Origin of the sequence: Vagococcus sp. WN89Y, assembly GCF_052220145.1 — a bacterium.
GTDB lineage: Bacteria > Pseudomonadota > Gammaproteobacteria > Enterobacterales > Enterobacteriaceae > Kosakonia.
Genome location: NZ_JBQPOM010000070.1, coordinates 57,125 through 156,687, shown reverse-complemented (window position 1 = coordinate 156,687; position 99,563 = coordinate 57,125). Strand labels below are relative to the sequence as shown.

Here is a 99,563-nt window from a genome sequence, read left to right as displayed (position 1 = left end):
GTACCATCATCATGCCGTCTGGGACTATTGTCTTGCCCGTTAAGGATCTCATCTCTTAACGAACAGGCTCTGAAGAAGTGGTGCCCGGACTCGGAATCGAACCAAGGACACGGGGATTTTCAATCCCCTGCTCTACCGACTGAGCTATCCGGGCAACGGGCCGCATTAAACCCTAATCATCTAAAGGCGTCAACTTTATTTCCTTAAATGCTATTCAGTTGCTCAACTTTGCGGCAATCTGTGGGTTTCGACGCCATCAATACGCAAAATGCACAAATCTTCCAGACTATTTATCGGCGGCGCAGGCATGCTGAGCAGTGGAGGTGATATGGCAAAAGACTGGCTGGAACTGCGACAGCATGCGGATACTGGTATCGAAACCATCCGCGCGCACTTTGAAGGGCACGCCTACGATCCGCACTGGCATGACAGCTACCTGGTGGGGATAACCCTGACCGGCACACAGCAATTTCACTGCCGTCGCGAGCGCCATCGCAGCACGCCGGGTGACGCTTTCTTGCTGGAACCTGGCGAAATCCATGACGGCGACGCGCCGGTCGAAGGTGGTTTTACTTATTTAACCTTTTACCTTGACGATAAATGGCTCAACAACACCTTAAGTGGATTGTATGAATCCGTGCCTTCCAGTTACGCACTGCATTTCTCGCGCACCATCGCCAGAGAGCCGCAGCTTGTGCAGACCATTGCGCAAACCTTCTACGCGCTGCACAGCGACGAGATGCGTATTATCCAGCAAAGCACGATGGACGCGCTGCTCGGGCAGCTAACCCGCCATTGCCAGTGGCGCAGAAGGTTGCCTTCGCAGGTGCAAAGCGCGGCTATTGCTCATCGTGCCCGCGACTATTTACATGCGCATATGGGTGACAATATTGGTTTATCCGATCTGGCTCGCGAAACCGGCACCGATCGCTTTACGCTGACGCGCTGCTTTAAACGTGAGTTTCACTTAAGCCCGCACGCCTGGCTTATCCAGCTGCGCCTTGCCCACGCGCGCATGCTACTTGCAAAAGGTGAACTGCCTGCAGATGTGGCTGCCGCGCTGGGTTTTGCCGACCAGAGCCACCTGGGGCGCTGGTTCCAGCGCGCGTATCGCCTGACGCCCGCGCACTACCGCCGGTTGTGCACAAATCTTCCAGACCAGGGCGAAAAATAACGCGACAGTGAAAGGCTCATGTATAAGGAGCCAGACTGTGACGACTTTTGCTAACACCTTGCCATTTTTACTCTTCGCGTTCGTGGCGTCGATAACCCCAGGCCCCACCAACATTCTGATCCTTGCCAGCAGCCAGCGCTTTGGCGTCGAAGCGACGCTGCCTGCGGTCGTTGGCGCCTGTCTCTCCGCAAGCCTGATCGTTTTTATCTCGGGGGCCGGAGCCGGGGAAATCCTGCGCGACTATCCGCTGGTGCGGGAGGTGATGAGCTGGGCGGGAGCACTGTGGTTGAGCTGGATGAGCTGGCAGATTTTTCGCGCGCCAGCTACCCATCTCAACGGTGAGGCGCAGCGGCCTTTTAGCAGCCAGGCGGCTGCAACGCTGCAACTGATAAACCCCAAGACCTGGATGATGGCGCTGGCCGTGGTCAGCCTGTTTGCGCCGCACAGCGCGCATCCGCTACGCGAGGTATCGCTTCTTTCTCTATGGTTTTTAATCATCTCTCTGCTGTGCCTGAGCGCATGGACGCTGCTTGGCAAAGCGGTCAACAGGTGGTTTCGCACCACCACGTCGCTCGTCTGGTTCCAGCGCGTGATGGCGCTATGTTTGCTGATTAGCGCCTGGGCGGGGCTGCTGGAGGCTTAGGTCAGCGCGCCGCCCTGGCGGCAGCGGGCAAAACGCAAAATATCTTCCGCCAGCCGCTGTGCCGTATCCACATCTTGCTGGCTACGGTTAACCATCATCCGGCTCAGGCACCCTTCCAGCACCAGCTCCATCTGTTTGGCCACCATCGCCGGATCGTCGATATCAAGCTGCGCCAGAAGCTGATGCGTATATTCATACGCCTCTTTTTTCTGCGCCGCCGCCAGTTGATGAATCGGGTGATGCGGGTCAGGGAAGAATGTGCAGGCCGCGATAAACAGGCAGCCAGGATAGCGGTTCTGGCTGACACACTCCGTTAACGCACCATAGCGCGCCAGCAGCTTTTGCTCGCAGCTCAGCTCTTCATCAAGCAGCAACTGCCTGCGCCAGATATCTACCTGCTGGCTTAAATAACGCAGCGCATCGTACAGTAGCGCTTCTTTGTCCGGCCAGAAACGACGGAACTCATCGACAGGATAGTTGACGCGTTCGGCAACCATCTCAAGCGTGGTATCAGCAATCCCTTTTAATTCCAGTAATTGCAAAGTTTGACCCAAAACGTCTTCGCGCTGCACGGTGAACTCCTCCGTTATCCAGTCTTTGCCACCAAGTGTTGTTTACGGGGCGCGATTGCGCAAATGCGCGGCAAAGGTTGCCGCATCCATAAAACCGGTCACTCGCTCAGCAGGCAGCTCTTTGCCCTGCGCATCAAAAAACAGGATGGTCGGCAGGCCGAGTACATTAAGGTGGCGCAATAACGCCACATCCTGTGCATCGTTGGCCGTAACATCGGCCTGTAACAATAGCGTATCTTTCAGCGCTGCCTGCACGTCAGGCGAACTAAAAGTGTACTTCTCGAACTCTTTACAGGCCACGCACCAGTCTGCGAAGAGATCCAGCATCACCGGGCGACCGTTGGCTTGGGCCAGCGCCTGGTTCAGGTCATCCACGGTTTTCACCGGGGTGAACGCAAGCGTTGGATGCACCTGCGCAGTGGGCGCGCCGAAAGCCCAGTCCTGCAAAGGGCGGGCGCAAACCAGCGCCGCACCCAGCAGGGCAATTTGCAGCACCCGCACCGCAGGACGCTTCGCACTGAGGCTGGTGATAAACGCCCAGGCGAAAAAAGCGACGCCCAGCAGCGACCACAAGCGTAATCCCCATGCCTCGCCGAGCACTCGCTCCAGCAAAAACACCGGTAGCGCAAGGATCACAAAACCAAAGGCAACTTTGACCTGCTCCATCCACGGGCCGCTTTTGGGTAGCAGCTTGTTACCAAACACGGTGACCAGAATCAGCGGCAGCCCCATGCCCAGCGCATAAAGATAGAGCGTACCGCCGCCCAGCCAGAGATTACCGCTCTGCGCAATATAAAGCAGAATCGCGCTCAGGGGCGCCGTGGTGCAGGGGGAGCAGATAAGCCCGGCAATCGCGCCCATCGCAAAGACACCGCCCGGCGATCCGCCGCGCTGCTTATTGCTCAACAGGGTAAGGCGAGTTTGTAGCGAGGAGGGTAACTGCAACGTAAACAGGCCGAACATCGACAGCGCCAGCAGACTAAACAGCACTGCCAGGCCAATCAGCACATACGGATGCTGAAGCGCGGCCTGGAACGACAGCCCGGCGGCGGCCACCACCAGGCCCAGCGCGGTATAGGTGAGCGCCATGCCCTGCACATAGATAAATGCCAGCAGCAGCGCGCGCGGTGTCGCCAGGCGCTGTTTGCCGCCAAGCACGATGCCGGAAATCAGCGGATACATCGGCAGAACGCAAGGCGTGAACGCGATGCCGATACCAATCAACAGCGCCCAAAGGGCAGAGAAGGGCAGTTTGCTGCCTGCGTCTTTCTCTTCAGTCACCGCAGCCTTAGCGGGGTCGCCTTTTTCAGTTATCGCTGCCTTAGCGGGTTCGCCAGCCACCGCCATCAGCGGGACGGTTTTCGTCTCTGGCGGGTAACAGAAACCCGCGTCGGCACAGCCCTGATACGTCACGGTGAGCGTCGCGCCTTTCGCCGCCTGCTCAATCTCCAACGGCAGCGTTAACGCCTGGCGGTAGATTTCCGTCTTGCCATAAAACTCGTCTTCATGCATGTCGCCTTTCGGCAGCCGTAACGGGCCAATCGTCGCCTGAGCGGGCGTCACGCGGATTTGCTGGCGGTAGAGGTAGTAACCCTCTTTTACCTGCCAGTTGAGGGTCAGCTCATGCTGATGCTGCGAGAAATCAAAAACAAATGCCTGGTCGGCAGGCACGAAATCAGAGCGCCCAGGAGCGTCAAATAATCCAGCGAAAGCACTGGTGCTGCAGAGCAGCAGGATCAGCGTAAGGATGCGTTGAGCCATGAGAGGTAATCGTAATCTCCGTGAGTAACGGGTAAAGCCAGTAGTTCCGGGGTTTTGTAAGGATGATGAGACTTGATGCTGGCAAACAGGTCTTGCAGATGCGCCGCGTCGGTTTTTAGCAGCAGCTGAACCTCATACTCTTGCTCAAGCTTGCCTTCCCAGTAATAGAGCGACGTAGCGCCCGGCAGGATAGTCACACAGGCCGCGAGTTTATCAGCCAGCACGGTTGCCGCCAGCTCCTGAGCTGTTGCCTCATCCGGCGCCGTGCAGAGTACCACGAGGGTATCTGGAAGCGGGGGCGCCAGGTTGTTCTCGTCGTGCATAGACACCTCAATCGCGTGATGTATCGAACGCTCACTATACAGCGGCAAGGGGAATTTACCAAAGAACGGGGCGTGGAGAGGCGGCAGGCGCGCTTGCCCTGCCGCCAGTACACTACAGCAAGATGCTGCCGAAGAGGAAACCAAAGCAGACGGCAAACACCACGCCCATCGTGCCCGGGATAAAGAACGGATGGTTAAAGACAAAACGCCCGATGCGTGTTGTTCCGGTGTCATCCATTTGTACCGCCGCAACCAGTGTTGGGTAAGTCGGCAGAATAAACAGGCCAGAAACGGCGGCAAAGGAGGCGAGCGCGGTTAACGGCGTGACGTTCAGCGCCAGCGCCATCGGCATCAATGCTTTCGCGGTTGCGGCCTGAGAATAGAGCAGGGCGGAAGCGAAGAAGAAGATAACAGCCAGCAGCCACGGATGCCCCTGAATAACAGAACCGGCGGTCTCTTTGATCCACTCGATGTTAGCTGAAACAAAGGTATCGCCCAGCCAGGCCACGCCCAGAATACAAATACAGGCGCTCATCCCGGCTTTGAATGTGCTGGAGTTTAGAATGGTTCCCGTTTCCACTTTGCATAACAGCGTAATCAAGGTCGCCACGCTGAGCATAATAATCAGGATGGCGCTGGTGGTGTTCATCAGCGGCGTGGTCACAAGCCCCATGCTCGGGCTGTTAACGATGGCGTAAACCACGACGCCAATGACCCCCAGCAGAAACAGCCAGACGGACGTTCTGGCACCCGGAAGGATTTCAAGCGTTTTCCCGGCGCGCAGCATGATAAGCCCTTCGGCCAGGCGTGCCTGATAGACCGGGTCATCAGAGAGCTTCGAGTTAAACAACACTGACACCAGGAAGGACATCAGCAGCACCGCCAGCAGCGTTGAGGGGATAACTACGCTTAGCAAATGCAGGTAGCTGATGCCGTGCCCTTCCATCAGCGAGGACATATACACCACGGCGGCGGAGATAGGCGAGGCGGTGATAGCAATTTGCGCCGACACCACCGCTGTCGATAACGGGCGGCAAGGTTTGATGCCTTGCTCTTTTGCCACTTCAGCGATAACCGGTAGCGTCGCCAGCGAAATATTCCCAGTACCGGCAAAAATGGTCAGAAACCAGGTGACAATCGGGGCAAGAATAGTGATGTATTTCGGGTTTTTGCGCAGCAGTTTTTCCGTCTGATTGACCAGGTAATCCAGGCCACCGGCCACCTGCATGGCCGAAATCGCCGCGATGACCGCCATGATGATAGAGATAACATCAAAAGGAATATTGCCCGGTTTCACACCAATAGCAGCGAGGACAAGGACACCGAGGCCACCAGCATAACCGATGCCGATGCCTCCTAATCTGGCTCCCAGAAAGATAGCCAGAAGAACAATGACGAGTTCAACGATTATCATGCAACTGCTTCCTTGTTGTTAGTTAAGTTGGTGATAAGTAATTGTTATGGATTAGTATCCACAGAAAGAAAAAGGCACGCCATGTAGGCGTGCCTTTTTAATCAATTAACCGGATGGATTATTGTTCGCTTTCATCGGTATATCGTTTCGCTTTATAAGCCGGATGCATCAGGTTTTGCGCAGAGAAGATATCATCCAGCTCTGCTTCGGTCAGCAGCCCACGCTCAAGCACGACTTCGCGCACGCTCTTGCCCGTTTCCGCACAAATCTTGCCGACGATATCGCCGTTGTGGTGGCCGATAAACGGGTTCAGGTAGGTCACGATGCCGATGGAGTTGTAGACATAGCCTTCGCACACGGCTTTGTTTGCCGTAATACCGCTAACGCATTTCTCCAGCAGGTTGTAGCAGGCGTTGGTCAGGATGTGGATGGACTCAAACATCGCCTGGCCGATCACCGGTTCCATCACATTCAGCTGCAACTGGCCTGCTTCGGAAGCCATGGTCACCGTCGTGTCGTTACCAATAACTTTAAAGCATACCTGGTTTACTACTTCCGGCACCACCGGGTTCACTTTGGCCGGCATGATGGAGGAACCTGCCTGCAATTCCGGCAGGTTGATTTCATTCAGGCCCGCGCGCGGGCCGGAGGAGAGCAGACGCAGGTCATTACAAATCTTGGAGAGTTTCACCGCCAGGCGCTTGAGCGAGCTGTGAACCATCACGTAAGCGCCGCAGTCAGAGGTTGCTTCGATCAGGTCTTCCGCCGGAACCACCGGCAGATTGCTGACTTCTGCCAGTTTCTGCACCGCCAGTTGCTGATAGCCGTCCGGCGTGTTGAGGCGCGTACCGATGGCGGTCGCACCGAGGTTCACTTCCAGCAGCAGTTCTGCGGTGCGCAGCAGGTTTTTCGTCTCTTCATTCAGCAGCACGTTAAACGCGTGGAACTCCTGACCGAGAGTCATCGGTACCGCGTCCTGCAGCTGGGTACGGCCCATTTTCAGGATATCTTTAAACTCGACCGCTTTGCCTTCGAAGCCTTCGCCCAGCAGTTTGATGGCATCAATCAGTTTGATGATGGAGGTATAGACCGCAATTCGGAACCCGGTCGGGTAGGCATCGTTCGTGGACTGGCATTTGTTTACGTGGTCGTTTGGGTTGAGAAACTGATATTCCCCTTTCTGGTGCCCCATCAGCTCCAGGCCAATGTTCGCCAGCACCTCGTTAGTGTTCATATTCACCGAGGTTCCCGCCCCGCCCTGGTAGACGTCTACCGGGAACTGATCCATACATTTACCGTTATTCAGCACTTCGTCACAGGCGGCAACGATAGCGTTAGCGATGCTTTTCGGGATGGTTTGTAGCTCTTTGTTCGCCAGCGCTGCGGCTTTTTTTACCATCACCATGCCCCGGACAAACTCAGGGATGTCACTGATTTTATTATTGCTTATATAAAAGTTTTCAATCGCTCTCAGAGTATGCACGCCGTAATAGGCATCCGCTGGCACTTCCCTGGTACCTAACAAATCTTCTTCGATACGAATGTTGTTTAACATGTGAACCTTCTTTTTAAGCTACGAATGAATACACTAAATACACAGTATTTATGTGGATATGTCTGTTTTTTGACCGACGATTATTCCCTCAAACGGTCAGATGGTCGAAATTATATGCTGTTAATGGCGGAATGCCGTAATCTTGATCACTTATTACTCCCCCAAACGCATCATAATTATCAATCTGTGAAATATGTCACCGCTTCGCGCGCAGAAAAAATTTTCAGCCTGCGAGAAATTGAATTTTCCGCACTTGCCACCATCTCAGTATCTATGCGATTCGCAAACCCATTATGACAGGGGCTGTAACGCCGCTGTCCGTTGACAGGAGAAGCCAGTGCGCTGGATACCGTTTCTTGCATTTTTTTTATACGTTTACGTAGAGATATCGATTTTTATTCAGGTCGCCCATGTTTTTGGCGTCCTGATGACGCTCATACTGGTGATTTTTACCTCGGTGATTGGTATGTCGCTGGTGCGCAATCAAGGGTTTAAAAACCTGATGCTGATGCAACAGAAAATGGCCGAAGGAGAAAGCCCGGCGGCGGAGATGATCAAAAGCGTGTCGCTGATTATTGCTGGCCTGCTGCTGGTGCTGCCGGGGTTCTTTACCGATTTTCTCGGCCTGCTCTTGCTGCTCCCGCCGGTGCAAAAACATTTAACGCTTAAACTGATGCCGCACCTGCGCTTTACCCGGATGGGCGGCGGTTTTGGCGCGGGCAGTCATGACGGGCAAACCATTGAGGGCGAATATCAGCGCAAAGATGAGCAGCGCGATCGCCTTGATCATAAAGACGACCGCTGAACTTAAGGCTGCGTCGGGCGGGCGGTGCTCGCCCGGCGTTTCGGTAACAGCAACCATAATCCTGCCAGCATCACCACCGCGTACAGGCTTTTCCAGCCTGGAATGACCAGCAACAACAAACACAGCACGCTGCCAATCATCGCCAGCGCTTTATAACGCCCTCTCAATAACCGGCACCCCGCCAGCATGCACAGCAGGTAGATCAGGATAAAAATACCGTTGGCGTAAATGATAAGCGTATCCAGATTGATACTGAAAATGTAAATGCCGAGCGTACAGATGACGCAGCATATCAGCACTGCGTTTAACGCATTCACCGGAAGCTGGCGTTTTGAGAGCTGCGCCAGCGCGTGGTCAGGCCGGTATGCCGCCTGCGACCATACCAGGCGGGCAAAACTCTGAATATAGATATTCAGGCTGGCAAAGCAGGCTAAGTAACCAATAATGCAGGCTATCCACTGCGCTTGCTTACCAAACAGCGCCACCACAATCACCGGCAGCGAGGCGGCTGCGCCCTCATCATGCCAAAGGTTGAATCGCAGCACGGCGACCGTGCAAGCCCAGTAGACAAAGCCTGCCAGCAGCAGGCCGATGATGAGCGCGCGCGGGAAATCCCGCTCCGGGTTTTTAAACTCAGAAGCCAGATGGGCAAATGCTTCCAGGCCGACAAAGCACCAGAACATCACCGCCAGCGCAGCCGCCAGACCGGACACGGGCACCTGCGCAAGCGGCGGGAAGGCGATGGTCGAAAACGCAATGTCGCCGCGCCACCAGATAGCGACGATCAGCGCGACAATCAGCCCGGCAATAATCGATTGCAGATTCGCGCTGGAGCCTGCGCCACGCGTGCCAACCAGCCAAATCAGCGCCAGCGTGCCGAGTTCCACCAGCAACAGTTGCGCGCCTTGCCAGCCAAACATCCCTTGCCAGAAACCGGCGGCAATGTGCAGCGCGGCCGGTAAGCCGACCGGAATAACCGAGAGAAACAGCCAGCCGGTGACGCGCTCCAGGCGTGGGCCAAATGCCATGCCGACGAAGTGCGCAACACCGCCCGCGCTGGGGAAATGACGCCCCATCACCGCAAAAACAATGGCGACCGGAAACACTAAGGCAATCAGTACCGGCCATGCCCACAGGCTGTTATCCCCCGCGGCCAGCGCTGCCAGCGCCGGAACGGCAAACACCCCGGTACCGAGCAAGGACGTGGCGAGCAATCCAATACCCTGCGCCAGCCCCAGCTCCTGTTTTAATCCGCTCATTGTTTCCGCCTGAATTGTTGTCGACAACTGTTTTAGTTTGTCGATGTTAGCACACTCATTTTTCGCCCGATCGTACTCAACCCCGGCCAGCCGCGGAGGGACGACAGAAGATTTGCGATTAAGTCGCATTTTCACAAATTTTTTTTGCTCTCCCCCCTTGAAGCGACAAAAAGCCAACCCCATCTCTCACGCACCAGCCGGAGAACCGATAGTGGCCCGGCGTAACCCACAACTGATACGGACTTCTCAAAGGAGAGCTATCAATGAAAATTCGTCCATTGCATGATCGTGTGATCGTCAAGCGTAAAGAAGTTGAGTCTAAATCTGCTGGCGGCATCGTTCTGACTGGCTCCGCAGCGGGCAAATCAACCCGTGGCGAAGTGCTGGCTGTAGGCAATGGCCGTATCCTTGAAAATGGCGAAATGAAGCCGCTGGACGTGAAAGTGGGCGACATCGTAATTTTCAACGATGGCTACGGCGTAAAAGCAGAAAAGATCGACAATGAAGAAGTGTTGATCATGTCTGAAAGTGACATTCTGGCAATTGTTGAAGCGTAACAACGCGCGAGAACCTGAACGAATTTAAGGAAAAAGAAAATGGCAGCTAAAGACGTAAAATTCGGTAACGACGCTCGTGTGAAAATGCTGCGCGGCGTAAATGTTCTGGCAGATGCAGTGAAAGTTACCCTGGGCCCGAAAGGCCGTAACGTGGTACTGGATAAATCTTTCGGTGCACCTAACATCACCAAAGATGGTGTTTCCGTTGCGCGTGAAATCGAACTGGAAGACAAGTTTGAGAACATGGGCGCCCAGATGGTGAAAGAAGTGGCTTCCAAAGCGAATGACGCGGCGGGCGACGGCACCACTACTGCGACCGTGCTTGCACAATCTATCATCACCGAAGGCCTGAAAGCTGTTGCTGCGGGCATGAACCCGATGGATCTGAAACGTGGTATCGACAAAGCTGTCGCTGCTGCGGTTGAAGAACTGAAAGCCCTGTCTGTGCCGTGCTCTGACTCCAAAGCCATTGCTCAGGTTGGTACTATCTCCGCTAACTCCGACGAAACTGTGGGTAAACTGATCGCTGAAGCGATGGACAAAGTCGGTAAAGAAGGCGTTATCACCGTTGAAGACGGTACCGGTCTGCAGGACGAGCTGGACGTGGTTGAAGGTATGCAGTTCGACCGTGGCTACCTCTCTCCTTACTTCATCAACAAGCCGGAAACTGGCGCAGTAGAACTGGAAAGCCCGTTCATCCTGCTGGCTGACAAGAAAATCTCCAACATCCGTGAAATGCTGCCGGTTCTGGAAGCCGTTGCGAAAGCAGGCAAACCGCTGCTGATCATCGCTGAAGATGTTGAAGGCGAAGCGCTGGCAACGCTGGTTGTTAACACCATGCGTGGCATCGTGAAAGTGGCTGCGGTGAAAGCGCCTGGCTTCGGCGACCGTCGTAAAGCTATGCTGCAGGACATCGCAACCCTGACCGGCGGTACCGTGATTTCTGAAGAAATCGGTATGGAACTGGAAAAAACCACGCTGGAAGACCTGGGTCAGGCCAAACGCGTTGTTATCAACAAAGACACCACCACCATCATCGATGGCGTGGGCGAAGAGAGCGCTATCCAGGGCCGCGTGAACCAGATCCGTCAGCAGATCGAAGAAGCTACCTCTGATTACGACCGTGAAAAACTGCAGGAGCGCGTAGCGAAACTGGCAGGCGGTGTTGCGGTAATCAAAGTGGGCGCTGCGACCGAAGTTGAAATGAAAGAGAAAAAAGCACGCGTTGAAGACGCCCTGCACGCGACCCGTGCTGCGGTGGAAGAAGGCGTGGTTGCCGGTGGTGGCGTTGCGCTGATCCGCGTAGCGAGCAAACTCTCTGAGCTGAAAGGTCAGAACGAAGACCAGAATGTGGGTATCAAAGTTGCGCTGCGCGCAATGGAATCTCCGCTGCGCCAGATCGTGCTGAACTGCGGCGAAGAGCCGTCTGTTGTAGCGAACACCGTGAAAGCGGGCGACGGTAACTACGGTTACAACGCCGCAACTGAAGAGTACGGCAACATGATCGACATGGGTATCCTGGACCCAACTAAAGTAACTCGTTCTGCGCTGCAGTACGCGGCTTCTGTTGCCGGTCTGATGATCACCACCGAGTGCATGGTGACCGACCTGCCGAAAAGCGACGCGCCTGATTTAGGTGCTGCTGGCGGCATGGGTGGCATGGGCGGTATGGGCGGCATGATGTAATCGCCTGAACGCGCACGCGGGGTTTTGTCTCGCGTAAGTTCACCGGAAAGAGCGGGTTAATCCCCGCTCTTTTTTTGCGCGTAAAATACTATGCCGGGCAATCCAGCGTTGGCGAGTCGGCGCTGAGGCGGTATTGCCACCTGGCGCTCACGTTCTCCACGCTTTGTTTCGCCACGCCTGATAACGCCGCGTTTTTAGTGTTGTTTAACCCGACTCCCGCCAGTAATCCCAGCAATGCAATCGTCAGCAGAATAATCACCACGTCTCTTATTGCCTGGGAACGTTCCCTTTTTGCGCTAAGCGAAAAGGGCGCCGCTTCGCGAGCGATAGTGACATCAGGACTGAGCAAAAACCCTGCTTTCGGAATCGTTTTTATAATTTGTGCCTCTAACCCAAAATCAGCCAATGTTCTGCGTAATAACGAAATGTACTGATTAAGCGTATTATTTGAGGAGTGTAAGCCATAATTTTCCCACACCGCCTGAAAAATATCATTACGTGATAATACCTGGCCTTGCTGTTCGATTAAATAAGCAAATAATCTGCTGCTGGCAGGCGTTAAGAACCTTTTTTCCTGCTCGCTGCCAATGTGCCATATTGCGCCGTCAGCTGGCCTGAAATAAATTTCCCGCTCAATAATAAATCGCATAGAAATACCCTGTGTAACCTTTATAAGCTTTGGTTTAAATGAGTCTTGTTAAGAGAAGTTGTTAAGTGTTATTGCAAGTATGAAAGCAGTAATGAAAGCTTGAACGCCTTTTTAACTCTTTATGATTTATCGAAAATCGTGTTGTGTCGTTATATTGTCAGTGCTTCTTTTATTGTCAATCAATAACCTTGTTTTTTTCTCTGCGCGTATCGTTATTGCTTTCTCAATTAATAAATAGCTGAACGGCACGCAGAGATTTTATTGTTTATTTTTTTATAACCAGCCTTCATATAGCTGGCATGCTTACATCTGACAAATAATAATGTTGAATACGGATCTGCTGGCGTTATAAATCACTGAAGATGCGGGTTTTACCTTAAAATTAAACTGCACCCGGCACAGGGCGAGCGAGCTGGCGTGAGTGATGCGTGGGTGCAGGGCGGGATCCAGGGTAATGATTACGGTGTGTTCTCAATTTAAGGGAAGGAGTAACATGAAATTTTCAAAGGTTTTTATATTAAGCGCTTGCTGCATGATTATGCTTTCAGCCTGCGCGGGCGTTACGCCAAAAACAGCCAAAAAGGTAGATAAAACGGCAAAAGAGACTTACGTTGAGCGCAAGTCTCCCTTTTTTGACGGTATCATCATTGCTTCAACGAATAACCCTTGCATTGATCAGTTCACTTTTATTCGTGGTAATAAAATAGATGTTTATAAAAACTATTCTGCCGACTATGCAAAGATTGGCGATGGTTATCGTTTTTTAAATGTGAACCAGCACATTATGGGGAAAGAAGCCAAAGACGTTTATACCATGCAGCTTGATTTAAAGTTAGATACGCTTTGTTCCAAAGCGCATTATACCAGCTATCAAATTGTCAAAGAAAAAATGCGTAACCTCACCAATATTTAATCTCTAAATAACCAACGTATTATCCGATGCCGCTTGCGGGAGCGGCTCTTTTTCATGCCATTTTTTCACGGAAATGTAATTATGTGGACGAAACGAAAACCCGGATGGATGCGGGTCACGGCCTGGGCTGTTTTATTTATACAGTTTATCAGCCCGCTATTTTTAGCGCTGACACCGGCGGCTCGCGCAACGGAATACCAGGATTACCAGACCATGAGCGAAACCATGGCGGGCCTGCAAGCGCTGATTAATGAACCGAGAATGCTGCAACGTTCTTCAACCCCTGCGCCAGCATCTGTCGCAACACACTCAACAGCGTCAACCTCTACGCCGCCAGCATCCTCGCTTTCAACATCCACCATCGCGCCGCAGCCTGCCACGCCTGGCGGATTACCGGATCTGGGTATACCGAAACGCCATGACGGCGATCCGCCGTCAACAGAGCAGTGGCTCGCGCCGAAAGCGATGCAGGCGGGGCAACTGCTGGCTGAGGAGAATGTGGGTGCCTCATCGGTGAATTTTGCCCGCAGTATCAGCGAAGGCATGATAAGCCAGCAGGTCAACGAGTGGCTTAATCATTATGGTTCTGCCCGCGTATCATTAGGGACAGATAAGCTCATCACCGGCGATCTGCTGCTGCCCTTTTACGATAGCGAGAACGCGCTCCTGTTCAGCCAGGTGGGCCTGCACAGTGCTGATGAGCGCAATTTTGCCAACCTGGGACTGGGCTATCGGCAGTACACCCAAGGCTGGATGTTCGGTATCAACACCTTTTATGACTACGATTATACCGGCAAAAACGCCCGCTTAGGCGTGGGCGGTGAAGCCTGGACCGATTACCTCAAGCTGAGCGCTAACGCTTATTACGGCCTGACCGACTGGCGCCAGTCACCGTTAAAAAGCATGCAGGATTATGATGAGCGTCCGGCTAAAGGCGTTGATATGCGCGCGCAAGGCTGGTTGCCTGAACTGCCGCAACTGGGCGCGACGCTGAAATATGAGCGCTACTTCGGCAAGAATATTGTGCTGGCAACCCAAAGCGATCCGCAGGCGTTCAAAGACAATCCTCAGGCGGTGACGCTTGGCCTCAACTATACGCCTTTCCCGTTGTTGACCTTCTCCGGCGAGCGTGCGCTGGGCGATACCAGCGATACCCGGCTGGATCTGACGATGAATTACCGTTTCGGCGTACCGCTCTGGCAGCAGCTCGATCCGGCATATGTTGATTTGCAGCGCAGCCTGGTCGGCAGCAAATATGCGTTTGTGGATCGCAACTATAACATCGTGATGCAGTACAAGAAGCAGCAACTGGTGGCGCTCTCTTTGCCGCAGCTGATCACGGCCGAGGCTGGTTCAACGCTGCGTATACCGGTGACCATTGCCCGCGCCAAACACGGCCTGAAAAAGCTTGAATGGAGCGCATCAGCGAATTTTACGGCGAATGGCGGAAGCTGGCATCAGCCTTCGATAAGCGAGCTGGAAGTCCAGGTTCCGGGGTTTACAGCAGATAACCTGCGCACACAGAGCAAGGTGCAGGATTACGTGCTTACCGTGGTTGGCGTTGATGAAAACGGTAACCGCTCGCTGCCGGTTTCAACCACGCTTCAGGTCTCGCCATCGAGCGATGTCATCAGGCAGATGGGGGTCGAGCCAAATGCGGTACAGCCTGCTGATAGTAAGCATGCTTACACCATCAACGCCCAGGCGGTCGATAAAAACGGCCAGCCGCTGGTCGCCCGGCGGATAACGTTCAGCGTTGTACAATTAACCGATAGTAGCGGCGCGTCTGCCGCCACGCTTTTTACGCAAAAAGAGACAGATAACACCAGGCTTAGCGTCTATACCGACAGCAATGGTATCGCCAGCGTCAGCGTACAAAGCCGTAAGGCCGGGGAAGGAACGATTATTGCCCGCATGGATAACGGTAATTCCAGCAGCACCAGAGTTTCTTTTATTGCTGATGTCACCACGGCAAAACTGACGGCTTTAGATGTCATCGCCAACAATGCGATGGCAGACGGAAGCCAGGCCAATGAATTGCGCGCGAGCGTCGGGGATTTTTACGGCAACCCGCTGGCAAACTTCTCGGTGGCTTTCGCAAACGATAACGGAGCGACGATGCAGGGCGGGAACATCGCCATGACGGACCAGGAAGGGCACGCCACGCTGCGCCTGACCCATACCCGCGCCTCGACCAGCAACGTGACGGCGACGGTTAACAATGCCTCCCTGAGCCAGGCGGTAACATTCTTGCTCGACATGGCTACGGTGGATTTTGCCAACAGTGACTACACCCAGGATGCGCGGGCGAACGGGAGCGATAGCAATCTGCTCATGGTGAAACTCATCGATGCCTGGGGCAACCCGGTTCCCGGCGTGACGGTGAAATTTTCGCCGGATGCGGCGGTGACGCTTTCTCCGGCACAGGTGCAAACGGATGCGAAGGGTAAGGCGCAGACAACGATGACCAGCCTGCGGGCAGGTGAGTTCTCTGTCACGGCGAGCATTGTCGGTAACGACCACACGACGCTTATCAAAACGCGCTTTGTCGCCGATGCCAGCACCGCCTTCCTCACGGAAGAAAGTCTGACTATCAGTCCGGATGGTGCGGCTGCCAACGGCAGGGACACGAACGGTATGACGGCAACTGTGACTGATGCAAATGGTAACCCGGTAGAGGGCGCGATGGTCACATTTTCCGCAACGCCTGACGCCTGGGTTATCAATCAGCAAATGAAAACCGGGCCGGATGGGAAGGTCTCCACCTCAATAGCCAGCCTGAAGGCCGGAACGTTCACCGTCACGGCTGAGGTAAACAACCATACTCTGCATAAAAATACGCTGTTTATGGCTGACAAAGCCACTGCGTATATCAGCGAAAAGTCTCTGACGGTCGAGAGAGACAATGCTGCGGCAAATAACAGAGCTGCCAATCTGGTCTCGGTGAACGTCACTGACATCAATCTCAACCCGGTGGCCGGTGTGGCGGTGGATTTTACCGTGAGTGAGGGTGCTACGTTTAAAAACGTTAAGAGCATCACCGATACCAATGGCAAAGCCACTGCGGAGGTCATTAGCCAGAAGGCGGATAAATATACAGTTAGCGTGGCGCTCAACGGCACCTCTGTCAGCGAAGAGGTAACATTTGTTGGTGATGTTTCTACCGCTACGCTTACCCGCGTCACGCTGGATGATCAGGTTGTTGATAAAGTCGCTAACAACGCCGATTACTTTACCTTTAGCGCGCAGGTGAAAGATGCGTATGGTAACGCAGTGCCAGGTGTCTCGGTCCGCTGGAAACATAACAGCGGCACGGGGGTAACACTAAATAACCAGACCGTAACGTCTTTAGCAGGTATTGCCACAACGGTACTGCACAGTTCCCGCACGACGTCGTTAAATATTCAGGTCTCTGCTTCGCTGGACGAATCTCACCCGGTTGACGCCGACAAGACGGTAAATTTCAATCCGCAAAAGGTGCTACTACGCGGTTCAGTATCTGGCGTAGCGGCCGGGGTAACACATCTTGTTCAAAACGCGACGGTGAGTTTTTATAAAAACAAACAGGATACCCTGGCGGCTTATACTGTGATGACCAACAACGGTGGTTATTCACTGCTTATCACGCCAGGTGAATGGTATGTCACAGCCTCGTCGACTGAATATATCACGGCTGAAAAATCAATAAGTGTGTCCACTACGGAAAAGCAAACTCAAAACTTTTCATTAATAAAGCGACTCGAAGGGAACGCCGCGGTAATCACCTTAAAATGGGAAGCCGGGCCGCTGGACCTGGATGCTCACCTGATGATCCCCGCACTGGGCAATAGCGCTAACCGCATTCATATCGCTTCGTACAGTAAATCGACACAGGGGGCCGATGTGGTGACTAGCGGAAATATTACCACGGGACTTGGGCCTGAAAAGTTAACCATCCTGAAGATGCACCCTGGTGCCTACTGCTATTCCGTGTATAACCCGCAGCCGAAATTAGGCAACACGGTGATTGGTGCGGCTGTCAATATTATGTTGGCGGATGGCAGGGAATTTAACTGGCAGGCATCAAACAGGTCGCAAGATTTGCTGTGGTTTGTCTTTAAGATTGTTGTTTCTGAGGACGGGATTGTTTCGATACTGCCCGTCGATAAAACATACCCTGATGCCAAAGCAGGTTTTGATAACTGTTAAACCTCTCCCCGGCCACCGTGCCGGGGTTTTTTATTCCGGCAAATTTGTGCGACCTGCGAGAGCGGTGTTTTTCTTTTATTCATCTTTTTAGTATAAGGTCTACACATGGACGATTACGTCCAGCTCATTGATTATGGGGAAATACATGCACATTAAACATTTAGCAGGGATGGTTGGCGCGGCAATGCTGTTAGCAGGCTGTTCCAGCAGTAATGATCTGAGCGCTGCGGGCCAGGGCGTGCGTTTTGTCGAAGAGAAACCCGCAGCCGAGTGCAAATATCTCGGCACCGCCACCGGCAAGCAGAGTAACTGGCTTTCCGGGCAGCATGGCGAAGAGGGCGGTTCCATGCGCGGTGCGGCAAATGCGCTGCGTAATCAAGCGGCGGCAATGGGCGGCAACGTGCTGTATGGCGTAACCAGCCCGTCGCAAGGTTTCCTCTCAAGCTTCGTGCCGACCGCCAGCGAAATGAACGGCCAGGTGTATAAGTGCCCGAACTGAGAAGCGTCCCTCTCCCGGCGGGAGGGGGATCAGCGTTGGCGCAGCTGTAAGTCCAGCGGCGTTTTACTCGGCTCGCCGCCAATCTCTCTGGCCAGCCTCGGCACCATATAGCCGGACACCAGCGTCAGCAGCTCGCGCATAATGCGCCGCGCCTCTTCATCACTCACCATAAAATGCGCCGCGCCCTGGACTTTATCCAGCACGTGCAGGTAATAGGGCATTACGCCTGCATCAAATAACGCATTGCTGAGACTGGCCAGCGTCTGCGCATTATCATTCACGCCACGCAGCAAAACGCTCTGATTGAGAAGCGTCACGCCGGCGCGCTTAAGCATCAACATCGCGTCGCAGAACGCCTCGCCAATCTCTTGGGCGTGATTGATATGGTTAACCAGCAAAATTTGCAGCGATGATTGGGCAAACCGTGCGGCCAGCGTATCGGTGATGCGCGCCGGGATCACCACCGGCAGGCGGCTGTGGATACGCAGGCGTTTCACATGCGGGACAGCTTCCAGCTGCGTGAGCAGCCAGTCCAGCTCGTGGTCTTTGGCCATTAACGGGTCGCCGCCGGAAAAAATAATTTCATCCAGCTCCGGGTGCGCGGCAATGTAGTCCAGCGCGCCCTGCCAGTTGCGTTTGTTGCCCTGGTTGTCCGCATAAGGAAAGTGGCGGCGAAAGCAGTAGCGGCAGTTTACCGCGCAGCCGCCTTTTACCAGCAGCAGCGCCCGGTTGCGGTATTTGTGCAATAATCCCGGCACGACGCTATGCTGTTCTTCCAGCGGATCGGTACTAAAACCGGGGGCGGCGATAAACTCTTGCGACGAGGTAAGTACTTGACGCAGCAGAGGATCGTCCGGGTTGCCTTTCTCCATGCGCGCGACAAACGCACGCGGCACGCGCAGGGCAAACAGGCGCTTTGCTTCGCGCCCGGCAAGCAACTGTTCGTTATTAGCTATTTGTAAAATATGCAGCAGTTCATCCGGATCGGTGATTACATCGGCAAGTTGCAATAACCAATCTTCTCTGGAAGGGGTTTTTAGGGTTACAATGTGTGCCATTTTTTTGGCTAAGCTACCAGTTAACAATTCAGAGGGCCTTATGGCGACTTACTATAGCAACGATTTTCGTGCCGGTCTTAAAATCATGATGGATGGAGAACCGTACGCGGTTGAAGCCAGCGAATTCGTTAAACCAGGCAAAGGCCAGGCTTTCGCACGCGTTAAGCTGCGTCGTCTGCTGACCGGTACCCGCGTTGAAAAAACCTTCAAATCTACCGACTCTGCCGAAGGCGCAGATGTTGTCGATATGAACCTGACTTACCTCTACAACGACGGTGAGTTCTGGCATTTCATGAATAACGAAACGTTCGAGCAGCTGGCTGCCGACGCTAAAGCCGTTGGTGAAAACGCTAAATGGCTGCTGGATCAGGCCGAGTGCATCGTGACCCTGTGGAACGGCCAGCCGATTTCCGTGACGCCGCCAAACTTTGTGGAGCTGGAAATCGTGGACACCGATCCAGGTCTGAAAGGCGACACCGCGGGTACCGGCGGCAAACCGGCAACCCTGAGCACGGGTGCTGTGGTTAAGGTTCCGCTGTTCGTACAGATTGGCGAAGTGATTAAAGTCGATACCCGCTCCGGCGAATACGTATCTCGCGTGAAATAATATTCACGGCTTCGGCGTAGCCTTGCGCTACGCCGTCAGGCCTGGGCAGGGATGATGAAACGCCTTACGAAACTCTTTTTACTGATGTTTATCAGCAGCGCCGTTCTGGCGGGCTGCAATACCGCGCGCGGCGTCGGCGAAGATATCAAAACGCTCGGTCATGCGATTTCACGCGCAGCCAGCTGAAATTTCTCATCATCTTAAAAAATCGTCTGTCCCGGTAAATTCTGCAGATCTTGTCTATGCTTATGTAGCTATACACAAAAATATTGGCTACTTAAGGATAGATATTATGGTTAAGAAAACAATTGCTGCGATCTTTTCTGTTCTGGTCCTTTCTTCCGTACTGACGGCGTGCAACACCACGCGCGGAGTAGGTCAGGATATCTCTGAAGGTGGTAGTGCGATTTCTGGTGCTGCAACCAAAGCACAACAGTAAATTTTGGGCGGTACAGCGCCTGCTGTACCGCTAGTTTATTGCATCGGGTAGCGACAAAAATGGCGTGAACCGATTATCCATCCCAAGCTTCATCCTGATATTGCGCTTGTAGGTATAAACGGTTTTACCGTTGATGCTCAGCTTAGTGGCGATGCTCTGATTACTTCTTCCTTCCATCCACAGCGTTAATACTTTTTCTTCCTGCCGGGTTAACAGCGGCACGGCGGGTTTCGGCTCAGTACGCGTAGGGCGAGAGAGCACAATCGCGTCAATACTCTGCGCCAGTGTATCCAGCGAGGCGGTTTTAAGCAGCGTCTCTTCGATATTAAATTGCGTGAAATAGTCCGAAAGCTGCGCGTCTTCGCCCGATTCGAGCAACAGAACTTTGATGCCGTCGCCGCATACCGAGAAAAGCGAAGCCAACTGCTGAATATGGTGTATCTCGTTTTTGAAACCGTGCAGGTCAGCGATAACCAAATCCGGTTGCCACTGAACAATATGCTCTTTCGCCAGCATCAAATTATGTAAAGCCGCGACCAGGAATGAGGCGGGGAACAAATCGGTTTGATTGAGCCAGGATTCCATCCCTGTGCGGGTGAAGTAACAACGGTCAATCACGAGAATTTTGAACATATTTTTCTTCGCAGTCAGAAAGTGGCGCACATCTTCCCGTTACCAGGAAAGCGCTTCATCATAGGGGGTAAAACTGGTGAATAAATGCGTGAATTCCGCTGCGAACTGTAGCTATTTCTTGCTTTAGCTACGCAATTGTGTTCAACAACAAAAAAGTTGAAAAAAACCGCCAGAGAAGACAAAATTAATGCCTCTTCACCAGCCTGCGGGACGACCCGACAGCGCTTATCATCATTGGGGACGGCCCCGTAACGGAGCCAAAACTATGTCCTGGATAATTCTTCTTATTGCAGGTTTACTGGAAGTTGTGTGGGCCGTCGGCCTGAAATATACCCATGGGTTTTCGCGCTTAACGCCAAGCGTCATTACGATTGTCGCTATGGTTCTCAGTATGGCGCTGCTCTCCTGGGCGATGAAAACGCTGCCGGTGGGCACGGCCTATGCGGTATGGACGGGGATTGGCGCCGTGGGTGCGGCAATCACCGGCATCCTGCTGCTCGGTGAGTCCGCAAGCCTGGCGCGTATCCTCAGTCTGTGTCTGATTGTGGCGGGTATTCTTGGTTTAAAACTCAGCGCCCATTAATGGTTCTGATTAATCCACAGTAATTTTTCTGTGGCAAAACCCTGCCGGGCCGCGACGTCCAGCATCTGTTGTTTCACTTCGGCCGGAATCGTCGGGGTGCGCGACAGGATCCACAGGTAGTCGCGGTTCGGCCCACAGACCAGCGCGTAGCGGTAGTCCTTATCCAGAGCAATAACGTTATAGCCGCCATAGAATGGGCCGAAGAAGGAGACTTTCAGCGCCGCCGTGCCCGGATCGCCGGTGAAATAGGCTCTTCCTTCGGATTGCTGCCATTTGTTGCGCGCCGGGTTATAGCCCCGGTTCACCACATTCAGCCCGCCGTCATCGCGTAAACTGTATGTCGCCGTGACTTTTTCCAGGCCGCGTTCGAAACGGTGATCGAAGCGGGCAATCTCATACCACTGGCCTAAGTATCGTTGGGTGTTGAAGTTCTTGACGACGGTCACGCCGTCGGGGGGCGTAGGCGAACTGCAGGCAGAAAGTAAAAAAGCGGCGGCAATCGTTGCGAGAATAAGTCGTTTACGCATGGTGCATCCCTCCTGGTTCTTTTTTTTTAACTATAGAACCTAACGGGAAGCACGCTCTCCTGATTTTACAGGAGAGCGACGGTTGTCAAATAAACAGCACTCCCACCAGCGTCACCACGCTCAAAATAGCGGCGAGGCCGTAAAACACCCATTTGCCGCTCGGCACGTGGATTTTTAAATCATGCATCATATGGTGGATACGATGCAGACCGCACCACACCGGCAACACAATCATTAAAAAGATAAACACGCGCCCGATAAAGCTCTGGGCAAAGGCCAGCACGCGATCGTAACCCAGGGCATCGCCGGGGTAAAAACCGAGCGGCAAAAGCACGCCAATCAGCAGCACAATAACCGGCGTGACGATAGCGCCCCACATGCCGCCTGCGCCAAATAAGCCCCAGAATACGGGTTCGTCGGAACGTTTTGGATTTGGATTAATCACTTTGGCCTCCTTACCAGAACAGCGCAACAAACAGGATCACGACCGTGACCACCGCCGTGACTACCCACAGCCCTTTCACCACCGGCTCTGGCCCCATTTTTTCATCTTTTATCACGATGTTTGACGCTTTTGGCGCCAGATCGAACCAGGTTTTGGTATGTAACAGCGCGGCCGCCAGCGTTATCAGGTTCAGGATAACCACCACCGGATTTTGCAGAAAGCTGACAAAACCGCTCCAGCTGTCCGGGCCATCTTTCAGCGCGTAAAGACCGTAAATCAGCACGATACTGAACCAGACGGCGGGCACCGCTGTACCTTCACGCAGCATATAGAAGCGATAAAACGGCAGAGTTTTCCACCAGGTGGCAGGCATTGGGCGAACCCAGGCTTTGCGTTTGGTCGTCATAATGCACTCCTTAGCGTGGTTTCAGGGTGGTTATCAGAAAGTCTTTCGAACTTTCTACCTTGCCCTGCTGAATAGCGGCGGCAGGATCGACATGTTTCGGGCACACTTCTGAACAGTAACCGACAAACGTGCAGCTCCAGACGCCGTTCTGGCTGTTCAGTTGCCCCATGCGCGCTTTCTTGCCGTTATCGCGGCTGTCCAGGTTATAACGGTGCGCCAGCGTTATCGCCGCCGGGCCGATAAATTCAGGATTCAGGCCAAACTGCGGGCACGCGGCGTAGCACAGACCACAATTGATACAGCCTGAGAACTGGTGATACTTCGCCATTTGCGCCGGGGTTTGCTTGTTCGTCCCTTGATCCGGCGTGCGCGAGTTGCCGATGATATAAGGCTTTATCGCTTCGAGAGACTCGATAAAGTGCGTCATATCCACCACCAGATCGCGCTCAACAGGGAAGTTCGCCAGCGCTTCAACCTTGATGCCTTTGGTGTAATCGCGCAGGAAGGTTTTGCAGGCCAGCTTCGGCACTTTATTGACCATCATGCCGCAGGAGCCGCAAATCGCCATGCGGCAGGACCAGCGGTAGCTCAGATCCGGCGCCAGGTTGTCTTTGATATAGCCCAGCGCGTCAAGCAGCGACGTTTGCTCATCGTAAGGTACGTCATAGAAGGCGCTGCGCGGTGCGTTGTCCACTTCCGGGTTGTAGCGCACCACCTCAATTTTTAGCGTTTTCATCTCAGCCATTGCTCGTCTCCTTCTTCTCGGCGGCTTCCGCTTCCCCACCGTACATACGTTTCGCCGGTGGTAAGGTCGTGATTTTCACATCGCTATATTCCAGACGAGTGGTGCCGTCGGCATCGCGGAAGGCAAGGGTGTGCTTGAGGAAGTTGACGTCATCGCGCTCGGTACAGCCTTCGTCGAGACGCTGGTGGGCGCCGCGCGACTCTTTACGCGCCATCGCAGAGTGCGCCATACATTCCGCGATATTCAGACCATGACCCAGCTCAATGGTATACAGCACATCCGTATTGAACACGCTTGATGTGTCGCTAATACGCACACGTTTATAGCGCTCCTGTAGCTCCGCCAGCTTATCAATGGTTTTTTGCATCAGCTCCGGCGTGCGGTAGATACCGCAACCTTCTTCCATCGCTTCGCCCATCTCGTCGCGGATTTTCGCCCAGTTTTCATTACCATCCTGGTTGACCAGGTCTTTCAGGCGTTTTTCCACATCAGCAGCCTGAGCATTCAGCGCGTCATTGTTTGCGGCGCTGGCGCTGGCCGAACGCGCCATTGCCTGCTCGCCCGCAAGACGGCCAAACACCACCAGCTCTGCCAGCGAGTTAGAGCCAAGACGGTTCGCACCATGCAGGCCGACCGAGGAGCATTCGCCCACGGCAAACAGCCCGGTGATGCGGGATTCGCACTGTTGATTGGTTTCGATACCGCCCATGGTGTAGTGCGCGGTCGGACGCACCGGAATCGGCTCTTTGACCGGATCGACGCCCACGTAAGCTTTTGCCAGCTCGCAGATAAACGGCAGGCGTTCGTTGATCTTTTTCTCGCCAAGATGGCGAAGATCCAGGTAGACCACGTCGCCGCGTGGCGTGGAGATGGTGTTGCCTTTGCGCCACTCATGCCAGAACGCTTGCGACACTTTGTCGCGCGGGCCAAGCTCCATGTACTTGTTTTTCGGCTCGCCGAGCGGGGTTTCCGGCCCCATGCCGTAATCCTGCAAGTAGCGATAGCCATTTTTGTTGACCAGAATCCCGCCTTCGCCGCGGCAGCCTTCCGTCATCAGAATGCCGGAGCCGGGCAGGCCGGTAGGATGGTACTGCACAAACTCCATATCGCGCAGCGGCACGCCATGTGCCAGCGCCATGCCCATACCATCACCGGTAACAATGCCGCCGTTGGTGTTATAACGATAGACGCGCCCCGCGCCGCCGGTAGCCATCACTACGGCGTTGGCGCGAATTTGTATCAGCGAACCTTCCATCATGTTCATGGCGACCAGGCCACGAGCATGGTTGTCATCTACGAGGATATCCAGCACAAAATGCTCGTCAAAACGCTGGATTTGCGGGAACTGCAAAGAGGTCTGGAACAGGGTGTGCAGCATGTGGAAGCCGGTTTTATCGGCGGCGAACCAGGTGCGCTCAATTTTCATACCGCCAAAGCGGCGCACGTTCACCGAGCCGTCCGGGCGGCGGCTCCACGGGCAACCCCACAGCTCAAGCTGGGTCATTTCTGTTGGGCAATGGTGCACAAAGTAGTCGACGACATCCTGTTCGCACAGCCAGTCACCGCCTGCGACGGTATCGTGGAAGTGGTACTCAAAGCTGTCATGATCCTGGGCGACGGCGGCTGAACCGCCTTCAGCGGCAACCGTATGGCTGCGCATGGGATAAACTTTTGAAATCAGTGCGATTTTGGCATTGGGATGGGCTTGCGCCGCAGCGATTGCGGCACGTAATCCTGCCCCGCCTGCGCCAATCACAGCGATATCGGCTTGAAAAGTTTGCACGACATTCCTCCAGATTATTGTTGTTCCGCAACGATAAGCCTGGGCTTTGAAGGTAGTTGCGGAAATGTTCCACTGCTCCTTTTTGGGTAACCGCAGTATAACCTCATGGATGTAAGGGAAATTTGACGTGTTCGATTTTTTTGCGGTTCTCTCGCCTAATGCATCATCTGCTTTGATGAAAATCATCACCTTCTATTTATAGACGAGATAATTGAAATTTTTTTGCGCAAAATTTGTCTCCATGAATCGTTGCGGGTAGACTTCGTGCCCTTGTTTGATACCGGAGAAAGCACCATGAGCGAAACGGCAACCTGGCAGCCGAGCGCATCCATCCCAAATTTGTTAAAACGCGCGGCAATCATGGCGGAGATCCGTCGCTTCTTTGCCGATCGCGGCGTACTTGAGGTGGAAACGCCCTGTATGAGCCAGGCGACGGTAACCGATATTCATCTGGTCCCGTTCGAAACCCGTTTTGTTGGCCCCGGCCATTCTCAGGGGCTTAATCTCTACCTGATGACCAGCCCGGAATACCATATGAAACGCCTGCTGGCGGCGGGCTGCGGCCCGGTGTTCCAGCTGTGCAGAAGCTTTCGTAATGAAGAGATGGGGCGCCATCATAATCCTGAGTTCACCATGCTCGAATGGTATCGTCCGCACTACGATATGTACCGTTTGATGAATGAAGTGGATGATTTGCTGCAACAAGTGCTGGATTGCCAGCCTGCGGAATCGCTGACTTATCAGCAGGCATTTCAGCGCTATCTGGAAATCGACCCGCTTTCAGCCGATAAAAATCAATTGCGTGAGGTCGCGGCGAAACTCGATTTGAGCAATATCGCGGATACCGAAGAAGACCGCGACACATTGCTGCAACTGCTCTTTACTATGGGCGTGGAACCGCATATCGGTAAAGATCGCCCAACCTTCGTCTTCCACTTCCCGGCAAGCCAGGCGGCGCTGGCGCAGATCAGCACCGAGGATCATCGCGTTGCGGAACGCTTTGAGGTTTACTTCAAGGGCATTGAGCTGGCGAATGGTTTTCACGAATTGACCGACGCGCGCGAACAGGCGCAGCGTTTTGAGCAGGATAACCGCAAACGCGCGGCGCGCGGTTTGCCGCAGCAGCCGGTGGATGTGAATTTGCTGGAGGCGTTGAAAGCAGGTCTGCCGGACTGTTCCGGCGTGGCGCTCGGTGTTGACCGCCTGGTAATGCTGGCATTGCAGGCCGAAAGCCTGGCTGATGTGATTGCGTTTACCGTCGACAGAGCCTGATATCGCCGCGAAATCTCTCCTGATGAAACACATCGGCCCCGAAAGTTCGGGGCCGATGTGTTTATACCGGGTGCGATAACAGAAAACTGTTTTTCTTCGCCGCTTACACACTCCCCGCCGGGCGGTTTTGCCGACCCGCAGAACTGAGCGTCCGCGCCGCTTTTTTACCGTCCAGGCTTTCAAGGCGCATCTGGAATGGCGGGAAGGGCAGATCGATACCGTGCTCGCGAAAGCCTGCCAGAATCAGCTGGTGGATTTCATGGCGCAGCGGCATACGATGGCCCATCTCCGCTGCGTAGATACGCAGCTCAAACAGCTGTAGCCCGTGTTGTAAATCAACGAGGAATACTTCCGGCGCCGGGTTATCCAGCACCAGCGAGCAGCGCTCGGCGGCGGTATAGAGGATTTGCGTCACCTCTTCACTGTTTGCATCGACCGGTGCAGGCACCGTTAGCACCACACGTGTGACCGAATCAGACAACGACCAGTTAATAAACTGCTCGGTGATAAAGGCTTTGTTCGGCACGATGATCTCTTTGCGATCCCAGTCGCTAATCGTTGTCGCTCGGGTATTGATACGGGTAATACTGCCGGTCAGATCGCGGATCGTCACCGTGTCGCCAATACGAATAGGTTTTTCAAACAGAATGATCAAGCCAGAGATAAAGTTGGCGAATATTTCCTGTAAACCGAAACCGAGACCCACACCGAGCGCGGCCACCAGCCATTGCAGCTTCGACCACTCGATGCCAATCATCGAAAAGCCCACCAGCCCGCCAAACAGCATCAGCAAATATTTGGTGATGGTGGTAATGGCATACCCGGTGCCCGGCGCGAGATCCAGATGCTGTAGCAGCGCCAGCTCAAGTAACGCCGGAAGATTACGCACCAGCTGCGTGGTGATAATAAACACCAGGATAGCGATAAGCACCGCGCCCAGGGTGATAGGCTCCAGGCTTTCCACCCCCTGGACCGTGGAGGTGACATCCCATAGCGGGATATTTTCCAGAAAACCAAACGCCGAATGAATTTCTGACCACAGCACAATCACCGACAGCAGCGCGACCAGCATCAGGATCGAACGCACCAGCCGCAATGACTGCACGCTGATTGCATCCAGATCGACCTCCGGTTCGTCTACATCTGCCACGCCTTCGGTGCTGGTGGGGTGAGGGGATTCCTCTTCACCGCGTGCGCGCTGCGCCAGAATTTCCGCACGGCGATGGCGGGCGCGTTCAAACGCCAGACGACGCCGTTGAATCAGCATCCAGCGGCGAATGATGTGATACACCACCAACAAGGTGAACCAGATAGCGACAGAAGTCTCCAGGCGTGCCAGCAACGCCTGCGCGGTGGCCAGATAGCCGACCGCCGCCGCCAGAATAGCTATCAGCGGCGCGCTTAATAACAGGTTCCACAGCAGGTGGTTTGGCATATTATCGCTGCTGCCGGACTTATCCACATACAGCGGAATACCGGCGCGTTTCAGACTCAGCGTCACCATCGCCAGCGCGCCGCAGATAAGGATAAAGCAGAGCCTGCCCAGCGAGGCGGAGAACTCGCGATCGTCGAGGTTATCGAACATCATCAGCGCCATGATCAGCGGAACGATAAGGCCGATACTCATCACGTAGTAGCGCATCGCGGGTGCGACCCGTTTACGCGGCCAGCCGAAGTGGGCGATAAACAACCCGTTCGGGCGCGCGAAGGTCGCACAAATCATTACCGCCCACAGTAGCGGTACGGTTGCTCTGACGCCATCGCCCACGGCGACCGCCAGCGGATAAGGCCAGGCTTGCTGTAAACCATAACCAAGCGTCGCCCACAGCACCGGCAGCGGCAGCGCAACCAGAATCGACCAGAACACCGTGCGCATGGTGAGCCAGAAGTGATCCTGCGTGACTTTGCCGACGCGGGCGCTGGAACGTTCAAGAAAACGGGTGAAATGCCTGCGTGAGTAAATACTGAACCCAACCAGCACTAACGCGCCGAACAGTGGAAACAGCGTCTCTTTGCTGGTCAGCATCATCGCCGTGGCTTTGCCCAACTGGCTGATAGTGTCCAACGACAGCAAACGGCGCAAATCCTGCACAATATCGAGGGGCCAGCTGAAGGTTATCGGGCCGACATCCGCCGTCCAGAACAGGTAGCGGTGGGTGGCTTCGTTGACCTCTTTGAGCGCATCTTCCAGCTGACTGTTGGCGACTTTGAGCTTGGTCAGCTCAAGGATCAGCGTATCGCTGCCCTGGAGCAGAGAATTGAGCAATTCACGCTGGGTACGCAGCTGCGCCTCAAGGATACGGCTCTGCTCGGCGGTCAGCGGCTGGCCATCAGCCTGGTGAATCTGGCGCAGCTGCGGCTGTTTGTTCAGCAGGTCTTCATAGCGCATGCGGTGCACGCGCTGTTGCGCCATTTCGGTATCAAGCTGCTGGGGTTTCGGCATCTCCGGCAGGCGCGCCACCTGAGCGCGCAGGGCTTCGCCGAGCATATTCGAGACGCCAAGCCACTGCGCTTGTTCACGCAGGGTGTTGAGCGCCTGGCGCACCTGTAATGTCTGGCCGGTTGCCTGGCGTTGCTGCGAGGCCACCAGATCCATCCGCTGCGCCTGCTGATTCAAGGCCTGCGACAGCTCGCGGTTGATGCGGAACTGCTCAAGAATTTTTTCAGGCAGATTCGCGCTATTTTCTGCCAGCAGTTCCGTGCTCTCCAGCGCTTCTTCTGCTTCACGCTGGCGCTGGCTATTGAGCTGGTTACGCAGCGCCTGTAGCCAGGTGTCCAATTGCTGGGCCTGTTTTTGTGCCAGCGCCGCGCGCATACGGGCCAGTTCCTGGCGGTTATTGGCCGACAGTTGCGCCAGCTCCAGCTCATCCACCAGGGCTTTCAGTTTTGCTGATTCCGCCTGGGCGCTGAAATTTTGCGCCTGCGCCAGCGGCGTGTTGCCAGCCGCTGCGTTCAGCCGACGCTCCACTTCAGTAAGCTGACGGCGCGCATCGGTTTGCTGCTGCGGTAGCTGGCTGAGCGAATCGCTGATTTCCCTGGCGCGCTCCTGCTCCTGCTGCGCAAGACGAGTCTTCTCCAGCAACTGGCTGCTGACTTGCAGGATTTCCTGATTCAGCGCATCGCTGCTCATGCCTGACGGCACTGTTTTCGGTTCTTCGCGCAGGCTATCGAGCTGCGCGCGCAGGGTTCGGGAGGTTTTGGGGAAGTTATCAATAACGTCCTGATACTGCTTTGCGCGCTCGGCAGAGGCTTTACGCTCTGCGAGCGCGTTGAGCGCAGACTGGAGCATCTCAATGATTTCGGCTTGATCCGGCGTATTCTTCGCCGCTTTGGCCTGCTCCAGCTCTTGCGTGATTTGTTGGGCATCGGGAGCCGTCGCGGCGACAGCTCCCAGGCTGAGGCACCAGGCCATCAGAAACGTGATAATCAGGCGCACTTCAGTCTACCTTTCGTCAGGGATTAGCTTACGTCTTTGTCGTCAACGCGACCGTCAACCAGCGGGCTGGCGTCGTGTTCTGCGTTGATCTCGTCTGCTGGCAGGGGAGCCGGTTGCACATCAGCCGGTGCGAAAGGTTCGGTGGAGACTGCCAGCGGCTGGCCGATTTTGGTCACCGACAGGCTTTGCAGCGTGTCTGCGAGCTTCACTTTACCCGGCGCGAACAGGTTGATAACCGTTGAACCCAGCTTGAAGCGACCCATCTCCTGGCCTTTGAGCAGCGCCACGGCGCCTTCTTGTTCACCTTCCGGCCACGTCCAGCGTTTGATAATGCCTTCGCGCGGCGGCGTAATGGTGCCCGCCCACACCGTTTCAATACTGCCGACAATGGTTGCGCCCACGAGGATTTGCGCCATCGGGCCAAACTCGGTATCGAACAGGCAGATAACGCGCTCATTACGCGCGAACAGGTTCGGCACATTCTGCGCAGTGAGATGGTTCACCGAGAACAGATCGCCCGGGACATAGATCATCTCGCGCAGGATACCGTTGCACGGCATATGTACGCGGTGATAATCGCGCGGGGAGAGATACGTGGTAACGAAGCTGCCGTTGCGAAACAGATCGGCCATCAGGTAGTTACCGGCCAGCAGCGCTTCAAGGCTGTAATTGTGCCCTTTGGCTTGCAAAAGCTTGTCGTTATCAATGGTTCCCAGCTGGCTGATCACGCCGTCTGCCGGCATCACCAGCACGTTCGGGTCTGTATTCAGCGGGCGCACCTCATCGCGCAGCGGGCGCACAAAGAAATCGTTAAACGAGCGGTAGCTTGCCGTGTCCGGCTTTTGCGCCTCTTTCATATCGACCTTGTAGTATTTCACAAACAGATCGATAACCAGTTTGGTCAGCCAGCCCGCACGTTTGCTTGCGCCCCAGCCCGCCAGGCGAGTGAGCCACAGTTTCGGCAGAATGTATTGCAGCGAAAGTTTAAGTGAGTTTAACAAGGTAGCCTCCAGGCCGTTATTTTGTCGTTCCTGATCCCGCGCCCAGACGCCGGATCTTTAGCAAAAAGGGACGATTCAGGGATGTGAAGCGTCGTTGTCAGTCGTCGGATTCAGAAAAGCTTTTACGCGTTTTTACCTGCGCCATGCTTTCCAGAATGCGGTGATAGTTGTCGAAACGGCTCTCCGCGATTTCGCCTTTTTCTACCGCTTCACGGATAGCGCAGCCAGGATCGGTATCATGCTTACAATCCCTGTATTTGCAATGACCCAGATAGTCATGGAATTCGACAAATCCGTGGGTGATTTGTTCCGCTTCGAGGTGCCACAGGCCGAACTCGCGAACGCCAGGCGAATCAATCACATCACCGCCCTGCGGGAAGTGATAAAGGCGCGCGGCGGTGGTGGTATGCTGGCCAAGACCGGAAACATCGGAAACGTCGTTGGTGAGGATCTGCTCCTCATGTAAACCAAGCAGCGCATTGAGCAGGCTCGATTTCCCTACGCCCGATTGACCGGCAAAGATGCTCACACGATCGGTTAGCGCCTCAACAAGCGGATCCAGACCGTGCTGCGTATGGCTCGACACCATCAGCACGCGATAACCGATGTGGCGATAAATATCCATCTGCTCATTGACGAAGTCCATGCCGTCTTCATCCAGCAGATCGATTTTGTTGAGCACGATAAGCGGTTCAACTTCCAGCGCTTCACACGCCACAAGGTAGCGGTCAATGATGTTCAGCGACAGCTCCGGCAGGATAGCGCAGACCACCACGATTTGATCAATATTGGCGGCGATGGGTTTGACGCCATCATAGAAGTCGGGGCGCGTCAGTACTGACTTGCGCTCGTGTACGGCTTCAACAATCCCTTTGACGTTGACGCCTTCCGCCGCTTCTTTGCCCGGACGCCAGACGACGCGATCGCCGGTGACCAGCGAACGAATAGTGCGGCGAATATTGCAGCGATGCACCTCGCCGTTGGCGGATTCCACGTCGGCATGCATACCAAAGCGGCTAATCACCACCCCTTCGGACGGTTCGCCGAACAGGTTGTCATCGTAGTCAGTTTTCTCCGCAGACGTTTTCAATCGGCGCTGATGGTTCGCTTTAACGCGGCGCTGCTGTCCTTTGGAGAGTTTATTTTTACTCAATCGTGCTGGCTCCTGGTCGCCTCTGACAGGCAAAACAACTATGATACACGCAATTTTAACACTTTATTCAAACTGCTTTTGGCTAACGGCGCCCGCAGACCTGTAGCGGTCAGCATCGGCGCAATCACCACGCATCTTGAATGATTTTATGCAACACTCATTATGACGAGAAGGGTGGAAAATAACATGAGCGCAGACGAAAACAACCTGATTTGGATCGATCTGGAGATGACCGGCTTAGATCCCGAGCGAGATCGCATAATTGAAATCGCCACGCTGGTGACGGATGCGAATCTGAATATCCTGGCGGAAGGGCCAGTGATTGCGGTGCATCAATCCGATGAACAACTGGCTTTGATGGATGAGTGGAACGTGCGTACGCATACGGGCAGCGGTCTGGTTGATCGTGTCAAAGCCAGTGCGTTTGACGATCGCGCGGCGGAGCTGGCGACAATTGAGTTTCTGCAAGCCTGGGTACCGGCTGGAAAATCGCCGATTTGCGGTAACAGTATCGGTCAGGACCGCCGTTTCCTCTTTAAATATATGCCAGAGCTGGAGGCGTATTTTCACTATCGCTACCTGGACGTCAGCACGCTCAAAGAGTTGGCGCGTCGCTGGAAGCCGGAAGTGCTGGAAGGGCTTAAGAAGCAGAACACGCACCAGGCGCTGGATGATATCCGCGAATCGGTGGCGGAACTGGCTTACTACCGCGAGCATTTTATTAAACTATAATGCGATAAATACGCCGGGCCTGGCGCATGTTCAGCTGCCCGGTAGCCCTGTGGTGGCGCGGGATTGGCGTAAAATTACCCATTCTGTCGATTAAATCATCACTTAAACAAAAAAAGCGAAAAAATGCTTTCGGGGGCTTGCAGCAGGAAGGATTTCTCGTATAATGCGCCTCCCGTGAAGACACAGAAATGTTAATCACGGCATCGCGAGATTTTAGCGCAGGCAGTTTGCAAGTGACTGAAATATCGGGATACGCGGGAATAGCTCAGTTGGTAGAGCACGACCTTGCCAAGGTCGGGGTCGCGAGTTCGAGTCTCGTTTCCCGCTCCAAAATTTGAAAAGCCGTAAGGCACGCACCATCCAGTTGACTGGTTTTCGGCAAGCAGCCGGGCCAGGAAATATGCGGGAATAGCTCAGTTGGTAGAGCACGACCTTGCCAAGGTCGGGGTCGCGAGTTCGAGTCTCGTTTCCCGCTCCAAATTTGAAAGGCCGCAAGGCACGCACCATCCAGATTAACCGGGTTTCGGCAAGCAGCCGGACCAGGAATATGCGGGAATAGCTCAGTTGGTAGAGCACGACCTTGCCAAGGTCGGGGTCGCGAGTTCGAGTCTCGTTTCCCGCTCCAAATCTTCACCTGAATAAAATTATCCACAGCGTAATTGCACGCTGGGGCATTTTTTTATTGTCTTCGCCAAAATATTGCAAACAGACTTATCCACAGGTTCCTCTTGCGTACTTAAGCCAAAAAAAACTTAGCAAAGTGAATGATATATTTTTAACTTACTGAAAAATATAAATTAAATATCATTTTAAATTGTTAATACGATCGCTTGACCTTATTGTGGGCATTGAAACGCAATGGGTTTTTAATTTTATACACAAGCTGTGGACGAATCAGGCATCGCGCGGCAAACCTTTTTCAACCACTCTCACCAGCCGCTGTTTTTTGGGGCTTTGCACTTCCACAACGCAGGCATTTCGTTTAGCGATTTGCTGCGCAATCGCCCATTGTATGTGTTCATCAAGAAGTGGGTGCTCACCCAGTCGCTGCTCAAGCGCACGAAGATTGGCCTCATCCCAGGGCGCGTTACCCAGCGCCACCGCAATATTACGCAGCCAGCGCAGGTGCCCGATACGGCGAATCGCAGAGCCTTCTGTTACCTTTAAGAACCACGCTTCCGACCAGCTAAATAGCTCAGTCAGCGGCGGCGCGTGCAGCGCTTTGCGCGGGCTGAAATCATCCTCTTCGGTCAGTTGCGAGAAACGGTTCCACGGGCAGATCAGCTGGCAATCATCACAGCCGTAAATGCGATTCCCTATTAACGGACGAAATTCTTCCGGGATAGCGCCTTCCAGCTCAATCGTCAGGTAAGAGATGCAGCGGCGTGCATCGACGGTGTAAGGCTCGACAATCGCCCCGGTCGGGCAAATGGTCATGCAGGCCACACAGCGCCCGCAGCCCTCTTCAACAGGTTTATCAATAGGTAAGGGCAAATCTATAAGCAGCTCGCCGAGGAAAAAGAACGATCCTGCGTCGCGGCTGAGGATAAGTGAGTGCTTACCTGTCCAGCCCAGCCCGGCTTTTTCTGCCAACGGGCGCTCAAGAATGGGCGCAGAATCCACAAAAGGTCTAAAATTCAGCGATGCACACTGCTGCTGGATCATATCGCCGAGTTTTTTAAGGCGGTTACGCAGCAGCTTATGATAATCGCGGCCCAGCGCGTAGCGACTGACATAACCGAGCGAAGGGTTTTTCAGCGTGCTGGCAAAGGCCGCCTGCGCCGGAAGGTAGTTCATGCGCACGCTAATTACGCGCAGCGTGCCGGGGAGAAGCTCATGAGGGCGAGCGCGCATCATACCGTGACGCGCCATCCACGCCATCTCTCCGTGATATTGTTTATCCAGCCATGCCTGCAACTTAGGCTCGCTGGCAGAAAGATCCGTGTCGGTGATACCGACCTGCTGAAAACCGAGTTCAGTGCCCCATTGTTTGATTTGTTGCGCTAAATAATTGAGATCGAGGGGCTGTGACATGACGGACCATACAATGAAGAAAATCTCAGCAAGTATACCACACTCCATCTGGCCGGCTTACGACCTTAAACGCTTAGAGCGCGAGGCGGCAGATAGCCTGGGTATAACGCTTTATGAATTGATGCAACGCGCCGGAGAAGCAGCCTTCGAGGTGGCCCGGCAACACTTTCCCGACGCGTCGCGCTGGTTGATCCTCTGCGGCCACGGTAATAACGGCGGCGACGGTTACGTCGTGGCCAGGCTGGCCGCCGCCGCCGGTATCCAGGTCACACTGCTGGCGCTGGAGAGCGAAAAGCCTTTACCCGAAGAGGCAGAGCAGGCGCGCGATGCGTGGCTGAATGCCGGGGGGATTATTCATGCGCCAGATATTTTGTGGCCGGAAGAGACAGACTTAATTATTGATGGCTTGCTGGGCACCGGGCTTGCGCGCGCCCCCCGTGATAATGTGGCCACACTGATTGACCAGGCAAATGCTCACCCGGCACCGGTGCTGGCGCTGGATATCCCTTCCGGGCTGCTAGCGCAAACCGGCGCGACGCCGGGCGCAGTGATTCAGGCGCGCCACACCGTCACCTTTATCGCGCTGAAACCGGGCCTGCTCACCGGCAAGGCGCGGGATGTGGTCGGTCAGTTGCACTTCCACGCGCTGGGGCTGGAAAGCTGGCTGAGCGGCCAGCAGCCGCCGCTTTCTCGCTATGATGCCAGCCAACTGGCGCTCTGGTTTACGCCGCGCTGCCCAACATCCAATAAAGGCGATCATGGTCGGCTGGTGGTTATTGGCGGCGATCACGGCACGGCGGGCGCTATCCGTATGACCGGTGAGGCGGCGCTGCGTACGGGCGCGGGCCTGGTACGTATCCTGACGCGAGCAGAGAACATCGCCCCCATTATTACTGCGCGTCCTGAACTGATGGTGCAGGAGTTAACGGCTCAGTCGCTGGAACAAAGCCTGGAGTGGGCCGATGTGGTCGCGATTGGCCCTGGTCTTGGTCTGCAGGAGTGGGGCAAAAAAGCGCTGCAAAAGGTCGAGAGTTTTCGTAAACCCATGTTATGGGATGCAGATGCGCTGAACCTTCTGGCAATCAACCCCGATAAACGTCACAATCGCATACTAACGCCGCACCCTGGCGAGGCCGCGCGTTTGCTTAATTGCAGCGTGGCAGACATTGAAAGCGATCGCTTACTTGCCGCGCAGCGTCTGGCACAGCGGTACGCTGGCGTGGTGGTGCTCAAAGGCGCTGGCACGGTGGTGGCAAGCGCAGAGGGCGCGCTGGGCATTGTGGATGCCGGTAACGCGGGTATGGCGAGCGGCGGCATGGGCGATGTGTTGTCCGGTATTATCAGCGCGCTACTGGCCCAAAAATTCAGTCTGTATGACGCGGCGTGCGCCGGTGCCGTTGCACATGGCGCGGCGGCGGAGAAGTTAGCGCAGCGCTATGGTACGCGCGGTATGCTGGCGACCGATCTATTTACCACGCTTATGCGTGTTGTTAACCCGGATGTAATTGATATAAAAGATGATTAATCGAGTGATTCCTTTACCTGACGAGCAGGCGACGCTGGATCTCGGCAAACGACTGGCGCAGGCCTGCGATGGCGCGACGGTTTTCTATCTGTATGGCGATCTCGGCGCAGGTAAAACCACCTTCAGCCGGGGATTTTTACAGGCTTTAGGCCATAACGGTAACGTGAAAAGCCCAACCTATACGCTGGTGGAGCCGTACACGCTCGGCAAGCTGACCGTGTACCACTTCGACCTGTACCGTCTTGCGGACCCGGAGGAGCTGGAGTTTATGGGGATCCGCGATTATTTTGCCAACGACGCAATTTGCCTGGTCGAGTGGCCGCAGCAAGGTGCGGGTGTCCTGCCTGACCCGGATGTCGAAATCCACTTAGATTACCAGGCACAGGGGCGTGAGGCGCGCATCAGCGCGGTATCCTCTTCTGGCGAATCATTGCTGGCGCGTATGGCGGGCTAACGGGAAGGATGACGGGATGATTAATCGCGCAAAAAGTTGGTTGGTGGCGGCGCTGTTGCTGCTGAGTACACAAGCCGGAGCGGCAAGTCTGGCGGATATTCAGGTATCCAACGGCGATAGTCAGGCCCGGATCACGTTCAGTTTTATGGGCGATCCTGATTATGCTTTTACCCAGCAGAGTAAACGTAGCGTTGCGCTGGATATTAAACAGACCGGTATCATTCAGGGCCTGCCATTACAGTTCAGCGGTAATAATCTGGTAAAAAGCATTCGCGCCGGAACCGCACAAGATAATCAGTCGATTCGCCTGGTGGTGGATTTAACGCAAAATGGCAAAACCCGTGCGGTGAAACAGCAAAGCGGCCCAGGGTATAAAGTGGTGTTTACCATCGATGCCGACGTACCGCCAGCGCCGCCTAAAGCCGTTGTGCAGCGCGCTGAAACTCCGCCACCGCAGCCGAAGCAACCGGTGCGCAACCCTTTCAACACGGATAACGATCGTCTTACCAGCGTGACCAGCAGCAATACCACAACACGCCCGGCGGCGCAGCGGCGCATGGCGTCCGGCGAGCAGGTGGTGATTGCTATCGATGCCGGTCACGGCGGCCAGGATCCTGGCGCAATTGGTGCCGGGGGGACAAAAGAGAAAAACGTGACCATCGCGATTGCGCGCAAGTTGCGCGCGTTGCTCAATGATGATCCGATGTTTAAACCGGTGCTGACCCGCGATGGCGACTATTTTATCTCGGTGATGGGGCGCTCTGACGTGGCGCGTAAACAGAATGCTAACTTCCTGGTCTCCATTCACGCAGATGCCGCGCCAAACCGCGAGGCGACGGGCGCGTCGGTGTGGGTGCTGTCAAACCGCCGGGCTAACAGCGAGATGGCAAGCTGGCTGGAGCAGCATGAGAAGCAGTCTGAACTGCTGGGCGGTGCCGGGGACGTGCTCGCCAACAGCCAGGCAGACCCGTATCTCAGCCAGGCGGTGCTGGATTTACAATTCGGCCATTCTCAGCGCGTAGGGTATGATGTTGCCACTACGATGCTGAGCCAGTTGCAGCGTATTGGCGGGTTACATAAGCGCCGCCCGGAGCACGCGAGCCTTGGCGTGTTGCGCTCGCCAGATATCCCCTCCATTCTGGTCGAGACGGGGTTTATCAGTAACCGCGGCGAAGAGCGGCTGCTGGCGAGCGATGCATACCAACAACAGCTTGCCGAAGCCATTTACAGCGGCCTGCGCAACTATTTCCTTGCCCATCCGTTGCAGTCTGCTCCGCAGGGTGGAGCGCCGCAAACGGCGAGTGCGGCAGCGCCGGGAAAGAGCTTGATTAATTAAGGAAACGATATGCCGATTCAGGTTCTGCCTCCACAGCTTGCGAACCAAATCGCCGCTGGCGAAGTGGTGGAACGCCCTGCGTCGGTGGTCAAAGAGCTGGTCGAAAACAGCCTTGATGCGGGCGCGACGCGTATTGATATTGATATCGAACGCGGCGGCGCCAGGCTTATCCGTATTCGCGATAATGGTTCAGGCATTAAAAAAGATGAGCTGGCTCTGGCGCTGGCGCGGCACGCCACCAGTAAAATTGCCTCGCTTGACGATCTGGAAGCCATTATCAGTCTCGGTTTTCGCGGTGAAGCGCTGGCCAGTATCAGCTCGGTTTCCCGCCTGACGCTGACCTCCCGCACCGCCGATCAGCAGGAAGCCTGGCAAGCCTACGCCGAAGGGCGTGACATGGCGGTGACGGTTAAACCCGCCGCGCATCCGCCGGGCACCACGCTGGAAGTGTTGGATCTCTTTTACAACACGCCAGCACGGCGCAAATTTATGCGCACGGAAAAGACCGAGTTCAATCATATTGATGAAATAATCCGCCGCATCGCGCTGGCGCGTTTTGACGTCACCATTAACCTGACGCACAACGGCAAGATGGTGCGCCAGTATCGCGCCGTTGCCGCCGGTGGGCAGAAAGAGCGCCGCCTTGGTGCGATTTGCGGCACGGCTTTTCTTGAACAGGCGCTGGCCATTGAATGGCAGCACGGCGACCTGGCGTTGCGCGGGTGGGTGGCCGATCCGAAAAGCACCACCAGCGCATTGAGCGAAATCCAGTATTGCTACGTGAACGGGCGCATGATGCGTGACCGGTTGATTAACCACGCGATTCGCCAGGCCTGTGAAGATAAGCTTGGAGTGGATCAGCAACCCGCATTTGTGCTCTATCTGGAAATAGATCCGCATCAGGTGGATGTGAATGTGCATCCGGCGAAACACGAAGTGCGCTTTCATCAGTCTCGCCTGGTGCACGATTTTATCTACCAGGGCGTGTTGAGCGTGTTGCAACAGCAGCTGGAGACGCCGCTGCCGCTGGCAGAGGAACCCGCACCGCGCGCGTTACCGGAAAACCGTGTTGCAGCCGGGCGCAATCAGTTTGCGCAACCGGCGGTGGCTCGCGAGCCTGAACCTGCGCGCTATAGCGCGCCGTCAACGCCTGCGCCATCGCGCAGTTCATCGCAGCCATCATACCCGCATGCGCAGCCTGGCTATCAAAAGCAGCAGGGCGCGTTGTATCGTCAGTTGCTGGAGACGCCGGTGGCTGAGCGCAAAAGCGAAGCGCCGCAGCCCTCTGCGCCCGCGCTGGACGGCCACAGCCACAGCTTTGGCCGGGTGTTGACGATTATCCCCCCGGAGTATGCGCTACTTGAGCGCAACGGCGGGCTGGCTTTACTGGCGCTGCCGGTTGCGGAGCGTTGGTTGCGCCATGCCCAACTCTCTGCGGGACACGGGCCAGCCTGCGCGCAACCGCTGCTTATCCCGGTGCGTTTAAAAATCTCGCCTGACGAGCGCGAAGCGTTGCAACGGGCGCAGGCAACGCTTGCTGAAATGGGTATCGAATTTGTGCCTGATGGACACCATGTGACCATCCGCGCGGTGCCTTTACCCTTGCGCCAACAAAATTTACAAAACTTGATTCCGAAACTGATAGGCTACCTGGCGCAGCAGGCAAGTATTGAGTCGGTGAATGTCGCCAGCTGGCTGGCACGCCATTTGGTCAGCGATCATGCACAGTGGAGCGTGGCGCAGGCGATAACGTTGCTGGCCGATGTCGAAAGGCTTTGCCCGCAGCTGGTGAAAAATCCACCCGACGGATTGTTACAACCTGTCGATCTACAAGTGGCGATGAACGCCCTGAAACATGAGTGAATTGAATAAAACAGGCCTGCCGAAGGCGATTTTTTTGATGGGGCCAACCGCCTCAGGCAAAACGGCGCTGGCCATCGCGCTACGTAAAGTTTTGCCAGTTGAGTTGATAAGCGTTGATTCAGCCCTTATTTATCGGGGAATGGATATTGGTACCGCCAAGCCTGATGCCGCTGAACTTCAGGCAGCTCCCCACCGGTTACTGGATATTCTCGATCCGTCTGAGTCTTATTCCGCCGCCGATTTTCGTCGCGATGCGCTGGCTCAGATGAAAGAGATAACCGATGCAGGGCGAATTCCCCTGCTGGTGGGCGGTACCATGCTCTACTTTAAGGCGCTGCTGGAAGGGTTATCCCCCTTACCGCCAGCCGATGCGCAAATTAGAGCGAAAATTGAACAACAGGCGGCAGAGCACGGATGGGAAGCGTTGCATCAGCAGTTGCGGGAGATAGACCCCGTTGCGGCAGCGCGGATTCATCCAAATGATCCTCAAAGGCTTTCCCGGGCACTGGAAGTTTTTTTCATTTCGGGTAAAACTTTAACGGATCTGACGCAAACGTCAGGAGACGCTCTGCCTTACCAGGTGCATCAGTTCGCCATCGCCCCGGCGAGCCGTGAACTGCTCCATCAAAGAATAGAGCAGCGTTTTCATCAGATGTTAGCTTCAGGTTTTGAAGCAGAAGTGCGGGCGCTTTTTGCTCGCGGAGATTTGCATACGGATATGCCTTCCATTCGTTGTGTGGGTTACCGCCAGATGTGGTCTTATCTGGAGGGTGAAATACCTTACGATGAAATGGTTTATCGAGGGATTTGCGCTACGAGGCAATTAGCCAAGCGACAGATGACCTGGTTACGTGGTTGGGAGGGCGTCCACTGGCTGGAAAGTGAAAAGCCAGAAAAGTCTTACCGGGACGTGTTACAGGTTGTTAGTGCTATCGCGGGTTGATGTGTACAATTAAGTTATTCGTATCGTACGCAAATTTTTTACGCAGTTTTCAGAACCTTCGGGTTCTAAGTACAAAACAAGCATATAAGGAAAAGATAGAATGGCTAAGGGGCAATCTTTACAAGATCCGTTCCTGAACGCATTGCGTCGGGAACGTGTTCCAGTTTCAATTTATTTGGTGAATGGTATTAAGCTGCAAGGGCAAATTGAGTCTTTTGATCAGTTCGTGATCCTGTTGAAAAACACGGTCAGTCAGATGGTCTACAAGCACGCAATTTCTACTGTTGTTCCATCTCGTCCGGTTTCTCATCACAGCAATAACGCGGGCGGCGGTACTGGCAGTAACTACCATCATGGTAGCAATGTGCAGGGCACTGCTCAGCCGGAAGGCGGCGAAGAAACCGAATAAGGTTGGCTGCCGTTTATCTCTATCGGGGAGCCAGGTTTTCCGGGTTCCCCGTCGATCTTTATTGAGGGTTTACGCTTGTTTGACCGTTATGATGCCGGTGAGCAGGCGGTACTGGTACACATCTATTTTTCGCAAGACAAAGATATGGAAGATCTCCAGGAGTTTGAATCTCTGGTCTCTTCCGCCGGTGTCGAAGCAATGCAGGTGATTACCGGTAGCCGTAAAGCACCGCACCCCAAGTACTTTGTTGGTGAAGGTAAAGCAGTTGAAATTGCAGACGCCGTAAAAGCAACGGGTGCTTCCGTCGTGCTCTTTGATCATGCGCTGACCCCAGCCCAGGAACGTAACCTGGAAAGATTGTGCGAATGTCGTGTTATCGATCGCACAGGCCTGATTTTAGATATTTTCGCCCAGCGTGCCCGTACGCACGAGGGGAAATTACAAGTTGAGCTGGCGCAGTTGCGCCATCTGGCAACGCGTCTTGTACGTGGCTGGACCCACCTTGAACGACAAAAGGGCGGGATTGGTTTACGTGGTCCGGGTGAAACCCAGCTCGAAACCGACCGTCGCTTGCTGCGTAATCGTATTACTCAGATTCTCTCGCGTCTTGAAAAAGTTGAAAAACAGCGCGAGCAGGGGCGTCGTTCCCGTACTAAGGCCGATATTCCAACGGTTTCGCTGGTCGGTTACACCAACGCCGGTAAATCCACGTTGTTTAACCAGATAACCGAAGCGCAGGTTTACGCGGCGGATCAGCTGTTTGCCACGCTGGATCCGACGCTACGCCGTATTGACGTGGCGGATGTCGGTGAAACCGTGCTGGCGGACACGGTCGGCTTTATTCGCCATCTGCCGCACGATTTGGTCGCCGCATTTAAAGCGACCTTGCAGGAGACGCGCCAGGCGACGCTGCTGCTGCACGTAATTGACGCGGCCGACGTGCGTGTCCAGGAAAACATCGACGCAGTGAATACCGTGCTCGAAGAGATTGAAGCACACGATATCCCCACACTGCTGGTGATGAACAAGATAGATATGCTGGATGATTTTGAACCGCGTATCGACAGGGATGAAGAGAATAAACCAGTTCGGGTCTGGCTTTCCGCCCAGACAGGAACTGGCGTACCACTGTTATTCCAGGCTTTGACAGAGCGTCTTGCCGGTGAAGTCGCGCAGCATACGCTGCGTTTGCCACCACAGGAAGGGCGCCTGCGCAGCCGGTTTTACCAGCTTCAGGCAATAGAAAAAGAGTGGATGGAAGATGATGGCAGCGTGGGTATGCAGGTGCGTATGCCAATCGTCGACTGGCGTCGACTCTGTAAACAAGAGCCGGCACTCGAAGAATACGTCGTCTGATCGGCAACGGCCTGAGGGTTTTTCCCCTTTTGGGGTATAACACCGCAAATTATATATGGAGCACATACATGGCGTGGAATCAGCCCGGTAATAACGGACAAGACCGCGACCCGTGGGGTAGCAGCAAACCCGGCGGCAACTCTGAGGGAAATGGAAACAATAAAGGAGGCCGCGAGCAAGGGCCTCCCGATCTGGATGATATCTTCCGTAAACTGAGCAAAAAACTCGGTGGTTTCGGCGGTGGTAAAGGCACCGGCGGCACCCCTGGGACCTCTGGTTCGCGTCCACCGATTGGCGGGCGTGTTATCGGTATTGTTGTTGTTGCGGCGGTAGTCATCTGGGCAGTGACTGGTTTCTATACCATCAAAGAAGCGGAACGCGGCGTGGTGACACGTTTCGGTAAGTTCAGCCATCTGGTGGAGCCGGGCCTGAACTGGAAACCGACCTTTATTGATGAAGTGACGCCCGTCAACGTGGAGTCCGTGCGCGAACTGGCGGCCTCTGGCGTGATGCTGACTTCAGACGAAAACGTGGTGCGCGTAGAAATGAACGTGCAGTACCGCGTGACCGACCCGGAGCGTTATCTGTTTAGCGTGACCAGCGCCGACGACAGCCTGCGCCAGGCGACGGACAGCGCGCTGCGCGGCGTTATCGGTAAATACACCATGGATCGTATCCTGACCGAAGGCCGTACGGTGATTCGTAGCGATACCCAGCGCGAGCTGGAAGAGACGATTCGCCCGTACAACATGGGCATCACCCTGCTGGACGTCAACTTCCAGGCCGCTCGTCCGCCGGAAGAAGTGAAAGCCGCGTTTGATGACGCCATTGCCGCGCGTGAAAACGAGCAGCAGTATATCCGTGAAGCGGAAGCGTACACCAACGAAGTGCAGCCGCGTGCGAACGGTCAGGCACAGCGTATTCTTGAAGAAGCCCGCGCGTATAAAACGCAGACCATCCTGGAAGCACAGGGTGAAGTGGCGCGCTTCGCCAAGCTGCTGCCGGAATACAAAGCTGCGCCGGAAATCACCCGCGAGCGTCTGTATATCGAAACCATGGAAAAAGTGCTGAGCCACACCCGTAAAGTGCTGGTGAATGATAAGGGCGGCAATCTGATGGTTCTGCCGCTGGATCAAATGCTGAAAGGCGGTAATGCGCCTGCAACAAAGAGTGACAGCAGTGGCGCGAACAACTTATTGCGCCTGCCGCCTGCGCCTAACTCTGGCAACAGCGCCGATCGCACGCCTGCAACATCTGCGGGCGATATCATGGACCAACGCCGCGTGAATGCGCAGCGTAACGACTACCAGCGTCAGGGGGAATAACGATGCGTAAGTCAGTTATCGCGATCATCATCATCGTGCTGGTAGTGCTCTACACCTCTATTTTCGTGGTGAAAGAAGGCGAGCGCGGCATTTCTCTGCGTTTTGGCAAAGTCCTGCGCGACGATGAAAACAAGCCGCTGGTGTTTGAGCCAGGCCTGCACTTTAAACTGCCGTTTATCGAGTCGGTCAAAATGCTTGATGCCCGTATCCAGACCATGGATAACCAGGCAGACCGTTTTGTGACCAAAGAGAAAAAAGACCTGATCGTCGACTCCTATATCAAGTGGCGTATCAGCGACTTCAGCCGTTATTACCTGGCAACGGGTGGTGGCGACGTCTCCCAGGCCGAAGTGCTGCTTAAACGTAAGTTCTCTGACCGTCTGCGTTCTGAAATTGGCCGCCTGGACGTGAAAGATATCGTCACCGATTCCCGCGGTCGTTTAACGCTGGAAGTTCGCGACGCGCTGAACTCCGGTTCTGCGGGCACGGAAGATGAAGTGTCAACGCCAGCGGCGGATGACGCTATCGCCAAAGCCGCCGAACGTGTGACGGAAGAAACCAACGGTAAAGTCCAGGTTATCAACCCGAACAGTATGGCTGCGCTGGGTATTGAAGTGGTGGATGTGCGCATTAAGCAGATCAACCTGCCTGCCGAAGTGTCGGAAGCGATTTACAACCGTATGCGCGCTGAGCGTGAAGCGGTTGCCCGTCGCCACCGTTCACAGGGTCAGGAAGAGGCCGAGAAACTGCGCGCCGCGGCGGATTACGAAGTGACCAAAACGCTGGCGGAATCCGAGCGTCAGGCACGTATCCTGCGCGGTGAAGGCGATGCAGAAGCCGCGAAGCTGTTTGCTGATGCCTTCAGCCAGGACCCGGACTTCTATGCCTTTATTCGTAGCCTGCGCGCTTATGAAAATAGCTTCGAGAGCAACCAGGATGTGATGGTGCTCAGCCCGGAGAACGATTTCTTCCGTTATATGAAGACACCAACATCCGCGACACGCTAAGATAGCGCCAGCGGGTTTGAAAGATAAAAACCACCGCCTGTTCTGGCGGTGGTTTTCTTTTTATAAGGACGGGGAATGAACTCAACTATCTGGCTGGCTCTGGCGTTAGTTTTGATACTCGAAGGTCTCGGACCGATGCTTTATCCACGCGCCTGGCGGCGGATGATAGCCTCGCTGAGCCTGTTGCCTGACCATCTTTTGCGCCGCTTTGGCGGTGGGCTTGTGGTTGCCGGTGTGGTTATCTACTACATGTTGAGGAAAACGATTGGCTGAAGAAAGAATGGCCATTTTTGCCGGGAAAAGTGCTGATTCCGGAAAAAAGCGGTGGTAGAATCCATTTTTAAGCAAACGGTGATTTTGAAAAATGGGTAACAACGTCGTCGTACTGGGCACCCAATGGGGTGACGAAGGTAAAGGGAAGATTGTTGATCTTCTGACTGAACGGGCTAAATATGTTGTTCGCTATCAGGGCGGTCACAACGCTGGCCATACTCTCGTAATCAACGGTGAAAAAACCGTCCTCCATCTGATTCCATCAGGTATCCTGCGTGAAAATGTCACCAGCATCATCGGCAACGGTGTGGTGCTGTCTCCGGCTGCGCTGATGAAAGAGATGAAAGAACTGGAAGACCGTGGTATCCCGGTTCGTGAACGTCTGCTGCTCTCTGAAGCCTGCCCGTTAATCCTTGACTATCACGTCGCGCTGGACGTGGCGCGTGAAAAAGCGCGCGGCGCAAAAGCTATCGGCACCACCGGCCGTGGCATCGGTCCTGCGTATGAAGACAAAGTGGCCCGCCGTGGTCTGCGCGTGGGCGATCTGTTCGATAAAGCCACTTTCGCCGAAAAACTGAAAGAAGTGATGGAATATCACAACTTCCAGCTGGTGAATTACTACAAAGTTGAAGCCGTTGACTACCAGAAAGTGCTCGATGATGTGATGGCGATTGCCGACATCCTGACCGCGATGGTTGTCGATGTGTCCGATCTGCTCGACCTGGCGCGTAAACGCGGCGACTTCGTGATGTTCGAAGGCGCGCAGGGTACGCTGTTGGATATCGACCACGGTACCTATCCGTACGTTACCTCGTCCAACACCACCGCTGGCGGTGTGGCGACCGGTTCTGGCCTTGGCCCGCGCTACGTTGATTACGTGCTCGGCATTATCAAAGCCTACTCCACCCGCGTGGGTGCTGGCCCGTTCCCGACTGAGCTGTTCGATGAGACCGGCGAGTTCCTGTGCAAGCAGGGTAATGAGTACGGTGCCACCACGGGTCGTCGCCGTCGTACCGGCTGGCTGGATGTTGTTGCCGTGCGTCGCGCAGTGCAGATCAACTCCCTTTCTGGCTTCTGCCTGACCAAGCTGGACGTGCTGGACGGCCTGAAAGAGGTGAAAATCTGCGTTGCTTACCGCATGCCTGATGGCCGCGAAGTGACCACGACCCCGCTGGCGGCAGATAACTGGGAAGGTATTGAGCCCATTTATGAAACCATGCCTGGCTGGTCTGAATCGACTTTTGGTGTGAAAGAACGCAGCGGTCTGCCGCAGGCGGCGCTGGATTACATCAAACGTATCGAAGAACTTACCGGCGTCCCGGTTGATATTATCTCCACCGGTCCGGATCGTACTGAAACGATGATCCTGCGCGACCCGTTCGACGCATAATCACGCATCGGGGCGCTCATTAGCGCCCCTTTTCCTCGCTTTTTTACCCTTCTGTTCAAATAAATTAGCGGCATTACTCGTGGCTGGTTTATCATCAATAAAGTCAATACCTGTGGGTATCTCACCTTTTCTCTGGTTCTGAGGTTGATGTGCAGTTAACAAGCTTTACCGATTACGGTTTACGCGCCCTGATCTACATGGCATCGCTGCCGGACGGGCAAATGACCAACATTACAGAAGTCACTGAAACGTATGGCGTATCCCGTAATCATATGGTTAAGATAATCAACCAACTGAGTCGCGAAGGGTATGTCGCGGCCGTCAGGGGCAAAAACGGGGGCATCCGCCTGGGTAAACCCGCACAAGATATTCGCATTGGTGATGTTGTGCGCTCGCTGGAACCGCTGACGCTGGTGAATTGCAGCAGCGAGTTTTGCCATATCACCAGCGCTTGCCGCCTGAAAATGGCGCTTTCAAAAGCCGTGCAAAGTTTTCTTATGGAACTGGATAACTACACACTGGCTGATTTGGTTGAAGAGAATCAACCGCTTTATAAATTATTGCTGGTGGAATGACATACCTTTCCGCCAGAGCTGACAACGGAGGACCTCAATGTCACAAGATCCTTTCCTCGAACGCGAATCTGAAAAATACGAAAACCCCATTCCCAGCCGCGAATTTATCCTCGATCACTTAGCCAAACGCGAAAAACCAGCTAGCCGGGAAGAACTGGCCGTTGAACTGAATATTGCAGGCGAAGAGCAACAAGAAGCCCTGCGCCGTCGGCTACGAGCGATGGAGCGCGACGGGCAGCTGGTCTTTACCCGCCGCCAGTGCTACGCCCTACCGGAACGCCTGGACCTGGTGAAAGGCGTGGTCATCGGCCACCGCGACGGCTACGGCTTCCTGCGCGTTGAAGGTCGCAAAGACGATCTTTATCTCTCCAGCGAACAGATGAAAACCTGTATCCACGGCGATCAGGTGCTGGCTCAGCCGTTGGGCGCCGATCGCAAAGGTCGTCGCGAAGCGCGTATTGTGCGCATTCTGGTGCCGAAAACCAGCCAGATTGTTGGTCGCTACTTCACCGAAGCTGGCGTCGGCTTCGTGGTGCCTGACGATAGCCGCCTGAGCTTTGATATCCTGATCCCGCCGGAAGATATTATGGGCGCGCGTATGGGCTACGTGGTGGTGGTCGAACTGACCCAGCGCCCAACGCGTCGCACCAAAGCGGTCGGTAAAATCGTCGAGGTGCTCGGCGATAATATGGGCACCGGTATGGCCGTGGATATGGCGCTGCGCACCCATGAAATTCCTTACGTCTGGCCGCCTGCGGTAGAAAAAGAGATAGCCTCGCTGAAAGAGCAGGTGCCGGAAGCGGCGAAAGCAGGGCGTGTGGATCTGCGCAATCTGCCGCTGGTCACCATTGATGGTGAAGACGCCCGTGACTTTGACGATGCTGTGTACTGCGAGAAAAAACGCGGCGGCGGCTGGCGCTTATGGGTTGCCATTGCCGACGTGAGCTACTACGTGCGCCACGGCACGGCGCTGGACAGCGAAGCCCGCAATCGCGGCACCTCTGTCTACTTCCCGTCGCAAGTGGTGCCGATGCTGCCGGAAGTGCTTTCAAACGGCCTGTGCTCCCTCAATCCGCAGGTGGATCGCCTGTGTATGGTCTGTGAAATGACCCTCTCGGCGAAGGGGCGCTTGACCGGCTACAAATTCTACGAAGCGGTGATGAGCTCCCATGCGCGCCTGACCTACACCAAGGTGTGGCATATGCTGCAAGGCGACCAGGAGCTGCGCGAGCAATACTCTCCGCTGGTCCGGCATATTGAAGAGCTGCATAACCTCTACAAAGTGCTGGAGCAGGCGCGTTCTGAGCGCGGGGGCATCTCGTTTGAGAGCGAAGAAGCGAAGTTTATCTTTAACGCTGAACGCCGTATTGAGCGCATCGAGCAGACGCAGCGTAACGACGCGCACAAACTGATTGAAGAGTGCATGATCCTCGCCAATATCTCCGCCGCACGTTTTGTGGAGAAAGCGCAGGAACCGGCGCTGTTCCGTATCCACGACAAACCGACGACGGAGGCGATCACCTCTTTCCGCACTGTGCTGGCGGAGCTGGGTCTTGAGCTGCCCGGCGGTAACAAGCCGGAACCGCGCGATTATGCCGAGCTGCTGGAGTCCATCGCCGATCGCCCGGATGCCGAGATGCTGCAAACCATGCTGCTGCGCTCGATGAAACAGGCGATTTACGATCCGGAAAACCGTGGCCACTTCGGCCTCGCGCTGCAATCCTATGCGCACTTTACGTCGCCTATTCGCCGCTACCCGGATCTCTCGTTGCATCGCGCCATTAAATACTTGCTGGCGAAAGAGCAGGGGCACAAGGGCAACAGCACTGAAACCGGCGGCTGGCATTACAGCATGGAAGAGATCCTGCAACTGGGCCAGCACTGTTCGATGACCGAACGCCGCGCCGATGAAGCAACCCGCGAAGTTGCCGACTGGCTGAAGTGCGACTTTATGCAGGATCACGTGGGCAACATCTTCCCCGGCGTCATTGCCAGCGTCACCACGTTTGGCTTCTTTGTGCGCCTGGACGAGCTGTTTATCGACGGGCTGGTGCACGTCTCCTCGCTGGATAACGACTACTATCGCTTCGACCAGGTCGGGCAGCGTTTGATTGGCGAGTCCGGCGGGCAGACCTATCGCCTTGGCGATCGCGTGCAGGTGCGGGTCGAAGCGGTCAATATGGACGAGCGCAAAATCGACTTCTCACTGATCTCCAGCGAACGCGCGCCGCGCAACGTGGGTAAAACCGCGCGCGAAAAAGGCAAAAAAGGCAACGCGAACGGTTCAGCGAAGAAAAAGCCGCGTCGGCAGGTAGGCAAAAAGGCGAACTTTGAGCCGGACAGCGCCTTCCGTGGTGAGCCGGGCAAAGGCAAAGGCAAAAAAGCGAAAAAGCCCTCGGCTAAAACGCAAAAAATTGCCGCCGCCACCAAAGCGAAACGCGCCGCGAAAAAGAAAAGCGCCGAGTAATATTGACCAACCCCTTCCCTGGTGAAGGGGTTTTTTATTTATTAGCCATTTTTTGCACATCATTATTAATTATTTGTCGTTAGCCAGACAGGGCGAGCCTATATAGTGAAGAGACTTTATATTTATTCTCTTTCTGCCGTGGTATTTACGCTTCGGCGTTATATTGCAAGGAGCAATTATGCATCTGGCTCGTTTTCCCCGCCTTTCATTAGGTCATTTCCCCACGCCGTTAGAACCGCTGGATAATTTAAGCGCGCTGTTAGGCGGCCCCAAATTATGGATCAAGCGTGACGATGCGACCGGTCTGGCAACAGGCGGCAATAAAACCCGTAAGCTAGAGTTTTTACTGGCGGATGCGCAGGCAAAAAAAGCCGACGTCATCATTACCCAGGGGGCGACGCAATCGAACCATGTGCGCCAGACCATCGCCGGAGCGGCAAAGCTCGGCCTGCCGACGAAAGTGCTGCTCGAAAAACGCGTCACGGATTTTGGCGAAGATTATCAGCGCTCCGGAAATATTCTGCTGGATGAATTGCTGGGCGGTGAAATCGTGGCGCATCTGGCGGCCGGTACTGATATGCAGCAGGCGATGGAAGCGCTGGCCGATGAGCTGCGTAAGCAGGGGCATAACCCCTACGTCATTCCCGGCGGCGGGTCCAACGCCATTGGCGCGCTGGGCTATGTTGCCTGTGCGCAAGAACTTCTGTACCAGTCCTCACAGCAACGTTTGCGTATTGATAGTGTCGTGCATGCCACCGGCAGTACCGGCACGCAGGCCGGGTTAGTCGCCGGGTTTACCGCCAGCAATAGCCAGGTGCCGGTGCTGGGAATTAGCGTTCGCGCACCGCGGGCTAAACAGGAGGAGAACGTCTGGAATCTTGCCTCCCGTACGCGTGAATTGCTGGGTGTTGCAGGAGAGCTGCCGCGCGATGCCGTGATGGTTAATAGTGATTATGTCGGTGATGGCTACGGCCAGCCGACGCCAGCAATGCTGGAAGCCCTGACGCTGTTTGCCCGCCACGAAGGTATTTTGCTTGATCCTGTTTACTCCGGCAAAGGCGCTGCCGGGCTTATTGATCTGATTCGTCAGGGCCACTTTGGGCGAGACGAAAACGTCGTCTTTATCCACACCGGTGGGTCTGCCGGGCTGTTTGGCTATCGTCAGGTGCTGGAAGCCTATGCCCGCAGCTAAGCCCTTCTTACTCGGCGTGCTGGGCGGCATGGGGCCGCTCGCCACGGTCGATTTTCAGTATAAATTGCTGGCAGCAACACCGGCCGACAGCGATCAGCAGCAGCTGCCCTCGGTGGTGTGGAATGTGCCGCAAATTGCCGATCGGCAACAGGCTCTGGCCGGATCAGGCCCTTCCCCGCTGCCGCAGATGCTGCACGGTATCGGCAAACTTAACCAGGCTGGTGCCACGCATATCGTTATTCCCTGTAATACCGCGCATCACTGGTTTGACGACCTCAGCCGCGCCAGCGCCGCGCCGCTATTACATATTGTTGATGCCACGCTGGATCATCTGGCTGGCCTGCCACAACAGCCGCAGCGGGTAGGGCTTATCGCGACGCAGGGCACGCTTGATGCGGGGTGGTATCAAAACGCTTTAGCCGCAAAAGGGATCGAGGCGCTACTTCCTGCACACGAAGAGCTACAGCAATGGTTTGTGCCGGGCTGTTACGCGGTAAAACGCGGGGCGTTGCAGGAAGGGGGAGAGCTGCTGGCCTTGCAAGCTCGCGCCCTGCTCGCGCGCGGGGCAGAAAGGCTCCTGCTTGCCTGCACCGAAGTGCCGGTTGCTCTGCATGCGATTGATGCGCCGTTTCTTACGCTTGCCGACGATCCGGCTCAATTGTTGGCGCAACGTTGCGCGGAAATATGGCTTGAATCCCGTCATTCTTATTTCTCGCATACCCAAAGCAATAATTTGAATAAATAAAAACGACTTCTGCCGATATAGTGATTTAGCGCTAATTACATCGCAATAAAAAGGTTAAATAAAATGAAGAAAAGTCTCTGCTTATTACTGGCAGCGGGTAGCTTATGGGTAAATTCCGGCTATGCAGCAACACCCACTGAAGTGCGAATCGCTTATAGCGGCGGCTCGCAAGTATTAATGCTGGCAAAAGCTGACGGCTCGCTGGATAAGGCGCTAAACAGTAAGGTCAAATGGGTTCAATTCGCCTCCGGGGCCGATGCATTAACTTATTTCGCCAGTAACGCGATAGATATTGCTAATTTTGGCTCCAGCCCGGCGACCGCCGGAATTGTGCGCAAATTGCCCGTGGAAATTATTGGTGTTTCCGGGGTGATCGCCAGCTATGAGCGTTTGATCGGCAAAGAGGGTATTAACACTATCCATGATATCGCAGGCAAACGTGTGGCTTACCCGCCCAACTCCACGGCGCAATATGCGCTGGAAGCGGCGATCGCGGTCAACAAACTCGATCGCAGCAAAATCACCCTGTTGCCGCTGCGCCCGGCAGAGATGGTCGCTGCCTGGAAACGGGGCGATATCGATGCAGGCTACGTCTGGGCGCCGTTTGCGCAGGAGCTGGAGTCTTCCGGTGGGCATCAGGTGTTTGCCACCAAAGATCTGCAAAAAGATGGCTACCTGATTTACAACAACTATGTCGTGCGTAAAGCCTTTGCCGAGCAGTATCCGCAAGCGGTCACCGCTTTCCTGCGTGTACACCAGCAGAAAGTGGAAGAGTTTAAAAAAGACCCTGAGCGTGCAGCCGCCATCGTCGCCAAAGAAGTTGGCGCGCCAGTGACGACCGCAGCTAACACCCTGGGCGGGCTGGAATACCCTACGCTGAGTGAACAGGGGACGGCCGCCTGGCTGGGCAATGGCACCGGGACCTCCGCCAGCGGCATTGGTAAAGCGCTGAGTAAAACGTCTGATTTCCTTGCCGGGATCGGCGAGATCCGCAAGCGTGATATCCCGTCAAACTGGGATAGCGCCATCAACTCGCGTTACATTCGCGATGCGGCGGTAAACCCGCAATGAAACTGAGTCAGCACATCGCCATCAGCGTGTTGTCGGTGGTGATTTTTCTAATGCTCTGGCAAGTCGCGGCCACCCGTCAATGGGTGGATCCGCTGCTACTGCCCTCGTTGACGGACATTGGTCTTACCGCCGAGGAGCTGCTGGCTGAGGGTTACCGCCAGGTGCCGCTGTGGGAGCATATCGCCGTCAGTCTTGCCCGCGCGTTAAGCGCCTTCGCTGTTGCTATCGTTATCGGTATTCCGCTGGGTCTGCTGATGGGGCTATCCGCTGGGCTTTCGGCGGTGCTTAACCCTTTTGTGCAGTTTCTGCGCCCGCTGCCAAAAATCGCCCTGATACCGCTGGCCGTCGTGTGGCTCGGCATCGGCGAATCATCAAAGTTCTTCCTGATTTTCATCGCCACTTTTTTAAGCGTCGTGGTCGGTGCCAGCGCCGCCGTGGAGCGGATTGGCCGCGCGCGCATTCGCGTGGCGCAGACGCTTGGGGCATCAAAGCAGCAAATTTTTTTGCGCGTCGTTTTGCCGGATGCGCTGCCGGAGCTGTTTACCACGGTACGTTTATCTATCGGTATTGGCTGGACATCGCTTATCGCAGCAGAAATGGTGGCCGCCAGCTCAGGCCTGGGCTGGATGGTGATCAACGCCAGTTCTTATCTGCGTACTGACATTGTGATGCTCGGCATTCTGCTGCTGGGCGGTATTGGCTACTTGCTGGATCTATTGCTGCTGGGGCTGCAACGGCTGTTAGTGCCCTGGGCGGGGAAAGAGTGATGACTGCACATATTGCACTGGAAAATGTATCTCTGACGTTCGCTGCAAAACCGCGACCGTTTACCGTGCTGGAAGATATTTCGCTGGCGCTGGCACCGGGAGAGTTTGTGGTGCTGCTCGGGCCTTCCGGCTGTGGTAAATCCACCATTCTGAACCTGGTCGCCGGTTTTACCCGCCCTGATAGCGGCCAGGTGCTGGCGGGCGGCAAAGCCGTGCAGAAGCCTGGCCCGTCGCGCGGGATGATCTTTCAGCAACCGAACCTGTTTCCGTGGTTATCGGTGCTGGATAACGTCACCTTCGGCCCACGGCTGGGTAAATATCGCCAGCAAGAGGTCAATGCGCAGGCGCTGGACTGGCTGGCGCGCGTTGGGTTGAAAGGGTTTGAGCAGCACGCGCCCTGGCAGCTTTCCGGCGGTATGAAACAGCGCGTAGCGCTGGCGCGCGCCTGGCTACCCGGCCCGGAGGTGCTGTTGCTGGACGAGCCGTTTGGCGCACTGGATGCCCAGACGCGCCTGATGATGCAGGAGCTGTTGCGCCAGGCCTGGCTGGAAACCCGCACCACGCTGTTGTTCGTCACGCACGATGTGGAAGAGGCGCTATTTCTCGCCGATCGCATCCTGATTATGTCCGCACGTCCGGGAAAAATTGTCGAGGACATTACGCTGCCGTTTGGCCGCGAGCGCGATATCGAAACCATTGCCAGCGATCCGCACTACAGCGCTATCAAACAGCATGTACTGCACCGTGTACGCAGGGAGGCAAAGCGGCATCTGAGTTAAAGGATATGCCCCGGCGTCGGGAAACAGACAACTGTCACAACGTAAGGTGGAAGCGATGAGCATTAGCGAATTACAAGCCCGTCTGGAACAGAGTATTGATAAACATCGTGATGAATATATTGCGATCGCCAAAGAGATCCACGCGCACCCGGAGACGGGTAATAACGAGTACTACGCCAATAGCCTGCTTACCGCGCTGTTGCAAAAACATGGCTTTAACGTGACCTCGAACGTCGCCGGGCATGAAACCGCTTTTTATGCGCTAAAGGAGAGCGGTAAGCCTGGGCCGACCATTGCGTTTCTGGCCGAATACGATGCGCTTATCGATATTGGCCACGCCTGCGGTCATAACATTATTGGCGTGACCAGCATCGCCGCCGCCGTCGCGCTGAGCGAAACGATTAACGAGACGGGCGGCAAAGTGGTGGTGCTCGGCACGCCTGCCGAAGAGGGCGGTTTACGCGGTAAGGGCGGGCTGAACGGTAATGTGAAAGCACGCTTTATCGAGCATGGTTTTTTGCAGGATGTGGATGTGGCGCTGATGGTTCATCCGGCGGGGAAAACCCGTCTCTCCGGGCCTTCACTGGCCAATAATCATCTCTTTTTTCACTTTTACGGTAAGCCTTCACACGCCGGGAGTTCGCCGCATAAAGGCGTCAACGCGCTTGATGCGCTGGTGCTGCTTTATAACGGCATCAGCGTACTGCGCCAGCAATTACCGGATGGCGTGCGCGTGCATGGCATCATCACCAATGGCGGGCAGGCGCCGAATGTTATCCCGGAATATGCCGCGGCGCATTTCTACATTCGCGCGCGAACCCGCGAGCAGGTGTTGGCGCTTGAACCACGCCTGCGCGCTATTGCCGAAGGCGCAGCGCTGGCAACGGGCGCAACGGTGAAGATTGAGCATCAGGTTGGCCCGCGTGATTTTCGCATTAACCACACGCTCAATCAGGTACTGCTGGAGGAGTTTACCGCCGCCGGAGAACAGGTCGAGTTGGGCGAAAAAGAGGGCCTGGGTTCCACCGATGCCGGAGATATCAGCCACGCGGTTCCTACGGCGCATCCCTATATCAAAATCGGCCCGGATGAGTTAATTGGCCATACCGTGCCGTTTCGCGAGGCGGCCAATTCTGCGCAAGGCTATGCGGCGTTGGTCACTGGTGCGCGCGTGCTGGCACGTACCGGGCTGCGTTTGTTGACCGATTCGGCACTGTTACAGCAAACCAAAGATGAGTTCGCCGGACGCCAGACGGCGACACAAGCGGCCTGAACCTCACCGGAGCATAATAATGAAAACCATTTTTTCTACCGCTGTTCTGCTGCTGGCGGCGGTTTTACCCTGGGAAAATACACAAGCGCAGAGCGTCAATCGTGACGCCACGTTGAACATTGCCTACGGCAACCGCCCCGGCACGCTCGATCCCTATTTAACCACCAATAACGCAACCTCGGATGTCGATCGCCATATCTTTGAGACGCTATTTACCATCAATGCGCAGTACGAGCCGGTGCCGGAGCTGGTGGAGAGCTATACCCTTAGCGAGGATCGCAAGACTTACACGTTTGTGCTGCGCAACGGTATCCATTTTCATGACGGGCAGCTTTTGACCGCCGATGATGTGGTGGCCTCCATGAACCGCTGGCTGGCGGTCTCTACGCAAGGCAAAGCTAACCTGCCCGGTGTGCAGTTTCGCAAAATCGATGCGCGCACCGTCAGTTTGACGCTACCTGCGCCGTCGCTCATCACCCTGAATGTGCTGGCGGATGTGAAAAACATCGCCGCCATTATGCCAAAGCGCATTATCGACGCCGCGAACAGCAGCAAGAAGCCCGTGACAGAGCTGGTGGGGACCGGGCCTTATAAGCTTGCCGAATTTAAAACCGGGGATTTTTTGCACCTGACGCGTTATGACCAGTATACCTCGCGTAGCGAACCGGCCAGCGGGTTGTCCGGGCAGAAAAAGGCCAACGTTAAAGATATCTGGTTTCGTTATATCACCGATGAATCTACTCGCTTGGCTGGCGCAATGACCGGGGAGTATGAGCTGGTGTTCCAGTTGCCGAAAGACAATATCGATACCTTGAGTAGCGCGCCGGATCTTTCGCTGTTTCAACCCAATAGCGGCGGTTCGCTCATAACGTATCTGTTTAATAAAAACCAGGGGCCGTTTGCCAACGTGAAGCTGCGTCAGGCGTTTAATCTGGCGCTTGATGTTCACCAGGTGCTGCTGGCCGGTTACAGCGATCCGCGATTTTTTAAAGAAGATCCCTCGCTGGGTTTCCCGGAACAGGTGGATTGGTACAGTGAAGCCGGTAAGCCGTACTGGAATCAGCACAAACTTGACGAAGCGCGCCAACTGGTAAAAGCGTCGGGTTATGGTGGCGAGGAGGTGGTCATTATCGCCACTAAAGAGTACGCCGAGCTGTATAACCTGGCGATTGTTGCGCAGCAGGTATTAAAGCAGATTGGCGTGAAATCGCGTCTGGATGTCTATGATTGGCCCACGGTGTTACAACGCCGCCAGGATCCGAAAAACTTCGATCTTTGCGCGCTGGAGTTCACCATGCGCCAGGTGCTGCATCAATACCCTTTTCTTGATTCCCGCGCTAAATTCCCCGGCCTTAGCAACAACCCGGAGATAGATGCCGTGCTGGACGCCATCAAGCAAGCGCCATCGCTCTCTGCGGCAAAGGGACTGGTGGATAAACTCAACATCCTGACCTGGCAGTATCTGCCGGTCATTGTGCTGGGGCGAACGACGCCGGACCCGGTAGCGGTAAAAAATAATGTCCAGGGTTTTACGGATCTGAATGGGCCGGTGCTGTGGAATATCAGCATCAGCCAGCCCTGACGGGAGCGTGTGATGAAGCGGTTTTTATTTCATCGGCTGCTGGCGCTATTACCGGTACTGCTAGTGGTTTCGGTGGTGGTGTTCTGCCTGGTGCATCTGGCGCCAGGCGATCCGGTGCAGGTGATCCTCGGAAACGATGCCAGCCCGCAAGATGTCGCTACGCTGCGCCAGCAGATGGGGCTGGACAAACCGCTGATTGTGCAGTTTCTGCACTGGTTTAGCGCGGTGCTGCGGGGCGATCTCGGCCATTCGCTATTTTTAAACAGCAGCGTGATGGCGCTGTTTTTACAACACCTGCCTCCCACGCTTGCCCTGGCGCTGTATGCGCAGAGCATTGCGCTGGTGCTGGGTTTGCTGGGCGGGGTTATCAGCGCCTGGCAGCATGGGCGACTGGCTGACAGAGCGATCCGCGCGATCGCCACGTTTGGTATGTCAGTGCCGGGCTTTCTGCTGGGCCTGTTCCTGATCTTCTTTTTTGCCGTGCAATTGCGCTGGTTTCCGGTGGTGGGGTATCGCTCCACCAATACGGATTTACTGATGAATATCTGGTACCTGACATTACCTGCTATCGCGCTGGCGCTGCGGATTGCGGCGCTGATTGCCCGCATGACGCGCGCCGTGATGCTGGATGTGATGCAGGAAGGCTTTATTCATACCGCCCGCGCCAAAGGTGTGCCGGAGCGGGGCGTGCTCTTGACCCATACCCTGAAAAACAGCCTGATCCCCATTTTGACTATCTGCGGGGAATCGTTCGCCTCGCTGGTTACCGGCACCATCGTTATTGAGAGCGTGTTTGGTATTCCGGGCGTGGGATCGTTGATCGTTGACGCAATTGAGCGGCGCGATGTCACGGTTGTCCAGGGCGTCGTGCTGCTGATAACTGTCTGTTATGTCCTTATCAATCTGGCCGTCGATCTGCTCAGCTACCTGGCCGATCCGCGTTTAGCCGTAGAGGGGGCGGAGAACGAATGATGCGAAAAAATTCTGCGCAATGGATCTGGCCCGCGCTGCTGGTGGCAATCGTCTTGTTGTCCTGGTTCGCCAGCGCGTTTAGCCCTTTCGATCCTTACAGTATCGATCCGCTAAACCGGCTCAAACCGCCTTCTGCCGCGCATTGGTTTGGCACGGATAATTTTGGTCGCGATCTGTTTGTCCGTGTCGCGCTGGCGGTACGGGTTTCGCTATCGGTAGGGGCTTCGGTTGCGGTGATTTCCGGCGTGGCCGGGCTGATTATCGGGCTGTTGTGCGCCTGGTATCATCCGGTTGACAGGATTTTGATGCGCGTGTGCGATGGCTTGTTTGCCTTTCCTTCACTGTTGCTCGCCATTGCTATCGTTGGCGTGCTGGGGCCGAAAATCTCAAATGTCGTGCTGGCGCTGTCGCTGGTATACGTGCCGTCGATTGCGCGGGTGATTCGTGGTGCGGGGCGGGTTATCAAGGCGAAAAACTTTATTGAGGCGCTCCGTGTCCAGGGGGCTTCATCGTCGCGCATTATCTGGCTGCACCTGCTGCCCAACGTGGTATCGCCCTTTATTGTGCAGGTAAGCTGGGTCTTTTCCGTGGCTATTCTGACGGAAGCTGCGCTCAGCTTTTTGGGCTCCGGTATTCCGGCGCCGATGCCGAGCCTGGGAAATTTACTGCTGGAGGGTAAAGCGGTGATCTTTACCGCCTGGTGGATGAGTTTTTTCCCCGGTGTTGCCATTGTGCTGCTGATCCTTGCCTTAAACATTATTGGCGACGATCTGCGTGATAATGCCGATCCAGGCCTTAAACCGCTGCCTCGCCGGGTCCTGCGGCTGCTGAAAAAAGGAGAACAACATGGCTGAAGCGGTGCTGCGTGTCGATAATTTACACGTCCGTTTTGCTACGCAAAAGGGCGTCATCGCCCCGGTGCGCCATCTCTCTTTTCAGGTGAACGCTGGTGAAACGCTGGGAATTATTGGCGAGTCCGGCTGTGGGAAAAGCGTGACGGCACAGGCGGTGATGGGGCTACTCTCTTCGCGCATTAGCCGAACAGAAGGGCAAATCCATCTCAATGGCCGACCCTTGCATACCCTCTCGACAACGGCGCGCCGTAAGTTGAGCGGTCAGGAGATGGCGATGATCTTTCAGGATCCGCTCTCCAGCCTCAATCCGGTGATGACGGCGGGCGAACAGATTGAAGAGTGCCTGCGGTTGCATACGATGCTTAAACGCAGCGAGCGGCAGGAGAAGATCCTCTTGCTGCTCGCGCAGGTGGGTATCCCTGACCCTGGTCGTTGCGCCAGCGCCTGGCCGCATGAACTTTCCGGCGGTATGCGCCAGCGGGTGATGATTGCGATGGCTATCGCCGCGTCGCCCGCATTACTGATAGCCGACGAACCCACCACCGCGCTGGATGCCACCATTCAGGCGCAAATTCTCTCTCTGTTAGAGCAGCTCCAGCAGCAGACGGGGATGGGGATTATGTTTATCACTCACGATCTGAGCGTGGTGGCGCGTTTGTGCCAGCGCGTTGTGGTGCTCTATGCCGGGCAGGTGGTAGAGCAGAGCGATGTGCATACGCTTTTTGCCAACCCGCGGCACCCTTACACCCGCGCGTTAATGGCCGCGCGCCCACGGGCTGAACATCAGGCGAAGACGGCGTTACAGGAAATTCCTGGCCGTATGCCCGCGCTGGATGCGCTGCCCTCCGGCTGTGTTTTTGCCGATCGCTGCCCACTGGCGCAGTTGCGCTGTCGCGAGCAAGCGCCTTTACTGCAGGAAAACGGCTCATCTTCCCATCTGGTTCGCTGCTGGCGAGCCAATGAAACAGGCGTGCTGCCATTATGAATACACCGCTACTGACCGTACGCCATCTGTGCAAAACCTACCGCCGCCACGGGCAGAGTATTCAGGCGGTGGATGATGTCAGCTTTACCATTCAACCCGGCGAAACCTGGGCGCTGGTGGGCGAATCCGGCAGCGGGAAAAGCACCACCGGGCGGTTGATCCTGGGGTTAACCCCGGCATCGGCAGGCGAAGTCCTGTTTAACGGGCGTTCGCTGCTGCAACAAAGCGCTACCCGCTGGCGCGAAGTACGTAAAGATATACAGATGATTTTTCAGGACCCACTCTCGTCACTCGATCCGAAACGCACGGTCGGCTACAGCTTGCAAGAGCCGCTGATTATTCATGGCATCGGCAACCGAAAACAGGCCGTGGCAGAGATGCTAAGCCTGGTGGGTCTGCGCCCGGAAGATGGTGCGCGCTACCCGCATGAATTTTCCGGGGGGCAAAGGCAGCGCATAGGTATTGCGCGCGCGTTGATCCTCAAGCCGCAGCTGATTATTTGTGATGAACCCGTGTCGGCGCTGGATGTTTCTATCCAGTCGCAAATACTCAATCTTTTAATGAAGTTACAGCGTGAATATGGGCTGGCGTACCTGTTTATCTCTCACGATCTGAATGTCGTCAGGCATATTGCCGACCGCGTCGGGGTGATGCAGCGCGGCGCGATTGTTGAACAAGGCAGCAGAGAGGCGATTTTTACCCATCCGCAGCATGATTATACGCGCTATCTGCTTGATGCGATTTTACCCGCGCAGCCGGTGGGCCTGGGGAAGCCGCGTGCCGTGGCGAATGGTTAAGTTCGACCTGAGGCGCGCGTCGGTTATAATAGGCCCAGGTGATGACTATCACGGCCTTATAACGCGGCGCAAACCGCCCCAACTGAGTACCATTAATGAGTGAAATGATTTACGGCATCCACGCGGTGCAGGCGCTGCTGGAACGCGCTCCGGAGCGCTTTCAGGAAGTGTTTATTCTGAAAGGTCGCGAAGACAAACGTCTGATGCCGCTGATCCACGCGCTGGAAGCGCAGGGTGTGGTGATCCAGCTGGCTAACCGCCAGTATCTGGATGAAAAAAGCGAAGGCGCAGTCCATCAGGGGATCATTGCGCGTGTTAAACCCGGGCGTCAGTATCAGGAAAACGATCTGCCGGATCTGATAACAAGCCTTGATAGCCCCTTTTTACTGATCCTTGATGGTGTTACCGATCCCCATAACCTGGGGGCGTGTCTGCGTAGCGCCGATGCGGCGGGCGTGCATGCGGTGATTGTGCCGAAAGATAAATCAGCCCAGCTAAACGCCACGGCGAAGAAAGTGGCCTGCGGCGCGGCGGAAAACGTGCCGCTCATTCGCGTGACCAACCTTGCGCGCACCATGCGCATGTTGCAGGAAGAGAACATCTGGATTGTCGGTACCGCAGGCGAAGCGGATCACACCCTGTTCCAGAGCAAAATGACTGGCCGGATGGCGCTGGTGATGGGAGCCGAAGGTGAAGGTATGCGCCGCCTGACCCGTGAGCATTGCGACGAGTTGATAAGCATCCCGATGGCGGGCAGTGTTTCATCCCTCAACGTTTCGGTTGCTACCGGCATCTGCCTGTTCGAGGCCGTGCGCCAGCGCAGCCTGTAATACATATGAATACTGTAAAACCATCCATTTAAAGGATGGTTTTACAGGTCATCTCCCCCGTTTTTGTTGTGCTATTTTGTCTCATCCCCCGTGCGCGCTTTGCCATGTCTGACCATAATTACAGACACTGCCACTGATGGAGGGACACATAATGCAATGGCAAACGCATACGACTTTTAACCAACCCACGCCTTTACATAACAGCAATTTGTTCCTGTCCGATCGCGCGTTGTGTGAAGCCGTGGCGCGAGAAGGTGCAGCATGGGACGCTGAGCTGCTCGCCAGTATCGGCCAACAGCTTGGTACGGCTGAATCACTCGAACTCGGCAGACTGGCAAACATTAATCCGCCTGATTTACTGCGCTACGATGCCAGCGGTGAGCGTCTGGACGATGTGCGTTTTCACCCTGCCTGGCATCTGCTGATGCAGGGGTTATGCACTAACCGGGTGCATAATCTCGCGTGGGAGGAGCAAGCGCGCAGAGGCTCTTTCGTTGCGCGCGCCGCGCGTTTTGTGCTGCATGCGCAGGTGGAGTCCGGCACCTTATGCCCCATCACCATGACCTTTGCTGCCACGCCGCTGCTTTTGCAATCTCTGCCAAAAGCATTTCATAGCTGGTTTAAACCGCTGCTTAGCGATCGTTACGATCCGCACGTCGCGCCGGGCGGCCAGAAACGCGGCGTCCTGATAGGCATGGGGATGACGGAAAAACAGGGCGGTTCGGATGTGCTGAGCAACACCACGCGCGCGGAAAAAAGCGGCGAATTCTATCGGCTGGTGGGGCATAAGTGGTTTTTCTCCGTGCCGCAGAGCGACGCGCATTTAGTGCTGGCCCAGGCCAAAGGCGGGCTATCGTGCTTCTTTGTACCGCGCTTTTTAGCCGAAGGCCAGCGCAACGGCGTGCGCCTGGAGCGCCTGAAAGATAAGCTCGGCAACCGCTCTAACGCCAGCTGTGAAGTTGAGTTTCAGGACGCGCACGGCTGGCTATTAGGTGAGGAGGGCGACGGCGTGCGCCAAATCCTGAAGATGGGCGGGTTGACCCGTTTTGATTGCGCGCTCGGTAGCCACGGCCTGATGCGCCGCGCTTTTTCCGTTGCGCTGTATCACGCGCACCAGCGGATGGTTTTTGGCAAAAAACTTATCGATCAGCCGATGATGCGGGAAGTGCTCAGCCGTATGGCGTTGCAACTGGAAGGGCAAACCGCGCTGTTATTTCGCCTGGCGCGCGCCTGGGACAGCCGCAGCAACCCGCAGGAAGCGTTATGGGCGCGGTTATTTACCCCGGTGGCGAAATTTGTGGTGTGCAAAGACGCGACGCCATTTGTGGCAGAAGCGATGGAAGTGCTGGGCGGCATTGGCTATTGCGAAGATAACGAGCTGCCGCGCCTTTACCGTGAAACACCAGTCAACAGCATCTGGGAAGGCTCCGGCAACGTCATGTGCCTGGATGTGCTGCGCGTGTTGGGTAAACAGCCGGGGGTGATGGAGCTGTTGGCGGAGGAGTTTGCGGCGGTGAAAGGCCAGGATCGCCACTTTGATCTGGCGTGGCGGCAGCTGCAACAACGCCTGCGTAAATTCGACGAGTCGCAAGGGCGCGAAATCACCCGCCAGCTGTGGCGGCTGGCGAGCGGCGCGCAGATGTTGCGTTTTGCTTCGCCGCCGGTCGCTCAGGCCTGGTGCCGGTTGATGCTGGATGCCCGCGGCACATCAGCGCTCAATGAACAGGTTAAAAATGACCTGCTGCTGCGCGCCACGGGCGGAGCCTGTTAATCCATTTTTAAGCGGAACAGACTCACCAGCTCATTAAGATGCAAACCTTTTTCCCGCAGAGTGCGGGCGGTCTCTTCGCTTTGCGTCACGCGCCCGGCGTTGATATGCGTGGCGTCGCCAATATGCGTCATCGCCAGGTTCACCTGATTAATACCGGCAGACTGTTCGTGCGAAGCGTGGTTGATTTCATGCACCAGTTGGTTGATATCGCCCATATGACGGATGATGGATTGCATCGCCACGCGGGTGGCTTCCGACTGGGCATGGCCTTCGCTGACTTTCTTCAGCGTGTCGCCAATCAGGGTTTCTATCTCTTTCACCGCGTTAGCGCTGCGGGCCGCCAGCGCGCGGACTTCCTGCGCCACCACCGCAAAGCCTTTTCCGTGCTCACCGGCGCGCGCCGCTTCGACGGCGGCGTTCAGCGCCAGGATATTGGTCTGGAAAGCGATAGACTCGATAACATGGGTAATATCGGCGATACGCTGTGAAGCGCTGCGAATGTCTTCCATTGTCGCCACCGAGTTATCCACGGTATCGCCGCCTTTTTGCACGGCCTGGGCGGTTTCATTGACCAGGTGCTGCGTCTGCTCCATATTGGCCGCGTTTTGCTGCACCGTCGCGGCGAGCTGCTCCATACTGGCGGAGGTTTCTTCCACGCTGCTGGCCTGCTTATTGATCTGCTCGCTGATTTCGCTGCTGTCGGAGGCAAGCGCATTGGTGCCGAGGTTTATCTCTGCGGCAGATTCGCGCACTTGCAGCACTATCTTATGCAGACCGTCGCCGATACCGTTGATTGCCTCAATAAGCTGTCCCACTTCATCGTGCCTGTCGACCACAAGCGCCGCGCGCAGATCGCCGTCGGCGTATCGCTGAGCCAGGTCGATAACACTACGCAGCGGGCGCGTCAGCCAGCGGCGGATGATAACGACAAACATCGCCGCAAACAGCAGGGAGACGATAACCCCTGCTATCAAAAAATGATCGCGCATGCGGGTGACATCGCTGAGCAGCATTTTTTTATCCACTTCCCCGACCACCACCCAGTTCCAGCAGGGCAGGGCGGTGTAAGAGAGCATCTGCGCGCCCCCCTGCGGGCTTTGCAGCTCCAGCGTACCGCGCTCATTTTTCAGCAACGTGCGCAGTGTATTATCGTCCCACTGCGGGCGTTTCCCTTCTTCTGTATCGTGGAACAGATAGTTGCCGTAGCTTTTCCCTTCGTTGCGATCGAGCACGAAGAAGTGGCCGCTTTCACCCAGTTTGCGACCGAGGATTTTCTCGCGCATCACATTCCAGGAATGGGTGATATCCACCCCAACAAACAGAATAGCGATGGTGGCGCCGCTGGTATCTTTGACCGGCTGATATTGCGTGATGTAGCGCTTGCCGAACAGCAGCGCCAGGCCGCGATAGACTTCGCCTTTCACGACAGGCACATAAGCCGGGCTGGCCCGGTCAAGACGCGTACCGATTGCCCGCTCGCCGTCCTCTTTGCGCAACGAGGTCGCGACACGCACGAAATCCTCGCCGCTGCGTACAAACAGCGTGGCAATAGCGCCGGTGCGATTCAGGAAATCATCCGGGATCGCGTTGTTATTGTGTAACTCGGTGTCGCCACCTTTGAATAACGGTACGTCGAGACCGTTAATTTCCCGCCGCTGCTGCGTATCGACGGTTAAGGGTTGCGGAAGAAAACTGGTAAACAAGCGTGTATAGCTTTCCACTTCTTCACTGAGGCTACTATTAAACATTTCAACCATATCCACCACGCCGGTGGACTGATTGTGCAGGTCTTCCATGGCCAATGCTTCCAGCTGTTGGCTGGCTTTATTGCTCATCAAAAAAGTAAATAAAAGGAAAAGCGTGGCAACGCTTGCGCCAGTGATTAGTGACAATCTTGCACCGAGACCGGTGCGACGAAAGAAGGCGCTCATAATTTGTCCATTGTTTTACGTGTGACGCACCTTAAACGGCAAAAAATGGACAATGTTTAGTGTATCTATGTAACAAAATGTTACATAGATATATCCCCACGTTAACATAATATTAAAGAAAGTAGGGGTATTAAAAAAGCCACCAGATTAGGTGGCTCTATGCGAATGGCTCAGGCATACAATATGGCTTGTACGCGCCAGTAATCGGCTCGCTTCTCTTCCTGCATTTGAATGATGCGGTACCATGACGCTCCTTGTTCATCTGCTTTTAACGCGATAACCCGCTCCACATCTTGCGGGCTCCCTGAGACATTGTTGACGGAAATCAGGCCGATTTCATTCAGCCCCGTCACGCAATCTGCGCTGGCGAACTCTGCAGGCTGCGCTGTTGTGGTAAGCAATCCTGTGGAAAGCAACAGTGAGTTTAAGGCAAGAGATCGGTTCATTGTCAGCTCCATTTCACGTTACCCTGAGTTAATACAGGGCATTCCTTTGCGCAGCGGATTCCATTAATCCAAGTGTGCACAGGAGAACATCAATGGACGCAAAGCAATGTAAATGTCCTTAAAACTCTGCGTTGCTACTGCCGGTACAGCAGGGCGCGCCCATACCAGCGGCCAGGGACTTTTGTTTCATCCATCAACTGGATGACGTAATAATCCGCTTTGGCGGCAGCGGCTTTAGCCTTGAGGCCTTTTTCCACGTCCATGGGAGAACCCAATACCACCACGCTTACGGCACCTATCTCCTTAAGAGCTTGCGTTTGGTTACGACGTATCTCTTGCGGATGTTCGCTCGCCGGCGGCGCGGGCTGCGGCTTGCCTTCCAGTACTGTGCAACCGCTGAGTAAAACGGCCAGCAGCACGGGAATCAAGACGCCCATTGTTTTCTTCTGTCTCCTGATAGCCATAGTGTAGATCCTGTTAAATCCTTCTTTGGAGGGAATGTTCCCGAACTGTTAGCTCGAGCACTATTTTCGAATGAAAGTTTGCTGAAAACGTAACCTATATCTCACCCTTGCAGATGCAAAGGCGGAATCGGACTTGCGCAACGAGCATCTGGATGGCATACCAGCACTATAGATCAAGGAGGCATGATGATTGAACTACAGACAGAGCACTTTGCCGGAATAGAAGCGCTTCATGCTTTTCCCGCCGGAAAACATGCTCAGCCCTTGCCGTGCGTGGTTTTTTACCATGGGTTTACCTCATCAAAACTGGTCTATAGCTATTTTGCCGTAGCGCTGGCGCAGGCTGGCTTTCGCGTGGTGATGCCGGATGCGCCAGATCACGGGGCGCGCTTTCAAGGCGATGAGCGGCTGCGGTTGCGCCGGTTCTGGCAAATCTTGCAGGGTAATTTAGAGGAGTTCAGCGCGCTGCGTGACGCGCTGGCGCATCATGAGCTTATCGATGCCGGGCGGCTGGCGGTGGGGGGCGCATCAATGGGCGCAATGACCGCGCTCGGTATTATGGCGCGCCATCCCGAGGTGCGCTGCGTTGCCAGCCTGATGGGGTCGGGCTATTTCACCTCGCTTGCCCGCACGCTCTTCCCGCCGCTGGGCGTCACCACGCCCGAGCAGCAGCGCGAGTTCGACGCTATCCTTGCGCCGCTGGCGCAGTGGGAGGTGAGTTCGCAGCTTGCGCGTCTTGCCGATCGTCCGCTGCTTTTATGGCATGGCGAGGAGGACGATGTCGTGCCCGCCGCCGAGTCGTTTCGCTTACAGCAGGCGCTACAGGACGCCGGGCTGGATGGGCAGCTTACCTGGCAGTGGGAGGCCGGGGTCAGGCATCGCATCACCCCACAGGCGCTGAGCGCAACCACGGACTTTTTTCGCCGCTATCTGTAATTCACGCCTGCGCCGCGTGTACGGCTCCCGGCAGGGGAGCCGTTTTGCAAGAGGTGGCTTAGCCTGTGGCGTGGGGCGCTAGCGGTAAATCGCCGCGCTGGCGTGCATGTTGCCGTTGCTACCCGGTTCGCGTATCAGCATCTCGTGGTAGTATTTTGCGCCCTGTGCGTCAGCGGCGTGCTCAAGCGCCTGACTGGCGTCACGTTCAGTGGAAAAATTATGATTGATATAGATAACGCCCAGGCTCTGAACATCGTCCATATTCAGCGCTTGTGGGTCGTTAATCTTTATTGCCGCCGCTGCATTAGTGCAGAACAGCAAAGTGGTGAGAAATAAAATAATATATTTCATGATGTTATACTCCATCATAACGACTGTAACGTACTCTCTGCTGCGTCTTACCTCCTTTTTTTGAGCTTACGCCGGTGGGCGAAAACGTATCGCGACCCTTTTTGATGCTCTCGTTGAAAAAAATTGCCGTACTGATGTTGGTTAATTTTAAACCGTGTCAGCCAGCAGGCTTTACCATGCGTGCGAATTATTTGCGCAATGACCTTGAGTTTGGCATGGGAGATAAGTATTATGACGCGTCAATTTTTCAGCCGACCTTTAACACGTTCCTTGCCTCCCCGGGATTCGGCTGACCCAGACAGGAGGCTGAATAATCCGTAAGGAGCAATTCGATGCGTCATTACGAAATCGTTTTTATGGTCCATCCTGACCAGAGCGAACAGGTTCCGGGCATGATCGAGCGCTACACCGGTGCTATCACTGGTGCGCAAGGCACGATCCACCGTCTGGAAGACTGGGGCCGCCGTCAGCTGGCTTACCCGATCAACAAACTGCACAAAGCCCACTACGTTCTGATGAACGTTGAAGCACCGCAGGAAGCGATCGATGAGCTGGAAACAAACTTCCGCTTCAACGATGCCGTTATCCGTAGCATGGTAATGCGTACTAAGCACGCTGTTACTGAAGCATCTCCGATGGTTAAAGCGAAAGACGAGCGCCGTGAGCGTCGCGATGATTTCGCTAACGAAACCGCAGATGATGCAGATGCTGGGGATTCTGAAGAGTAATCACTGATGGCCAACCGCCTGGAGTTGTCCGGCACCGTGTGCAGGGCACCGCTGCGTAAGGTCAGCCCATCAGGAATTCCTCACTGCCAGTTCGTGCTTGAGCACCGTTCTGTGCAAGAGGAAGCCGGTTTTCACCGGCAGGCGTGGTGCCAAATGCCGGTTATTATTAGCGGGCAGGAAAACCAGGCCATTACTCACAGTATAACGGTCGGCAGCCGCATTACCGTTCAGGGGTTCATCAGTTGCCACAAGGCAAAGAACGGCCTGAGCAAAATGGTTTTGCATGCCGAGCAGATTGAATTGATAGATTCTGGAGACTAGCCAAATGGCACGTTATTTCCGTCGTCGCAAGTTCTGCCGTTTCACCGCGGAAGGCGTTCAAGAGATCGACTATAAAGATATCGCTACGCTGAAAAACTACATCACCGAAAGCGGTAAGATTGTCCCGAGCCGTATCACCGGTACCCGTGCAAAATATCAGCGTCAGCTGGCACGCGCTATCAAACGCGCTCGCTACCTGTCCCTGCTGCCGTACACTGATCGTCATCAGTAATCGGTCACGGTCCATTAATACGACTTTGAGAGGATAAGGTAATGCAAGTTATTCTGCTTGATAAAGTAGCAAACCTGGGTAGCCTGGGTGATCAGGTTAACGTTAAAGCGGGCTACGCTCGTAACTTCCTGGTACCGCAGGGTAAAGCTGTTCCGGCTACCAAGAAAAACGTTGAGTATTTCGAAGCTCGTCGCGCTGAACTGGAAGCCAAACTGGCTGACGTTCTGGCGGCAGCTAACGCTCGCGCTGAGAAAATCAACGCGCTGGGCAGCGTTACTATCGCGTCTAAATCTGGCGACGAAGGTAAACTGTTCGGTTCCATCGGTACTCGCGACATCGCTGACGCTGTAACCGCAGCTGGCGTTGAAGTGGCTAAGAGCGAAGTTCGTCTGCCGAACGGCGTTCTGCGCACTACTGGTGAGCACGAAGTGGACTTCCAGGTTCACAGCGAAGTATTCGCTAAACTGATTGTAAACGTTGTTGCTGAGTAATTTATTACTCTGACTCCCGCCTCGTTCGGCCTTGCAGCCAGGCGGTAAGTGAAAACTGCGGTTTTCGCTGACCAGCCTTTGCACTATGAACGCGACGGGTAAAACAACGAAGCGCCGGCCTTGTGCCGGCGTCTTGCTTTCTGGCACATATTCCCCCCTTTCCCGTTTGACCCATAGCTATTTCATATCACTTCCGTGATAATAAAATAAAACACAATTTCAAAAATGGTAACAAAATGGAATCGGTGCATCAGGGGTCTGTCTTTGCTCAAAAAAAGGTGGTCTGGTTGTGTGCGGCTTTTTGTTGTTTGCTGTGGGGAAGCGCTTATCCAGCCATTAAAAGCGGATATGAAATCTTCCAGATTGCCACTGATGACATCGCCTCCAAAATTGTCTTCGCAGGCTACCGTTTTTTATTCGCCGGTCTGTTGCTGCTGCTGTTTGCGCTGGCGCAGCGTAAACCCTGCGCACGCATGCGCCCCCGGCAGTTCGGCCAGCTGGCATTACTCGGCCTGACGCAAACCTCGCTACAGTACTTCTTTTTCTATGTTGGCCTCGCGTTCACGACCGGCGTGAAAGGGTCAATCATGAACGCAACCGGCACCTTCTTTAGCGTGCTGCTGGCGCACTTTATCTATCAAAACGATCGGCTGAGTTATAACAAAACCCTGGGCTGTATTTTGGGATTCACCGGCGTGATGGTGGTGAATATGGGCAGCGGGCTGATGGATTTCAGTTTTAGCCTGGCGGGCGATGGCTCGGTTGTGCTGGCGGCGTTTATTCTTTCTGCCGCTTCATTATATGGTAAACGTATTTCGCAAACCGTCGATCCGACGGTGATGACGGGCTGGCAACTGGGGCTGGGAGGCCTGGCGCTGGTGGCGGGCGGTTATCTCAGCGGCGGCAAGCTGGCGCTGCACGGCGGTGCTTCGGTGGCTATCCTGGCCTATCTGACGCTGCTTTCGTCTGTGGCGTTCGCCTTGTGGAGTATTTTGCTGAAATATAACCGCGTCGGCATGATTGCGCCGTTTAACTTCCTGATCCCGGTCTCCGGCGCGGTGCTGTCATCGATTTTTCTTGGGGAAAATATTCTGGAGTGGAAATACGCGCTGGCGCTGGTGCTGGTGTGCTCCGGTATCTGGTGGGTCAATAAACGCGCCGGGTAAATTCCCCGGCGTTATTGTTTAGCGTGCGCGGATAAAACTGCCGTCCGGCTGGCGAGTGAACAATACCTGCTGGCCGTTTGTCTCAATCGTCAGGCCGGTTACCACGCCGTTCGCGTTCTGGCGAATCTTCACCCACTGGCCGCTTTGTAAATTACTCAGCGGTTTCCCGTCGCCTTCCACTTTTGCCATGGCATATACATCGACCGGCGGCAAATTGTTATCACGAAATAGCTGTGCGAGCGTTTTACCTTCACCAACACGATAAGAACGCCACTGCTGCTCAATCCCGACGGCAGGCGGTGCGTTTTGCGCGGCGGGCGGCTCTGCTTGCTGTTCAGGAGGGGCGTTGTCCGGCACTATCCCTTGCTGAGGTTCACTGATGACCGGCGGCGGTGGCGCTTGCCCGCTCGCAGGCAGGTCAATTTGCGCGTCGCGCCTGGCGGGCAGGGAAGTGTCATCAGGCACGGGTAACAAGAAACCAATTACCACCAACAGGGCGGCAAAAATCAGGCCGCGCCGATGACCAGGCGGAAGGGGGTCCATCAGGCGAAAATTGTCCGGAGCGTGCCAGATCTTCACCAAAGTGGGTTTCAGTTCAAAACGCCCGGGCATGGTTCTCCTCCTGCTCCGCGTCAGTTAATGTCCTGTTTCGTTGAGTATATACTCAGCGCGCCGTCCCTGGGATGATAACTCTCTGATCGCCAGCACAAAGATGCACTTTCACCGACATGTTTGGGAAATTTCCTGCCGGGTTGTTGTTCATGCGCACGGTGTTTTTGCAACAAAGTTGTACCCGGTGCAGCCCGGCTGTTATGCTGCGCGCTACTGTAAAGCATGAAAGGAAAACCCATGACCACCCCAACTTTTGACACGATCGAAGCGCAAGCCAGTTACGGTATTGGCTTACAGGTAGGACAGCAGCTGAGCGAATCCGGGTTAGAAGGGTTGTTACCTGAAGCGCTGGTCGCGGGCATCGCGGACGCGCTGGCGGGCAAACAACCTGCGGTGCCGGTTGATGTTGTACACCGTGCGCTGCGTGAAATTCATGAACGTGCTGACGCGGTACGCCGCTCACGTTTTGAAGAGATGGCGGCTGAAGGCGTGAAATATCTGGACGAAAACCGCACGCGTGAAGGCGTGAACAGCACCGAATCCGGCCTGCAGTTCCGCGTTATCACCCAGGGTGAAGGGGCTATCCCGGCGCGTACCGACCGCGTTCGCGTACACTACACCGGCAAACTTATCGACGGCACCGTGTTTGACAGCTCTGTCGCGCGCGGCGAACCAGCTGAATTCCCGGTCAATGGCGTGATTGCTGGCTGGATTGAAGCGCTGACCCTGATGCCGGTAGGTTCCAAATGGGAGCTGACTATCCCGCACAACCTGGCTTACGGTGAGCGTGGCGCTGGCGCGTCCATTCCGCCGTTCAGCACGCTGGTCTTTGAAGTCGAACTGCTGGACATCCTGTAATATACCCTGCCAGCACGCCTCTTCCGCCAGGGAGGGGCACTCTCTTCGTTTTTCGTTCGTTTATCAGACAATCACCGATATATTATCTTGCAAAGTGCGCCATCGGGTGTATTTTTGTGAGCTGTTTGACATTATCTAAGTGATATGACACTCACTTTAAACAAAAATTTAACATTAGATCTAAATCATAGTATTCATCCCTTCGTTTCTTACCTAATATCGATGCGTCCATAAAAAAGGACCAGGCAGTCAGAAAGGCCAGCAGAGCCAACAACACAGACAGGAACACAACATGGTAGATCAGGTTAAAGTCGCCGCCGAGGAACAGGCTCCGGCTGAACAGTCGCTACGGCGCAATCTTACAAACCGGCATATTCAGCTTATTGCAATTGGCGGTGCCATCGGTACCGGGCTGTTTATGGGGTCCGGGAAAACCATCAGTCTCGCAGGGCCGTCGATAATCTTCGTCTATATGATTATTGGCTTTATGCTGTTTTTCGTGATGCGCGCGATGGGCGAACTGCTGTTGTCGAATCTCGAATACAAATCCTTTAGCGACTTCGCCGCCGATCTGCTGGGGCCGTGGGCGGGGTATTTTACCGGCTGGACCTACTGGTTCTGCTGGGTGGTGACCGGTATGGCTGACGTGGTGGCAATCACCGCCTATGCCCAGTTCTGGTTCCCGGGGCTTTCGGACTGGATTGCCGCACTGGCGGTGGTACTGCTGCTGTTGAGCCTCAACCTCGCAACGGTAAAAATGTTTGGCGAGATGGAGTTCTGGTTTGCGATGATCAAAATCGTCGCCATCGTCGCGCTGATCATTGTCGGCCTGGTCATGGTGCTGACGCACTTCCAGTCTCCTGGCGGCGTGCAGGCGTCTTTTGAGCACTTATGGAACGATGGCGGCTGGTTTCCGAAAGGCATCAGCGGCTTCTTTGCCGGTTTCCAGATAGCGGTCTTTGCCTTCGTCGGTATTGAACTGGTGGGCACCACGGCTGCGGAAACAAAAGACCCGGAGAAGTCCCTGCCGCGCGCCATCAACTCGATTCCGCTGCGTATTATTATGTTCTACGTTTTTGCGCTGATAGTGATTATGTCGGTGACGCCGTGGAGCTCCGTGGTGCCGGATAAGAGCCCGTTTGTTGAGCTGTTCGTGCTGGTCGGGATCCCGGCGGCGGCGAGCATCATTAACTTTGTAGTGCTGACTTCGGCCGCCTCTTCAGCCAACAGCGGTGTGTTCTCCACCAGCCGTATGCTGTTTGGCCTGGCGCAGGACGGCGTCGCGCCCAAAGCGTTCGCCAGCCTGTCCAAACGTGCGGTGCCCGCGAAAGGCCTGACCTTCTCCTGCATCTGCCTGCTGGGCGGCGTGGTGATGCTGTATGTGAACCCGAGCGCCATCGCGGCCTTCACCATGATAACCACGGTTTCGGCGCTGCTGTTTATGTTTGTCTGGACGATTATCCTCTGCTCATATCTGGTGTATCGCAAAAAACGCCCGCATCTGCATGAGAAATCTCTCTATAAGATGCCGCTGGGCAAAGTGATGTGCTGGGTCTGCATGGCTTTCTTTGCCTTCGTGCTGGTGCTGCTGACCCTGGAAGTGGATACCCGTCAGGCGATGATGGTGACGCCGCTGTGGTTCCTGGTGCTGGGCGCAGGCTGGTTCTACGTGGGTAAGAAGCGGTTGAACAATCGCCAGCCATAAAAAAAGAGCCGCAATGCGGCTCTAAACTCCCATAGTACTGGCGCTCTCGGGCGCCTTTTTTTATGCGCCTGCGAGCGCCCGCGGGAAGAGGTTGTTATTTTCCAGGCTGATGTGTTCCATCAGGTCATCAATCAGCGTATTGATTCCGTTATACATCGCTTTCCAGGTCGTACAGGCTTCCGGCGGCGGCGTCACGTTATTGGTGATGTGTTTGATGACCTCCAGCAGCTCGCCCGCTTCATCGTGCTCACTTTCCATCACGCTAATTGGCCCGCCCGCTTGTGCGCCCATGCCGCGTTTGATCATCAAAAACAGCACCTGTTCTTCTTTCATCATATGGCTGGTCAGTTCCTGATGCAGCATCGTCAGGTATTTGGTTAAACCCTTCGGGACACCTGGTTTGTCGGCGTGGACGCGCTCAACTTTGGTGGCTTGCAAAATAAGCTCCGGCAGCTGCTCACGGTGCCTGTCGTGATAGCGCACAATAATATGGTCAATCAGCTCTGCCAGCGGCGCTGTACGCCAGTCTTTTTCTACAGGTTGTGTGGCGAGCTGCGCCAGCTGTGCTTCAATAACCTCGATATCCAGCTCCTTGCGGCTCGCGGCATGTGCAAGCGTCTGCTTACCGCCGCAGCAGTAGTCCAGATGGTATTGACGGAACAGGGCGCTGGCGCGCGGAATGGAAAGCGCCAGCTCACCCAGGGATTGATCGCGCAAAGCCATAGCTATTACCTCATGGTGAAATTATTAAGATGTATTTTAAATGCATCTTTATCTTGATGATATACCCCCTGGGTGGCAGGCGGGAAGTGCACTTATGCTTTTTTATGGTGAAAAACAGTGATGTGAATCACAAAAAATTCTTTCGACATTAACGTGTTGAATTCAGGTAGTTTTTATGAAAATTCTTCGATAATGCATTGTTGCAGAATTAAACAACTTTAGGCCCCTGCCGATACCAAGACTTCAGACAGTATATCCTGCACACTATAAAGGCCGACGATGTTCAAGCGTATTAAGGTTATTACTTTATTAATCATTGTGTTAGTCGCACTTGGTGCGATGCAGCTTATTTCCGCAGGGGTGTTCCTCAGCGCGTTGAATAATGACAAAAACAACTTCAATGTATCTCAGGTTTCCAGCCAGAACGTTTCTGAATTCACCGACGCCTGGATAAGCCTCAACCAGGCACGCGTGACGCTTAACCGTGGCATGTTGCGCCTGCAAAGCAGTACTGCCAGCGAGATTAACGGCGGTCAGCTCAGTGAACTGGCAAAAATCGCTGACGATTTGCTCCAGCAGGCGCGCGTCCATTTTGATAAGTACAAAACAATTCCGAACACGCCGGGGCTGGACAAGAACCTGACCGACGAGCTGGAAAAGCAGTACGGTATCTATCACGCAACGCTTGCTGAAATGAATCGTTTGCTGGTGGCGGGTAATCTGGAAGAGATGTTCCGCCAGAATGCCGAGCAGAAGCAGACTGCGATGCAGAAAAGCTACCGTGCGTGGCGTGATGCGCAAAGCGAGCTTTCCAGCGCCGGGGTCGCGCAAAACGATCGTGATTATCAGCGTATCCTGTGGATCCTGGGCGTCGTGATGGTGCTGGTTGCACTTGTCATTGTGATGAGCTGGATAGCGATGCAGCGCGTGCTGCTCAAACCATTGCATGTGGTGATGGATCATATTCGCCATATCGCCAACGGCGACCTGACGCACAATATCGATGCCGAAGGTAAAAACGAAATGGCGCGCCTGGCGCAGAATGTGCAGGAGATGCAGCAATCGCTGGTGAAAACCGTTAGCGTGGTGCGCGATGGCGCTGACACCATTTATACCGGCGCGGGTGAAATTTCCGCCGGGAGCAACGATCTCTCCTCGCGTACTGAACAGCAGGCCGCATCGCTGGAAGAGACCGCAGCCAGCATGGAACAGCTGACGGCAACGGTGAAGCAGAACGCCGACAACGCGCGCCAGGCCACACAGCTTGCGCAGAATGCATCCGGTACCGCGAAGAAGGGCGGCCAGGTGGTTGACGGTGTGGTGCGTACGATGGATGAGATCGCCGCAAGTTCCAGCAAAATTGCGCAAATCACCAATGTGATTGACGGTATTGCATTCCAGACGAATATTCTGGCGCTGAATGCGGCAGTCGAAGCGGCGCGTGCGGGCGAGCAGGGCCGTGGCTTTGCGGTCGTTGCCGGTGAGGTCCGTACGCTGGCGCAGCGTAGCGCGCAAGCAGCCAAGGAGATCAAAGGGCTGATTGAAGATTCAGGCAGCCGTGTTGATGCCGGTGCCGCGCTGGTTCATGAGGCCGGGGAAACCATGGCTGAAATCGTCAGCGCCGTTACCCGCGTAACGGACATCATGGGCGAGATTTCTTCTGCCTCTGATGAGCAAAGCCGTGGTATCGACCAGGTCGGCCAGGCGGTGGCTGAAATGGATCGCGTCACGCAGCAGAACGCCTCGCTGGTCGAGGAGTCTGCCGCCGCCGCCGCCGCGCTGGAAGAGCAAGCTGCACGCCTGAACGAAACGGTTGCCGTGTTTAAAATCAACCGTTCGCGTGGCACGCAAGCTCCTGCGCTTCGTTCGCCGCTGAGCAAACCGCAAACGAAGGCGGCACAACCTGCTGCTGAAGGTAACTGGGAAACCTTCTAAAAGCGTATTTCCCGAATAACAGAAACCCGCTACATCGATGGCGGGTTTTTTATTTTATCTACCTGGCAAATACTTTCTTGAATATAATTCTTTGGATTTATCTGATGGGTAATTATTCGCCGTGTTTCAATCATTAAATTATTAATCCGGCGTGTTTGAAATAATTAATTTGTGATTTTTGTAGGTTATAAATAAAAGCGCTAGAAACCTGCGTTGAATACTTAAACAATAGGCAAGTACTCTTCTGAAAATTTTAAGGACTTCCTATGTTTCAACGAATAAAAGTGACCTGGCTAATGGTGGTTGTATTAAGCCTGCTGGCTGTGGTTCAGGTTATATCTTCAGGATTATTTATAAATGCCCTGAATAATGACAAGAAAAATTTTACGATAAACCAGGCGATGAACGGTAATGTCATCTCTTTTACCGATGCATGGATCACGTTGAACCTTGCGCGGGTCGACATTAACCGTGGCTTGTTGCGCCTGCAAAGTGAAGAAATAGGGCTGGCGGAAGGCGTCACTCTCCAACAGTTACATGACAGCGCCGCCGGGTTACTGAAAGAATCCGAAGCCCACTTTAAAGTCTTTACCTCTCTTGCTGAAACACCCGGCATCGATCCTCGTCTTTCTGAAAATATGGAAAAGGCCTGGCTAAATTATCATCATTCGCTCAGTGAGATGAATCGCCTGCTGGCTCTGGGTGATATTAAGGGAATGCTGCGCCAGGATGCGCAAAAAAATAAAGATGAAACCCAGCAGAGTTATTTGCACTGGCGTGATGCCGAAGCAAAAATGATAGATATCGGCATCAAAGATAATGAAAGCGGCTACCAGCGTATGCTTTGGGTTATTGCTATTGTCATGGTTATTGTGGCGCTGGTGATTATTCTGAGCTGGATCTTTATTAAGTCGGTATTGATAAAACCATTGCATGTAGTGATGGGACATATTAATCATATTGCTGATGGTGATTTAACCGAGGCAATTGAGGCTGGGGGGAAAAACGAAATCGCCCTGCTCGCCAAAAGCGTCCAGGGGATGCAGCAATCGCTGGTGAAAACCGTTAGCGTGGTGCGCGATGGCGCGGATTCCATCTATACCGGCGCAGGCGAAATCTCCGCAGGCAGTACCGACCTCTCTTCCCGTACTGAGCAGCAGGCGGCATCGCTGGAAGAGACCGCTGCCAGCATGGAGCAGTTAACCGCCACGGTGAAACAGAATGCCGACAATGCTCGCCAGGCAACACAACTGGCGCAGACCGCCTCCGGTACGGCAAAAAAAGGCGGCAATGTGGTCGAAAGCGTGGTGCGCACGATGGAGGAGATCGCCACAAGTTCCAACAAAATTGCGCATATTACTAATGTTATCGACTCTATTGCCTTCCAGACCAATATCCTGGCGCTGAATGCGGCAGTTGAAGCGGCGCGCGCCGGTGAGCAGGGGCGCGGTTTTGCGGTGGTCGCCGGGGAAGTGCGCACGCTGGCGCAGCGTAGCGCGGAAGCGGCCAAAGAGATCAAAGGGCTGATTGAAGACTCCGGCAAGCGGGTGAATGCGGGTTCGGCGCTGGTTAATGAAGCTGGTGAAACAATGGCCGAGATAGTCAGCGCCGTCACGCGTGTGACGGATATTATGGCCGAGATCTCTTCCGCCTCTGATGAGCAAAGCCGGGGGATTGACCAGGTTGCGCTGGCGGTCACCGAAATGGATAGCGTGACGCAGCAGAACGCTGCGCTGGTGCAGGAGTCCGCCGCCGCCGCCGCGACGCTCGAAGAGCAGGCCGCGCGGTTGAACGAAACGGTGGCGCTGTTTAAAGTGAACCGCAGCGGTACATCCACCCCGCGTTCGGTTGCCAGCGCGCCATCATGGAAGCCAAAAGCGGACAGCGCGCAGAGCGAAATGGACTGGGAAAACTTCTGAGTCTGCGGTGACGGCCAGACTGCCTTCAGGCATCCGTTTCGTTAAGCGAACTGACGCGGGTTTTTGCCGGTTTGGAGAGCACGGCCGTCACCACGCCGCCTATTAGCAGCACGATGCCGCAGAAGGTCAACAGCGGCGGGAAGCTCTGGCGCAGTAAAAAGGTATACAAAAGCCCGGCCAGAGTTTCAAAAACAATCAGCGGGCCGACGATCACCGTCGGCAAGCGCTGGCAGGCAATATTCCAGCACAGCGCGCCTACCCAGGAGCAGAGCACGGCAATGGCAAACATCAGCGCGAGAAAGACCAGCGGGCGGGGGCCAAACGGCTGCGGGAAGGCGGGCTGCTGCGCCGAGATCCACCAGCATGCCAGCACATAGCCCACCAGCGACACCGGCAGCGTCACCAGCGCCTGCGCCGTTGCCCACATCATCGGGTTTTTGTCGGGGTTTTCCCGCAACCAGCGCGCATTCCGTAGCGCATACCATGCCCAGCAGACCACGGCGATAAACGCCAGCGCAATTCCCGTGCCGTAGCGCGAAGGGCTGAAGTCAGGCAGGCCGTGGCGCAGCTCGGCAATATTCACACACAGTAATCCCAGCGCGATGCACAGGAGTGCCGGAACCAGGCGACGCCAGGAAAGTTTGCCATCACGCTGGCTATAGAGCAGGTTTGCGCACACCGGGATCACGACCGGCAGCGTCGCAATAATCATGGTTGAAACCGGCGCGCCGGTACGCTGAATGGCGCTGGCGAGGCAGACGTAATAAATCAGGTTCCCCATCATGGTCAGACCCAGCGCAGTCAGCCAGTCGTGGCGCGACAGCGTGCGCAGGCGTGCGCGACCCAGCCATGCCAGCGGCAGGGCAATCAGCCCAAGCGCCAGGTAACGCCCTGTAGATTGCAACACCGCCGGGTAGTCCGGCACAATCAATGGCCCGACAAAAATCAGTCCCCACATCAGCCCGGCAAGCAGGGCATACACCACACCGCTAATCATCTCTGCACCCATTTCATCTCTTTGCGGCCAGTGTAGAAGCGTAATGCGCGAGAATATTGTACGAGATTGCGCATTAGCGGCGCGCAACCTGCTTTTGATAGCGCACCGGGGTGATACCGTAGCGGTGGGTAAACGCGCGGGTCAGGTGGGACTGGTCGGTTAAGCCGGTGGCGGCGGCGACTTGTGCGGCGGGCATCCCTTGCGTCAGGAATGCTTTCGCGCGCCACAAACGAATGGCCATCAACATCTGGTGCGGTGTAACGTGAAAATGGGCCTTAAACTGGCGTTGAAAATGGTACGGGCTGAGCGCCGCAACGTTCGCCAGTTCATCCAGCGTCAGGCTGTGCATGTAGTTGTCGTGAAGGTACTCGCGAACCTGGTCAAAGCGGTGCGCGCCTTCCTGGCGCTGCGGTGCGTGGTGCGCCAGCGGGCGAAAGCTATCGATAAGATCCAGCAACAGCCCTTGTTGCGCCAGCGAATCGTCGGTGTGCCACAGGCCATGTATCTGTGTGCAGATCTGGTGTGCCCGCCGTGGATCGTGGCGGGTGACATCGCGAAACCACCAGTGGCGGATGCCGGTCACTTGTTCCAGTAAATCCGCATCGAGATAGACCATACGGTAGCGCCAGCCGTCGGCGGTTTCCGCTTCGCCAGTGTGCAGCTCGTCCGGGTTCATGGTGACGATCGAGTTTGCCGGGGCGACATACTGGCTGCCGCGATAGCGAAAACGCTCGGCGCCTGCCTCAATCGCGCCGATGCCAAACGCTTCATGCGTATGAGGCTCAAAGGCGTAGCGAGAGATATGGGCGTGATACAGCTCAACGCCCGGTAGCGTCGGCAGGTGGCGAAAACGCGCGCTGTCGCGTTCGTCGTTAAACTGTTCGGGTACGCCTTCCACATTTATTCTCCGCAGGGCCATCTGTTCATTATTAAGGATGGCCCGGCGGCATGCTACAAAAATTAACCAGCTTGCAACAATTACAGCAGGGCGTTGATGCTCTGCTGGATGGTCGTGGTCGGGCGGCCTATCAGTTTGCTTAATGTTGCGCTGTCATCAAACAGACCGCCTTTTGCCGCGCCAGCGTCAGAATCAGCCAGCAGCTCGGCGAGGTCGTCCGGCAGCCCGGCGCTTTTCAGCGCGGCGGCAAATTCCGCCTGACTCAGGTTCTGATAGACCACTTGCTTACCGCTGGCGTGGCTCAGCAGCGCAGCCAGCTCGCTTAATGTCCAGCTTGTATCTCCGGCCAGCTCATAGATTTTGCCAGCGTGGCCCTCTTCAATCAGTACGCGTGCGGCAGCGGCGGCATAATCAGCACGGGTGGCCGAGGCGATTTTGCCCTCGCCAGCCGCACCGATAAATACGCCGTGTGCGAGGGCGGGCGGTACGCTGGCAAGGTAGTTTTCGCTGTACCAGCCGTTACGCAAAAGCGTGTAGGGGATAGCGCTCTCAGCGAGCATTTTTTCTGTCGCCACATGCTCAACATGCAGACCCAGCGGGGAGGTGTCGGCGTGCAGCAAGCTGGTGTAAGCAATGTATTTCACCCCTGCTTCTTTGGCCGCGCTGATAATGTTTCGATGCTGTGCCGTGCGTTGACCCACTTCGCTGGAGGAGATCAGCAGCAGTTTATCCACGCCTTTGAGCGCTTGCGCCAGCGCGGCCTGGTCATTGTAGTCGGCCTGACGGACAAGCACGCCTTGTTTGCTCAGGGATTCGGCTTTTGCCGGGTTACGTACGATAGCGATTATCTGGTTTGCCGCAACGCGCTTGAGCAGCTCAGCCACAACAAATTGCCCCAGCTGGCCGGTTGCGCCGGTGAGTGCGATCATGGTGTCTCCTTAACTGTTTCGTGAGTGTTATGATAAGCTAGCACTCTAACTAACTTTTAGTAAGTACGTACAAAAAGGTAAGTATGAAAAGTGACTCTGGTGCGCCAACATTGAGTGAACAGTTGCGCGACGGCAACCTGTTTGCCGAGCAGTGCCCGTCGCGGGATATCCTCAAGCATGTGACCAGCCGCTGGGGGGTACTGATCCTGATAGCGTTGCGCGATGGCACGCACCGTTTTAGCGACCTGCGGCGCAAAATGGGCGGCGTTAGCGAAAAGATGCTGGCGCAAAGTCTGCAATGGCTGGAGCAGGATGGGTTTATTAACCGGCTGGCCTACCCGGTGGTTCCGCCGCATGTGGAGTACAGCCTGACGCCGCTTGGGGAGCAGGTCAGTGAGAAAGTGGCTGCGCTTGCCGACTGGATCGAGGTGAATGTGCCCGAGGTGCTGGCTTTTCGCGCTGAACGCGAAGCGCAGTTCCCCCGGGCCGGGTAATTACTTGCTTAGATCAAGCTTATAAACCGCAAAACCAATTTCGTCCGTTCCGGTTTTCTCCATCGGATATTGCGCTTTCTCTTTGATAAAGGCCCCGGCTTTTTCCGTCGGGGCGGTTTCAAAGCGAATATCCAGTTTGCGGGTGGCGTGGATGGGAGCCAATCGCCAGTTGTTATCGGCCGCCGGGTGGATTTCCCCCGCGCGTTTTGATTCTTCACCAATCCACTTCGCCAGCACGGAACGGTTCTCATCCGGCGAGGCGAACGCGATATGGCTGTCGCCGGTTCCGGCAAACTTGCCGCCGTAAGCCCGGTAGTTATTGGTCGCTACCAGGAACACCGCGTTCGGGTCGATGGGTTTGCCCTGGAAGGTGAGATGCTTAATACGCTCTGCCTGCGGGTTCACGCTCTGGCACTCGCCGTCGTAGCGTGCCGGTTGCGTCACATCTATCTGGTAATTGACCCCGTCAATCACGTCAAAGTTATAGGTGCGAAAACCGTCCCAGTTCAGCAAGCTTTGCGGTTTGTCGCTGCTGGGATCGATTTGGTTAAACTGACCCGCCGAGCACTCCAGCCACTCTTTCACCTCTTTACCGGTTGCTTTCACCACCACCAGCGTATTGGGGTAAAGATAGAGGTCGGCGGCATTACGGAAGGTCAGCTGCCCTTTTTCCACTTCAACGTAACTGGCCGGATCGTTTTTACGCCCGCCAGCTTTAAATGGCGCGGCGGCAGAGAGCACCGGCAGTGTTGCCAGGTCAGGATCGCCCTGAATAAAGTGTTCGACATAGGCTTTCTGCGCGTTGTTCACCACCTGCACGGTCGGATCGGCCTGCACCAGCGACAGGTAGCTGTACATATTGTCGGCGGATTTGCCAATCGGTTTGCCGACAAACTCGCGGGTGGCATCATGAGAGTGTTTGAGGATGTCGACCAGCGCGCGGTCTTCGCTCACCAGCTCTTTTTTCGCTGTCGTGTCATAAATAGGCCGCGCCTGGGCTTTCGCTTCGCTAACCTGCCATTTACCGGCATCGTTATTGAGCACCAGATCCACCACGCCCAGATGATCGCCCCACATGCCAGGCATCACCGCAGGCACGCCGTTCAGCGTTCCTTTATCAATATCGGCGCCTTTAATATCCGCAAAATCTTTGCCGGGGAAGACGGCATGCGCGTGACCAAACAGAATGGCATCCACCCCCGGCACTTCGCTGAGGTAATAGACGGAGTTCTCAGCCATTGTCTGCCAGGGTTCTACCGACAGGCCGGAGTGGGCGACCACCACCACTACGTCGGCACCTTTTTCACGCATTTCCGGCACATACTTTTTGGCGGTTTCGGTAATATCATTCACCGTCACTTTGCCGCTCAGATTGGCTTTATCCCAGACCATGATTTGCGGCGGAACAAAGCCGATATAGCCAATACGCAACGTCTGCGGCTTGCCTTCATTATCCACCACCGCCGTCTCTTTGATCAGGTAAGGGGTAAAGAGCGGTTTTTGACTTTTCGCATCGATAATATTGGCGTTGACGTAGGGGAATTTAGCCCCCGACAGCGCCTTATGCAGGTAGTCGAGGCCGTAGTTAAATTCATGATTGCCCAGATTACCTGCGTCATAATTCAGCGTGTTCATCGCTTGATACACCGGATGAACGTCGCCGTTTTTAAGCCCTTTGGCCGCCATATAGTCACCCAACGAGCTGCCCTGGATTAAGTCGCCGTTATCCACCAGCACGCTGTTTTTTACTTCCTGGCGTGCGGCGTTAATCAGACTGGCGGTGCGCACAAGTCCGAATTTCTCCGTGGCGGTATCTTTGTAATAATCAAAGCCCATCATATTGCTATGCAAATCAGTGGTTTCCAGAATGCGTAAATCCACCGTTGCAGCCTGCACGCTCGCCGCAATCAGCGTGGCAAGTAGCGTTGCACTAAACTTAATCATCAGAGGTGTCCTTAATTAGGGCTAAGTCGCAAAAGCAAATGTTATGTACATTTTGTTGCTTACAGAATTGTGAATACTGCCATAAAAATGAGCAGGGAAACCGCAATCGCTATCACAGATGGCAGATTCCACCACAATGCGATATAAGTAAAACAAAGAGTTACAAACCACTGAACAGAGAGGTGGAAAATGTTAGAAGCTATTTGTCAGCTCGCGCGCGAAGCGGGTGATGCCATTATGCAGGTCTACAAGGGTAACAAGCCGATGGATGTCGCCAGCAAACTGGACGATTCTCCGGTTACTGCGGCGGACATCGCCGCCCATGAGGTGATTGTGCGCGGGCTGCAAACCCTGACGCCGGATATCCCCGTGCTCTCTGAGGAAGATCCGCCTACCTGGAGTGTGCGTCAGAACTGGCAGCGTTACTGGCTGGTAGACCCGCTGGACGGGACGAAAGAGTTTATTAAAGGCAACGGCGAGTTCACCGTGAACATTGCGTTGATTGAAAACGGTAAGCCGACGCTTGGCGTGGTGTATGCGCCGGTGCTGAAAGTGATGTATTTCGCCGCAGAGGGGAAAGCGTGGAAGGATGAGTCGGGCAACTGTTCGCAGATCCACGTCAGCGATGCCCGCCCGCCGCTGGTGGTGGTCAGCCGCTCCCACGCCGATGATGAGTTAAAAGAGTATCTTAGCCAGTTAGGCGAGCACCAGACCACGGCCATTGGCTCTTCGCTGAAGTTTTGCCTGGTGGCGGAGGGGCAGGCGCAGCTCTACCCGCGCTTCGGGCCGACCAGCATCTGGGATACGGCAGCAGGCCATGCGGTGGCGGTAGCTGCCGGGGCATATGTGCGTGACTGGCAAGGGCGAACGCTGGACTACACGCCGCGTGAGTCCTTCATTAACCCTGGCTTTCGCGTCTCTATTTATTAAGCAGCTTATGCAGCAGGGCGATAACCTGCTGCACCTCTTGCTGGCTTAGCCCGCCATCTTTTGCGTACTGTACGCGGCCTTCTTTATCAAGCACCACTATCGCCGAGCTCTCTTCCTCCAGTTGCCAGGCTTTACGCGTAACGCCATTGCTGTCGACGATAAACTGTGACCACGGGTAAAGTTTTTTATTGCTCTCAAGACTACTGCGAACAAACATTGCGCTGCCAGGGATAGCGTCATCCGTATTGACGATGGTGGTGGTTTGGTAGCGATCGTGCGGCAGATTGGCGGATTTTATCGCTTCTATCAGCGCCGCGTTCTTCTCTTTTGCCGACGTCCGGCCAGCAATATGCTGCACCACGCGCACTTTGCCAGCGAGCTGGGCGCTGTTCCAGTTTTTATAGCTAAACTTGTCATTATCAAGCAACAGCTCCCCGCGATCGGCGATGCCTACCGGCGACACGCGCTGGTTCGTTTCAAAATTATGTGCTGAAGCAACCAGCGGCAGCAGCAGGCATGTGGCTGCCAGGATAGTACGTAGGGTCATGGTGTTTCCTTATCGTTATGCAGGTGATCCGACCACTTGGTTTAACAATTTAATCATAAGTGCGATTTATTTGTTTTTCCCGCAAGCGGAATGCCAGTTTGCGGGCGAACGCACATTTCCTTGAAAAAATGCGGACTTATACTGCGTTCCTGGAGAGGCCGCAAAGAATCCTCTGAATAATTGTCATCAAATGGTAAATAATCTTATTCACACTATGTATCCCTCGGGTTCTGAACTATAGTCATTGAGCAATAAATTTGCGCTCAACCACGCTGGTCCGATTTGGTACCGCAAGGGCGTAAGGCTTCACAGGAGATACAAGAATGAAAATTTTCCAACGTTACAACCCACGTCAGGTGGCTAAGTACGTCAAAATCCTGTTCCGTGGACGGTTGTACATCAAGGACGTAGGTGCTTTCGAGTTTGATAAGGGAAAAATCCTTATCCCGAGGGTAAAAGACAAACAGCATCTGTCTGTTATGTCTGAAGTTAATCGCCAGGTGATGCGTCTGCAAACCGAAATGGCATAACCAGTCCAGTAGTGCTATGCAGTAGTTCAGGTACTATAAAAAAACGGCCCCATCGGGGCCGTTGATGTTTGTACGCTCGCTTAAGCTGCGCCTTGCTCTTCCGCGTCCGGCAGTTTTGGCGTCAACACCGGCGCGCGGGCGTCAATGCGCGTGACCAGCAGCTGATCGATACGGTAGTTATCGATATCCACCACTTCAAATTTATAGCCGGAAAACTTCACCGAATCGGTACGTTTCGGGATTTTTCGCAGCATAAACATCATAAAGCCGCCGATCGTTTCGTAATTACCCGACTGCGGGAATTCGTCAATATCCAGCACGCGCATCACGTCATCAATCGGCGTCCCGCCATCAATCAGCCATGAGTTTTCATCACGCGCCACAATCATCTCTTCCAGCCCCTGACCGATAAGATCGCCCATCAGAGTGGTCATCACATCGTTGAGGGTGATAACGCCTACCACCAGCGCGTACTCGTTCATGATGACGGCAAAATCTTCACCGGCCGCTTTGAAACTTTCCAGCGCTTCAGAAAGCGTCAGCGTATCGGGCACGATCAGCACATTGCGGATTTGCACCCCGCTGTTAAGCGCCATGCTCTGGTTTGCCAGCACGCGGTTTAGCAGGTCTTTGGAATCCACATAGCCCACGATATGGTCAATATCGTTGTTACACACCAGGAATTTAGAGTGGGGATGCTCGGCGACTTTGTTTTTCAGGCTCTGCTCGTCTTCGTGCAGATCGAACCAAATCACATTTTCGCGTGACGTCATTGAAGACGGCACGGTGCGCGACTCAAGTTCAAACACGTTCTCAATCAGCTCGTGCTCCTGCTTACGCAGCACGCCAGCCAGCGCTCCGGCTTCCACTACCGCATAAATATCATCGGAGGTGATATCGTCTTTGCGTACCATTGGCAGCTTGAAGATACGAAAGATGACGTTAGCCATGCCGTTAAAAAACCAGACCAGCGGGCGAAAAACGAATAAACAGAAGCGCATCGGGTTGATGATACGCAAAGCCACGGCTTCGGGCGCAATCATACCGATGCGTTTCGGTGTCAGGTCGGCAAACAGAATAAACAGCCCGGTGACCAGAGAGAACGAGATAATAAAGCTCAGCTGATCGGCAAGCTCCGGGGAGACAACGTTGGTAAGCATGCTGTAAAACGCCGGAGAGAAGGCGGCATCACCCACAATACCCCCGAGGATGGCCACCGCATTGAGGCCAATCTGTACGACGGTAAAAAAGGTGCCAGGATTCTCCTGCATTTTCAGGATATGGACTGCGTTGATATTGCCCTCATCGGCGAGCAACTTGAGTTTTATCTTTCTGGAAGCTGCAAGCGATATCTCTGATAACGAAAAGAACGCACTTACAGCGATGAGACAGAGTATGACTAAGATACTGTTTAACATAATTTATCCAGCTATTAACCGGATCCTCGGAAGGGTTTTTTGGAATATCCATGTGGTAAACACAATGAAAACCGGCCCGAAGCGGTGGACCGGCAATTTCCGGCTTAGTATAGCGTAAGCTCCGGTGACGCTGCCAGAGGTGTAAGCATTATGTTACGTTTCGCACGCCACTGACCTGCGTCGGAATTTACTCCGTTTGCTCTGGCGGCATAATATCCCTTCTCCTGCCGCTAAAAATATCCAGGGCGATGACAGGATTCACCTGTGCCTCTTCTCGGGTGTCCGGGTTTTTGATTGTCCAGCTTTTGCCGCTAAAAATATCTTTTATCGTATGTTCGGCGCCCGCCGTTGTAAGTTCCACCTCTTCAAGAACCACTCCTATTCTTGTCGGTAATTTAAGCTCACGGCGCTTACCATCAATATGCATCGTCGGTAAAGGCTCCATAACAGAGATCTCTTTAACTCTGAAATAGGTATTGGGCCGGTATAAATACTCATTTTCAAACGTTGATAAAGATAACGCGTTTGGCAACAATGGCGTCGGGCCATATGGTGTGGCAATTTTATAATTTATTATTGTCCTCAAATAATCGACGCCTTTTTTGGCATACTCTTCGGCAAAAATCGTATCGGATGAGACGCTCATAAATTGTTTGCCGTTTGACACGATATCGCCAACTGCAATATTACCGGCAGACCAGGGATCGGCATCCGGAAATTTATACGATGCCGTTCTGATATATTCCCCTTTTTGTACGGGAAGCTTACCAGGGGTTAACGCACTTAATATGTTGTCATATAAGTTTTGTAACTCTTCCGTGAGCGGCTCTTCTTCTCTCAGATCCATATTTAGCTCATAACTTATTGAGATACCTGTTGAAATGGAATTGTCACTATAAGATTTTCCCACTTCCTTAGGTAAGCCGGTCCAGATCCTGAGCGCTGTTCTTTCCTCTTCAGGGAGATCTTTTACGGCGGTTTCATATTTTGTGGCGTCAAGCTCAGCTTGTTGTAATTCGACGAGGCGATCTTCCGGGTATAATAACGTTTCGGCTTCTGTGCCTTCTTTTGATGTCCTGATGTTATAAAGCCAGTAATTACGTTCTACAGTTTTATAATCATAGTTTTCATTGCGTGGAAGCGACATGGCATAACCCGGATTCAATACTTCATTACGATTATCATCAACAAATTTTTCAAGTTGTGGAATGGTGCTCTCTATATCAATAGCATCCTTTATCGATTTTTTTAATGTTAATAAACGTAGCTTCTGCAATTTATGTAATGCTGTGCCTTTATTTGCGGCAATAATATTTATTATCTCATCGAGTTTCTCTGACACAGTTGCGTATTTTGGCGCAGAGTTAATAAATAATATGTCGAGGGGCGTTTTTTTCATATATTTCGCCGCGACTTGCGCTTCGATGCTCATCCCGGCACTGGCATCGGCGCTTTCAGCGGCTTTAGCCAGAGTATCGACACCCTTATCGTCTTGTACAACGGTTTCCGGCTGCTCTGGAAGCAACTGATCTAAGGCACCACTCCCGGATGGATTGTCACCCTGCGGAACACCCATCGGTTTTACGTTATCCACAGGCGGTGCATCATGTTGTGATGCGACCAATTGCTCCAGTTCGGCGAGCACATCCTCCCAGTAGCTCACCTCATGCTTTGCTGTGCTGCTGTGAGCCAGCGTATCAGCAGGTTTATCGACAAGAGCGTTTCCCAGGTGAAAAGATTTCGACTTTGCGTCCCACACGATATTTTCGGCGCCAAAATCGTTAGGTTTCAATCCGACCAGCCGGGTTTTTTCAAACATATCGACAAACTTTTCTCCGGCATCGGCAGTCAGTGTATCAGCACTCAATGAACCTAGCGCTTCGCCTGGCTGATGATAGGTTCTGAGATAATAGTTTTTGTCAAAATCATGATAAAGCTGTGCCGCCCCCGGACCGTAAAAACGATTTATTTTCCTGGCATTTTCTATCGCTGCGTTAAGTGGAGCGTCAGAGCCGTCATAAATATATTTTTTAATAACGAAGGTATTGTCATCTGCATCGAAAAAGGTTCCCTCCTCCAGCGGCTGGCCTAATTTCAGTTGCATACTTAATTCAGGGAAGCGTGAATCAATGACGCTAACGGTTTCTTGCGGCACGCTTGTTTGTGCAATATTTCTCGGGATCTTAAATCGTTCTGCCCAGTAGGGTATCCCGCCCGTTTGTTCTATTTCGAGAACAAACGCGTCAGCGCTATAGAGGCCATTTTTTTGGAAGTGATATTTAGCCAAAAGCTCTCTGGCTGTTTCTTCATTAAAACCATCCAGGTTTTTTAATGCCTCAACGGGGTGTGCTCTTTTTCTGCCGCCAAAACCAACGGTAACGATATTTTTTAGTCGTTCTCTGTCGGATTCCAGATGAAATTTGTTATCTTCGAGGCGAATAATGATTTTATTGCCACCTTCTGGCGTGCTGACTGCAAATCTGTTGAGGTTTAGCTCTCGCACGCGAATATATTTATCATCTATTTTTAGGAAGTTTTTCCCCTCGGCATTCCACCTTATACCTTTGCTATCGGGAGCGGAAAGGGTATTGACATCAATGTCAGTAATAAACATATTCGCTGTGATTTGCTTTTTCACTTCGTCGGTAATTTGTGCTGACGTCGTGCTTTCGAATAACCAGCGATTACCATCCCATTCGACTTGCCAGGCTTTGGCGGCTGGGTTTTTTATATCATAAATTTCATAGCGGACCCCGTGTGCCGGAATCACTTTCTGGCGCACCGGGATCAGTTTGCCATTCATTTCAATATACCGCCCTAATACATAATGCGTCTCATCACCTGCTTGTTCTGCATGGTACGTATGCCCGTAACCATAGTATTGCGGGTTGTTATTTAATTCAGGAACATAAAGATATCCATGGTTAAGCTCTGCCTGATACTGATTAAGTATTTTTTCCTGTTCTACTGAAAAGGCAGGTTTGGCAAAGTGTGTCGCAATATGCCAGCGTTTGGTCAGTGGTTCCATATACACCGGTATATACTCGGTTTTCCCTGACTCGCTATGTACGACTATTTCATATTTATTCTGCGCATTTTTTGTCAGTTCATAGTTTTGTCCGTAGAGTTCGATATAGCGTTTTCCTTCAAGAATTTCGACATCAAGATCGGTAATATCGAACGTATCCGCATAGCGCCAGGTCAGGGTTTTCTCATCAATAACGACTTTTCTTTCCAGCCGTTCAGGATCGATTGCATGAGGATACCAGGTGACAAACTCATTCTCTTTTTCTGTGGGCTTAAGATAAATCTCTCTGCCGTTATCACTGATCTCACCCTTGCCATTTTTTAGCGCAAGTAAAATTTCTTTACGGATATTGGTAGCCCGGTTGCGGGTATAAAAAGCGGCTCTGTCTTCGAAGGCCTGAGTATGTGAAAGCGAAGAGAACTCGCCGGGAAGTTTTGCCGCGCGCTGTGGATACTCCAGGCCTCCGGCATCAATTGATGTCAGGACAGTGGCGGCCATCAGATGATTATATCTTTCCGCACAGATAGTATCGCCTTGTTGTTGATAATATTCCCGGCGTTTTGCGCTGGCGATCATACTGCCTATTAAAGGCATCAGACCAATGGTGACGACAATAAAAGAGATGTTTAACCCATCCGCAATACCGCGCTCCTCAGGGGTTGGTCTGCCGTTCGGGTTATTATCGTAAATAGCGCGAAACGGTTTGTCTGCACGCTGCGCCTGGAATAATAATACCTTTCCTTTATTTTTCCCCTGGGTATCCAGCACCTCCTCTTCAAAAGCACAATGCTCTTCAATATGTTTTACGGTTTGAGGATCTTCTTCTGTGGATAAATTGCGCTTAACACGTGCTGGCGGTTTGGTTGGTGAATGCCCGGGTGCTTCGTCGATGGGGAATATAAGCACCGGGCTGCCCGCGGCAGTGCTTCGCATATTGAGTTCAAAATCTTTGCCTTCATCAGACGTGAGTTCCCCCTCGGCCACCAGATAATCTTTCAGTCTTGAGAAAAGATTTTTTATCTCCTCTTCACTGGTTAACGTATAGCTATTCGTTGCGCTATTCCAGGTGATACCGTTATCGCCAGCGGGAACCGGTGCGGCTGCGGTGCCGGTTAATAAAAAAGGCGTGGTTTCGGTTTTCTGCTGGCTTACTTCCGGGTATGGGTGGGGATGACTGGCCGCGAGAAAAGGTGCGCTGCTGAGCGATAACGCATTTTCTGCCGCTAAAGGTAAGCCCGCATCTGTAGGCCGAACTTGTGAGAGCAACAGTAAAAATTGTACCGCGCGCGCCATGGCGCTGCGCTGCATGTTAAGCGGCGGGGCAAGAAAATGTAATTCTTCTGCGCTATTTTCGCTGCGTAAACAGTGCGGAAGTAATAAGTGCGTATCGTTTGCGTACGTATTATCGGCTAAATTTTCGTAAGCGTTTTTAAGCGTCTTTTCATGTTGCTGGCTAATAGCACCCTGCTGGGTGCGAAAGTGTACGGAAGAGACTGGCATAATACCTTTCCTTGTCTTTAAAATAAAAAAAGCTAATTAAGACAAAAGGAAGTGGATATAAAAAAACGATGTTTTTTAGCCATAAAATAAAAAAGCCAACCTGAAAGGTTGGCTTTTCCGTTGCGCTGGTAATGATTATTGTGGCGGCAGACAAACGCCAATACCGCCAATTGCGCAGTATCCATAGGGGTTTTTATGCAGATATTGCTGATGCTCGTCTTCTGCATAATAGAAGGGCGTCGCAGATTTAATTTCCGTGGTCACTTCTCGCTCATCGCCTGCCCTGCGCATGGCTGCCTGAAAGCGTGCCAGGCTTGCCTGTGCCGCGTCGTTTTGCTCAGGTGTTAATGGGTAAATCCCCGAGCGATATTGCGTACCGTGATCGTTGCCCTGGCGCATGCTCTGGGCGGGATCGTGGTTTTCCCAGAATATCTGTAACAGCTGCTCATAGCTGATGACCTGCGGATCGTAAACGACGCGTACCGCCTCGGCATGACCGGTCTCGCCAGTACAGACTTCGCGGTAAGTCGGGTTCGGCGTATAGCCGCCGGTATAACCCGCGGCAGTGCTATATACGCCGGGTAATTGCCAGAACAGACGCTCGACGCCCCAGAAGCAGCCCATCGCAAACAGTGCTGTCTCCATCCCTTCGGGCACATTGGTCATTGAATGCTCGTTAACAGCATGTAAACCGGCAACCGGCATCGGCGTGTTGCGTCCGGGTAATGCATCAGCCTGAGAAATAAGGTCTTTTTTATCGAGTAAACCCATGGTAGTACCTCCCGGAAGGTGTGATTGTTGTTAGGGTTGTGTTGTTGCGTCTCTTTTAACACAATACTAGCCAGCATATTCATGTTGCAGATGCGTTGGCAACGCTCATTTGCCCGACACGATGCTCTGCAACACGATTTATTTAGGATATAAGCCCCCTAAATCAGACTAGATTTAATCATAAGAAATTTGGGGGAGTAGCCCGTTTTTCAACCCATTTTTTGGGTTTTTATCAGCTTGTGTTTCGTCATAAAGGCGGGGCAAGGCTCGGCGCGGAGCTGCGCTTACGTTTCCTGACCGGGGGGAACGAGGATATTCAGGAGAGAACGTGCCAAAAATCCGTCTTTTATGTATCGCCGGTTTGCTGTTACTGAGCGAAACGGCTATCGCCGCTAACGTACGATTGCAACTGGAGGGGCTCACCGGGGCGTTGCAAAAAAACGTACGTGCCCAACTGTCAACCATTGAGAGCGACGAAGTCACGCCTGACCGGCGCTTCCAGGCTCGCGTTGATGATGCTATCCGCGAGGGGTTAAAAGCGCTGGGGTACTTTGAACCCACGATTGATTTCGAACTGCGCCCGCCACCGGCGACAGGGCGACAGGTGCTGATAGCACGCGTTTCGCCCGGTGAACCGGTACGGATTGGCGGCACCGATGTGGTTCTGCGCGGCGGCGCGCGCACCGATCCCGCCTATCTCGCGTTGCTAAAAAAACGCCCGGCCATCGGCACGGTGCTGAATCAGGGCGATTACGACAGCTTCAAAAAATCCCTCACCAGCATTGCGCTGCGCAAAGGCTACTTCGACAGCGAGTTTACGAAAAGCCAGCTCGGTATCGCGCTCGGTCTGCACAAAGCTTTCTGGGACATTGATTACGACAGCGGGCAGCGCTATCGCTTTGGCGACGTGACCTTTGAAGGTTCGCAGATTCGTGAAGAGTATTTACAAAATCTGGTGCCTTTTCATGAGGGTGACTACTATCAAACCCGCGATCTGGCCGAGCTAAGCCGCCGCCTGTCGGCAACCGGCTGGTTCAATTCTGTGGTGGTGGCGCCTGAGTTTGAAAAATCGCGGCAGACAAAGGTGCTACCGCTCAAAGGTGTGGTTTCGCCGCGCATTGAAAACACGGTGGAAACCGGGGTCGGTTACTCAACAGATGTTGGGCCGAGAGTGAAAGCGACCTGGAAAAAGCCGTGGGTAAACTCCTACGGTCACAGCTTTACGACCGGTATGAGCGTCTCTGCGCCTGAGCAACAGCTTGATTTCAGCTATAAAGTGCCGCTGCTGAAAAATCCTCTGGAGCAGTACTACCTGGTTCAGGGAGGCTTTAAACGTACCGATCTTAATGATACCGAAGCGGACTCGACCACGGTCGCCGTTTCGCGTTACTGGGATCTCTCCAGCGGCTGGCAGCGCGCCATTAACCTGCGCTGGAGTCTCGATCACTTTACCCAGGCGAATGTGACGGATACCACCATGCTGCTCTACCCTGGCGTGATGGTGAGCCGCACCCGCTCGCGAGGCGGACTGATGCCAACCTGGGGGGATTCACAGCGCTACTCGGTGGATTACTCCAACACCGCCTGGGGATCGGATGTGGATTTCCTCGTTTTGCAGGCGCAAAACGTCTGGATCCGCACCCTCTACGATCGCCACCGCTTTATTGGCCGCGCGACGCTTGGCTGGATAGAAACCGGTGATTTCAATCGCGTACCGCCTGATTTGCGCTTCTTCGCCGGTGGCGATCGCAGCATACGCGGCTACAAATACAAATCCATCTCGCCTGAAAACAACGAAGGCAAGTTGACGGGGGCCTCGAAGCTGGCCACCGGTTCGGTGGAGTATCAATACAACGTGACCGGAAAATGGTGGGGCGCGGTATTTGTGGACAGCGGTGAAGCGGTCAACGATATCCGCCGCAGTGATTTCAAAACCGGTGCGGGCGTCGGTGTGCGCTGGGAATCTCCGGTTGGCCCGATCAAGCTCGATTTTGCCGTACCGGTCGGTGACAAAGACGAACACGGTTTACAGTTTTACATCGGTCTGGGGCCAGAATTATGAGTTTATGGAAAAAAATCAGCCTCGGCATACTGGTGTTTATCCTGCTGGTGCTGGGCACCGTTATCTTTCTGGTGGGAACGACCAGCGGTCTGCATCTGTTGTTTAACGCAGCAAACCGCTGGGTGCCGGGGTTGGAGATAGGCCAGGTGACGGGCGGGTGGCGCGACCTGACGCTAAAAAATATTCGTTACCAGCAGCCGGGCGTGGCGGTAAATGCCGGGGAAATCCACCTCGCGGTGAACCTCGGTTGCCTGCGCAGCAGCAGCCTGTGCGTCAACGACCTGTCGCTCAAAGATATCAATGTCGCTATCGACAGCAAAAAAATGCCGCCATCGGCGCCGGTTGAAGAAGAGGAGAGCGGGCCGCTGAACCTCTCGACACCGTATCCGATAACCCTCAGCCATGTCGCGCTGAACAATGTGAATATTCACATCGATGATACGACCGTATCGGTGATGGATTTCACCTCCGGTTTGAGCTGGCAGGAGAAAGACCTGACGCTGAAACCAACCTCGCTGCAAGGCTTGCTGATTGCGCTGCCGAAAGTGGCGGATGTGGCGCAAGAAGAGGTTATCGAGCCAAAAGTTCAAAACCCACAGCCGCAGGAGAAGCCGCTTGGCGAAACGCTGAAAGCGCTATTTGAAAAACCGCTGTTGCCGGAGATGACCGATGTGCATCTGCCGCTCAACCTGAATATTGAAGCGTTTCGCGGCGAGCAACTGCGCCTGACGGGCGACACCGACATCCTGGTGCGCAGCCTGCTTCTGAAAGTGAGCAGTATCAATGGCGACATGAAGCTGGACGCTTTAGATATCGACTCTAACCAGGGCAGCGTCAAGGCGACCGGGCGCGCGCAGCTACGCGATAACTGGCCGGTCGATATTACGCTTAACAGCACGTTGAATGTCGAGCCGCTCAAAGGCGAAAAGGTCAAATTGCTGGTCGGCGGCGAACTGCGTAAGCAACTTGACGTTGGCGTGAACCTTTCCGGCCCGGTTGATATGGCGCTGCGCGCGCAAACGCAGCTGGCGGAGCCTGGCGTGCCGTTGAACCTTGAGGTTACCAGCTCTCAGCTCTACTGGCCTTTTACCGGCGCGAAGCAGTACCAGGCTGACGACCTGAAATTAAAACTCTCTGGTAAAGCGACGGACTATACCTTGTCGTTTCGCACGGCGGTAAAAGGGCAGGAGATCCCTCCGGCCACCATTACGCTTGATGCGAAAGGTAACGCGCAGCAAATCAACCTTGATAAGCTGACCGTGGCGGCGCTGGAAGGCAAGACGGAACTGAAAGCGCTGCTCGACTGGCAGCAGGCGATCAGCTGGCGGGGCGAATTAACCCTTAACGGTATCGATACAGCCAAAGCCTTCCCGGACTGGCCGTCGAAACTCAATGGCCTTATCAAAACGCGCGGCAGCTTATATGGCGGCAGCTGGCAGATGGAGGTGCCGGAGCTGAAGCTGAGCGGTAACGTCAAGCAGAACAAGGTGAATGTCGTCGGGCAATTAAAAGGCAACAGTTACCTGCAATGGGTCATTCCTGCTTTGCATCTTGAGCTTGGGCGCAACAGCGCGGATATCAAAGGCGAGCTGGGCGTGAAGGATCTCAACCTGGATGCCAACATCGATGCGCCAGGTCTGAATAATGCGCTGCCAGGGCTGGGAGGGACGGCCAAAGGCGTGGTGAAAGTGCGGGGAACCGTCGATGCGCCGCAGGCGCTGGTGGATATTACCGCGAATGCGCTGCGCTGGCAGGAACTCTCGGTGGCGAACGTGCGCGTGGAGGGAGACGTCAAGTCGAGCGATCAGATTGCCGGGAAGCTCAACCTGCGCGTTGAGCGCATTGAGCAACCTGGCGTGAATATCCGTCTGGTGACGCTTGCCGCGAACGGTAGCGAAAAGCAGCACACGATGCAGCTGCGCGTGCAGGGCGAACCGGTTTCGGGTCAGTTGAATCTCTCCGGCAGCTTCGACAGGCAGGCGCAGCGCTGGAAAGGCTCGTTAAGCGATACGCGCTTTGCGACGCCGGTCGGTCCCTGGTCGCTCACTCGTCCGATAAGCCTGGATTATCGTAATCAGGAGCAGAAAATTGCTATTGGCCCGCACTGCTGGCTGAACCCGAACGCTGAGCTGTGCGTGCCGCAAACCATTGATGCGGGCGCGCAGGGGCGGGCTGTCATCAATCTGAACCGCTTTGATCTGGCGATGCTCAAACCGTTTATGCCGCAGACGACGCAGGCGAGCGGCGTGTTTAGCGGCAAGGCGGATGTGAGCTGGGATACCACCAAAGAAGGCTTACCGCAGGGGCAGGTCACGCTCTCCGGGCGTAACGTGAAGGTGACGCAAGTGGTTAATGATGCGCCGCTGCCGGTCGCCTTTGATACGCTGAACCTGAACGCGCAACTGCGCAATAACCGCGCCGATCTCGGCTGGCTGATTCGTCTTAGCAATAATGGCCAGTTCGACGGGCAAGTGCAGGTTACCGATCCGCAGGGTCGGCGCAACCTGGGCGGCAACGTGAATATTCGCAACTTCTCGCTGGCGATGGTTAACCCTGTCTTTAGCCGTGGCGAAAAAGCGGCGGGGATGTTGAATGCGAACTTACGCCTCGGCGGTAATGCGCAAAGCCCGCAGCTTTTCGGTCAGCTTGGGGTGAACGGGCTGGATGTCGAAGGTAATTTTATGCCGTTTGATATGCAGCCAAGCCAGCTGGCAATGAATTTCAACGGCATGAGTTCCACGTTGCAAGGTGTCGTACGCACCGCCCAGGGGCAGATCAACTTGAGTGGCGATGCTGACTGGAGCCAGATAGATAACTGGCGCGCGCGCGTGGCGGCGAAAGGCTCGAAGGTGCGTATTACCGTGCCGCCGATGGTGCGCCTGGATGTGTCGCCGGATGTGGTGTTTGAAGCAACGCCAAATCTTTTCACCCTTGATGGCAGCGTGGATGTGCCGTGGGCGCGCATCGTGGTGCATGAGTTACCCGAAAGCGCGGTGGGTGTCTCTAAAGATGAAGTGATGCTGAATAACGATCTGCAACCTGAGGAGCCGCAAACCGCTTCGATACCGATTAACAGCAATCTTACTGTTCACGTCGGTAATGATGTGCGTCTCGACGCTTTCGGCCTGAAAGCCCGCCTGACCGGCGATTTAAAAGTCGCCCAGGATAAACAGGGGCTGGGGCTGAACGGGCAGATAAATATTCCACAAGGGCGCTTCCATGCGTACGGCCAGGATCTGCTGGTGCGCAAAGGCGAGTTGTTGTTCTCCGGGCCGCCGGATCAGCCGCTGCTGAATATTGAGGCTATCCGTAACCCTGATGCAACGGAGAATGACGTGATAGCAGGCGTGCGGGTCACCGGCACCGCCGATGAGCCGAAAGCGGAGATTTTCTCCGATCCGGCGATGTCGCAACAAGAAGCGCTCTCTTATCTGCTGCGTGGCCAGGGGCTGGAGAGCGGGCAGAGCGACAGCGATGCGATGACATCCATGCTAATTGGCCTGGGGGTTGCACAAAGTGGGCAGGTTGTGGGTAAAATCGGCGAGACGTTTGGCGTAAGCAATCTGGCACTGGATACCGAAGGGGTCGGCGACTCCTCTCAGGTTGTGGTCAGTGGTTACGTACTGCCGGGGCTACAGGTGAAATATGGTGTAGGAATCTTTGACTCACTGGCGACTCTCACGTTACGTTATCGTCTGATGCCTAAGCTGTATCTGGAAGCGGTGTCTGGCGTAGATCAGGCACTTGATTTGCTCTATCAGTTTGAGTTTTAGCAATGCGAATATTTGTTTACGGCAGTTTACGAAATAAACAAGGCAACAGCCACTGGATGACCAATGCTCAGTGGCTTGGCGACTTTAGCGTCGAAAATCATCAGCTGTATAGCCTGGGGCATTATCCTGGCGCCGTGCCGGGTGAAGGAAGCGTGCATGGAGAAGTGTATCGTATCGATGCGGCAACGCTCGGCGAACTGGATGCACTGCGCACCGCAGGTGGCGAATACAAACGCCAGTTGATTCAAACGCCCTATGGCAGCGCCTGGATGTATGTCTATCAGCGTTCGGTTGAGGGGAAAGTTTTAATCGAAAGCGGCGACTGGCTGGACAGAGACAAGTACCAAAAGTGACGAGTTGCAAAAAAACGCGCGACTGACAGAGCGCGGTTTTTCTTTGTCTGCGCAGTACAAACAAAAAACCTCCGACAAGCGGAGGTTTTTCAGATAAAGCGTATTACTTTTTCGCGGCGCGTTCGAAGGACGCGACGATTTCAGCTTTCGCCGCTTGCGCGTTATCCCAGCCGTCAACTTTCACCCATTTGCCTTTTTCAAGGTCTTTGTAGTGCTCGAAGAAGTGGGTGATCTGCGCTTTCAGCAGTTCCGGCAGGTCATTCACATCTTTAATGTGATCGTACTCTTTGCTCAGTTTCGTGTGCGGAACCGCAACCAGTTTCGCATCTTCACCGGATTCGTCGGTCATTTTCAGCACGCCAACCGGACGGCAACGGATAACCGCGCCCGGCTGCAACGGATACGGCGTCGGTACCAGCACGTCTACCGGGTCACCGTCCAGAGACAGGGTGTGGTTGATGTAACCGTAGTTGCACGGGTAGAACATCGCGGTGGACATGAAACGGTCAACGAACAGCGCGCCGCTTTCTTTGTCGACTTCGTATTTGATCGGGTCGGCATTGGCCGGGATTTCAATCACAACGTAGATATCTTCTGGCAGATCTTTACCCGCCGGAACATTCAGTAAGCTCATGTTTGTTTCCTTTAAAATGTTTAGCAAACAAGTGCCGGGTATTATAGCCAACTGCGTGCGAAAGTCTTTGTCTGTTTTCGTGCCCTTCTGTTTTCACTACGCTTTTTCAGCCTCTTCTGATGACTGGTTTGTCCATAACCGTAGCAGCATACTGAATAAAATTATGGAAGCGTTTACAGCGACATATGTTAAAAAACGTGAATACGTAAACTGCTGTAATATCAGGGGGTGTTTTCCGCCTTCTTTTACCCCTTCTTTTCGCGCGCCAGATCGCAACTGACAATCAACAATCCATTCACTTTTCTGATTTGTGATGTAACGCATTTTGTTACAACGCTGATTGTCTATAGTTTGCTGCGCAGGTGAAGTTGTAACCAACATTTACCCTTCGAGGATGCTCTTATGTGGAAGCGCTTACTTCTTGTCACAGCAGTTTCGGCAGCTATGTCGTCTATGGCGATGGCCGCCACCCTAACCGTAGGATTTTCCCAGGTCGGCTCGGAATCCGGCTGGCGCGCTGCGGAAACGAACGTCGCAAAAAGCG

At 54.5% G+C, this 99,563-nt stretch carries 90 protein-coding genes and 4 tRNA genes (1 of these 94 cut by a window edge); 60 read left to right on the top strand and 34 right to left on the bottom strand.

The features are described 5' to 3' along the window. Positions 1-78 precede the first annotated feature (78 nt). Positions 79-154 (bottom strand) — tRNA-Phe (locus ACTU3N_RS21460). A 174-nt stretch (positions 155-328) separates the two neighbouring features. Between ACTU3N_RS21460 and ACTU3N_RS21455 the strand changes: the two genes are divergently transcribed. Then, positions 329-1,174: an AraC family ligand binding domain-containing protein gene (locus tag ACTU3N_RS21455; protein ID WP_443088155.1), complete on the top strand. Its 846-nt coding sequence runs from the start codon at positions 329-331 to the stop codon at positions 1,172-1,174. A gap of 37 nt (positions 1,175-1,211) precedes the next feature. Further along, positions 1,212-1,817, top strand: coding sequence for a LysE family translocator (locus ACTU3N_RS21450; protein WP_443088154.1), 606 nt, complete (start codon positions 1,212-1,214; stop codon positions 1,815-1,817). Here the strand turns inward: ACTU3N_RS21450 and ACTU3N_RS21445 are convergent. The 5 genes from ACTU3N_RS21445 to aspA form a co-directional block, all read right to left on the bottom strand. Further along, on the bottom strand, positions 1,814-2,389 hold the full coding sequence (locus tag ACTU3N_RS21445) for a transcriptional regulator (RefSeq protein ID WP_443088153.1): 576 nt from the start codon (positions 2,387-2,389) through the stop codon (positions 1,814-1,816). The two genes, ACTU3N_RS21450 and ACTU3N_RS21445, sit on opposite strands and share 4 nt — an antisense overlap. 42 nt (positions 2,390-2,431) lie before the next feature. Then, a complete protein-coding gene (locus ACTU3N_RS21440; RefSeq protein WP_443088152.1) occupies positions 2,432-4,150 on the bottom strand; it encodes a protein-disulfide reductase DsbD in 1,719 nt (572 codons plus the stop codon). Continuing rightward, on the bottom strand, positions 4,126-4,473 hold the full coding sequence (gene cutA / locus ACTU3N_RS21435) for a divalent cation tolerance protein CutA (RefSeq protein WP_443088151.1): 348 nt from the start codon (positions 4,471-4,473) through the stop codon (positions 4,126-4,128). The genes ACTU3N_RS21440 and cutA overlap by 25 nt, the downstream gene beginning before the upstream one ends. 112 nt (positions 4,474-4,585) lie before the next feature. Next, complete coding sequence (locus ACTU3N_RS21430) at positions 4,586-5,887, bottom strand: anaerobic C4-dicarboxylate transporter (RefSeq protein ID WP_443088150.1); 1,302 nt, start codon at positions 5,885-5,887, stop codon at positions 4,586-4,588. A gap of 118 nt (positions 5,888-6,005) precedes the next feature. Beyond that, complete coding sequence (gene aspA, locus ACTU3N_RS21425) at positions 6,006-7,442, bottom strand: aspartate ammonia-lyase (protein WP_443088149.1); 1,437 nt, start codon at positions 7,440-7,442, stop codon at positions 6,006-6,008. Positions 7,443-7,779: 337 nt separating this feature from the next. Here aspA and ACTU3N_RS21420 point away from each other — a divergent pair, with 337 nt between their 5' ends. Beyond that, positions 7,780-8,247, top strand: a complete 468-nt coding sequence (locus tag ACTU3N_RS21420; protein WP_443088148.1) for an FxsA family protein — start codon at positions 7,780-7,782, stop codon at positions 8,245-8,247. A gap of 2 nt (positions 8,248-8,249) precedes the next feature. Here ACTU3N_RS21420 and yjeH read toward each other — a convergent pair whose 3' ends face one another. After that, a complete protein-coding gene (gene yjeH, locus ACTU3N_RS21415) occupies positions 8,250-9,506 on the bottom strand; it encodes an L-methionine/branched-chain amino acid transporter (protein ID WP_443088147.1) in 1,257 nt (418 codons plus the stop codon). Between the two features lie 263 nt (positions 9,507-9,769). On the opposite strand from yjeH, the gene ACTU3N_RS21410 reads away from it, so the two are divergent. Then, positions 9,770-10,063 carry a co-chaperone GroES gene (locus tag ACTU3N_RS21410; protein ID WP_036103188.1) on the top strand — a complete coding sequence of 98 codons (294 nt, stop codon included), beginning with the start codon at positions 9,770-9,772 and terminating at the stop codon, positions 10,061-10,063. Positions 10,064-10,102: 39 nt separating this feature from the next. After that, on the top strand, positions 10,103-11,749 hold the full coding sequence (gene groL / locus ACTU3N_RS21405; RefSeq protein WP_443088146.1) for a chaperonin GroEL: 1,647 nt from the start codon (positions 10,103-10,105) through the stop codon (positions 11,747-11,749). Positions 11,750-11,837: 88 nt separating this feature from the next. Here the strand turns inward: groL and ACTU3N_RS21400 are convergent, their stop codons facing one another. Beyond that, positions 11,838-12,398 carry a winged helix-turn-helix domain-containing protein gene (locus ACTU3N_RS21400; RefSeq protein ID WP_443088145.1) on the bottom strand — a complete coding sequence of 187 codons (561 nt, stop codon included), beginning with the start codon at positions 12,396-12,398 and terminating at the stop codon, positions 11,838-11,840. Positions 12,399-12,891: 493 nt separating this feature from the next. Here ACTU3N_RS21400 and ACTU3N_RS21395 point away from each other — a divergent pair, with 493 nt between their 5' ends. The 3 genes from ACTU3N_RS21395 to ACTU3N_RS21385 all read left to right on the top strand — a co-directional run bounded on the left by ACTU3N_RS21395 (position 12,892) and on the right by ACTU3N_RS21385 (position 17,998). Next, on the top strand, positions 12,892-13,311 hold the full coding sequence (locus ACTU3N_RS21395; RefSeq protein ID WP_443088144.1) for a hypothetical protein: 420 nt from the start codon (positions 12,892-12,894) through the stop codon (positions 13,309-13,311). 81 nt (positions 13,312-13,392) lie between these two features. Then, on the top strand, positions 13,393-17,499 hold the full coding sequence (locus ACTU3N_RS21390; protein WP_443088143.1) for an Ig-like domain-containing protein: 4,107 nt from the start codon (positions 13,393-13,395) through the stop codon (positions 17,497-17,499). A gap of 145 nt (positions 17,500-17,644) precedes the next feature. Beyond that, a complete protein-coding gene (locus ACTU3N_RS21385; protein WP_443088142.1) occupies positions 17,645-17,998 on the top strand; it encodes a DUF4156 domain-containing protein in 354 nt (117 codons plus the stop codon). A 29-nt stretch (positions 17,999-18,027) separates the two neighbouring features. On the opposite strand, the gene epmB is transcribed toward ACTU3N_RS21385, so the two are convergent. After that, positions 18,028-19,056, bottom strand: coding sequence for an EF-P beta-lysylation protein EpmB (gene epmB, locus ACTU3N_RS21380; RefSeq protein WP_443088141.1), 1,029 nt, complete (start codon positions 19,054-19,056; stop codon positions 18,028-18,030). A gap of 40 nt (positions 19,057-19,096) precedes the next feature. Here epmB and efp point away from each other — a divergent pair, with 40 nt between their 5' ends. From efp to ecnB, 3 genes are all read left to right on the top strand, one after another. Continuing rightward, a complete protein-coding gene (gene efp, locus ACTU3N_RS21375; protein ID WP_443088140.1) occupies positions 19,097-19,663 on the top strand; it encodes an elongation factor P in 567 nt (188 codons plus the stop codon). A 51-nt stretch (positions 19,664-19,714) separates the two neighbouring features. Further along, positions 19,715-19,849 (top strand): entericidin A/B family lipoprotein, encoded by a 135-nt coding sequence (locus ACTU3N_RS21370; protein WP_443088139.1) that lies wholly within the window; start codon positions 19,715-19,717, stop codon positions 19,847-19,849. Between the two features lie 106 nt (positions 19,850-19,955). Beyond that, entirely contained in the window at positions 19,956-20,102 is a 147-nt protein-coding gene (ecnB, locus tag ACTU3N_RS21365; RefSeq protein ID WP_003025482.1) for a lipoprotein toxin entericidin B, read from the top strand. Between the two features lie 30 nt (positions 20,103-20,132). Here ecnB and ACTU3N_RS21360 read toward each other — a convergent pair whose 3' ends face one another. After that, complete coding sequence (locus ACTU3N_RS21360) at positions 20,133-20,735, bottom strand: helix-turn-helix transcriptional regulator (RefSeq protein WP_443088138.1); 603 nt, start codon at positions 20,733-20,735, stop codon at positions 20,133-20,135. 265 nt (positions 20,736-21,000) lie between these two features. Here ACTU3N_RS21360 and sugE point away from each other — a divergent pair, with 265 nt between their 5' ends. Next, a complete protein-coding gene (gene sugE / locus ACTU3N_RS21355; RefSeq protein ID WP_443088137.1) occupies positions 21,001-21,318 on the top strand; it encodes a quaternary ammonium compound efflux SMR transporter SugE in 318 nt (105 codons plus the stop codon). Here the strand turns inward: sugE and ACTU3N_RS21350 are convergent. The 5 genes from ACTU3N_RS21350 to frdA all read right to left on the bottom strand — a co-directional run bounded on the left by ACTU3N_RS21350 (position 21,315) and on the right by frdA (position 25,224). Further along, a complete protein-coding gene (locus tag ACTU3N_RS21350) occupies positions 21,315-21,845 on the bottom strand; it encodes a lipocalin family protein (RefSeq protein WP_443088136.1) in 531 nt (176 codons plus the stop codon). The two genes, sugE and ACTU3N_RS21350, sit on opposite strands and share 4 nt — an antisense overlap. An 85-nt stretch (positions 21,846-21,930) precedes the next feature. Next, positions 21,931-22,290, bottom strand: a complete 360-nt coding sequence (gene frdD / locus ACTU3N_RS21345) for a fumarate reductase subunit FrdD (RefSeq protein ID WP_443088135.1) — start codon at positions 22,288-22,290, stop codon at positions 21,931-21,933. 10 nt (positions 22,291-22,300) lie between these two features. Continuing rightward, positions 22,301-22,696, bottom strand: coding sequence for a fumarate reductase subunit FrdC (gene frdC, locus ACTU3N_RS21340; protein WP_443088134.1), 396 nt, complete (start codon positions 22,694-22,696; stop codon positions 22,301-22,303). A gap of 10 nt (positions 22,697-22,706) precedes the next feature. Next, entirely contained in the window at positions 22,707-23,441 is a 735-nt protein-coding gene (locus ACTU3N_RS21335) for a succinate dehydrogenase/fumarate reductase iron-sulfur subunit (RefSeq protein WP_443088133.1), read from the bottom strand. Continuing rightward, positions 23,434-25,224, bottom strand: a complete 1,791-nt coding sequence (gene frdA, locus ACTU3N_RS21330) for a fumarate reductase (quinol) flavoprotein subunit (RefSeq protein ID WP_443088132.1) — start codon at positions 25,222-25,224, stop codon at positions 23,434-23,436. Before frdA ends, ACTU3N_RS21335 begins: the two co-directional genes overlap by 8 nt. 294 nt (positions 25,225-25,518) lie before the next feature. Between frdA and epmA the strand changes: the two genes are divergently transcribed. Further along, a complete protein-coding gene (epmA, locus tag ACTU3N_RS21325; RefSeq protein WP_443088131.1) occupies positions 25,519-26,496 on the top strand; it encodes an elongation factor P--(R)-beta-lysine ligase in 978 nt (325 codons plus the stop codon). Positions 26,497-26,599: 103 nt separating this feature from the next. Here epmA and mscM read toward each other — a convergent pair whose 3' ends face one another. The 3 genes from mscM to rsgA all read right to left on the bottom strand — a co-directional run bounded on the left by mscM (position 26,600) and on the right by rsgA (position 32,086). After that, complete coding sequence (mscM, locus tag ACTU3N_RS21320; protein ID WP_443088130.1) at positions 26,600-29,932, bottom strand: miniconductance mechanosensitive channel MscM; 3,333 nt, start codon at positions 29,930-29,932, stop codon at positions 26,600-26,602. Positions 29,933-29,955: 23 nt separating this feature from the next. Beyond that, entirely contained in the window at positions 29,956-30,933 is a 978-nt protein-coding gene (gene asd / locus ACTU3N_RS21315; protein ID WP_443088129.1) for an archaetidylserine decarboxylase, read from the bottom strand. Between the two features lie 97 nt (positions 30,934-31,030). Continuing rightward, positions 31,031-32,086, bottom strand: a complete 1,056-nt coding sequence (gene rsgA / locus ACTU3N_RS21310) for a small ribosomal subunit biogenesis GTPase RsgA (protein ID WP_443088128.1) — start codon at positions 32,084-32,086, stop codon at positions 31,031-31,033. Positions 32,087-32,272: 186 nt separating this feature from the next. Between rsgA and orn the strand changes: the two genes are divergently transcribed. The 4 genes from orn to ACTU3N_RS21290 all read left to right on the top strand — a co-directional run bounded on the left by orn (position 32,273) and on the right by ACTU3N_RS21290 (position 33,443). Continuing rightward, positions 32,273-32,818 (top strand): oligoribonuclease, encoded by a 546-nt coding sequence (gene orn / locus ACTU3N_RS21305; protein ID WP_443088127.1) that lies wholly within the window; start codon positions 32,273-32,275, stop codon positions 32,816-32,818. Between the two features lie 254 nt (positions 32,819-33,072). Then, positions 33,073-33,148 (top strand) — tRNA-Gly (locus ACTU3N_RS21300). A 72-nt stretch (positions 33,149-33,220) separates the two neighbouring features. Beyond that, positions 33,221-33,296 (top strand) — tRNA-Gly (locus ACTU3N_RS21295). Between the two features lie 71 nt (positions 33,297-33,367). Next, a tRNA-Gly gene (locus ACTU3N_RS21290) sits at positions 33,368-33,443 on the top strand. Positions 33,444-33,712: 269 nt separating this feature from the next. Here the strand turns inward: ACTU3N_RS21290 and queG are convergent. Beyond that, complete coding sequence (gene queG, locus ACTU3N_RS21285) at positions 33,713-34,852, bottom strand: tRNA epoxyqueuosine(34) reductase QueG (RefSeq protein ID WP_443088126.1); 1,140 nt, start codon at positions 34,850-34,852, stop codon at positions 33,713-33,715. On the opposite strand from queG, the gene nnr reads away from it, so the two are divergent. From nnr to ACTU3N_RS21155, 26 genes are all read left to right on the top strand, one after another. Further along, positions 34,851-36,377 carry a bifunctional ADP-dependent NAD(P)H-hydrate dehydratase/NAD(P)H-hydrate epimerase gene (gene nnr / locus ACTU3N_RS21280; RefSeq protein ID WP_443088125.1) on the top strand — a complete coding sequence of 509 codons (1,527 nt, stop codon included), beginning with the start codon at positions 34,851-34,853 and terminating at the stop codon, positions 36,375-36,377. The two genes, queG and nnr, sit on opposite strands and share 2 nt — an antisense overlap. Continuing rightward, positions 36,370-36,831, top strand: coding sequence for a tRNA (adenosine(37)-N6)-threonylcarbamoyltransferase complex ATPase subunit type 1 TsaE (gene tsaE / locus ACTU3N_RS21275; protein ID WP_443088124.1), 462 nt, complete (start codon positions 36,370-36,372; stop codon positions 36,829-36,831). The genes nnr and tsaE overlap by 8 nt, the downstream gene beginning before the upstream one ends. A gap of 16 nt (positions 36,832-36,847) precedes the next feature. After that, complete coding sequence (gene amiB, locus ACTU3N_RS21270) at positions 36,848-38,167, top strand: N-acetylmuramoyl-L-alanine amidase AmiB (RefSeq protein ID WP_443088123.1); 1,320 nt, start codon at positions 36,848-36,850, stop codon at positions 38,165-38,167. 9 nt (positions 38,168-38,176) lie between these two features. Then, positions 38,177-40,030 (top strand): DNA mismatch repair endonuclease MutL, encoded by a 1,854-nt coding sequence (mutL, locus tag ACTU3N_RS21265; protein WP_443088122.1) that lies wholly within the window; start codon positions 38,177-38,179, stop codon positions 40,028-40,030. Then, a complete protein-coding gene (miaA, locus tag ACTU3N_RS21260; RefSeq protein ID WP_443088121.1) occupies positions 40,023-40,973 on the top strand; it encodes a tRNA (adenosine(37)-N6)-dimethylallyltransferase MiaA in 951 nt (316 codons plus the stop codon). Before mutL ends, miaA begins: the two co-directional genes overlap by 8 nt. A 100-nt stretch (positions 40,974-41,073) precedes the next feature. Next, positions 41,074-41,382 carry an RNA chaperone Hfq gene (gene hfq, locus ACTU3N_RS21255; protein ID WP_443088120.1) on the top strand — a complete coding sequence of 103 codons (309 nt, stop codon included), beginning with the start codon at positions 41,074-41,076 and terminating at the stop codon, positions 41,380-41,382. Between the two features lie 75 nt (positions 41,383-41,457). Further along, positions 41,458-42,738 carry a ribosome rescue GTPase HflX gene (gene hflX / locus ACTU3N_RS21250; protein WP_443088119.1) on the top strand — a complete coding sequence of 427 codons (1,281 nt, stop codon included), beginning with the start codon at positions 41,458-41,460 and terminating at the stop codon, positions 42,736-42,738. 68 nt (positions 42,739-42,806) lie between these two features. Then, a complete protein-coding gene (gene hflK / locus ACTU3N_RS21245; RefSeq protein ID WP_443088118.1) occupies positions 42,807-44,063 on the top strand; it encodes an FtsH protease activity modulator HflK in 1,257 nt (418 codons plus the stop codon). A 2-nt stretch (positions 44,064-44,065) separates the two neighbouring features. After that, complete coding sequence (gene hflC, locus ACTU3N_RS21240) at positions 44,066-45,070, top strand: protease modulator HflC (protein ID WP_443088117.1); 1,005 nt, start codon at positions 44,066-44,068, stop codon at positions 45,068-45,070. Between the two features lie 75 nt (positions 45,071-45,145). Then, a complete protein-coding gene (locus tag ACTU3N_RS21235; RefSeq protein WP_443088116.1) occupies positions 45,146-45,343 on the top strand; it encodes a DUF2065 domain-containing protein in 198 nt (65 codons plus the stop codon). Between the two features lie 91 nt (positions 45,344-45,434). After that, a complete protein-coding gene (gene purA / locus ACTU3N_RS21230; RefSeq protein ID WP_443088115.1) occupies positions 45,435-46,733 on the top strand; it encodes an adenylosuccinate synthase in 1,299 nt (432 codons plus the stop codon). Between the two features lie 149 nt (positions 46,734-46,882). After that, a complete protein-coding gene (nsrR, locus tag ACTU3N_RS21225) occupies positions 46,883-47,308 on the top strand; it encodes a nitric oxide-sensing transcriptional repressor NsrR (protein ID WP_443088114.1) in 426 nt (141 codons plus the stop codon). A 37-nt stretch (positions 47,309-47,345) separates the two neighbouring features. Continuing rightward, on the top strand, positions 47,346-49,775 hold the full coding sequence (rnr, locus tag ACTU3N_RS21220) for a ribonuclease R (RefSeq protein ID WP_443088113.1): 2,430 nt from the start codon (positions 47,346-47,348) through the stop codon (positions 49,773-49,775). 178 nt (positions 49,776-49,953) lie between these two features. Beyond that, on the top strand, positions 49,954-50,967 hold the full coding sequence (locus ACTU3N_RS21215; RefSeq protein ID WP_443088112.1) for a D-cysteine desulfhydrase: 1,014 nt from the start codon (positions 49,954-49,956) through the stop codon (positions 50,965-50,967). Beyond that, a complete protein-coding gene (locus ACTU3N_RS21210) occupies positions 50,954-51,712 on the top strand; it encodes an aspartate/glutamate racemase family protein (protein WP_443088111.1) in 759 nt (252 codons plus the stop codon). Before ACTU3N_RS21215 ends, ACTU3N_RS21210 begins: the two co-directional genes overlap by 14 nt. 63 nt (positions 51,713-51,775) lie before the next feature. Then, on the top strand, positions 51,776-52,783 hold the full coding sequence (locus ACTU3N_RS21205; protein ID WP_443088110.1) for a taurine ABC transporter substrate-binding protein: 1,008 nt from the start codon (positions 51,776-51,778) through the stop codon (positions 52,781-52,783). Continuing rightward, positions 52,780-53,550 (top strand): ABC transporter permease, encoded by a 771-nt coding sequence (locus ACTU3N_RS21200; RefSeq protein ID WP_443088109.1) that lies wholly within the window; start codon positions 52,780-52,782, stop codon positions 53,548-53,550. Before ACTU3N_RS21205 ends, ACTU3N_RS21200 begins: the two co-directional genes overlap by 4 nt. After that, positions 53,550-54,329: an ABC transporter ATP-binding protein gene (locus tag ACTU3N_RS21195; RefSeq protein WP_443088108.1), complete on the top strand. Its 780-nt coding sequence runs from the start codon at positions 53,550-53,552 to the stop codon at positions 54,327-54,329. Before ACTU3N_RS21200 ends, ACTU3N_RS21195 begins: the two co-directional genes overlap by 1 nt. A gap of 55 nt (positions 54,330-54,384) precedes the next feature. Then, positions 54,385-55,602 carry a M20 family metallopeptidase gene (locus ACTU3N_RS21190; protein ID WP_443088107.1) on the top strand — a complete coding sequence of 406 codons (1,218 nt, stop codon included), beginning with the start codon at positions 54,385-54,387 and terminating at the stop codon, positions 55,600-55,602. Between the two features lie 19 nt (positions 55,603-55,621). After that, positions 55,622-57,184 carry an ABC transporter substrate-binding protein gene (locus ACTU3N_RS21185; protein WP_443088106.1) on the top strand — a complete coding sequence of 521 codons (1,563 nt, stop codon included), beginning with the start codon at positions 55,622-55,624 and terminating at the stop codon, positions 57,182-57,184. Positions 57,185-57,196: 12 nt separating this feature from the next. Continuing rightward, a complete protein-coding gene (locus ACTU3N_RS21180; RefSeq protein ID WP_443088105.1) occupies positions 57,197-58,156 on the top strand; it encodes an ABC transporter permease in 960 nt (319 codons plus the stop codon). Further along, a complete protein-coding gene (locus tag ACTU3N_RS21175; protein WP_443088104.1) occupies positions 58,153-59,010 on the top strand; it encodes an ABC transporter permease in 858 nt (285 codons plus the stop codon). The genes ACTU3N_RS21180 and ACTU3N_RS21175 overlap by 4 nt, the downstream gene beginning before the upstream one ends. Continuing rightward, the gene (locus tag ACTU3N_RS21170) at positions 59,003-59,995 is read left to right on the top strand and encodes an ABC transporter ATP-binding protein (protein ID WP_443088103.1); all 993 of its coding nucleotides are present in this window, start codon (positions 59,003-59,005) and stop codon (positions 59,993-59,995) included. The genes ACTU3N_RS21175 and ACTU3N_RS21170 overlap by 8 nt, the downstream gene beginning before the upstream one ends. Beyond that, the gene (locus tag ACTU3N_RS21165; protein ID WP_443088102.1) at positions 59,992-60,792 is read left to right on the top strand and encodes an ABC transporter ATP-binding protein; all 801 of its coding nucleotides are present in this window, start codon (positions 59,992-59,994) and stop codon (positions 60,790-60,792) included. Before ACTU3N_RS21170 ends, ACTU3N_RS21165 begins: the two co-directional genes overlap by 4 nt. A gap of 95 nt (positions 60,793-60,887) precedes the next feature. After that, entirely contained in the window at positions 60,888-61,622 is a 735-nt protein-coding gene (gene rlmB, locus ACTU3N_RS21160; RefSeq protein ID WP_443088101.1) for a 23S rRNA (guanosine(2251)-2'-O)-methyltransferase RlmB, read from the top strand. 151 nt (positions 61,623-61,773) lie between these two features. Continuing rightward, the gene (locus ACTU3N_RS21155) at positions 61,774-63,393 is read left to right on the top strand and encodes an isovaleryl-CoA dehydrogenase (RefSeq protein WP_443088100.1); all 1,620 of its coding nucleotides are present in this window, start codon (positions 61,774-61,776) and stop codon (positions 63,391-63,393) included. Here ACTU3N_RS21155 and ACTU3N_RS21150 read toward each other — a convergent pair. From ACTU3N_RS21150 to bsmA, 3 genes are all read right to left on the bottom strand, one after another. Then, positions 63,390-65,324, bottom strand: a complete 1,935-nt coding sequence (locus ACTU3N_RS21150) for a methyl-accepting chemotaxis protein (protein WP_443088099.1) — start codon at positions 65,322-65,324, stop codon at positions 63,390-63,392. The two genes, ACTU3N_RS21155 and ACTU3N_RS21150, sit on opposite strands and share 4 nt — an antisense overlap. A gap of 170 nt (positions 65,325-65,494) precedes the next feature. Continuing rightward, a complete protein-coding gene (gene yjfN, locus ACTU3N_RS21145) occupies positions 65,495-65,782 on the bottom strand; it encodes a DUF1471 family protease activator YjfN (protein ID WP_443088098.1) in 288 nt (95 codons plus the stop codon). Between the two features lie 122 nt (positions 65,783-65,904). Next, complete coding sequence (gene bsmA / locus ACTU3N_RS21140) at positions 65,905-66,234, bottom strand: biofilm peroxide resistance protein BsmA (RefSeq protein ID WP_443088097.1); 330 nt, start codon at positions 66,232-66,234, stop codon at positions 65,905-65,907. Between the two features lie 183 nt (positions 66,235-66,417). Between bsmA and yjfP the strand changes: the two genes are divergently transcribed. Next, a complete protein-coding gene (gene yjfP / locus ACTU3N_RS21135) occupies positions 66,418-67,170 on the top strand; it encodes an esterase (RefSeq protein WP_443088096.1) in 753 nt (250 codons plus the stop codon). A 78-nt stretch (positions 67,171-67,248) separates the two neighbouring features. On the opposite strand, the gene ACTU3N_RS21130 is transcribed toward yjfP, so the two are convergent. Next, positions 67,249-67,521 (bottom strand): DUF1471 domain-containing protein, encoded by a 273-nt coding sequence (locus tag ACTU3N_RS21130; protein WP_443088095.1) that lies wholly within the window; start codon positions 67,519-67,521, stop codon positions 67,249-67,251. A gap of 332 nt (positions 67,522-67,853) precedes the next feature. On the opposite strand from ACTU3N_RS21130, the gene rpsF reads away from it, so the two are divergent. The 5 genes from rpsF (at position 67,854) to ACTU3N_RS21105 (ending at position 70,459) form a co-directional block, all read left to right on the top strand. Continuing rightward, complete coding sequence (gene rpsF / locus ACTU3N_RS21125) at positions 67,854-68,249, top strand: 30S ribosomal protein S6 (RefSeq protein ID WP_443088094.1); 396 nt, start codon at positions 67,854-67,856, stop codon at positions 68,247-68,249. Between the two features lie 6 nt (positions 68,250-68,255). Next, positions 68,256-68,570, top strand: coding sequence for a primosomal replication protein N (priB, locus tag ACTU3N_RS21120; protein ID WP_443088093.1), 315 nt, complete (start codon positions 68,256-68,258; stop codon positions 68,568-68,570). A 4-nt stretch (positions 68,571-68,574) separates the two neighbouring features. After that, entirely contained in the window at positions 68,575-68,802 is a 228-nt protein-coding gene (gene rpsR / locus ACTU3N_RS21115) for a 30S ribosomal protein S18 (protein WP_000135199.1), read from the top strand. 41 nt (positions 68,803-68,843) lie between these two features. After that, entirely contained in the window at positions 68,844-69,293 is a 450-nt protein-coding gene (gene rplI, locus ACTU3N_RS21110; RefSeq protein ID WP_443088091.1) for a 50S ribosomal protein L9, read from the top strand. Positions 69,294-69,529: 236 nt separating this feature from the next. Continuing rightward, positions 69,530-70,459 (top strand): DMT family transporter, encoded by a 930-nt coding sequence (locus tag ACTU3N_RS21105; protein ID WP_443088090.1) that lies wholly within the window; start codon positions 69,530-69,532, stop codon positions 70,457-70,459. Positions 70,460-70,477: 18 nt separating this feature from the next. Here ACTU3N_RS21105 and ACTU3N_RS21100 read toward each other — a convergent pair whose 3' ends face one another. Next, positions 70,478-71,071: a LysM-like peptidoglycan-binding domain-containing protein gene (locus ACTU3N_RS21100; protein WP_443088089.1), complete on the bottom strand. Its 594-nt coding sequence runs from the start codon at positions 71,069-71,071 to the stop codon at positions 70,478-70,480. A 237-nt stretch (positions 71,072-71,308) separates the two neighbouring features. On the opposite strand from ACTU3N_RS21100, the gene fklB reads away from it, so the two are divergent. Together fklB and cycA are read left to right on the top strand one after the other, a co-directional pair. Next, positions 71,309-71,929, top strand: coding sequence for an FKBP-type peptidyl-prolyl cis-trans isomerase (fklB, locus tag ACTU3N_RS21095; RefSeq protein WP_443088088.1), 621 nt, complete (start codon positions 71,309-71,311; stop codon positions 71,927-71,929). A 292-nt stretch (positions 71,930-72,221) separates the two neighbouring features. Next, the gene (gene cycA, locus ACTU3N_RS21090) at positions 72,222-73,634 is read left to right on the top strand and encodes a D-serine/D-alanine/glycine transporter (RefSeq protein ID WP_443088087.1); all 1,413 of its coding nucleotides are present in this window, start codon (positions 72,222-72,224) and stop codon (positions 73,632-73,634) included. 60 nt (positions 73,635-73,694) lie between these two features. Here cycA and ytfE read toward each other — a convergent pair whose 3' ends face one another. Further along, the gene (gene ytfE, locus ACTU3N_RS21085) at positions 73,695-74,357 is read right to left on the bottom strand and encodes an iron-sulfur cluster repair protein YtfE (protein WP_443088086.1); all 663 of its coding nucleotides are present in this window, start codon (positions 74,355-74,357) and stop codon (positions 73,695-73,697) included. Positions 74,358-74,636: 279 nt separating this feature from the next. Here ytfE and ACTU3N_RS21080 point away from each other — a divergent pair, with 279 nt between their 5' ends. Further along, positions 74,637-76,292: a methyl-accepting chemotaxis protein gene (locus ACTU3N_RS21080; protein WP_443088085.1), complete on the top strand. Its 1,656-nt coding sequence runs from the start codon at positions 74,637-74,639 to the stop codon at positions 76,290-76,292. Positions 76,293-76,558: 266 nt separating this feature from the next. Then, a complete protein-coding gene (locus ACTU3N_RS21075) occupies positions 76,559-78,211 on the top strand; it encodes a methyl-accepting chemotaxis protein (RefSeq protein WP_443088084.1) in 1,653 nt (550 codons plus the stop codon). A gap of 25 nt (positions 78,212-78,236) precedes the next feature. Here the strand turns inward: ACTU3N_RS21075 and ACTU3N_RS21070 are convergent, their stop codons facing one another. The 3 genes from ACTU3N_RS21070 to ACTU3N_RS21060 form a co-directional block, all read right to left on the bottom strand. After that, positions 78,237-79,220 (bottom strand): DMT family transporter, encoded by a 984-nt coding sequence (locus tag ACTU3N_RS21070; protein ID WP_443088083.1) that lies wholly within the window; start codon positions 79,218-79,220, stop codon positions 78,237-78,239. Positions 79,221-79,281: 61 nt separating this feature from the next. After that, on the bottom strand, positions 79,282-80,106 hold the full coding sequence (locus ACTU3N_RS21065) for an AraC family ligand binding domain-containing protein (RefSeq protein ID WP_443088082.1): 825 nt from the start codon (positions 80,104-80,106) through the stop codon (positions 79,282-79,284). An 80-nt stretch (positions 80,107-80,186) separates the two neighbouring features. Beyond that, a complete protein-coding gene (locus tag ACTU3N_RS21060; RefSeq protein ID WP_443088081.1) occupies positions 80,187-81,035 on the bottom strand; it encodes an SDR family oxidoreductase in 849 nt (282 codons plus the stop codon). An 83-nt stretch (positions 81,036-81,118) separates the two neighbouring features. Here ACTU3N_RS21060 and ACTU3N_RS21055 point away from each other — a divergent pair, with 83 nt between their 5' ends. Next, positions 81,119-81,529, top strand: coding sequence for a winged helix-turn-helix transcriptional regulator (locus ACTU3N_RS21055; protein ID WP_443088080.1), 411 nt, complete (start codon positions 81,119-81,121; stop codon positions 81,527-81,529). On the opposite strand, the gene ACTU3N_RS21050 is transcribed toward ACTU3N_RS21055, so the two are convergent. Further along, complete coding sequence (locus ACTU3N_RS21050; RefSeq protein ID WP_443088079.1) at positions 81,530-83,473, bottom strand: bifunctional 2',3'-cyclic-nucleotide 2'-phosphodiesterase/3'-nucleotidase; 1,944 nt, start codon at positions 83,471-83,473, stop codon at positions 81,530-81,532. A 189-nt stretch (positions 83,474-83,662) separates the two neighbouring features. Here ACTU3N_RS21050 and cysQ point away from each other — a divergent pair, with 189 nt between their 5' ends. After that, a complete protein-coding gene (cysQ, locus tag ACTU3N_RS21045; RefSeq protein ID WP_443088078.1) occupies positions 83,663-84,403 on the top strand; it encodes a 3'(2'),5'-bisphosphate nucleotidase CysQ in 741 nt (246 codons plus the stop codon). On the opposite strand, the gene ACTU3N_RS21040 is transcribed toward cysQ, so the two are convergent. Continuing rightward, entirely contained in the window at positions 84,393-84,950 is a 558-nt protein-coding gene (locus ACTU3N_RS21040) for a YtfJ family protein (protein WP_443088077.1), read from the bottom strand. The two genes, cysQ and ACTU3N_RS21040, sit on opposite strands and share 11 nt — an antisense overlap. A 323-nt stretch (positions 84,951-85,273) precedes the next feature. Between ACTU3N_RS21040 and ACTU3N_RS21035 the strand changes: the two genes are divergently transcribed. Next, positions 85,274-85,480, top strand: a complete 207-nt coding sequence (locus ACTU3N_RS21035; RefSeq protein ID WP_443088076.1) for a DUF1107 domain-containing protein — start codon at positions 85,274-85,276, stop codon at positions 85,478-85,480. Positions 85,481-85,560: 80 nt separating this feature from the next. Here ACTU3N_RS21035 and ACTU3N_RS21030 read toward each other — a convergent pair whose 3' ends face one another. The 3 genes from ACTU3N_RS21030 to msrA all read right to left on the bottom strand — a co-directional run bounded on the left by ACTU3N_RS21030 (position 85,561) and on the right by msrA (position 92,197). Further along, positions 85,561-86,898 (bottom strand): hemolysin family protein, encoded by a 1,338-nt coding sequence (locus tag ACTU3N_RS21030; protein ID WP_443088075.1) that lies wholly within the window; start codon positions 86,896-86,898, stop codon positions 85,561-85,563. Positions 86,899-87,085: 187 nt separating this feature from the next. Further along, positions 87,086-91,426, bottom strand: coding sequence for a hypothetical protein (locus ACTU3N_RS21025; protein ID WP_443088074.1), 4,341 nt, complete (start codon positions 91,424-91,426; stop codon positions 87,086-87,088). A gap of 135 nt (positions 91,427-91,561) precedes the next feature. Continuing rightward, positions 91,562-92,197, bottom strand: a complete 636-nt coding sequence (msrA, locus tag ACTU3N_RS21020) for a peptide-methionine (S)-S-oxide reductase MsrA (RefSeq protein ID WP_443088073.1) — start codon at positions 92,195-92,197, stop codon at positions 91,562-91,564. Positions 92,198-92,525: 328 nt separating this feature from the next. Between msrA and tamA the strand changes: the two genes are divergently transcribed. The 3 genes from tamA to ACTU3N_RS21005 are packed head-to-tail and all read left to right on the top strand — an operon-like array spanning position 92,526 to position 98,385. Next, complete coding sequence (gene tamA / locus ACTU3N_RS21015) at positions 92,526-94,259, top strand: autotransporter assembly complex protein TamA (RefSeq protein ID WP_443088072.1); 1,734 nt, start codon at positions 92,526-92,528, stop codon at positions 94,257-94,259. Beyond that, the gene (gene tamB, locus ACTU3N_RS21010; protein WP_443088071.1) at positions 94,256-98,032 is read left to right on the top strand and encodes an autotransporter assembly complex protein TamB; all 3,777 of its coding nucleotides are present in this window, start codon (positions 94,256-94,258) and stop codon (positions 98,030-98,032) included. Before tamA ends, tamB begins: the two co-directional genes overlap by 4 nt. Before the next feature lie 2 nt (positions 98,033-98,034). Then, positions 98,035-98,385, top strand: coding sequence for a gamma-glutamylcyclotransferase family protein (locus ACTU3N_RS21005; protein ID WP_443088070.1), 351 nt, complete (start codon positions 98,035-98,037; stop codon positions 98,383-98,385). Between the two features lie 103 nt (positions 98,386-98,488). On the opposite strand, the gene ppa is transcribed toward ACTU3N_RS21005, so the two are convergent. Further along, positions 98,489-99,019 carry an inorganic diphosphatase gene (gene ppa, locus ACTU3N_RS21000; protein ID WP_443088069.1) on the bottom strand — a complete coding sequence of 177 codons (531 nt, stop codon included), beginning with the start codon at positions 99,017-99,019 and terminating at the stop codon, positions 98,489-98,491. A gap of 402 nt (positions 99,020-99,421) precedes the next feature. Here ppa and ytfQ point away from each other — a divergent pair, with 402 nt between their 5' ends. Continuing rightward, positions 99,422-99,563, top strand: partial view of a galactofuranose ABC transporter, galactofuranose-binding protein YtfQ gene (gene ytfQ, locus ACTU3N_RS20995; protein WP_443088068.1) — the start only. The gene runs 815 nt beyond the window's last position; the window shows 142 of its 957 coding nt (coding positions 1-142); it begins with the start codon at positions 99,422-99,424; the stop codon falls past the right edge of the window.

Excerpts from the sequence above, each read along its gene's own strand:
- ACTU3N_RS21455 (WP_443088155.1), top strand. The coding sequence starts at position 329 with ATGGCAAAAGACTGGCTGGAACTGCGACAGCATGCGGATACTGGTATC.
- ACTU3N_RS21440 (WP_443088152.1), bottom strand. The coding sequence starts at position 4,150 with ATGGCTCAACGCATCCTTACGCTGATCCTGCTGCTCTGCAGCACCAGT.
- cutA (WP_443088151.1), bottom strand. The coding sequence starts at position 4,473 with ATGCACGACGAGAACAACCTGGCGCCCCCGCTTCCAGATACCCTCGTG.
- ACTU3N_RS21430 (WP_443088150.1), bottom strand. The coding sequence starts at position 5,887 with ATGATAATCGTTGAACTCGTCATTGTTCTTCTGGCTATCTTTCTGGGA.
- aspA (WP_443088149.1), bottom strand. The coding sequence starts at position 7,442 with ATGTTAAACAACATTCGTATCGAAGAAGATTTGTTAGGTACCAGGGAA.
- yjeH (WP_443088147.1), bottom strand. The coding sequence starts at position 9,506 with ATGAGCGGATTAAAACAGGAGCTGGGGCTGGCGCAGGGTATTGGATTG.
- ACTU3N_RS21410 (WP_036103188.1), top strand. The coding sequence starts at position 9,770 with ATGAAAATTCGTCCATTGCATGATCGTGTGATCGTCAAGCGTAAAGAA.
- groL (WP_443088146.1), top strand. The coding sequence starts at position 10,103 with ATGGCAGCTAAAGACGTAAAATTCGGTAACGACGCTCGTGTGAAAATG.
- ACTU3N_RS21400 (WP_443088145.1), bottom strand. The coding sequence starts at position 12,398 with ATGCGATTTATTATTGAGCGGGAAATTTATTTCAGGCCAGCTGACGGC.
- ACTU3N_RS21395 (WP_443088144.1), top strand. The coding sequence starts at position 12,892 with ATGAAATTTTCAAAGGTTTTTATATTAAGCGCTTGCTGCATGATTATG.
- ACTU3N_RS21390 (WP_443088143.1), top strand. The coding sequence starts at position 13,393 with ATGTGGACGAAACGAAAACCCGGATGGATGCGGGTCACGGCCTGGGCT.
- ACTU3N_RS21385 (WP_443088142.1), top strand. The coding sequence starts at position 17,645 with ATGCACATTAAACATTTAGCAGGGATGGTTGGCGCGGCAATGCTGTTA.
- epmB (WP_443088141.1), bottom strand. The coding sequence starts at position 19,056 with ATGGCACACATTGTAACCCTAAAAACCCCTTCCAGAGAAGATTGGTTA.
- efp (WP_443088140.1), top strand. The coding sequence starts at position 19,097 with ATGGCGACTTACTATAGCAACGATTTTCGTGCCGGTCTTAAAATCATG.
- ACTU3N_RS21370 (WP_443088139.1), top strand. The coding sequence starts at position 19,715 with ATGATGAAACGCCTTACGAAACTCTTTTTACTGATGTTTATCAGCAGC.
- ecnB (WP_003025482.1), top strand. The coding sequence starts at position 19,956 with ATGGTTAAGAAAACAATTGCTGCGATCTTTTCTGTTCTGGTCCTTTCT.
- ACTU3N_RS21360 (WP_443088138.1), bottom strand. The coding sequence starts at position 20,735 with ATGTTCAAAATTCTCGTGATTGACCGTTGTTACTTCACCCGCACAGGG.
- sugE (WP_443088137.1), top strand. The coding sequence starts at position 21,001 with ATGTCCTGGATAATTCTTCTTATTGCAGGTTTACTGGAAGTTGTGTGG.
- ACTU3N_RS21350 (WP_443088136.1), bottom strand. The coding sequence starts at position 21,845 with ATGCGTAAACGACTTATTCTCGCAACGATTGCCGCCGCTTTTTTACTT.
- frdC (WP_443088134.1), bottom strand. The coding sequence starts at position 22,696 with ATGACGACCAAACGCAAAGCCTGGGTTCGCCCAATGCCTGCCACCTGG.
- ACTU3N_RS21335 (WP_443088133.1), bottom strand. The coding sequence starts at position 23,441 with ATGGCTGAGATGAAAACGCTAAAAATTGAGGTGGTGCGCTACAACCCG.
- epmA (WP_443088131.1), top strand. The coding sequence starts at position 25,519 with ATGAGCGAAACGGCAACCTGGCAGCCGAGCGCATCCATCCCAAATTTG.
- orn (WP_443088127.1), top strand. The coding sequence starts at position 32,273 with ATGAGCGCAGACGAAAACAACCTGATTTGGATCGATCTGGAGATGACC.
- nnr (WP_443088125.1), top strand. The coding sequence starts at position 34,851 with ATGACGGACCATACAATGAAGAAAATCTCAGCAAGTATACCACACTCC.
- queG (WP_443088126.1), bottom strand. The coding sequence starts at position 34,852 with ATGTCACAGCCCCTCGATCTCAATTATTTAGCGCAACAAATCAAACAA.
- tsaE (WP_443088124.1), top strand. The coding sequence starts at position 36,370 with ATGATTAATCGAGTGATTCCTTTACCTGACGAGCAGGCGACGCTGGAT.
- amiB (WP_443088123.1), top strand. The coding sequence starts at position 36,848 with ATGATTAATCGCGCAAAAAGTTGGTTGGTGGCGGCGCTGTTGCTGCTG.
- mutL (WP_443088122.1), top strand. The coding sequence starts at position 38,177 with ATGCCGATTCAGGTTCTGCCTCCACAGCTTGCGAACCAAATCGCCGCT.
- miaA (WP_443088121.1), top strand. The coding sequence starts at position 40,023 with ATGAGTGAATTGAATAAAACAGGCCTGCCGAAGGCGATTTTTTTGATG.
- hfq (WP_443088120.1), top strand. The coding sequence starts at position 41,074 with ATGGCTAAGGGGCAATCTTTACAAGATCCGTTCCTGAACGCATTGCGT.
- hflK (WP_443088118.1), top strand. The coding sequence starts at position 42,807 with ATGGCGTGGAATCAGCCCGGTAATAACGGACAAGACCGCGACCCGTGG.
- hflC (WP_443088117.1), top strand. The coding sequence starts at position 44,066 with ATGCGTAAGTCAGTTATCGCGATCATCATCATCGTGCTGGTAGTGCTC.
- ACTU3N_RS21235 (WP_443088116.1), top strand. The coding sequence starts at position 45,146 with ATGAACTCAACTATCTGGCTGGCTCTGGCGTTAGTTTTGATACTCGAA.
- purA (WP_443088115.1), top strand. The coding sequence starts at position 45,435 with ATGGGTAACAACGTCGTCGTACTGGGCACCCAATGGGGTGACGAAGGT.
- rnr (WP_443088113.1), top strand. The coding sequence starts at position 47,346 with ATGTCACAAGATCCTTTCCTCGAACGCGAATCTGAAAAATACGAAAAC.
- ACTU3N_RS21215 (WP_443088112.1), top strand. The coding sequence starts at position 49,954 with ATGCATCTGGCTCGTTTTCCCCGCCTTTCATTAGGTCATTTCCCCACG.
- ACTU3N_RS21210 (WP_443088111.1), top strand. The coding sequence starts at position 50,954 with ATGCCCGCAGCTAAGCCCTTCTTACTCGGCGTGCTGGGCGGCATGGGG.
- ACTU3N_RS21205 (WP_443088110.1), top strand. The coding sequence starts at position 51,776 with ATGAAGAAAAGTCTCTGCTTATTACTGGCAGCGGGTAGCTTATGGGTA.
- ACTU3N_RS21200 (WP_443088109.1), top strand. The coding sequence starts at position 52,780 with ATGAAACTGAGTCAGCACATCGCCATCAGCGTGTTGTCGGTGGTGATT.
- ACTU3N_RS21195 (WP_443088108.1), top strand. The coding sequence starts at position 53,550 with ATGACTGCACATATTGCACTGGAAAATGTATCTCTGACGTTCGCTGCA.
- ACTU3N_RS21190 (WP_443088107.1), top strand. The coding sequence starts at position 54,385 with ATGAGCATTAGCGAATTACAAGCCCGTCTGGAACAGAGTATTGATAAA.
- ACTU3N_RS21185 (WP_443088106.1), top strand. The coding sequence starts at position 55,622 with ATGAAAACCATTTTTTCTACCGCTGTTCTGCTGCTGGCGGCGGTTTTA.
- ACTU3N_RS21180 (WP_443088105.1), top strand. The coding sequence starts at position 57,197 with ATGAAGCGGTTTTTATTTCATCGGCTGCTGGCGCTATTACCGGTACTG.
- ACTU3N_RS21175 (WP_443088104.1), top strand. The coding sequence starts at position 58,153 with ATGATGCGAAAAAATTCTGCGCAATGGATCTGGCCCGCGCTGCTGGTG.
- ACTU3N_RS21170 (WP_443088103.1), top strand. The coding sequence starts at position 59,003 with ATGGCTGAAGCGGTGCTGCGTGTCGATAATTTACACGTCCGTTTTGCT.
- ACTU3N_RS21165 (WP_443088102.1), top strand. The coding sequence starts at position 59,992 with ATGAATACACCGCTACTGACCGTACGCCATCTGTGCAAAACCTACCGC.
- rlmB (WP_443088101.1), top strand. The coding sequence starts at position 60,888 with ATGAGTGAAATGATTTACGGCATCCACGCGGTGCAGGCGCTGCTGGAA.
- ACTU3N_RS21155 (WP_443088100.1), top strand. The coding sequence starts at position 61,774 with ATGCAATGGCAAACGCATACGACTTTTAACCAACCCACGCCTTTACAT.
- ACTU3N_RS21150 (WP_443088099.1), bottom strand. The coding sequence starts at position 65,324 with ATGAGCGCCTTCTTTCGTCGCACCGGTCTCGGTGCAAGATTGTCACTA.
- yjfN (WP_443088098.1), bottom strand. The coding sequence starts at position 65,782 with ATGGAGCTGACAATGAACCGATCTCTTGCCTTAAACTCACTGTTGCTT.
- bsmA (WP_443088097.1), bottom strand. The coding sequence starts at position 66,234 with ATGGCTATCAGGAGACAGAAGAAAACAATGGGCGTCTTGATTCCCGTG.
- yjfP (WP_443088096.1), top strand. The coding sequence starts at position 66,418 with ATGATGATTGAACTACAGACAGAGCACTTTGCCGGAATAGAAGCGCTT.
- ACTU3N_RS21130 (WP_443088095.1), bottom strand. The coding sequence starts at position 67,521 with ATGAAATATATTATTTTATTTCTCACCACTTTGCTGTTCTGCACTAAT.
- rpsF (WP_443088094.1), top strand. The coding sequence starts at position 67,854 with ATGCGTCATTACGAAATCGTTTTTATGGTCCATCCTGACCAGAGCGAA.
- priB (WP_443088093.1), top strand. The coding sequence starts at position 68,256 with ATGGCCAACCGCCTGGAGTTGTCCGGCACCGTGTGCAGGGCACCGCTG.
- rpsR (WP_000135199.1), top strand. The coding sequence starts at position 68,575 with ATGGCACGTTATTTCCGTCGTCGCAAGTTCTGCCGTTTCACCGCGGAA.
- rplI (WP_443088091.1), top strand. The coding sequence starts at position 68,844 with ATGCAAGTTATTCTGCTTGATAAAGTAGCAAACCTGGGTAGCCTGGGT.
- ACTU3N_RS21105 (WP_443088090.1), top strand. The coding sequence starts at position 69,530 with ATGGAATCGGTGCATCAGGGGTCTGTCTTTGCTCAAAAAAAGGTGGTC.
- ACTU3N_RS21100 (WP_443088089.1), bottom strand. The coding sequence starts at position 71,071 with ATGCCCGGGCGTTTTGAACTGAAACCCACTTTGGTGAAGATCTGGCAC.
- fklB (WP_443088088.1), top strand. The coding sequence starts at position 71,309 with ATGACCACCCCAACTTTTGACACGATCGAAGCGCAAGCCAGTTACGGT.
- cycA (WP_443088087.1), top strand. The coding sequence starts at position 72,222 with ATGGTAGATCAGGTTAAAGTCGCCGCCGAGGAACAGGCTCCGGCTGAA.
- ytfE (WP_443088086.1), bottom strand. The coding sequence starts at position 74,357 with ATGGCTTTGCGCGATCAATCCCTGGGTGAGCTGGCGCTTTCCATTCCG.
- ACTU3N_RS21080 (WP_443088085.1), top strand. The coding sequence starts at position 74,637 with ATGTTCAAGCGTATTAAGGTTATTACTTTATTAATCATTGTGTTAGTC.
- ACTU3N_RS21075 (WP_443088084.1), top strand. The coding sequence starts at position 76,559 with ATGTTTCAACGAATAAAAGTGACCTGGCTAATGGTGGTTGTATTAAGC.
- ACTU3N_RS21070 (WP_443088083.1), bottom strand. The coding sequence starts at position 79,220 with ATGGGTGCAGAGATGATTAGCGGTGTGGTGTATGCCCTGCTTGCCGGG.
- ACTU3N_RS21060 (WP_443088081.1), bottom strand. The coding sequence starts at position 81,035 with ATGATCGCACTCACCGGCGCAACCGGCCAGCTGGGGCAATTTGTTGTG.
- ACTU3N_RS21055 (WP_443088080.1), top strand. The coding sequence starts at position 81,119 with ATGAAAAGTGACTCTGGTGCGCCAACATTGAGTGAACAGTTGCGCGAC.
- ACTU3N_RS21050 (WP_443088079.1), bottom strand. The coding sequence starts at position 83,473 with ATGATTAAGTTTAGTGCAACGCTACTTGCCACGCTGATTGCGGCGAGC.
- cysQ (WP_443088078.1), top strand. The coding sequence starts at position 83,663 with ATGTTAGAAGCTATTTGTCAGCTCGCGCGCGAAGCGGGTGATGCCATT.
- ACTU3N_RS21040 (WP_443088077.1), bottom strand. The coding sequence starts at position 84,950 with ATGACCCTACGTACTATCCTGGCAGCCACATGCCTGCTGCTGCCGCTG.
- ACTU3N_RS21035 (WP_443088076.1), top strand. The coding sequence starts at position 85,274 with ATGAAAATTTTCCAACGTTACAACCCACGTCAGGTGGCTAAGTACGTC.
- ACTU3N_RS21030 (WP_443088075.1), bottom strand. The coding sequence starts at position 86,898 with ATGTTAAACAGTATCTTAGTCATACTCTGTCTCATCGCTGTAAGTGCG.
- ACTU3N_RS21025 (WP_443088074.1), bottom strand. The coding sequence starts at position 91,426 with ATGCCAGTCTCTTCCGTACACTTTCGCACCCAGCAGGGTGCTATTAGC.
- msrA (WP_443088073.1), bottom strand. The coding sequence starts at position 92,197 with ATGGGTTTACTCGATAAAAAAGACCTTATTTCTCAGGCTGATGCATTA.
- tamB (WP_443088071.1), top strand. The coding sequence starts at position 94,256 with ATGAGTTTATGGAAAAAAATCAGCCTCGGCATACTGGTGTTTATCCTG.
- ACTU3N_RS21005 (WP_443088070.1), top strand. The coding sequence starts at position 98,035 with ATGCGAATATTTGTTTACGGCAGTTTACGAAATAAACAAGGCAACAGC.
- ppa (WP_443088069.1), bottom strand. The coding sequence starts at position 99,019 with ATGAGCTTACTGAATGTTCCGGCGGGTAAAGATCTGCCAGAAGATATC.